96 protein-coding genes, 1 tRNA gene and 1 riboswitch (1 of these 98 running past the window's edge) are annotated in these 115343 nt (G+C 73.8%); of the genes, 64 read left to right on the top strand and 33 right to left on the bottom strand.

Annotated elements, in window-relative coordinates; translation table 11 throughout:
* A protein-coding gene (locus ACWD3O_RS05220) for an ABC transporter permease (RefSeq protein ID WP_451414887.1) crosses the window boundary here: on the bottom strand, positions 1-1563 show its 5' portion. The gene continues 1032 nt to the left of window position 1, outside the view; only the first 1563 of its 2595 coding nucleotides appear in the window; the start codon lies at positions 1561-1563; its stop codon lies off the left edge, out of view.
* Positions 1560-2378: an ABC transporter ATP-binding protein gene (locus ACWD3O_RS05215; protein WP_451408543.1), complete on the bottom strand. Its 819-nt coding sequence runs from the start codon at positions 2376-2378 to the stop codon at positions 1560-1562. Before ACWD3O_RS05215 ends, ACWD3O_RS05220 begins: the two co-directional genes overlap by 4 nt.
* Positions 2379-2891: 513 nt before the next feature.
* On the opposite strand from ACWD3O_RS05215, the gene ACWD3O_RS05210 reads away from it, so the two are divergent.
* From ACWD3O_RS05210 to ACWD3O_RS05200, 3 genes are all read left to right on the top strand, one after another.
* Positions 2892-4403, top strand: a complete 1512-nt coding sequence (locus tag ACWD3O_RS05210) for an MFS transporter (protein WP_451409020.1) — start codon at positions 2892-2894, stop codon at positions 4401-4403.
* A 151-nt stretch (positions 4404-4554) separates the two neighbouring features.
* Positions 4555-5178 carry a DUF485 domain-containing protein gene (locus ACWD3O_RS05205; protein ID WP_451414886.1) on the top strand — a complete coding sequence of 208 codons (624 nt, stop codon included), beginning with the start codon at positions 4555-4557 and terminating at the stop codon, positions 5176-5178.
* Positions 5175-6776, top strand: coding sequence for a sodium/solute symporter (locus ACWD3O_RS05200; protein ID WP_451408545.1), 1602 nt, complete (start codon positions 5175-5177; stop codon positions 6774-6776). Before ACWD3O_RS05205 ends, ACWD3O_RS05200 begins: the two co-directional genes overlap by 4 nt.
* 64 nt (positions 6777-6840) lie before the next feature.
* Here ACWD3O_RS05200 and ACWD3O_RS05195 read toward each other — a convergent pair whose 3' ends face one another.
* Together ACWD3O_RS05195 and ACWD3O_RS05190 are read right to left on the bottom strand one after the other, a co-directional pair.
* Positions 6841-9243 (bottom strand): SUKH-4 family immunity protein, encoded by a 2403-nt coding sequence (locus tag ACWD3O_RS05195; RefSeq protein ID WP_451414885.1) that lies wholly within the window; start codon positions 9241-9243, stop codon positions 6841-6843.
* A gap of 7 nt (positions 9244-9250) precedes the next feature.
* A complete protein-coding gene (locus tag ACWD3O_RS05190; RefSeq protein WP_356135509.1) occupies positions 9251-10273 on the bottom strand; it encodes an SMI1/KNR4 family protein in 1023 nt (340 codons plus the stop codon).
* A 262-nt stretch (positions 10274-10535) separates the two neighbouring features.
* Between ACWD3O_RS05190 and ACWD3O_RS05185 the strand changes: the two genes are divergently transcribed.
* From ACWD3O_RS05185 to ACWD3O_RS05170, 4 genes are all read left to right on the top strand, one after another.
* Positions 10536-11057, top strand: a complete 522-nt coding sequence (locus ACWD3O_RS05185) for a YwqJ-related putative deaminase (protein WP_451414884.1) — start codon at positions 10536-10538, stop codon at positions 11055-11057.
* Between the two features lie 26 nt (positions 11058-11083).
* A complete protein-coding gene (locus ACWD3O_RS05180) occupies positions 11084-11605 on the top strand; it encodes an SUKH-3 domain-containing protein (protein ID WP_451408548.1) in 522 nt (173 codons plus the stop codon).
* A gap of 163 nt (positions 11606-11768) precedes the next feature.
* The gene (mfd, locus tag ACWD3O_RS05175; protein WP_451414883.1) at positions 11769-15308 is read left to right on the top strand and encodes a transcription-repair coupling factor; all 3540 of its coding nucleotides are present in this window, start codon (positions 11769-11771) and stop codon (positions 15306-15308) included.
* A 188-nt stretch (positions 15309-15496) separates the two neighbouring features.
* A complete protein-coding gene (locus ACWD3O_RS05170; protein WP_451408550.1) occupies positions 15497-16294 on the top strand; it encodes an HNH endonuclease family protein in 798 nt (265 codons plus the stop codon).
* A 142-nt stretch (positions 16295-16436) separates the two neighbouring features.
* On the opposite strand, the gene ACWD3O_RS05165 is transcribed toward ACWD3O_RS05170, so the two are convergent.
* On the bottom strand, positions 16437-17219 hold the full coding sequence (locus ACWD3O_RS05165) for a DUF4190 domain-containing protein (RefSeq protein ID WP_451414218.1): 783 nt from the start codon (positions 17217-17219) through the stop codon (positions 16437-16439).
* Positions 17220-17577: 358 nt separating this feature from the next.
* On the opposite strand from ACWD3O_RS05165, the gene ACWD3O_RS05160 reads away from it, so the two are divergent.
* From ACWD3O_RS05160 to ACWD3O_RS05085, 16 genes are all read left to right on the top strand, one after another.
* Positions 17578-19839 (top strand): N-6 DNA methylase, encoded by a 2262-nt coding sequence (locus ACWD3O_RS05160; protein WP_451414882.1) that lies wholly within the window; start codon positions 17578-17580, stop codon positions 19837-19839.
* Positions 19840-20174: 335 nt separating this feature from the next.
* Entirely contained in the window at positions 20175-20888 is a 714-nt protein-coding gene (locus ACWD3O_RS05155; protein WP_451414881.1) for a hypothetical protein, read from the top strand.
* Positions 20885-22438, top strand: a complete 1554-nt coding sequence (locus ACWD3O_RS05150) for a protein kinase domain-containing protein (protein WP_451414215.1) — start codon at positions 20885-20887, stop codon at positions 22436-22438. The genes ACWD3O_RS05155 and ACWD3O_RS05150 overlap by 4 nt, the downstream gene beginning before the upstream one ends.
* 20 nt (positions 22439-22458) lie before the next feature.
* On the top strand, positions 22459-22800 hold the full coding sequence (locus tag ACWD3O_RS05145) for a hypothetical protein (protein WP_451414880.1): 342 nt from the start codon (positions 22459-22461) through the stop codon (positions 22798-22800).
* A 262-nt stretch (positions 22801-23062) separates the two neighbouring features.
* Positions 23063-24076, top strand: coding sequence for a hypothetical protein (locus ACWD3O_RS05140; protein ID WP_451414879.1), 1014 nt, complete (start codon positions 23063-23065; stop codon positions 24074-24076).
* A 95-nt stretch (positions 24077-24171) separates the two neighbouring features.
* Positions 24172-24414 carry a hypothetical protein gene (locus tag ACWD3O_RS05135; RefSeq protein ID WP_451414878.1) on the top strand — a complete coding sequence of 81 codons (243 nt, stop codon included), beginning with the start codon at positions 24172-24174 and terminating at the stop codon, positions 24412-24414.
* 146 nt (positions 24415-24560) lie between these two features.
* Complete coding sequence (locus ACWD3O_RS05130; RefSeq protein WP_451414212.1) at positions 24561-25184, top strand: SurA N-terminal domain-containing protein; 624 nt, start codon at positions 24561-24563, stop codon at positions 25182-25184.
* A 60-nt stretch (positions 25185-25244) separates the two neighbouring features.
* Positions 25245-26225 carry a nucleoside triphosphate pyrophosphohydrolase gene (locus ACWD3O_RS05125; RefSeq protein ID WP_451414877.1) on the top strand — a complete coding sequence of 327 codons (981 nt, stop codon included), beginning with the start codon at positions 25245-25247 and terminating at the stop codon, positions 26223-26225.
* Positions 26226-26681: 456 nt separating this feature from the next.
* A complete protein-coding gene (locus tag ACWD3O_RS05120; RefSeq protein ID WP_451414210.1) occupies positions 26682-27953 on the top strand; it encodes a cytochrome P450 family protein in 1272 nt (423 codons plus the stop codon).
* A gap of 167 nt (positions 27954-28120) precedes the next feature.
* Positions 28121-29377 (top strand): transglycosylase family protein, encoded by a 1257-nt coding sequence (locus ACWD3O_RS05115; protein WP_451414876.1) that lies wholly within the window; start codon positions 28121-28123, stop codon positions 29375-29377.
* 226 nt (positions 29378-29603) lie between these two features.
* Positions 29604-29771: riboswitch (cyclic di-AMP (ydaO/yuaA leader) on the top strand.
* A 4-nt stretch (positions 29772-29775) separates the two neighbouring features.
* Positions 29776-30471 (top strand): transglycosylase family protein, encoded by a 696-nt coding sequence (locus ACWD3O_RS05110; protein ID WP_451414208.1) that lies wholly within the window; start codon positions 29776-29778, stop codon positions 30469-30471.
* Between the two features lie 274 nt (positions 30472-30745).
* Complete coding sequence (gene eno / locus ACWD3O_RS05105; protein WP_451414207.1) at positions 30746-32026, top strand: phosphopyruvate hydratase; 1281 nt, start codon at positions 30746-30748, stop codon at positions 32024-32026.
* Positions 32027-32210: 184 nt separating this feature from the next.
* Complete coding sequence (locus ACWD3O_RS05100) at positions 32211-32678, top strand: septum formation initiator family protein (protein ID WP_451414875.1); 468 nt, start codon at positions 32211-32213, stop codon at positions 32676-32678.
* 181 nt (positions 32679-32859) lie between these two features.
* On the top strand, positions 32860-33471 hold the full coding sequence (locus tag ACWD3O_RS05095; RefSeq protein ID WP_451414205.1) for a DUF501 domain-containing protein: 612 nt from the start codon (positions 32860-32862) through the stop codon (positions 33469-33471).
* Entirely contained in the window at positions 33468-34436 is a 969-nt protein-coding gene (locus ACWD3O_RS05090; protein WP_451414874.1) for a Ppx/GppA phosphatase family protein, read from the top strand. The genes ACWD3O_RS05095 and ACWD3O_RS05090 overlap by 4 nt, the downstream gene beginning before the upstream one ends.
* A 64-nt stretch (positions 34437-34500) precedes the next feature.
* Entirely contained in the window at positions 34501-34716 is a 216-nt protein-coding gene (locus tag ACWD3O_RS05085; protein WP_451414873.1) for a helix-turn-helix transcriptional regulator, read from the top strand.
* 32 nt (positions 34717-34748) lie between these two features.
* Here the strand turns inward: ACWD3O_RS05085 and ACWD3O_RS05080 are convergent, their stop codons facing one another.
* From ACWD3O_RS05080 to ACWD3O_RS05065, 4 genes are all read right to left on the bottom strand, one after another.
* Positions 34749-34922, bottom strand: a complete 174-nt coding sequence (locus tag ACWD3O_RS05080) for a hypothetical protein (protein ID WP_451414872.1) — start codon at positions 34920-34922, stop codon at positions 34749-34751.
* Positions 34923-35010: 88 nt separating this feature from the next.
* Complete coding sequence (locus ACWD3O_RS05075; protein WP_451414871.1) at positions 35011-35409, bottom strand: hypothetical protein; 399 nt, start codon at positions 35407-35409, stop codon at positions 35011-35013.
* Positions 35410-35519: 110 nt separating this feature from the next.
* Positions 35520-35690 (bottom strand): hypothetical protein, encoded by a 171-nt coding sequence (locus ACWD3O_RS05070; RefSeq protein ID WP_451414870.1) that lies wholly within the window; start codon positions 35688-35690, stop codon positions 35520-35522.
* The gene (locus ACWD3O_RS05065; RefSeq protein ID WP_451414869.1) at positions 35678-36082 is read right to left on the bottom strand and encodes an ATP-binding protein; all 405 of its coding nucleotides are present in this window, start codon (positions 36080-36082) and stop codon (positions 35678-35680) included. Before ACWD3O_RS05065 ends, ACWD3O_RS05070 begins: the two co-directional genes overlap by 13 nt.
* A 138-nt stretch (positions 36083-36220) precedes the next feature.
* Between ACWD3O_RS05065 and ACWD3O_RS05060 the strand changes: the two genes are divergently transcribed.
* The 6 genes from ACWD3O_RS05060 (at position 36221) to ACWD3O_RS05035 (ending at position 42737) form a co-directional block, all read left to right on the top strand.
* Positions 36221-37084: a helix-turn-helix domain-containing protein gene (locus ACWD3O_RS05060; protein ID WP_451414868.1), complete on the top strand. Its 864-nt coding sequence runs from the start codon at positions 36221-36223 to the stop codon at positions 37082-37084.
* Positions 37081-37281, top strand: coding sequence for a DUF397 domain-containing protein (locus tag ACWD3O_RS05055; RefSeq protein ID WP_451414867.1), 201 nt, complete (start codon positions 37081-37083; stop codon positions 37279-37281). The genes ACWD3O_RS05060 and ACWD3O_RS05055 overlap by 4 nt, the downstream gene beginning before the upstream one ends.
* 563 nt (positions 37282-37844) lie before the next feature.
* On the top strand, positions 37845-39077 hold the full coding sequence (locus ACWD3O_RS05050; RefSeq protein ID WP_451414866.1) for an LPXTG cell wall anchor domain-containing protein: 1233 nt from the start codon (positions 37845-37847) through the stop codon (positions 39075-39077).
* Between the two features lie 457 nt (positions 39078-39534).
* Positions 39535-40941 carry an NAD(P)/FAD-dependent oxidoreductase gene (locus ACWD3O_RS05045; RefSeq protein WP_451413401.1) on the top strand — a complete coding sequence of 469 codons (1407 nt, stop codon included), beginning with the start codon at positions 39535-39537 and terminating at the stop codon, positions 40939-40941.
* Positions 40942-41293: 352 nt separating this feature from the next.
* Positions 41294-42376, top strand: a complete 1083-nt coding sequence (locus ACWD3O_RS05040; RefSeq protein WP_451413454.1) for a lytic polysaccharide monooxygenase — start codon at positions 41294-41296, stop codon at positions 42374-42376.
* Positions 42377-42654: 278 nt separating this feature from the next.
* Positions 42655-42737: transfer RNA gene (locus ACWD3O_RS05035), tRNA-Leu, on the top strand.
* Positions 42738-42857: 120 nt separating this feature from the next.
* Here ACWD3O_RS05035 and ACWD3O_RS05030 read toward each other — a convergent pair.
* The 3 genes from ACWD3O_RS05030 to ACWD3O_RS05020 are packed head-to-tail and all read right to left on the bottom strand — an operon-like array spanning position 42858 to position 47203.
* Positions 42858-44333 (bottom strand): acyltransferase family protein, encoded by a 1476-nt coding sequence (locus ACWD3O_RS05030; RefSeq protein WP_451414865.1) that lies wholly within the window; start codon positions 44331-44333, stop codon positions 42858-42860.
* The gene (locus ACWD3O_RS05025; protein ID WP_451413403.1) at positions 44330-46540 is read right to left on the bottom strand and encodes a glycosyltransferase; all 2211 of its coding nucleotides are present in this window, start codon (positions 46538-46540) and stop codon (positions 44330-44332) included. Before ACWD3O_RS05025 ends, ACWD3O_RS05030 begins: the two co-directional genes overlap by 4 nt.
* Positions 46541-46552: 12 nt before the next feature.
* Entirely contained in the window at positions 46553-47203 is a 651-nt protein-coding gene (locus ACWD3O_RS05020; protein WP_451414864.1) for a hypothetical protein, read from the bottom strand.
* 307 nt (positions 47204-47510) lie between these two features.
* Between ACWD3O_RS05020 and ACWD3O_RS05015 the strand changes: the two genes are divergently transcribed.
* From ACWD3O_RS05015 to ACWD3O_RS05005, 3 genes are all read left to right on the top strand, one after another.
* Positions 47511-48407, top strand: a complete 897-nt coding sequence (locus tag ACWD3O_RS05015) for a chitosanase (protein ID WP_451414863.1) — start codon at positions 47511-47513, stop codon at positions 48405-48407.
* Positions 48408-48608: 201 nt separating this feature from the next.
* Entirely contained in the window at positions 48609-49829 is a 1221-nt protein-coding gene (locus ACWD3O_RS05010; RefSeq protein WP_451414862.1) for an acetyl-CoA C-acetyltransferase, read from the top strand.
* Between the two features lie 424 nt (positions 49830-50253).
* Positions 50254-51042, top strand: coding sequence for a hypothetical protein (locus ACWD3O_RS05005; RefSeq protein ID WP_451415037.1), 789 nt, complete (start codon positions 50254-50256; stop codon positions 51040-51042).
* A 511-nt stretch (positions 51043-51553) separates the two neighbouring features.
* On the opposite strand, the gene ACWD3O_RS05000 is transcribed toward ACWD3O_RS05005, so the two are convergent.
* Positions 51554-52942 carry a cystathionine beta-synthase gene (locus ACWD3O_RS05000; protein WP_451413407.1) on the bottom strand — a complete coding sequence of 463 codons (1389 nt, stop codon included), beginning with the start codon at positions 52940-52942 and terminating at the stop codon, positions 51554-51556.
* A gap of 189 nt (positions 52943-53131) precedes the next feature.
* Between ACWD3O_RS05000 and ACWD3O_RS04995 the strand changes: the two genes are divergently transcribed.
* The 3 genes from ACWD3O_RS04995 to ACWD3O_RS04985 all read left to right on the top strand — a co-directional run bounded on the left by ACWD3O_RS04995 (position 53132) and on the right by ACWD3O_RS04985 (position 55669).
* Entirely contained in the window at positions 53132-54169 is a 1038-nt protein-coding gene (locus ACWD3O_RS04995; RefSeq protein WP_451414861.1) for an SGNH/GDSL hydrolase family protein, read from the top strand.
* 175 nt (positions 54170-54344) lie between these two features.
* Positions 54345-55232 carry a Bax inhibitor-1/YccA family protein gene (locus ACWD3O_RS04990; RefSeq protein ID WP_451414860.1) on the top strand — a complete coding sequence of 296 codons (888 nt, stop codon included), beginning with the start codon at positions 54345-54347 and terminating at the stop codon, positions 55230-55232.
* 125 nt (positions 55233-55357) lie between these two features.
* On the top strand, positions 55358-55669 hold the full coding sequence (locus ACWD3O_RS04985; RefSeq protein ID WP_451414859.1) for a hypothetical protein: 312 nt from the start codon (positions 55358-55360) through the stop codon (positions 55667-55669).
* 305 nt (positions 55670-55974) lie between these two features.
* On the opposite strand, the gene ACWD3O_RS04980 is transcribed toward ACWD3O_RS04985, so the two are convergent.
* Positions 55975-56382: a hypothetical protein gene (locus ACWD3O_RS04980; RefSeq protein WP_451413411.1), complete on the bottom strand. Its 408-nt coding sequence runs from the start codon at positions 56380-56382 to the stop codon at positions 55975-55977.
* 162 nt (positions 56383-56544) lie between these two features.
* Here ACWD3O_RS04980 and ACWD3O_RS04975 point away from each other — a divergent pair, with 162 nt between their 5' ends.
* Both ACWD3O_RS04975 and ACWD3O_RS04970 read left to right on the top strand, forming a co-directional pair.
* Positions 56545-57405, top strand: a complete 861-nt coding sequence (locus ACWD3O_RS04975) for a MurR/RpiR family transcriptional regulator (RefSeq protein WP_451414858.1) — start codon at positions 56545-56547, stop codon at positions 57403-57405.
* Between the two features lie 235 nt (positions 57406-57640).
* The gene (locus ACWD3O_RS04970; protein ID WP_451414857.1) at positions 57641-58225 is read left to right on the top strand and encodes a hypothetical protein; all 585 of its coding nucleotides are present in this window, start codon (positions 57641-57643) and stop codon (positions 58223-58225) included.
* A 78-nt stretch (positions 58226-58303) separates the two neighbouring features.
* On the opposite strand, the gene ACWD3O_RS04965 is transcribed toward ACWD3O_RS04970, so the two are convergent.
* The 4 genes from ACWD3O_RS04965 to ACWD3O_RS04950 are packed head-to-tail and all read right to left on the bottom strand — an operon-like array spanning position 58304 to position 60999.
* The gene (locus ACWD3O_RS04965) at positions 58304-58678 is read right to left on the bottom strand and encodes a hypothetical protein (RefSeq protein ID WP_451413414.1); all 375 of its coding nucleotides are present in this window, start codon (positions 58676-58678) and stop codon (positions 58304-58306) included.
* 13 nt (positions 58679-58691) lie between these two features.
* On the bottom strand, positions 58692-59276 hold the full coding sequence (locus tag ACWD3O_RS04960) for a roadblock/LC7 domain-containing protein (protein ID WP_451413415.1): 585 nt from the start codon (positions 59274-59276) through the stop codon (positions 58692-58694).
* Positions 59273-60601, bottom strand: coding sequence for a DUF4388 domain-containing protein (locus ACWD3O_RS04955; protein WP_451414856.1), 1329 nt, complete (start codon positions 60599-60601; stop codon positions 59273-59275). The genes ACWD3O_RS04960 and ACWD3O_RS04955 overlap by 4 nt, the downstream gene beginning before the upstream one ends.
* The gene (locus ACWD3O_RS04950) at positions 60598-60999 is read right to left on the bottom strand and encodes a hypothetical protein (RefSeq protein WP_451413417.1); all 402 of its coding nucleotides are present in this window, start codon (positions 60997-60999) and stop codon (positions 60598-60600) included. The genes ACWD3O_RS04955 and ACWD3O_RS04950 overlap by 4 nt, the downstream gene beginning before the upstream one ends.
* A gap of 331 nt (positions 61000-61330) precedes the next feature.
* Here ACWD3O_RS04950 and hutU point away from each other — a divergent pair, with 331 nt between their 5' ends.
* From hutU to hutI, 4 genes are read left to right on the top strand one after another with little or no spacing between them, the layout of a single operon-like run.
* Positions 61331-62998 (top strand): urocanate hydratase, encoded by a 1668-nt coding sequence (hutU, locus tag ACWD3O_RS04945; protein ID WP_451413418.1) that lies wholly within the window; start codon positions 61331-61333, stop codon positions 62996-62998.
* 56 nt (positions 62999-63054) lie between these two features.
* Positions 63055-64323, top strand: coding sequence for an allantoate amidohydrolase (locus tag ACWD3O_RS04940; RefSeq protein WP_451415036.1), 1269 nt, complete (start codon positions 63055-63057; stop codon positions 64321-64323).
* The gene (locus ACWD3O_RS04935; protein ID WP_451414855.1) at positions 64320-65693 is read left to right on the top strand and encodes a formimidoylglutamate deiminase; all 1374 of its coding nucleotides are present in this window, start codon (positions 64320-64322) and stop codon (positions 65691-65693) included. Before ACWD3O_RS04940 ends, ACWD3O_RS04935 begins: the two co-directional genes overlap by 4 nt.
* Positions 65690-66979 carry an imidazolonepropionase gene (gene hutI / locus ACWD3O_RS04930; protein ID WP_451414854.1) on the top strand — a complete coding sequence of 430 codons (1290 nt, stop codon included), beginning with the start codon at positions 65690-65692 and terminating at the stop codon, positions 66977-66979. Before ACWD3O_RS04935 ends, hutI begins: the two co-directional genes overlap by 4 nt.
* Before the next feature lie 33 nt (positions 66980-67012).
* Here the strand turns inward: hutI and ACWD3O_RS04925 are convergent, their stop codons facing one another.
* Positions 67013-68038 (bottom strand): RNA polymerase sigma factor SigF, encoded by a 1026-nt coding sequence (locus tag ACWD3O_RS04925; RefSeq protein ID WP_451413457.1) that lies wholly within the window; start codon positions 68036-68038, stop codon positions 67013-67015.
* A 239-nt stretch (positions 68039-68277) separates the two neighbouring features.
* Here ACWD3O_RS04925 and ACWD3O_RS04920 point away from each other — a divergent pair, with 239 nt between their 5' ends.
* Positions 68278-68661, top strand: coding sequence for an STAS domain-containing protein (locus tag ACWD3O_RS04920; protein WP_151774511.1), 384 nt, complete (start codon positions 68278-68280; stop codon positions 68659-68661).
* Between the two features lie 251 nt (positions 68662-68912).
* The gene (locus ACWD3O_RS04915) at positions 68913-69470 is read left to right on the top strand and encodes an ATP-binding protein (RefSeq protein ID WP_451413421.1); all 558 of its coding nucleotides are present in this window, start codon (positions 68913-68915) and stop codon (positions 69468-69470) included.
* Positions 69471-69951: 481 nt separating this feature from the next.
* On the opposite strand, the gene ACWD3O_RS04910 is transcribed toward ACWD3O_RS04915, so the two are convergent.
* Positions 69952-71439 carry a peptide MFS transporter gene (locus tag ACWD3O_RS04910; RefSeq protein ID WP_451413422.1) on the bottom strand — a complete coding sequence of 496 codons (1488 nt, stop codon included), beginning with the start codon at positions 71437-71439 and terminating at the stop codon, positions 69952-69954.
* A 491-nt stretch (positions 71440-71930) separates the two neighbouring features.
* On the opposite strand from ACWD3O_RS04910, the gene ACWD3O_RS04905 reads away from it, so the two are divergent.
* Positions 71931-72608, top strand: coding sequence for a response regulator transcription factor (locus ACWD3O_RS04905; RefSeq protein ID WP_451413423.1), 678 nt, complete (start codon positions 71931-71933; stop codon positions 72606-72608).
* 12 nt (positions 72609-72620) lie between these two features.
* Positions 72621-73895, top strand: a complete 1275-nt coding sequence (locus tag ACWD3O_RS04900; RefSeq protein WP_451413424.1) for an ATP-binding protein — start codon at positions 72621-72623, stop codon at positions 73893-73895.
* A gap of 12 nt (positions 73896-73907) precedes the next feature.
* Here ACWD3O_RS04900 and ACWD3O_RS04895 read toward each other — a convergent pair whose 3' ends face one another.
* Positions 73908-74426, bottom strand: a complete 519-nt coding sequence (locus ACWD3O_RS04895; protein ID WP_451413425.1) for a GtrA family protein — start codon at positions 74424-74426, stop codon at positions 73908-73910.
* A 193-nt stretch (positions 74427-74619) separates the two neighbouring features.
* Here ACWD3O_RS04895 and ACWD3O_RS04890 point away from each other — a divergent pair, with 193 nt between their 5' ends.
* From ACWD3O_RS04890 to ACWD3O_RS04880, 3 genes are read left to right on the top strand one after another with little or no spacing between them, the layout of a single operon-like run.
* Complete coding sequence (locus tag ACWD3O_RS04890) at positions 74620-75765, top strand: 5-(carboxyamino)imidazole ribonucleotide synthase (RefSeq protein WP_451413426.1); 1146 nt, start codon at positions 74620-74622, stop codon at positions 75763-75765.
* Positions 75762-76277 (top strand): 5-(carboxyamino)imidazole ribonucleotide mutase, encoded by a 516-nt coding sequence (gene purE / locus ACWD3O_RS04885; protein WP_451413427.1) that lies wholly within the window; start codon positions 75762-75764, stop codon positions 76275-76277. The genes ACWD3O_RS04890 and purE overlap by 4 nt, the downstream gene beginning before the upstream one ends.
* Complete coding sequence (locus ACWD3O_RS04880) at positions 76274-77458, top strand: dipeptidase (RefSeq protein ID WP_451414853.1); 1185 nt, start codon at positions 76274-76276, stop codon at positions 77456-77458. Before purE ends, ACWD3O_RS04880 begins: the two co-directional genes overlap by 4 nt.
* A 274-nt stretch (positions 77459-77732) precedes the next feature.
* Here ACWD3O_RS04880 and ACWD3O_RS04875 read toward each other — a convergent pair whose 3' ends face one another.
* On the bottom strand, positions 77733-79076 hold the full coding sequence (locus ACWD3O_RS04875) for a UDP-glucose dehydrogenase family protein (protein WP_451413429.1): 1344 nt from the start codon (positions 79074-79076) through the stop codon (positions 77733-77735).
* Between the two features lie 239 nt (positions 79077-79315).
* Here ACWD3O_RS04875 and ACWD3O_RS04870 point away from each other — a divergent pair, with 239 nt between their 5' ends.
* The gene (locus ACWD3O_RS04870) at positions 79316-80473 is read left to right on the top strand and encodes an acyl-CoA dehydrogenase (protein WP_451413430.1); all 1158 of its coding nucleotides are present in this window, start codon (positions 79316-79318) and stop codon (positions 80471-80473) included.
* A 79-nt stretch (positions 80474-80552) separates the two neighbouring features.
* On the opposite strand, the gene ACWD3O_RS04865 is transcribed toward ACWD3O_RS04870, so the two are convergent.
* Positions 80553-81863: an LCP family protein gene (locus tag ACWD3O_RS04865; RefSeq protein WP_451413431.1), complete on the bottom strand. Its 1311-nt coding sequence runs from the start codon at positions 81861-81863 to the stop codon at positions 80553-80555.
* 132 nt (positions 81864-81995) lie between these two features.
* Between ACWD3O_RS04865 and ACWD3O_RS04860 the strand changes: the two genes are divergently transcribed.
* Positions 81996-82544 (top strand): acyl-CoA thioesterase, encoded by a 549-nt coding sequence (locus tag ACWD3O_RS04860; protein ID WP_451413432.1) that lies wholly within the window; start codon positions 81996-81998, stop codon positions 82542-82544.
* Between the two features lie 158 nt (positions 82545-82702).
* Here ACWD3O_RS04860 and ACWD3O_RS04855 read toward each other — a convergent pair whose 3' ends face one another.
* Positions 82703-84148 (bottom strand): LCP family protein, encoded by a 1446-nt coding sequence (locus ACWD3O_RS04855; protein WP_451414852.1) that lies wholly within the window; start codon positions 84146-84148, stop codon positions 82703-82705.
* 649 nt (positions 84149-84797) lie between these two features.
* On the opposite strand from ACWD3O_RS04855, the gene ACWD3O_RS04850 reads away from it, so the two are divergent.
* Positions 84798-85832, top strand: coding sequence for a glycosyltransferase family 2 protein (locus ACWD3O_RS04850; protein ID WP_451414851.1), 1035 nt, complete (start codon positions 84798-84800; stop codon positions 85830-85832).
* Between the two features lie 245 nt (positions 85833-86077).
* On the opposite strand, the gene ACWD3O_RS04845 is transcribed toward ACWD3O_RS04850, so the two are convergent.
* The 4 genes from ACWD3O_RS04845 to ACWD3O_RS04830 all read right to left on the bottom strand — a co-directional run bounded on the left by ACWD3O_RS04845 (position 86078) and on the right by ACWD3O_RS04830 (position 92015).
* Positions 86078-87802: an LCP family protein gene (locus ACWD3O_RS04845; protein ID WP_451414850.1), complete on the bottom strand. Its 1725-nt coding sequence runs from the start codon at positions 87800-87802 to the stop codon at positions 86078-86080.
* A gap of 134 nt (positions 87803-87936) precedes the next feature.
* Positions 87937-89697, bottom strand: coding sequence for an LCP family protein (locus ACWD3O_RS04840; RefSeq protein WP_451413436.1), 1761 nt, complete (start codon positions 89695-89697; stop codon positions 87937-87939).
* A gap of 269 nt (positions 89698-89966) precedes the next feature.
* Entirely contained in the window at positions 89967-91109 is a 1143-nt protein-coding gene (locus tag ACWD3O_RS04835; protein WP_451413437.1) for an LCP family protein, read from the bottom strand.
* 150 nt (positions 91110-91259) lie between these two features.
* Positions 91260-92015: a TIGR03089 family protein gene (locus tag ACWD3O_RS04830; protein ID WP_451414849.1), complete on the bottom strand. Its 756-nt coding sequence runs from the start codon at positions 92013-92015 to the stop codon at positions 91260-91262.
* 128 nt (positions 92016-92143) lie between these two features.
* Here ACWD3O_RS04830 and ACWD3O_RS04825 point away from each other — a divergent pair, with 128 nt between their 5' ends.
* Positions 92144-93538 (top strand): peptidoglycan recognition protein family protein, encoded by a 1395-nt coding sequence (locus tag ACWD3O_RS04825; RefSeq protein WP_451413439.1) that lies wholly within the window; start codon positions 92144-92146, stop codon positions 93536-93538.
* Between the two features lie 117 nt (positions 93539-93655).
* The gene (locus ACWD3O_RS04820; protein ID WP_451414848.1) at positions 93656-94741 is read left to right on the top strand and encodes a sugar phosphate nucleotidyltransferase; all 1086 of its coding nucleotides are present in this window, start codon (positions 93656-93658) and stop codon (positions 94739-94741) included.
* 111 nt (positions 94742-94852) lie between these two features.
* Here the strand turns inward: ACWD3O_RS04820 and ACWD3O_RS04815 are convergent, their stop codons facing one another.
* From ACWD3O_RS04815 to ACWD3O_RS04800, 4 genes are all read right to left on the bottom strand, one after another.
* Positions 94853-95842: a DNA-3-methyladenine glycosylase family protein gene (locus tag ACWD3O_RS04815; RefSeq protein ID WP_451414847.1), complete on the bottom strand. Its 990-nt coding sequence runs from the start codon at positions 95840-95842 to the stop codon at positions 94853-94855.
* A 54-nt stretch (positions 95843-95896) separates the two neighbouring features.
* The gene (locus ACWD3O_RS04810) at positions 95897-97216 is read right to left on the bottom strand and encodes a coenzyme F420-0:L-glutamate ligase (RefSeq protein WP_451414846.1); all 1320 of its coding nucleotides are present in this window, start codon (positions 97214-97216) and stop codon (positions 95897-95899) included.
* Positions 97213-98172: a 2-phospho-L-lactate transferase gene (cofD, locus tag ACWD3O_RS04805; protein ID WP_451414845.1), complete on the bottom strand. Its 960-nt coding sequence runs from the start codon at positions 98170-98172 to the stop codon at positions 97213-97215. The genes ACWD3O_RS04810 and cofD overlap by 4 nt, the downstream gene beginning before the upstream one ends.
* Positions 98173-98235: 63 nt before the next feature.
* The gene (locus ACWD3O_RS04800) at positions 98236-98745 is read right to left on the bottom strand and encodes a cysteine dioxygenase (protein ID WP_451413444.1); all 510 of its coding nucleotides are present in this window, start codon (positions 98743-98745) and stop codon (positions 98236-98238) included.
* A gap of 759 nt (positions 98746-99504) precedes the next feature.
* Between ACWD3O_RS04800 and ACWD3O_RS04795 the strand changes: the two genes are divergently transcribed.
* The 3 genes from ACWD3O_RS04795 (at position 99505) to ACWD3O_RS04785 (ending at position 105393) form a co-directional block, all read left to right on the top strand.
* Positions 99505-99768 carry a WhiB family transcriptional regulator gene (locus ACWD3O_RS04795; protein WP_108951581.1) on the top strand — a complete coding sequence of 88 codons (264 nt, stop codon included), beginning with the start codon at positions 99505-99507 and terminating at the stop codon, positions 99766-99768.
* Positions 99769-99985: 217 nt separating this feature from the next.
* Positions 99986-103804, top strand: coding sequence for a glycosyltransferase (locus ACWD3O_RS04790; protein WP_451414844.1), 3819 nt, complete (start codon positions 99986-99988; stop codon positions 103802-103804).
* A complete protein-coding gene (locus tag ACWD3O_RS04785) occupies positions 103801-105393 on the top strand; it encodes a DUF5719 family protein (protein WP_451413446.1) in 1593 nt (530 codons plus the stop codon). The genes ACWD3O_RS04790 and ACWD3O_RS04785 overlap by 4 nt, the downstream gene beginning before the upstream one ends.
* Before the next feature lie 164 nt (positions 105394-105557).
* Here ACWD3O_RS04785 and ACWD3O_RS04780 read toward each other — a convergent pair whose 3' ends face one another.
* Positions 105558-106010 carry a metallopeptidase family protein gene (locus ACWD3O_RS04780; RefSeq protein ID WP_451413458.1) on the bottom strand — a complete coding sequence of 151 codons (453 nt, stop codon included), beginning with the start codon at positions 106008-106010 and terminating at the stop codon, positions 105558-105560.
* Positions 106011-106164: 154 nt separating this feature from the next.
* On the opposite strand from ACWD3O_RS04780, the gene ACWD3O_RS04775 reads away from it, so the two are divergent.
* The 8 genes from ACWD3O_RS04775 to ACWD3O_RS04740 form a co-directional block, all read left to right on the top strand.
* A complete protein-coding gene (locus ACWD3O_RS04775; protein WP_451413447.1) occupies positions 106165-106536 on the top strand; it encodes a DUF3499 domain-containing protein in 372 nt (123 codons plus the stop codon).
* Positions 106537-106701: 165 nt separating this feature from the next.
* Positions 106702-108318 (top strand): L-lactate permease, encoded by a 1617-nt coding sequence (locus ACWD3O_RS04770; RefSeq protein ID WP_451413448.1) that lies wholly within the window; start codon positions 106702-106704, stop codon positions 108316-108318.
* Positions 108319-108486: 168 nt separating this feature from the next.
* Positions 108487-109854 carry a phosphomannomutase/phosphoglucomutase gene (locus tag ACWD3O_RS04765; RefSeq protein ID WP_451413449.1) on the top strand — a complete coding sequence of 456 codons (1368 nt, stop codon included), beginning with the start codon at positions 108487-108489 and terminating at the stop codon, positions 109852-109854.
* 534 nt (positions 109855-110388) lie between these two features.
* The gene (locus tag ACWD3O_RS04760; protein WP_356135375.1) at positions 110389-110559 is read left to right on the top strand and encodes a Trm112 family protein; all 171 of its coding nucleotides are present in this window, start codon (positions 110389-110391) and stop codon (positions 110557-110559) included.
* A gap of 66 nt (positions 110560-110625) precedes the next feature.
* Positions 110626-111765, top strand: coding sequence for an SIS domain-containing protein (locus ACWD3O_RS04755; protein WP_451413450.1), 1140 nt, complete (start codon positions 110626-110628; stop codon positions 111763-111765).
* A 77-nt stretch (positions 111766-111842) separates the two neighbouring features.
* Positions 111843-112994: a mannose-6-phosphate isomerase, class I gene (gene manA, locus ACWD3O_RS04750; RefSeq protein WP_451414843.1), complete on the top strand. Its 1152-nt coding sequence runs from the start codon at positions 111843-111845 to the stop codon at positions 112992-112994.
* Positions 112995-113098: 104 nt separating this feature from the next.
* The gene (locus ACWD3O_RS04745; protein ID WP_451414842.1) at positions 113099-114064 is read left to right on the top strand and encodes a cation diffusion facilitator family transporter; all 966 of its coding nucleotides are present in this window, start codon (positions 113099-113101) and stop codon (positions 114062-114064) included.
* Positions 114065-114435: 371 nt separating this feature from the next.
* A partial coding sequence (locus ACWD3O_RS04740) for an adenosylhomocysteinase (RefSeq protein ID WP_451414841.1) occupies positions 114436-115343 on the top strand: 908 nt, incomplete at its 3' end.

Below are 115343 nucleotides of genomic sequence, written 5' to 3'. Positions count from 1 at the left end.
GCCGACGACGGAGAGGCAGGCGACCAGCGCGAGGCCGATCATCAGCGCCGCGCCGGTGGCGCCGGTGCGGCGCGGGTTGCGCAGGGCGTTGCGTTCGGCCATGCGGCCGACGGGCCCGAAGAGGCGCAGGACGACCGCGCCGAGGACGCGGACGACGCCGGAGGCGAGGACGGGGCCCATGACGATGAAGCCGACCAGGGTGGTGACGATGCCGAGGCCGAGCCACTGGGAGCCCTCGCCGGCGGCGTCGGCGCGGGTGGTGGCGTAGAGGGCGGCGGCTCCGGCGAGGGTGAGGACGGTGCCGAGGGCCAGGCGGATGCGGCCGGCGCGGGCGTCGGCGGGCATGCCGGGGTCGCGCAGGGCGGCCATGGGGGAGACGCGGGAGGCGCGCCGGGCGGGCAGGTAGGCGGCGACCAGGGTGACGACGACGCCGAGGACGACGCCGGCGACGGGTGTGGTCCAGGCGATGGTGAGGTCGTCGGTGGAGAGGTTCATGCCCATCGCGCCCATGGCTTCCATGAGCAGGACGGCGAGGCCGATGCCGGCGCCGACGCCGAGCGCGGAGCCGACCACGCCGAGGATCAGTGCTTCGGCGAGCACGGTCCGGTTCACCTGCTTCCTGGAGGAGCCGACGGCGCGCATCAGACCGATCTCCCGGGTGCGTTGGGTGACGAGCATGGAGAAGGTGTTGAAGATCAGGAAGACGCCGACCATGGCCGCGAGGAGGGCGAAGCCGAGCATGGCGTACTTGAGGACGTCGAGGACGCCGGCGAAGTCGGAGGCGGCCTGGTCGCCGGTCTCTTCGGCGGTGAGGATCTTGTAGCCGCCGCCCGCCGCGGCGGTGCCGGCGAGGGCGGCGGTGACGTTCTTCTTCACCTGCGCGTGGGTGTGGCCGTCGGCGGCCGTCACGTGGATGTCGGTGAAGACGTCCTTCTCGCCGGTCAGGATCCGCTGGGCGGTGGGGGTGTCGAAGTAGAAGACGGCGGCGCCCGGGTTGGTGACGGTGAAGGTGGCGATGCCGCTGACCTCGGCGGTGTGGGTGCCGTTGACGTTGATGACGGAGACGGTGTCGCCTAGGGCGAGGCCGTGCTTCTCGACGGTGTCGGCGTCGACCATGATCTCGTCCGGGCCGTTCGGGGCCGTTCCGTCGGTGATCTCCATGGTGCGGGCGTCGAGGCGGTTCCAGTTGCCGACGATGGTGGGCGCCCCGCTGGTGGGGGAGAGGCTCTCCTTGCCGGCGTCGACGACGGTGACGCTGGTGGAGAAGACCGCCCCGTCGGCGGAGGCGACGCCTTCGGCGCGCTCGACGTCCTTCAGCAGTCCGGCGGGCATCACGGGTGGTACGCCGGTGGTGGAGGAGTTCTCCGCGGTGGCGTCCTCGGGGCTGACGGTGACGTCGGCGGAGGTGGTGGCGAAGAGCTTGTCGAAGGTGGTGTTCATGGTGTCGGTGAACACCAGGGTTCCGCAGACGAAGGCCACCGAGAGCAGGACGGCGATGCCGGAGAGGGCCATGCGGCCCTTGTGGGCGAGGAAGCCGCGGACGGCGTTGCGGGTGGTGCTCATGAGGTGCGCCCCCGGGTGTCGAAGTCGGGGGTCTGGGGGTGTCCCCCGGAGAAGCGCAGCATGCGGTCGAGGACCGCTTCGGCGGTGGGGGTGCGCATCTCGTCGACGATGCGGCCGTCGGCGAGGTAGATGACGCGGTCGGCGTAGGAGGCGGCGACCGGGTCGTGGGTGACCATGACGATGGTCTGGCCGAACTCGTCGACGGAGCGGCGGAGGAAGCCGAGGATCTCCGCGCCGGCGCGGGAGTCGAGGTTTCCGGTGGGCTCGTCGCCGAAGATGATCTGTGGCCGGGAGGCGAGGGCGCGGGCGACGGCGACGCGCTGCTGCTGGCCGCCGGAGAGCTGGGTGGGGCGGTGCTTGAGGCGGCCGGCGAGGCCGACGGTGGCGACGACGCGGTCCAGCCACTCCTGGTCGGGCTTCCGCCCGGCGATGTCCAGCGGGAGGGTGATGTTCTCCAGCGCGTTGAGGGTGGGCACGAGGTTGAACGCCTGGAAGACGAACCCGACCTGGTCGCGGCGGAGTTGGGTGAGCTTCTTGTCCTTGAGGCCGGTGATCTCGGTGTCGTCGAGGTAGATCTGGCCGGAGGTGACGGTGTCGAGTCCGGCGAGGCAGTGCATCAGGGTCGACTTGCCGGAGCCGGAGGGGCCCATGATGGCGGTGAACTCGCCGCGCATCAGGTCCACGTCGATGGTGTCGAGGGCGACGACGCGGGTCTCTCCGGTGCCGTAGGCCTTGACGACCTGCCGCGCCCGCGCGGCGACGGCCGATGTCCTCCCGGTGCCCCCGGACTTGGGGACGGTCACAGCCGAAGTCACGGTGATTCTCCTTGTGGTGGGAAATGTCCGGCCCGTGGTCGTGACGGACCGGGTGGTGCGGCGTGCGGTGGTGCTGCGTGCTGCGTGCTGCGGTACGGCGCGCTGCGTGCGGTGTGCCGCGTGCTGCGGTACGGCGCGCACGGGTGGGTGTGCGCGGTTCCCGCCGGCGCCTCGAGTCTTCTCGCCGGCGGGGGTGTGGCGCGATGGTGCCCGGTGCAGTTCCGGCGGGGGGTAAACCCCACCGCCGTCGGTGCCGTCCGCCTCCCCCCGGGGCGTGTGACCAGGCTAGGAAGCGGGCGGCCGCGGTCGCGTCGTCCGGCGGGTGGAGGTGTCCCGGACGCGGCGTACGGCCTTCCCCCTAGGGGGACTTGGCCTCGGGGAGGAGGGATCTCGGGGTTCGGTACTCCCTGCCGCGCGGGGCGGTGGTGGTGCGAAGCTGTCCGCGGGCGGGCGGGCGGGCGGGCGGACGGACGCGGTGCGGGAGGGTTCTCTGTGACCAGGACGGATCCGACGGTGGTGGGTGCGGTCCCGGCGGGCGCCGGGGCCGAGGCCGGGACGCGGCGTGGTCCCGTGATGGCGGCGCTGATGCTGTCCACCGGGCTGGTGGCGCTGGACTCGACGGTGGTCGCCACGGCGGTGCCGCAGATCACCGGCGACCTGGGCGGCTTCGCCTACTTCTCGTGGCTGTTCTCGGGCTACCTGCTGGCGGTGACGGTCACCCTTCCGGTGTACGGCAAGCTGTCGGACACCTTCGGCCGCAAGCCGGTGCTGGTGTTCGGGGCGGTGCTGTTCCTGCTGGGGTCGCTGCTGTGCGGGCTGGCCTGGAACATGGGCTCGCTGATCGCGTTCCGGGTGGTCCAGGGGCTGGGCGGCGGGGCGCTGCAGGGCACGGTGCAGACGCTGGCGGCGGACCTGTTCCCGCTGCGGGAGCGGCCGAAGATCCAGGCGCGGCTGTCGACGGTGTGGGCGCTGTCGGCGGTGGCGGGTCCGGGCATCGGCGGTCTGCTGGCGACGTACGCGGGGTGGCGGTGGATCTTCTTCGTGAACCTGCCGGTCGGCGCGATGGCCCTGTGGATGATCGTGCGGCACCTGCGGGACCCGCGGCGGGACGCCGGGCGGGCGCGGCCTCCGGTCGACTGGGCGGGCGCGGTGGCGATCTTCGCCTGTGCGGGGGTGCTGATGACGGCCCTGGTCCAGGGCGGTGTGGCCTGGCCCTGGCTGTCGGCGCCGTCGCTGGGGCTGTTCGGGGCGGGGCTGGTGCTGGTGGCGCTGGTCGTGGTGGTCGAGCGGCGGGCCGCCGATCCGGTGATCCCGGGCTGGGTGTGGCGGCGGCGCACGATCGTGGCGGTCAACCTGGCGCTGGGCGCGATGGGGCTGCTGATGGTGGCGCCGACGGTGTTCCTGCCGACGTACGCGCAGGCGGTGCTGGGGCTGGAGCCGGTGGCGGCCGGGTTCGTGATGTCGGTGTGGACGGTGACCTGGCCGGTGGCGGCGGCGTTCAGCCAGCACCTGTACCGCAGGATCGGCTTCCGGGACACCGGGCTGGTGGGCATCGGCGTGACGGCGCTGGCGCTGGGGGCGTTCCAGCTGCTGCCGTTCCCGGGGTCGGTGTGGCCGCCGGTGGTGCTGATGGCGGTGGTGGGCGCGGGACTCGGACTGTTCTCGGCGCCGCTGCTGGTGGGCGCGCAGTCGACGGTGGGCTGGGAGGAGCGGGGCACGGCGACGGCCTCGGTGCTGTTCTGCCGGCAGACCGGGCAGACGCTGGGCGCCTCGCTGTTCGGCGCGGTGGCCAACGGGGTGCTGGCGGCGCGGCTGGGCGGCGCGGCCGACCTGGACGCGGTGACGCGGGCGGTGGAGCCGGGCGCGCGGGTGCCGGAGGCGACGGCGCGGGCCGTGGCGGCGGCGACCCAGGCGGTGTACCTGGGCGCGGCGGTCGCGGCGGTGGTGGCGTTCGTGGTGCTGCTGGCGCTGGCGCCGCGCCGGTTCCCTGTGCCGGCGACCAGTGGGGAGGGGGCCGGGGAGTGAGCGTGCACCGTTCCGGCCTTCACCGGGGTGTCGCCGGGTGAATCCACTGTGTTCACCGCGGGTGCGTCGGTAGCTTGCGTGGGCTTGTCCAGCTCCTCCAACTCCCCTCCCTGTGGGCCCTTTTGGGCCCGAGCCTCGCAAGGAGCACGGGATGTCCCACGACCCGTACCCGTCGTACCAAGCACCGCCTCCTCAGCCTCCTCAGCCCCCTCCGCCCCCGCCGTCCCCCGGCCCCTTCCCCGCGTACGCGGAGGAGACGCCGGTGTACGGGGTGCGGCAGTACCCCGCCGGCCTGGACGCGTTCCCCGCGCACGGCGGGGGGTTCCCCGCGCCGGACGACGCGTTCGCCCCGTTCGGGCGACCGGGGCGACCGGGGGGACAGGGAAGTCCGGGTGTCCCGGGTTTCCCGGGGGGCCCTGGTGACCCTGCTGACCCGGGGGAACCCGTCCCCGTCCCCGGGCGGCAGCAGCCGTCCGGGCCGTCCGCCCGGCAGACGCGTGAGCTGGCGGGCCTGCGGGACGCCTACCGGAGGCAGCGGCGGGTCGCCGGCGTCACCGTGCTGGGCTTCTTCGCGCTGTACATCCTGCTGACCGTGTACGCCCCCGGGCTGGTCGGGTGGCGGGTGGCGGACGGCCTGAACCTCGGTCTGCTGCTGGCGCTGCTCCAACTGCCCCTGACGGTGGTCGTGCTGGTGATCCACGAGCACACCGCGCAGTCCGCGGTGGACCCGCTGGTGGAGCGGGTGCGCGGGCAGGCCGCGGGGGAGGCGCGATGAACGACTTCTCGGCGCACTCGATGTCGCTGGTCGCCTTCTGCGCCGTCGCCTCGGTCACCCTGCTGCTGTGCGTGATGACCGGCCCGGACAGCGACGACCTGCAGGAGTTCTACACGGGCTACGGCGCTCTGACGCCGTTCCGCAACGGCATGGCCATCGCCGGCGACTACGTCTCCGCGGCGACCATGCTGGGCACCTGCGGTCTGGTCGCCTTCTACGGCTACGACGGGATGCTGCTGGCCCTGTCGACCGCGCTGTCCCTGCTCCTGCTGATGCTGCTGCTGGCCGAACCGCTGCGCAACACCGGCCGGTTCACGCTGGGCGACGTGCTGGCCCGGCGGACCGGGTCGCGGGCCGTGCGGGTCACGATCTGCGTGGTGACCCTGCTGGCGTTGGTGCCGATGATGCTGGTCCAGCTCGCGGGCGCCGGCCAGCTGATGTCGTTCATCCTGGGCTTCGAGAGCGACGCCCTGGAGACCGGCATGGTGGTGGGTCTCGGCGTGCTGATGATCAGCTACGCGGCGATCGGCGGGATGAAGGGCACGGCGTTCATCCAGATCGTCAAGATCTTCATCGTGCTGGTCTCCGGGGTCATGGTCTGCGCGGTGCTGCTGGCCCGCTTCGACTGGAGCCCGGGCGCGCTGTTCGACGCCGCGGCCAGGGGCAGCGGGCTCGGCGGGGCGTTCCTGGAGACGGGCCTGGAGTTCACCGGGCATCCGCATCCGACGCTCGACATGCTCGCCATCCACGTCCAGACCGTGCTGGGCGCGGCCTGCCTGCCGCACATCACGATGCGCATGTTCACCGCCACCAGTGCGCGGCAGGTGCGGCGTTCGATGTCGTGGGCGGTGTCCTCGGTGACGCTGTTCTCGCTGATCGTCATCGTGGTGGCGTTCGGCGCGGTGGCGCTGGTCGGCCGCGCGGCCATCGCGTCGGCGGACCCGCAGGGCAACACCACCTATCTGATCGGGTCCAGCGCGGCGCTCGACGCCGGGGGTTCCTACCTGGCGGCGTTGCTGTTCACCGTCGTCACCACCGGGGTGTTCCTGACGCTGCTGGCGTCGGTGGCGGGCATGATCCTGGCCTGTGCGAACTCCATCGCGCACGACATGGTGGCGGCACGCCGGCCCGGACTGACGCCGCGCCGGGAGGTGATGACCGCGCGGGCGGCGGCGCTGGGGGTGGGCGTCCTCGCCATCGTGCTGGCGACGCTGGTGCAGCACCGCAACCTGCAGCCGCTGGTGACGCTGGCGCTCAGCGTCTCGTCGTCGGCGATCGCGCCGGCGCTGGTGTACAGCCTGTTCTGGCGGCGGTTCACCCGGCGGGGGCTGCTCTGGTCGATGATCGGCGGCACGGCCGTGGTGCTGCTGCTGTCGCCGTTCACCAACCTGGTGTCCGGGTACCCGACCTCGGCGCTGCCGGACCAGGCCTTCAACTGGTTCCCGTTCACGACGACGGCGCTGGTGACGATCCCGGTGGGGTTCGCGCTCGGGTGGATCGGGACGGTGACGTCTCCCGCGCGCAAGGTGCGGGAGCAGCAGCACCGCTACGACGACCTGGAACCCCGCCTCCTCGCCGGCACCACCGCCCCGCACTGACAGCCCTCTCGGCGGGGCGGCACACCACCTGCCGCCCCGCGCCCCACCTCCGCGCACGGGAGGGTCAGAGGAGGCCGTCCCAGAACTGTTCGAGGAGGACGGACCACCAGGTCTCGGGGGAGCCGAGCGCCGCCGCGTCGAGCGCGGCCAGCTGTGCCTGGAAGTCCACCGTCCAGCGAGCCGCCTGCTCCTGGTTCAGTCCGAACCGCAGGGGCCACATCCGGCCCAGCAACGCCAGGCACCGCGCGAACTCCGGCAGCCCCGTGTTCACGAACTGCGGGGGCACCGGCGCCCCGCCGGGACCGGCCTCCACCGGCACCGCGACGATGTGCGCCGTGCCGTACTGGACGCAGACCGCCTTGCCGAAGTCGGTGCCCATCACCAGGTACGACCCGGCGTCGGCGGCCGGCTGCACGCCCCGTTCCTGCGCAAGCTCCGCGAGGGTCGGCACCGGCCGCCCCGGCTGGGCCTGCGCCCAGAAGAACGGGCCGAGGTCGTACGGCAGCCCGGCCACGACCAGCGTGTGGGCGACGACCGGCGGCACGCCCTGCCGGGACACCGCCGCCTGGTCGAAGCGGAACACGCCCGGCCCGAAGACCGCGGCCAGCTCGTGCGCCACCCCCTCCGGCGGCACGGGCGGCAGCGGCTGCACCGGCGGCAGCGGCGCCCGCACCGGGCCGGGCCGCGCGGGACCGTCCGCGACCTGGTGCAGCTCGCCCTGGTGGGCGAGGAGCTGCGCCATGCCCTGCTGCCGGCTCGCGTGGTCCTCGCCGTAGGGGGCGATGGAGGTGATCCGCGCCTGCGGCCACTGCTCGCGGATCATCCGCGAGCAGTACGCGCCGGGCAGCGAGCAGGACTCCAGCTCCGTGTGGAGCTCCAGCACCTGGTTCTGCGGCACGTTCATGGCGCGCAGCTCGTGGAAGATCTGCCACTCCGGGTGCGGCAGGCCCGGCGCGCTGCGGCGGATGAGCTGGTGCTCGGAGCCGTCCGGGGCGCGGTAGCGCAGCACGGCCTGGTAGCCCGGGCCGACCATCGGCTGCTGGGGCTGCTGCGGGTAGCCGTACGCGGGCGGCATGCCGGGAGCGCCCGGCGCCGGGGGCGGCGGCGGGACCGGCGCCGGCGGCGACACCGGGCCGGGGGCGGCGGGCTGCACGGGAGGACCGGAGGGCGGCGCGAACACCGTCTCCGCGTGGTGCACGCCGCCCGCCGCGGCCGGCGGAGGCGGAGGCGGCGGGGTCCCGGGGCCGCCGGGACCACCGGGGCCGCCGGGGCCACCGGGGCCGCCGGGGCCACCGGGGCCGCCGGGGGCCCCGGGCGGGCCGGGCGGCGGCGGAGGGGGCGCGGCGCCGCCGGAGGAGGGGTCGGCCAGCATGGTGACGGCGTGGTGCACGTCGCCGCCCGGGCTGCCCTGGCCGCCGGGACCGCCCTGCGAACCGCCGGGCACGCCGGGCGCACCCGGCGCACCCGGCGCACCGGGGGCCTCGGGTGCGCCGGGGCCCTGCGGGCCGAGCGAGGAGACCATCTGGGTCGGCACGTACCCCAGCGAGTCGCCGCCCGAGGGCGGCGTGGCGGGGGCGGGGGCCGCCGGCCGCGGGCCCGGCGGGGGCGGCGGCGGAGGCGGCGGCGGGGTGGAGCCGGTGGCGGGGCGGCGCGGGGGCGCGGCCTTGGCGGTCGCGGCGTCGGCGATGTCCCCGGCGTCGGGGGACGGCGGACGGACCGGGACGCCCGGCCCGGCCTGCGGCGGCCGCGACTGCTCCGCCTGGGCCGGCGTGACCCTGGTCGGCGGGAGTTGGCTGCCGCCGTGGATCAGGGCGGTCTGCGCGTCGGTCGCACCGGGCGGCCCGTCGGCCGTGGGCGGCGCGAACACGGTCTCCGGCAGCGGCACCGAACGGTCGCCGTCCGCCTGCGCGGTGGTGTCGGTGCCGTCCCACGGCGTCCCGCCCGCGGTCGCGGGAGCCGGAGCCGCCGGAGCGGGAGCCGGAGCAGAAGCTGGGGGCGCCGCCGCCGGGGCAGCCGGAGCCGGAGCCGGAGTGGGCGTCGCGGGGGCGGACGGCGGCGCGCCGTCACCGCCGCGGCCGCCGCCCCGCTGGTCGGGGATGCCCATCCGGTCGGCCGCCTCCTGCAGCCACTCCGGCGGGCTGAGCAGGAACGACGTCTGGTTGAGGTCCACCCGCGCGGGCGCCGGCGGCGGCGTGGGCGTCGCCTCCTGGCGGCCGTACAGCTCCTCGTAGCGGCGGATCACCTCGCCCACCGGCAGTCCGGGCCACAGCGTGGCCTCGCCGCTGTCGCGGGCGATCACCAGCCGCTGCGCGCCGCCGTCGGAGCGCGGGCCGTCGGCCCGGTCCTCGGCCCACACCACGAAGCCCAGCTCGAACTCCCGTACCAGTACCTCACGGTGCTGGTACGCGGGCACCTCGCCGTTGATCCATTCCTCGCCGCGCTCCTGCGCCTGCGCGTACGTCACCATCGGCCGTTCACTCCCCTGTCCGGCCCGACACCGGCACCGCGCGCGCGAAACCGCCGTCCACCATCAGATTCGCCACCGTCTCCAGCTCGGGCGGGCTGCCCGCGAGCCGGCCGAGGAACGCGTCGAAGTCCTCGCCGCACGGCAGCAGCAGCCGCTCGACCCGCTCGGCGGGGGTCCACGACGGGTCCACGTCGCGCACGTCGTCGTAGGCGCAGAACCACACCGAGCCGCGCCGGTCGCCCTTGACCTTGACCGCCAGGATGCCGCCCTGGAGGAACGCCACCCCCAGGTAGTCCTTGGTGAGGTGGTCGCGCAGGCACTTGTTCACGTAGACGAGGTCGTTGACCGCCGCCTCGTCCCGCACGGTGAGGAAGGGCTGGTCGACCAGCAGGCCGAGTTCCGCGTCGAGCGCGGTGCCGGCCGGGGCGCAGCCGCCGGCCGCCTTGAGGAAGGCGCGGTAGGCGCCGGGCAGCTGGTACCCGAGCTCCTCCTCCACGGCCTGCACCTGCTGCTCGGTCACCGCGACGGAGTTCTTGGGGAGCCGGAAGTGGGCGGGCCGGGTGTCCTGCAGGGGGCGGGTGCCGCGCTTGTGGTGCTCCACGGCCGCGGTGGCGATGCCGCCGTGGTGCCGCAGCAGCGCCTTCACCTCGACGGGCACGAGCTCCAGGCGGCGGGTGCGGGCGACGTGGTGCCAGGTCCAGCCGTGCGGGGTGGCCACCGGGGGGACGGTGTCCCACAGCGGGTGGCCGTCGGCGGCGAGCGCGGCGTTGGCGGAGACGTAGTCCGTCAGGCGCAGCTCGTCGACGCCGAATCCTTCCGGCGGGTCCGCGATCTCGGCGGCCGCGCGGGCGTAGGGCGAGAAGTCCGGGTGACCGTGCTCGTCGACCCGCACGCCGGCGGGGTGCCGGGCGGCGCGGACGGGGTCGGGGAAGTGCACGACCTGTCCGGCGTAGGCCGCGTTCGGCGGCGCGGGTCGTCCTCCGGTCCCGTGGCCGGGGGAGACCCCCAGCCCGAGCCCACCTGTCGTCATGGCGGTTGCCCCCTGCGGCGTTCCGGCGGCCGGTGAAGCCGCGCTCTCCCATACTGTCGACCACCGCCTGGGTGGCGGTTCCCGACAGACTATGCGGTGCCGCTCGTACCGGTCACGGTGCGTCCGGATGTGTGACCTCACGTCAACACTCCGTGGTCGCGGCGCCCCGCGCCGGGCGTGTCACGGGCCCTGGCTTCCTTGTCGGGCGCAGGGTTTGGCACTCTAAGGCCACCGAGGGGATGCTCGGGAGGTGAGAACGATCATGAAGGCCGCACAGACCGCGAGGACGGAACCGCCGTCCGGTCCGTCGCAGGACCCCCGAGTGGGCTGGAGCAGCGCGGACGACGCCGCGGCCCCGGCCCTGCTGCACCGCCGTGACGGGATACTCCCGACGGTGGCCGCGGCGCTGTCGGTGCGCGGGACCACGCTCACCGGCACGGCGGCCCGGGGCGACCAGCGCCCCGTGCTGCACCCGTTGGTGCAGGACTTCCTCGACACCCTCACCAGCGACCAGCGCGACCGGTTCACCGGCCGGTGCGCGGAGGCGCTGCTGATCTCGCGGCACATCAGTGCCGCCGACGCGGCGCGCGGCAAGCGGTCCGCGCGCCGGCCCATGACCAACAGCGAGGCCCGCAGGGCCCTCAAGCACGCCAAGCTGACCGCCCGCCGCATCCGGGAGGACGGCGATCCGCTGCACGGCAGTTTCGTCGAGCCCTGCCGGGCCTGCGCGGCCCTCACCGCCCACTTCGGGGTGCGGGTCGTCGACCCGGGCGCCGCGGGCTGAACGCCGGACAAGGACGCCTGATCCCCATGCACGCCGAGCGAACCTCCACGACCCGTTTCGCCGTTCCGGTCGACGCCGCGTTGCGCGCCGCGGGGTGGGAGCCGGGGCGCTGGGACATCCGGCAGGCCGAGGTGTGGGCCGACGCCCTGCGCGAGCACGCCTCCCCGGCCGGGCACACCCACGCGGTGTTCCCGGCGGCGGTGGAGGCGTGGGCGGAGTTCGGCGGCCTGCGGATCGCGCCGCAGGGGCCGGGCCGGCAGGTGGCCCCCGCGGCGCTGGACATGGACCCCATGCACGGGCTGCACATGGCCCGCACGCTCGGGGACCTGGGGCGGGCGCTGGGCACGGAGCTGTGCCCGGTGGGCGCGGAGGCGGAGACCGGGGCGCTGGTGGCCATGGACGCGGTGGGGCGGGTCTACGCCCTGGACCACGCCGGCGACTGGTTCCTCGGCGCCGGCATGGACCAGGCCCTGACCACGCTCCTCACCGGCACCGCCCCGACCCGCCTCACCACCCTCGACCTCCCCGCCCAGCGTCCCGCCCCCTGACCCGTTCCTCCCCGGGCGCCCGCACACGCACCGCCGTCCCGCGCGGTGAGCCGGTCGCGGGCGGCGGAGGGGGGTGGGGGAGACGTACGCTGGAACCCCCGGTGCGCGGCGCGTACCGGGCGCTTCGCGTGACACGAGAACCCCGCCGGACGGAAAGGCCTCCATGAGCCTGCACGGTCTGCTCGACGCCGTCGTCAAGGACGCCGCACTCGCCGAGGCGGTCGCCGCCGCCACCGAGGGCCACCGCACCCACGTCGACCTGGTCGGCCCTCCCGCGGCCCGCCCCTTCGCGGTGGCCGCCCTGGCCAGGGACGCCGGCCGTCCGGTCCTCGCGGTGACCGCGACCGGCCGCGAGGCCGAGGACCTGGCCACCGCGCTGCGGTCCCTCCTCGACCCGGACGCCGTCGTGGAGTACCCGTCCTGGGAGACCCTGCCCCACGAGCGGCTGAGCCCCCGCAGCGACACCGTCGGCCGGCGCCTCGCCGTGCTGCGCCGCCTCGCGCACCCCAGCGCCGACGACCCCGGCGCGGGCCCCGTCCAGGTGGTCGTCGCGCCGGTGCGTTCGGTGCTGCAGCCGCAGGTCAAGGGCCTCGGCGACCTGGAGCCGGTGGCGCTGCGCACGGGCGGGCAGGCCGACCTGGAGGACGTCGTCCAGGCGCTCGCGGCCGCCGCGTACTCCCGCGTGGAGCTGGTGGAGAACCGCGGCGAGTTCGCCGTCCGCGGCGGCATCCTCGACGTGTTCCCGCCGACCGAGGAGCATCCGCTGCGCGTCGAGTTCTGGGGCGACGACGTCGAGGAGATCCGCTACTTCAAGGTGGCCGACCAGCGGTCGCTGGAGGTGGCCGAGCACGGCCTGTGGGCGCCGCCCTGCCGTGAGCTGCTGCTGACGGACGAGGTGCGCCGCCGCGCCGCCGAGCTGGCCGAGGAACACCCCGAGCTGGGCGAACTGCTCGGGAAGATCGCCGAGGGCATCGCCGTGGAGGGCATGGAGTCCCTGGCGCCGGTCCTCGTCGACGAGATGGAGCTGCTCCTCGACGTCCTGCCCGAGGGCTCGATGGCCGTGGTGTGCGACCCGGAACGCGTCCGCACCCGGGCCACCGACCTGGTGGCGACCTCGCAGGAGTTCCTGCAGGCGTCCTGGGCGGCCACCGCGGGCGGGGGCGAGGCCCCGATCGACGTGGACGCGGCGTCCCTGTGGTCGATGGCCGACGTCCGGGACCGGGCCCGCGAGCTCGGCATGCTCTGGTGGTCGGTCTCGCCGTTCGGCGCGGACGACATCAGCGACGAGTTCTCCGACGGCGACACCCTCAAGCTGGGCATGCGGGCCCCCGACACCTACCGCGGCGACACCGCGCGGGCACTGGCCGACGCCAAGGGCTGGGTGGCCGACGGCTGGCGCACCGTCTTCCTCACCGAGGGCCACGGCCCGGCCGCCCGGATCACCGAGGTGCTGGGCGGGGAGGGCGTCCCGGCCCGCCTGGACAAGGACCTCACCGAGCTGACGCCGTCCCTGGTGCACGTCTCGTGCGGCGGCATCGAGTACGGCCTCGTGGACCCGGCGCTGAAGCTGGCGGTGATCACCGAGACCGACCTGTCGGGGCAGCGGACGGCCACCCGGGACGGCGCGAAGATGCCGGCCCGGCGCCGCAAGGCCGTCGACCCGCTCACCCTGGAGCCGGGCGACCACATCGTGCACGAGCAGCACGGCGTCGGCCGCTACCTGGAGATGGTGCAGCGCACCGTGCAGGGCGCCACCCGTGAGTACCTGGTGGTGGAGTACGCGCCGGCCAAGCGCGGCCAGCCCGGGGACCGGCTGTACATCCCGACCGACCAGCTGGAGCAGATCACCAAGTACGTCGGCGGCGAGGCGCCCACCCTGCACCGCCTGGGCGGCGCGGACTGGACGAAGACCAAGGCGCGGGCGAAGAAGGCGGTCAAGGAGATCGCCGCCGACCTGATCAGGCTGTACAGCGCGCGGATGGCGGCGCCCGGCCACTCCTTCGGCCCGGACACCCCGTGGCAGCGGGAGCTGGAGGACGCCTTCCCGTACGCGGAGACGCCGGACCAGCTCACCACCATCGCCGAGGTCAAGACCGACATGGAGAAGTCGGTCCCGATGGACCGCCTGGTCTGCGGCGACGTCGGCTACGGCAAGACGGAGATCGCGGTCCGCGCCGCCTTCAAGGCGGTCCAGGACGGCAAGCAGGTCGCCGTGCTGGTGCCGACCACGCTGCTGGTGCAGCAGCACTTCGGCACCTTCAGCGAGCGGTACGCGCAGTTCCCGGTGAAGGTGCGCGCGCTCTCCCGGTTCCAGTCGGAGACCGAGGCGAAGGCGACGCTGGAGGGGCTGCGGGACGGCTCGGTCGACATCGTCATCGGCACCCACCGGCTGTTCTCGTCCGAGACGAAGTTCAAGGACCTGGGCCTGGTCATCGTCGACGAGGAGCAGCGGTTCGGCGTCGAGCACAAGGAGCAGCTGAAGAAGCTGCGCGCCAACGTGGACGTGCTGACCATGTCCGCCACGCCCATCCCGCGCACCCTGGAGATGGCGGTCACCGGCATCCGCGAGATGTCGACGATCACCACCCCGCCGGAGGAGCGCCACCCGGTGCTGACCTTCGTCGGACCGTACGACGAACGGCAGATCGGCGCGGCGATCCGCCGGGAGCTGCTGCGCGAGGGCCAGGTCTTCTACATCCACAACCGGGTGGAGTCGATCGACCGGGCGGCGGCGCGGCTGCGGGAGATCGTGCCCGAGGCGCGGATCGCGACGGCGCACGGCCAGATGTCGGAGCAGGCGCTGGAGCAGGTCGTCGTCGACTTCTGGGAGAAGCGGTTCGACGTGCTGGTCTCGACGACGATCGTGGAGTCCGGCATCGACATCGCCAACGCCAACACGCTGATCGTGGAGCGCGGCGACAACTTCGGCCTCTCCCAGCTGCACCAGCTGCGCGGCCGGGTCGGCCGTGGCCGGGAGCGGGGCTACGCCTACTTCCTGTACCCGCCGGAGAAGCCGCTGACCGAGACCGCGCACGAGCGGCTGGCGACCATCGCCCAGCACACCGACCTGGGCGCGGGCATGTACGTGGCGATGAAGGACCTGGAGATCCGCGGCGCGGGCAACCTGCTCGGCGGCGAGCAGTCCGGCCACATCGCGGGCGTCGGCTTCGACCTGTACATGCGGATGGTGGGCGAGGCGGTCTCCGAGTTCCGGGCGTCGCTCGAGGGCGGCGAGGAGGAGCCGCCGCCGCTGGAGGTGAAGATCGAGCTGCCGGTGGACGCGCACGTGCCGCACGACTACGCGCCGGGCGAGCGGCTGCGGCTGCAGGCCTACCGGTCGATCGCCTCCGCCAACTCCGAGGAGGACATCGCCTCGGTCCGCGAGGAGCTCCAGGACCGGTACGGCAAGCTGCCGGAACCGGTGGAGAACCTGCTGCTGGTGGCCGGGCTGCGGATGCTGGCCCGGTCCTGCGGGGTGGGCGAGATCGTGCTCCAGGGCAACAACATCCGCTTCGCGCCGGTGGAGCTGCGGGAGTCGCAGGAGCTGCGGCTGAAGCGGGTGTACCCCGGGACGGTCATCAAGGCGACGGCGCAGCAGGTGCTGGTGCCGCGGCCCAAGACCGCGAAGATCGGCGGCAAGCCGCTGTCCGGCCGCGAACTGCTGTCCTGGACGGGCGAGTTCCTCACCACGGTGCTTTCCTGACGGCCCAGGGACGAGGGGCGGGCCCGCGGTGGCGCGGGTCCGCCCCTCGTGCCGTTCGCGTGGCGTGATGACCGGAGGGGGCCGTGCGGCGCCCGGACCCGTACGGGTGACAAACGGAATGGGTGCCACCGCCGGGGGCATGATCGCATCAGTTCCTGCAGTTCCGACACGACCGGAGGTAGCGAACTATGCGCAACGCAAGGCCAGTCGGCGAACGCCGCCGTGCCCTCGGTGCCCTCTCCGCCCTCGCCGCGGCGGTGGTGCTCGCCTCCGGGTGTCAGGCGCCCGGCGGCTCCGTGGACAACTCCCCCTCCGACGCCGCGGGTTCGCCCTCCGGGCCGGCCGCCGCGGCGGGCCGGGCGGTGAGCCCGCTCGACAACCCCGACGGCACCAAGCCCGGGCTCGCGGTGGTGTCCTCCGACGCCGACCGCGCCGAGGCCCGGGCCCTGATCGAGAAGGTCGCCGTCAAGGGACGCGGTCCCAAGACCGGTTACGACCGTGACGAGTTCGGCGAGGCCTGGCTGGACACGGCCGACGTCCCGTTCTCCCGCAACGGCTGCGACACCCGCAACGACCTGCTCCAACGGGACGGCGACAAGCTGGAGTTCCGCTCCGGCTCCAACTGCGTGGTCGTCGCGATGACCCTCGCCGACCCGTACACCGGCAAGGAGATCGACTGGGTCAAGGCGGACGCCGCCGAGGTGCAGATCGACCACGTGATGGCGCTGTCCTACAACTGGCAGATGGGCGCGTCCCGGTGGAGCCGTGAGAAGCGGGAGGCCATCGCCAACGACCCGCTCAACCTGCTGCCGGTGGACGGCCCGACCAACTCGGCCAAGAGCGACTCCGGCCCGGCCACCTGGGTGCCGCCCAGGAAGCCGATCCGCTGCGCCTTCGCGGTGCGCTTCGCCCAGGTCTCCCTGAAGTACGAACTCCCGGTCACCAAGGCCGACAAGGAGGCCATGCTGCGGCAGTGCGGCGGCTGACACCGCGGCCGGCGCCGCGGCCCGCACGGCGGCCGGCACCACGGCCGGCGCGGGGGAGGACGACCGCAGGGGCCGCACCGCCTGTTCGGCGGTGCGGCCCCTGCGTCGTAAGGTCCCCCCCTGGGGCGGCGCCTCGAAAGCGTCAGAGCTTCAGGTCCCAGAGGACCGAGTCGTAGTCGAAGCTCGGGGAGACCTCGACGACCAGGTTCTCGGTGCCGGAGGGCACGGAGAAGTTGAAGGTCTGGGTGGTCTTCTTGCCCGCGGCGACGGAGCCCTCGAACATCCCGATGTTGTCCTCCTCGATGATGGACTCGGCCGGGGTGCCCTCCTTGCCGGCGGTGGCGTCGACGGTGCCCAGGGCCAGGTCCACGTTCTCCTTGGAGCCGTTGTCGATCTCGACGGTCACCTGGTAGGCGTCGTTGCCCTCCTCGTGGCCCACCGCGAACTCACCCGGGGTGTACTTCTCCACCTTGGTGACGGTGGCCACGAGGCCGTCCTCGAACTCCATGCCGTCGCCGAGGGCGAGCAGCTCGCCTGCCTTCGGGGCCTCGCCCTTGCCCTCGGACGGGTCCTTCGGGGCGGTCGCGGTGGCGTCCTTCTCCAGCTTGTCGATCTCGTCGCTCACCGCGTCCACGAAGATGACGGTGGAGACGAGGAAGAAGGCCGAGATCAGCGTGGCGACGACGCCGAGCACGAGGCCGGCGATCGAGGCGCCCTTGTTGGTGGCCTGGCCCTTCTTGACGCGGCCGAGACCGACGATGCCGAAGATCAGCGCCAGGATGCCGAGCGGACCGGAGATCCAGAACAGCACCACGAACAGGCTGAGCACCACACCGATGATGCCGAGGACCATACCGGCCGTGCCGAGGCCGTTCTTCGGCTTGTGTACCGGTGCGACCGGCGCGTAAGGCGTCTGCTGGGACATCGTTTCCCCCTCCAAGGGTCGTAACCGCCACGCGTTGTCGTGTCCACGCGCAGCTGGGCAAGCAGATCATGCTCTGTGAACCGGATCAACCAGATATTCGGGGCCGAGATGGTCTTGTGATGAAACAAGGTGCTTTCTTGTGAACATCACGTCCGGTCGGTCGGCTGCCGACGGGGTCAGGGTGCTTTGGTGCGGGATGTACGCCCCCCGGCGCTCCCTGCCGCCCTGTCGGACGAGGCATATCTCAGCAGAGATTGTGAACCCGGTCAACCACGTTCACAAATGGTCGGTCGTTCACACTGTGAACGTAGGGAGTCGGCTGGCTATGCTCAGCACACCGACGAGGGAGAGGGGCCCCGTGCAGGAGAACGCGACCGAGGTGACGGCCGCCGGAATCGCCCGGCTGGCCGGGGTGGGACGCGCTGCCGTGAGCAACTGGCGTCGCCGGCACGCCGACTTCCCCAAGCCCGTCGGAGGCACCGATTCCAGCCCGGCCTTCCTCCTGGCGGAGGTCGAGGAGTGGCTGCGCCGCCAGGGCAAGCTCGCCGAGGTCCCGCTGCGTGAACGGGTGTGGCAGCAGGTCGCCGGCCACCCCGACGGCCCGGCCGCCGCCCTGACCCAGACCGGCTGCGTCCTCCTCCTCGTCCACGAACGCCCCACCCGCTGGCTGGAACTGGCGGCCGGCTCCGACGAACGCCTCGCCGCCCTGCTCCCCGCCGACCTCGCCCAGCTCCTCGGCCGGCGGCTCGGCCCCGGCCCGGGCGCCGGAGGGGAAGGGGCCGTCAGCCCGCCCGCGGTGCGCCCGCCCACCGGACCCGAACTCCTCCCCTCGGTACCCCTGCTGCGCGGCGCGGCCGAACTCGCCGCCGAGAACGGCGCCCGCCAGACCTACGAGTTCCTGCTCGACCGGTTCGTCGACCCGCGCCAGCACACCCTCACCCCGCCCGGCCTCGCCGACCTGATGGCCGACCTGGCCGACGTCACGGGACCGGACGAGCCGGCCGCCCCCCGCGTGGTCCTCGACCCCGCCTGCGGCACCGGCTCACTGCTGCGCGCCGCCGCGCGCCCCCACCCGGGCCGTGAACTCCACGGCCAGGACAGCGCCCCCGCCCTCGCCGAACTCACCGCGCTGCGCCTCGCCCTGCACACCCCCGGCCCGGTGCGCACCGCCGCCGCCGACACCCTGCGCGGCGACGCGTTCCCCGCCCTCCGCGCCGACACCGTCCTCTGCCATCCCCCGTTCAACGAGCGCACCTGGGGCCACGAGGAACTCGCCTACGACCCCCGCTGGGAGTACGGCTTCCCGGCCCGCACCGAGTCCGAGCTGGCCTGGGTCCAGCACTGCCTGGCCCGGCTGCGCGAGGGCGGCACCGCCGTCCTGCTGATGCCGCCCGCCGCCGCCTCCCGCCGCTCCGGCCGCCGCATCCGGGCCGACCTGCTGCGCCGGGGGGCGCTGCGGGCCGTCATCGCCCTGCCGGCCGGGGCCGCGCCGCCGCACGCCCTGCCGCTCCACCTGTGGGTGCTGCGCCGCCCCGGCCGGGCGCCCGCGCACCCCGAGGTGCTGATGGTCGACACCGCCGGTGCGCCCGTCCCGCTTCCCGCCGGCACCGGCACCGGCACCGGCGCCGCCGCCCGGCCGGGCCCCGACTGCGAGGCGGTGCGGGAGGTCGCGCTCGCCGCCTGGCAGGCCCACGACCGCACCGGCACCCTCGAGGAGCGCCCCGGCGTGGCCCGGGCCGTGCCGGTGATCGACCTGCTCGACGACGACGTCGACCTCACCCCCGCCCGGCACCTGCCCCCGCAGGTCACGGCCGAGGGCCCCGAGCAGCTCGTCGCGGTGCGCGAACGGCTCGGCGCGACGCTGCGGCTCACCGCCGAACTCGCCCCCGACCCGCCGGAGCCCGCCCCCGCGGCGTCCGGGGACCCCGCGCCCGCACCGGTCACCACCGTGGGCGAGCTGGTCCGGGGCGGCGCGCTCACCCTCGTCACGGGCGGTGCCGCGGGACGCCGCGGCCTGCCGGTCCTCACCGACCTCGACGTCATCACCGGCACGGCTCCCGCCGCCCCTGCCGCCTCCGTGACCGCCCCTGCCGACTCCGCGACCGCCGCCGCCGCAGCCTCCGCCGCCCAGCAGGCCCCGGCGGGCACCCGCACCGGAGCGGCCGGTGACACCGGCGGCGCCGGACGCGACGGCGGGTCCGACGGCGGCCCCGACGACGGCACCGTGATCACCCGCCCCGGGGACGTCGTCCTCCCCGTGTCCGGCGGCGACGCGGTGGCCCGGGTGATCGACGAGACGACGGCCGGCGCCGTCCTCGGCCGCAACCTGGTGCTGCTGCGCCCCGACCCGCAGACCCTGGACCCGTGGTTCCTCGCCGGCCTCCTGCGCGGCACCGCCAACCAGCGCCGCGCGAGCAGCTTCGCCTCCACCGCGACCCGGCTCGACGTCCGCCGCCTGCGGGTGCCGCGGCTGCCGCTGGAGGAACAGCGCCGCCACGGCGACCGGTTCCGCGCGCTCGACGAGTTCGAGGGCGCGCTCCGCCAGGTCGCCCGGCTCGGCGAACGCCTGGTCCGCGGCTCCTACGACTCCCACACGGAGAGGCTGCTGCCGCCCGCCTGACGCCCGTTCGGCAGCGGAAGCGTCCCTGGCGGTACCGGGAACCTCTCGGCGCGGGCCCTGTTGCGCGCGCCCGGAGCCTCGCGACGGCTGCGCGCCCGTGCCCGGGTCCCGTGTCCGCTGCGCGCCCGGCCTCCGCGACGGCCCCGCGCCCTTCGCGACGGCCCGGTGGAGGCCACGCACCTGCCCCGCGCCCGGGCCCCCGCACCGGCCACGTAGGCCCGCACCGGCCCCCGCCCGTCGCTGCGATCCGGCAACGGATCCGGCACTACGGGGCCCGGCGGTCCGACCGGCCAGTACCCTGCTGGCAGCCAATGTGAAGAAACGCAGGAGACGCCATGCAGGGCCACGGCCACGCGCTTCCCCAGCCGGTCCCGCCGGGCCGGCCGTCACCGTCGTCCGGGGTGCTGGTCTTCCTGCGCGTCCTGTTCGTCGTGCTCGCGGTCGGCAGCATCGGCATGCTGCTGTGGGCGCCCATGCTCAGGCTCGCCCTGGTGACCCGCAAGGCCCTGGACTGGGGGCTGTTCGTCGTCTCCGTCGTGCTGACGTTCGTGGCGGGCGGGCTGCTCGTCACCGGGCCCGACAAGGGCGAGAACACCCCCGCCCAGAACTGGGGCGCCGCCCTGCTGCTGATCACCCTGACCTCGGTGATCGCCTACTATCTCGCCGCCGAGATCCGGCACTTCGAGCGCCGCCGCCGGGACGTTCCGTACCCCGGCCCGGCGTACCCCGGCCCGGGCGTCGCACCGGCCGGCGCCGGCTACGGCTACCCGCCGCGGACCCCCGGCCCGTACGGCTACCCCGCCGTCCCGCAGCAGCCCGGCACCTGGTCCGGCGGCACCACGCCCACCCCGGTCCCGACGCCCCCCGCCACCGGTCCCGCGACGCCCACCCCGCAGGCCACGCCGCCGTCCACCCCGCAGTCCCTCCCGCAGTCCACGTCGCCCGCCACGCCCCCGCCCGGCGGCCGCATCGACCAGGTGCGGGCCGAGCTCGACGAGCTCAGCGAACTCCTGCGCAAGCAGGACGGCGGGCCGGAGGGCGGCAGGTGAGCGCGACCGGCCGCGTCGTCGCCGGGCGCTACGAACTCTCCACGCTGATAGGCCAGGGCGGCATGGGCCAGGTGTGGACCGCCTACGACCGGCGCCTCGACCGCCGCGTCGCCGTCAAGCTGCTGCGCCCGGACCGCGTCGCCGGCGACGAGGCCGAGGAGCTGCGCCGCCGCTTCCTGCGCGAGTGCCGGGTCACCGCCCAGGTCGACCACCCCGGCCTGGTCACCGTCCACGACGCGGGCAGCGAACGCGACGACCTGTTCCTGGTCATGCAGTACGTCGACGGCGCGGACCTCGCCGACCACCTCGCCGAGCACGACCCGTACCCGTGGCCGTGGGCCACCGCCGTCGCCGCCCAGCTGTGCGCGGTGCTCAGCGCGGTGCACGCGGTGCCGATCGTCCACCGCGACCTCAAGCCGCGGAACGTCATGGTCAAGCAGGACGGCACGGTGACCGTCCTCGACCTCGGCGTCGCCTCCGTGATGGACAGCGACACCACCCGCCTCACCCACACCGGCTCACCCATCGGCTCCCCCGCGTACATGGCGCCCGAGCAGGCCATGGGCGGCGCGGTCGGCCCCTACACCGACCTGTACGCCCTCGGCGTGGTGCTGCACGAACTCCTCTCCGGCGAGGTCCCGTTCGCGGGGACCACCGCCCTCGGCGTGCTCCACCGCCACCTCTACGAGCCGCCGCTGCCGGTCCGCCGGCTGCGGCCCGAGGTGCCCGAGCCGCTGGAACGGCTGGTGCTGCGGCTCCTGGAGAAGGACCCCCAGGCCCGCCCGGGATCCGCCCAGGAGGTCTACGAGGCGCTGCTCCCGCTGCTGCCCGACCGCGGCCTGCCCAGCGGCGCGCCCCTCGACCCCACCCGTCCCTTCCTGCGCCCGCACGCCCCCTGGCCGGACCGCGCCCGCACCCCCGCGCCACGGCCCGCCGCGCCGCCCCCCGCCGCCGGACCGGCCGCCGGTGCCGCCCCAGTCACGTCCAAGCCGGCCGTGGCCGACGCGGTCGACGAGGTCAAGCGGCTCCTCGGCGACGGCCGGATCACCCAGGCCGTGGACATCCTCGGCTCGATCCTCCCGGACGCCGCGGACCAGCACGGCGAGCGCTCCCCGGTCGTCCGCACCCTCCGCAAGCTCTACGCGGCCACCCTCATGGACGACGGCCAGTACCGCCGCGCCCTGCCCGAACTGCGCCGCCTCGCCGAGGAACGCGCCGCCGAGGCCGGCCACGACGACCCGCAGGCGCTCGGGTTCCGCTTCGACGCCGCCCTGTGCCTGGAACAGCTCGGCGAGGCCACCGCCGCGCTCGCCGAGTACCGGGCGCTGCTCCCCGCCTACGAGAACCCGTACGCCGGCGGCGACCCCGCCCGCGCCCACGACCTCCGCCGCCGCATCGGCCACCTCCTCCTCGCCCTCGGCGACCGCCAGGCCGCCCACGACACCCTCGCCCGCCTCGCCCTCGACGTCGAACGCCTCCACGGCCCCCACCACCCCCTCGTGGGCGACCTCCGCCGCACGCTGGAGTGGCTCGGCCGGATGCGCGGCTGACCCGGGACGCGACCCCGCCCGTGAACTCCGCCTCCGCCTTTGCCGTCTCCGTCACCTTCACCCACCGGGACGGCGCCATGGACACCGGCACCGAGGCCGGTCTCCCCGCGCTCCTCGCCGAACTCGACGGCCCCCGCGACGACGAGCACCCGGACGTGTCGGTCACCGACGACGACTCCGGCTGGACCGTCGCCGCGTTCCAGGGCGGCACCCTCGTCCTCGAGAACCTCGAGCACCCCGACCCCCGCCCCCGCCACCTCCCCGGGGTCACCCGCGCGGAGGCCCTCCGCACCCTGACCCTCCTGGTCCGCGGCGACCTCCCCGCACTCCACCGCCTCGACTGGCGCCCCGGGTACGGGTGACGCCGCGGCCGGGCGGGCCTGAAGCTCGGGAGTTCGGGAGTCTGGGAGGGGAGTGGGATGCGCTGGGGAGCCGCACGGCCTGGTCGCCGTGACGGACCACCGGGCGCTGCTGCTCACGGCCGGCGCGGTGGCAGCCGCCGCCGCGACGGCCTGTCTCCTCCCCGCCCGCGCCGAACCCTCCTGAGCTGCCCAGTCCCCTCCGTACGAGTGAACTTCCGGCCATACCGCATATGTCACGGTCATGTGCGCCTACCGTGATCCCATGCCCACTGTCAGTCACGACACGCTGCACGGCTTCCTCCCGCGCTGCCCGGACGCCCTGGAACGAGCCCTGCGCATCGTCGACATCGATCTCCCCCGCGGGGTGGCGATCGAGCCGCTGCCCACGGACGCGTCCAGCGCGCCGACCATGTTCAGCCGCGACATGGACACCGTGCGGCTGGTGAAACGGCCCGACGGCAAGGATCCGTTCGTCCTCCTGGTCGAGGCGCAGACCGGTGTCTCCGCGGAGAAGCGGACGTCCTGGCCCTATTACGTCGCCTATCTGCGCGACAAGTACCAGCACGAGGTCGTCCTGCTCGTCCTGTGCACCGACGCGGCGACGGCGAGGTGGGCGGCGAAACCGATGGTGACCGGGGTGGGAGGCCTCCCGACGCAGACGACGGTCGCCCACGTCCTGGGCCCGGGCAACGTCCCCCGGATCACCAGCGCCGAACAGGCGGCGCAGGACCTGGACTTCGCGGCGTTCTCCGTGTGGATCCACAGTCGCGACGCGGACATCAAGGGCATACTGGTCGCGGTGGGAGAGGCGCTGGCCGGTGAGCGGGACAAGGCCGCGCGCGACATCCGGGCAGGGCTGATCGAGGACGGCTTGGGCACGGAGTACGCCCGCGACATCTGGAGGACCGTGATGAGTACGTTCTTCGCTCCGATCAGGGGCACCATCGTCGGCGACGCGCGCCTCGCGGGGCGTGAAGAGGGCCGTGAGGAAGGCCGTGAAGAGGGGCGGGAGGAAGGGCGAGTGCTGCAGCGTGGCCAGGATCTGCTCCTGGTGCTGGGGCACAAGGGTTTTCCGGTCCCGGGGGAGGTCAAGGCAAGGGTCGAGTCCTGCGACGACTTCGAACTGCTGGGCTTGTGGCTCTCCCGCGCCCTCGGTGCTCGCACGCTCGAAGAGGTCTTCGCCCCGCCGTCCACGGTGGACGGCATTCCCACGCCGGCTCGGTCGCCGGAGACGGCGGGAACCCGGATCGGGGAAGCCGGAGAGCGGCACGGGTGAGCTCGGCCTTCGCTCCGATCAGGGGCACCATCGTCGGCGACGCGCGCCTCGCGGGTCGTGAAGAGGGCCGTGAAGAGGGCCGTGAGGAAGGGCGAGTGCTGCAGCGTGGCCAGGATCTGCTCCTGGTGCTGGGGCACAAGGGTTTTCCGGTCCCGGGGGAGTTCAAGGCGAGGGTCGAGTCCTGCGACGATTTCGAACTGCTGGGCCTGTGGCTCTCCCGCGCCCTCGGTGCTCGCAGGCTCGAAGAGGTCTTCGCCCCGTCGCCGGCCACCGCGGACGCGCTGCCGGGGCAGGCCGTGGCCCCGGAGGAGGGTGACAGGGCGGTCGCGGAGGGCTGAGCCCGCCGAGGGGCGCGTTGCGCGGGAAGTCCCCGATCGTTGGCACGACGTTGGCGCCAAGGGCTGGTTCACAGCCCCCGCGCTGCCTACCATCGATCATCGCAAGACTTTGTGCACCGAAGCACAAACTCCAACGGGAGGTTTCCTTGCAACGCCGTCGCCGTACCGCGCTCCTCCTCTCCGCCGCCCTCGCGGCGCCTTTGCTCACCGCCTGCGGGACCGAGTCGCAACCGGGCGCCGCGGCCGTCGTGGGCGGGCAGCGGATCACCCAGGCCCAGGTCGAGGAGCGGGTGCGCGAGGTGCGCGACGCGCAGCGCGCCGCGGTCTCCGACGACGACCAGTACCGGCAGGTCGTCGCCCAGTCCGGCAGCCTCGCCCGCTTCACCGTGCAGGGCATGGTCCTGGACCGGGTGCTGCACCACGCCGCCGAGGAGGCGGGGGTCACCGTCTCCCGCAAGGAGGTCCAGGACCTGCGGACCAACCTGGAGCGGCAGCTCGGCGGCCGCCAGGGTCTGGAGACCACCTGGCTCCAGCAGTACGGCGTCGCCCCCGAACGGCTGGAGGAGAACCTCCGCCTCCAGGTCGCGGCGAGCGAACTGGCCCAGCGGCTCGGCACCGCGACCGACACCCCCGAGTTCGGCAAGGCGCTCGCCGCGTCGTCCAAGGACCTCGGCGTGGACCTCAACCCGCGCTACGGCACCTGGGACGCGGAGAAGAGCGCGCGGGCGGACCTCAAGACCCCGTGGGTGCGGGACGTCGAAGCCGCCTGACGGACCGGGCCGGCGGACCGCGGGGCCAGGGGTGTCGCACCGCTGCGTTACGTTCGAAGGGTGAACGTCACCAGCTCAGAGGACGCCCCCGGCCGCGTCGTCCTGCTCACCACCAGCCACCGCGTCGCCCCCGGCCTGCTGTCCTGGCCCGCCTGGAGCGTGCTGCGCGAGGCGGACCGGGTTCTCTGCGCGGACGGCGCGCACCCGCAGCTCCCGTACCTCCGCGAGGCGGGGGTGTCGGTGGAGGAGGCGTCCCTCTCCGCCCCGGACCTGGTCGACGCGGCGGCCGGCGGGCGCACGGTGGTGGTCGTCGCCGGCGGCGAGGGCGAGCCCGCGCTGACCGACGGGCTGGCCCGGATGGCCGGCTCCGGCCGCGTGCGGATGCCCGACCTGGAGCTGCTGCCCGCCTCCTACGACCTGCCCGGCGCACGGCTCCTCGACCTCGTCCAGGTCATGGACCGGGTGCGGGCCGACTGCCCGTGGACCTCGCAGCAGACCCACGAGGGCCTCGCCAAGTACGCGCTGGAGGAGGCGTACGAGCTGGTCGAGGCGATCGAGACGGGCAACCGCGAGGAACTGCGGGAGGAACTCGGGGACGTGCTGCTCCAGGTGGTCTTCCACGCCCGGATGGCGGAGGAGGACGAGGAGGAGCCGTTCTCGGTGGACGACGTGGCGGGCGGGCTGGTCGCCAAGCTGATCCACCGGCACCCGCACGTCTTCGGCGAGGAGTCCGCGGCGACGCCGGAAGAGGTCGAGGAGCACTGGCTGCGGACCAAGGCGGTGGAGAAGCAGCGGTCCTCGGTCACCGAGGGGGTGCCGCTCGGCCAGCCGGCGCTGGCGCTGGCGGCGAAGCTGGCCTCGCGGGCGCGCAAGGCCGGGCTCGAGGCGCCACTGCCGGCGGGGGAGGGCGTGGGGTACGAACTGCTGACCCTCGCGGTCCGCGCGGAGGCGGCCGGGGTCGACCCCGAGTCCGCGCTCCGCGCGGCCGCCCGCGCCTACCGCGACGCCATCCACGCGGCGGAGGCGACCCCCACGCCCTGACCTCGCCCCGGGGGTGTTCCGCGCCGCGTGAGGTGCGGGCCGCGCTCGAACCAGGGCAGGCCCCCACCGGGGCGAGGCCCCGCCGCCCCTCGGCACGAGCGCGGTGGTGCGGGCCCCGCCGCCCGGCGAGCGGCCGTGCCCCCGGGCGGCCGTGCCCGGGCGGCCGACGAGGCACGGCCAGCCCTCGCGCGCCCCCGCGAGCCGACCGCTCGGGAGCGGGGTCACCTCGGCCGAGGACCGCCGCGCCGCCCGACAAGGCCCGCGGCGGCGGACGGCGCCTGGGCACGCGGCGAGGCACGCGCGACCCGAGGCGGCACGGGCGGCACCGCGGCGGCACCCGGGGGCGGCACCGAACCGGCACCGCACCGGAACCGCCCGCCCGCGCCCCCGCGCCGCCCGCGCCCCCCCCGCAGGTCCGCGTGAGGACCGCTCCGCGCGCCCGCGTACCGTCGTGGGGTGAACGAGCCGCACCCCGAACCGTCCGCCCCGGAACTCTTCACCTGGGAGTTCGCCACCGACCCGTACCCCGCCTACGCCTGGCTCCGCGAGCACGCCCCCGTGCACCGCACCCGGCTGCCCAGCGGCGTCGAGGCCTGGCTGGTCACCCGGTACGCCGACGCCCGGCAGACCCTCGCGGACCCCCGGCTGTCGAAGAACCCCGCGCACCACGACGAGCCCGCGCACGCCCGGAACAAGACCGGCATCCCGGGCGAGCGCAAGGCGGACCTGATGACGCACCTGCTGAACATCGACCCGCCGGACCACACCCGTCTGCGCCGCCTGGTGTCGAAGGCGTTCACCCCCCGCCGCGTCGCGGAGTTCGCCCCCCGCGTGCAGGAACTCACCGACACCCTGATCGACGGGTTCGCCGCACGCGGCAGCGCCGACCTGATCCACGAGTTCGCGTTCCCGCTCCCCATCTACGCGATCTGCGACCTGCTCGGCGTCCCCCGCGAGGACCAGGACGACTTCCGCGACTGGGCGGGCATGATGATCCGCCACGGCGGCGGCCCGCGCGGCGGCGTGGCGCGGTCGGTGAAGAAGATGCGCGGCTACCTCGCCGAGCTGATCCACCGCAAGCGCGAGGCGCTGACCGCGGAGCCCGCGCCCGGCGAGGACCTGATCTCCGGCCTGATCCGCGCCTCGGACGAGGGGGAGCACCTCACCGAGAACGAGGCCGCGGCGATGGCGTTCATCCTGCTCTTCGCGGGCTTCGAGACGACCGTCAACCTGATCGGCAACGGCGCCTACGCCCTGCTCACGCACCCCGGGGAGCGCGAGCGGCTCCAGCGGTCGCTGGCGGCGGGCGACGAGAGCCTGCTGGAGACCGGCATCGAGGAACTGCTGCGCTTCGACGGCCCCGTGGAGCTGGCGACCTGGCGGTTCGCCACCGAGCCGCTGACCGTCGGCGGACAGCGGATCGCGGCGGGCGACCCCGTCCTGGTGGTGCTGGCGGCGGCGGACCGGGACCCGGAGCGGTTCGCCGAACCGGACACCCTGGACCTGTCCCGGCGCGACAACCAGCACCTGGGCTACGGACACGGCATCCACTACTGTCTCGGCGCCCCCCTGGCCCGGCTCGAGGGCCGAACCGCCCTCGCGACCTTGCTCACTCGACTCCCCGACCTCCAACTGGCGGTCGATCCCCAGGAGTTGCGGTGGCGGGGCGGGCTGATCATGCGTGGCCTGCGAACTCTTCCGGTCGAGTTCGCCCCCGAGCAGGACTGAAGTGGAAGCAACACTTCGACAGTTCCGTGACGTTCGTGTGTTCCTTGCGACATCGAGTTGTGACGAACGTTGATCACCGGCTAACTTCCCGCACAGACGCGACGACCCCTGCGGCGGGATGCCGGCCGGGTCGGCGCGGCCCCTGTAGTCGACGAAAGGCCACCCGCATGCTCTCCGGAAACGGTCGTCACCGCCGCCCCCGTCAGGCGCCGGCGGTCGTCGTCGCGGCCGGCGTGACCGGTTCCGCACTCGCCCTCCCGCTGTTCGCGGCCTCCAGCGCCGGCGCGGCCGAGGGGGCCACCTGGGACCGGGTCGCCGAATGTGAGAGCGGGGGCGCCTGGAGCGCCGACACCGGCAACGGGTTCTACGGCGGTCTGCAGCTCTCCCAGGACCAGTGGGAGGACCACGGCGGCCTGTCGTACGCCTCCAACCCGTCGGAGGCGAGCCGCTCGCAGCAGATCGCGGTGGCCGAGCGGATCCTCGCCGAGCAGGGCGCCACCCCGTGGCTGGCGTGCGGTGCCATGAACGGTCTGCGCGAGGACGGCCCCGCCGCCGAGGTGGACACCGGCGTGGACGCGTTGCGGACCGGCGACGTGACCGGCCCCGGCGCCTTCGACGGCTCCGCCTCCGGCTGGGGTTCCGCCGGCGGCGACCTGAACGGCACCCGTGACACCGGCAATGCGGACAAGAGCGACAACAGCGGCAACGGCGACAAGTCGGGCGCGGTGGACGGCGAGGCGGGCGACGCCCGCGGGCAGGCGCGCTCCGGCGAGGGCGCGAACGGCGCCCTGGGTCACGGCTTCTTCCCCGGCGCCGGCTCCGCGCAGGACGGCGGCCTCCTGGGCCTCGGCCAGGACCTCGGTCTGGTGGACACCGGCACCGGCAGCCCGGTGATCCCGGACCTGCCCGAGACCGGCGAGGGCCAGAACGGCCAGAACGGCAACGGCGGCGACACCGGCAAGGACGACACCGGCAAGGGCGGCACCGGCCAGGACGAGAGCGGCCAGGGCGGCTCCGGCGAGGACACCCCGGTCCGCGGCGACGGCGGCGAGCAGGACGGCACCTCGGGCGAGGACCCGTCGGACGAGGACCCGCTGTTCGGCGGCGGCGACGGCCCCCTCTTCCAGGACGACACTCCGCTGTTCGGCGGCGACGCCGCCCAGGAGGAGAGCACCGGGTCCTCCTCCGGCTCCGGCCGCCACCGCGGCCCCAGCGCCGAGGAGACCGGCACGGGGTCCGGCTCCTCGGGCCGGCACGCCGCCCCCGCGGACACCTACCAGGTGCGGGGCGGCGACAGCCTGGTCTCCATCGCCAAGTCGGAAGGCGTCAAGGGCGGCTGGCGCGCCCTCTACGAGGAGAACCGAGACCTGATCGGGAACGACCCGAACCGCCTGGTCTCGGGCATGGTCCTCACCCTCCCGTAGCGGCCGGGGCGACGGACGGAGAAGGGCGAAAGGCGGGCAAAATCGGGGGAGTTACCCGCCTTTTCGTCCCGGAATGTCTGATTCCGGAGAAGTGAGAGATGGGTCTCATAAGACCTGATCGTCTTTGAAATCCCGGCCGCGGCATGGCTAACGTCAAACCGCTCGCTCCAGCGGGCCCCGGCGGCCGTCACGCCTAATCCTGCCAACGGCCGTACGGGACATGTCGTCGCGTCATGCGCCGTAGGCAGGAGCGGGGGAACCAGGTAAGTGCCGGCCCGGTGGTCAGACCGCCGGAACGGCTAGGGGTGAAGCCGCGCACCGAGAGGTGTGCGGCCGGGCGACCCTCATAGCCCGAACCCGACAGCTCACCTCGTAGGCGTCGGTGAGGGGATACCTCCATGTCGTTTACCTGCCAGGGCAAGCACCGTCGTCCGTCCAAGGCCAAGCGCGCTCTCGCCGTCGCCGGTCTCACCGGCGCGGTCGTGGCCGCCCCGCTGCTGACGGCGGGCACCGCGTCCGCCGCCACCGAGTCCGAGTGGGACGCCGTCGCCCAGTGCGAGTCGGGCGGCGACTGGTCCATCAACACCGGCAACGGCTTCTACGGCGGTCTGCAGTTCACCAGCCAGACCTGGGCCGGCTTCGGCGGCACCCAGTACGCCGCCCAGGCCAACCAGGCCACCAAGGCCCAGCAGATCGAGATAGCCGAGAAGGTTCTCGCCGAGCAGGGTCCGGGCGCCTGGCCGCACTGCGGCACCGGCCTCTCCAGCGCTCCCTACCAGGGCGGCGCCGCCGAGGCCCCCGCCCAGGAGGCCCCGCAGCAGGAGGCTCCGGCCCCCGCGCCGCAGGCCGAGGAGACCCCGGCCCAGCCCGCCAAGGCGGAGCAGCCGAAGAAGCAGGAGAAGGTCACCACGCCCACCGGCGAGAAGGTCCTCAAGGGTGACGGCGAGTACAAGGTCGTCAAGGGCGACTCGCTCAGCCTGATCGCCGAGGAGCACGACATCAAGGGCGGCTGGAAGAAGCTCTTCAAGCTGAACAAGGACGTCGTCGAGGATGCGCGCCTGATCTACCCGGGCCAGATGCTCCACCTGAGCTGACCGGTCACCGGTCCGCCCGTCGCACGAACCCCCGCCCCCGGGCGCGTCACCACGCGCCCGGGGGCGGGGCCGTTTCCGGCGGATCCGCCTCCGGGGCTTTTTGTTTCGAGCCGGAACAATTAATCTCCTGTTACCCCTCCGTACAGGGGGTGACCGGCTGGCCGATCCCGCCCGGCCGGTTAGGCTCGGTCTCGCAGAGCCACGGAGGCTGTGCACCCCGTGCCGGACCAGGTGGTCCGGCGCCACCCGCGTCACATCCCAGAAGGAGATGCTCGTGCCGTCCATCGACGTCGTCGTAGCCCGGGAAATCCTGGACTCCCGAGGCAACCCCACGGTCGAGGTCGAGGTCGGCCTCGACGACGGCAGCACGGGTCGTGCCGCCGTCCCGTCCGGCGCCTCCACCGGTGCCTTCGAGGCCATCGAGCTTCGCGACGGCGACAAGAACCGCTACCTCGGCAAGGGCGTCGAGAAGGCCGTCCTCGCCGTCATCGAGCAGATCGGTCCGGAGCTCGTCGGCTACGACGCCACCGAGCAGCGCCTGATCGACCAGGCGATGTTCGACCTGGACGCCACCGACAACAAGGGCTCGCTCGGCGCCAACGCCATCCTCGGCGTCTCCCTCGCCGTCGCCCACGCCGCCGCCGAGGCCAGCGACCTGCCGCTCTTCCGCTACCTGGGCGGCCCCAACGCGCACCTGCTGCCGGTGCCGATGATGAACATCCTGAACGGCGGCTCGCACGCCGACTCCAACGTGGACATCCAGGAGTTCATGATCGCGCCGATCGGCGCCGAGTCCTTCTCCGAGGCCCTGCGCTGGGGCACCGAGGTCTACCACACGCTGAAGAAGGTGCTGAAGACCAAGGGCCTGTCCACCGGCCTCGGCGACGAGGGCGGCTTCGCCCCGAACCTCGGCTCCAACCGCGAGGCCCTGGACCTGATCCTCGAGGCGATCAAGGAGGCCGGTTACACCCCCGGCCAGCAGATCGCCCTCGCCCTCGACGTCGCCGCCTCCGAGTTCTACAAGGACGGCAAGTACCTCTTCGAGGGCAAGGAGCGCTCCGCCGCCGAGATGACGGAGTACTACGAGGAGCTCGTCGCGTCCTACCCGCTGGTCTCCATCGAGGACCCGCTGTTCGAGGACGACTGGGACGGCTGGAAGGTCATCACCGAGAAGCTGGGCGACAAGGTCCAGCTCGTCGGCGACGACCTCTTCGTCACCAACCCCGAGCGCCTCGGCCGCGGCATCGAGGAGGGCGCCGCCAACGCCCTGCTGGTCAAGGTCAACCAGATCGGCTCCCTGACCGAGACCCTGGACGCCGTCGAGCTGGCCCAGCGCAACGGCTTCAAGTGCATGATGTCCCACCGCTCCGGCGAGACCGAGGACGTCACCATCGCCGACCTCGCCGTCGCCACCAACTGCGGCCAGATCAAGACCGGCGCCCCGGCCCGCTCCGAGCGCGTCGCCAAGTACAACCAGCTGCTGCGCATCGAGGAGATCCTCGACGACGCCGCCGTGTACGCCGGCCGCAGCGCCTTCCCGCGCTTCAAGGGCTGACCCGCCCGACGGCCCCTCGCGTGCCCCCGGAGCCCCGGCTCCGGGGGCACGCCCCTGTCCGCGCCCCACGGCGTCCCGGCGTCACGTACCGTGTGCGGGGAAAGAGCAGGAAAAGCACGTACGGCACACGGCACACGGCACACGGCACGCCGCACACGGCACGCCACGGGGAGGCGCGGAGAAGATGGCGCAGAACCGGGACCGGTTCTCCACGACCACCCGGCTGCGGCTGCTCGGTGAGCAGACCGCCGCCCGCGTCTACCGCTCCCAGACCCGCCGTCAGGCACGCCGTTCCCGGCTCACCGGCCGCGCCGCGCTGCTCGCCCTGGTGCTGTGCACCCTGGTCGTCGCCCTGGCCTACCCGACCCGGCAGTACGTCTCCCAGCGCGCCGAGGTCGCGAAGCTGGAGGAGGAGCGCGACGCCGCCCGCGAGCGGGTGAAGGACCTGCGCGACCTCAAGGCGCGGTGGAAGGACGACGCGTACGCCGAGCAGCAGATCCGGAAGCGGCTGCACCACCTGCGGCCGGGCGAGAGCGGCTTCACCGTGCGCGGCTCCGCCGCCCCGCGGCGGGACACCGGGCGGCCCGTCGCGGAACGCCCCTGGTACGCCGTCCTCTGGGACGACGTGGACCGGGCCGACGCCGCGAGCTGACCCCCACGCCGCCGCACGGCCGCCCCGGCCGGCCGTCGGCGGGGGCGCGTGCCTGAGAGACTGTCCCCCTGGACCACCGTCCCGGAGCCGTCGCCCGAGGCCCCGCCCCAAGACTTCCGTCCGCAGCAGAAGACCGCAGCAGAAGACCGCAGCAGAAGACCGAGAGAGACTGATCCCCGGCATGGAAACGCCCCCGCCCTCCACCCCGCGCACCGAGCCCACCGAAGCGGACGTCGAGGCGTTCCAGCTCCAGCTCGGCCGCCCGCCGCGCGGTCTGCGCGCCATCGCGCACCGCTGCCCCTGCGGACAGCCGGACGTCGTGGAGACGGCTCCGCGGCTGCCGGACGGCACGCCCTTCCCGACGACGTACTACCTGACCTGCCCGCGCGCCGCCTCCGCGATCGGCACGCTGGAGGCGGACGGCGTCATGAAGGAGATGACCGAGCGGCTGAGCACCGACGAGGAGCTCGCCGCCGCCTACCGGGCCGCCCACGAGGACTACATCCGCCGCCGCGACGAGATCGAGGTGCTGCAGGGCTTCCCGAGCGCGGGCGGCATGCCGGACCGGGTCAAGTGCCTGCACGTCCTGGTCGCCCACTCCCTGGCGGCCGGACCCGGCGTCAACCCGCTGGGCGACGAGGCCATCGCCATGCTGCCCGAGTGGTGGCGCAAGGGCCCGTGCGTCACGCCGCAGGGGTGCGTCCCGCAGGCGGGCGAGGGCGGCGTCGTGGAGACGACGGAGGACGGCTCCGGGTACTTCGCCGCCCGGCCCGCCGAGGAGGAGGGCAAGTGACCCGGGTCGCCGCCGTCGACTGCGGTACGAACTCCATCCGGCTGCTGGTCGCCGACTGCGATCCGGCCACCGGCACGCTGACCGACCTGGACCGCCGGATGACCGTCGTCCGGCTCGGCCAGGGCGTCGACCGCACCGGCCGCCTCGCCCCCGAGGCGCTGGAACGCACCTTCGCCGCCTGCCGCGAGTACGCGGCGGTCATCGGGAAGCACGGCGCCGAGCGGATCCGCTTCGTCGCCACCTCCGCCTCCCGCGACGCCGAGAACCGCGACGAGTTCGTGGCCGGCGTGCTGGACATCCTGGGCGTGGAGCCCGAGGTGATCACCGGTGACCAGGAGGCCGAGTTCTCCTTCACCGGCGCGACCCGTGAACTCGCGGGCCGCACCGACCTGGAGAAGCCGTTCCTGGTCGTCGACATCGGCGGCGGCTCCACCGAGTTCGTGGTCGGCGACGACCAGGTCCGCGCCGCGCGCTCGGTCGACGTCGGCTGCGTGCGGATGACCGAGCGGCACCTGGTGGACGGCGGCGCGGTCGTCGACCCGCCGACCGAGGAGCGGATCGCCGCGATCCGCGCCGACGTGGAGGCCGCCCTGGACCTCGCCGAGCGGACCGTGCCGCTGCGCGAGGCCCGCACCCTGGTCGGTCTGGCCGGCTCCGTCACCAGCGTCTCGGCCATCGCCCAGGACCTGCCGGAGTACGACTCGCGGGCCATCCACCACTCCCGCGTCGGCTACGAGCGGGTCCGCGAGATCACCGGGCGGCTGCTGCGCTCCACCCACGCCGAGCGCTCGGAGATTCCCTCGCTGCACCCGGGCCGGGTCGACGTGATCGGCGCGGGCGCCCTGGTGCTGCAGGCGATCATGGAGCGGATCGGCGCGGAGGAGGTCGTGGTCAGCGAGCACGACATCCTCGACGGCATCGCCTACAAAACGGCAGAGGACGTGATCAGGGAGAAGTCGCTGTAGCGGCTGAAGCGAGTAGACCCCGGGCACCGCATGGTGCCCGGGGTCTCGCCATTCCGGTCGACGCGTGGCGGCACCTCCTCGCCGATCGCGTCCGAGCCGAGCGGCGCCGCTCGGCCTCTCCCAGGAACGCCTCGCCCACGCGGCTGGACTTGGCGTCCGCACCGTCATTCGGCTGGAGAGCGGCCGGCACGCAGTCGGCATCGACGCCCTGTACGCCGTCGCGCACGCCCTCAGCGTTCCCGGCGCGGTCCTGGTGGCGAGAACGGGCCCCCAGCCGTAGCCGGGGGCCCTGTGGCACGTCAGGCGGTCAGATCACAGTGCCGGGGCGCCCGACCCCGGGCACGTCTCGCGGCTGCCCGCCGCCTGGTGGATGGTGGTCGGCTCGCCGGGCTGGCTGCCGACGCCGGCCCCGCACACGGGGCAGTTGCCGTCGCAGCGGGCGGGGTCCCGGCGCTCGCCGGGGTAGTGCTGGTGCGTGCATCCCATGTCGTACTCCCTCACGGTGACGTGGTGGTGCTGACTGGTGGTGCCGTGGTGCACTCCCCGCCCAACCTTCTCGGCCGAGCGGGGAGGGCTAGATCTTCCGCACGTACGCCCTCGCGCCGCTGTGGAAGAAGATCGTGAGCCCTTCGCGGTCCGCCTTCGAGCCCTCGCGCGCCGACCAGCGGTCGATGCGGGCGATCTCCGGCGACTCGACACGGCCGATCACCGCGGCCAGCCACGCGTCCGGCCCGGCGTCCGGCCCGGCGTCCGTCCACGCCGCCGGGTCACCCTCCATGGGCGCCTCGGCGTGCTCGTGCCGCTCCCCCTCCGCGAGCTGCCCGGTGATCTGCCACCGGGACTCGCCGCCCGGCCCGGCGACAGCCACACCGAAGGGGTGCTTGCTGTCGCCCGCGTCGGCGAGCGACTGGGCCTTCATGCCAGCGGCGCGGAACGTGTCGAGTAGGAACGTCTGGAACCGGGCGGGTCGCATGGTGCTGTCCTTCCTTGGCGGGCCGCTCAGTCTAGGAGCGGCCCGCGGCCGTCACGTAATCTGCTGCCGCGGGTCGGCCCGGGGTCCTCTACACCTCGGGGCGACCCGTGTCAGCGTCGGTGGTGCGCGTCGAGCAGGGGGCGGGCCCACTCGCCGGCGATGTCGCAGGGCCGGTGGGCGCGGCAGTCGGGGCACTGGACGCTGTGGACGCCGAGCCTCGTCCCGATGGCCAGCTGTCGCGGAGTCGGGGGCGTCAGCGCCCAGCCGGTCAGCGCTCGCATCGGATCACCGCCCACACGATCTTGCCCATCGGGCGTTCCGAGACCCCCCACAGGCTGGGGCACAGCACGTCCAGAATCTCCAGGCCGCGACCCCTGCCGCGCTCCGGCGACTCCGGGCGTCGGACCGGGCGCCGGCGGACCGTGTCGTGGACCTCGATGCGGGTGCGGTCGGCGTCGGCCGTCGTGACGACCAGCCGGACCGAGTCGCCTGGCTCAGTGCCGTAGCGGCAGGCGTTGGTGACCAGCTCGGAGACGATCAGGCGGACGGCGTCCACGTAGTCGTCCGACGCGGTGGGCACGGTCGCCCGCAGGTAGTCCTCGGCGAACAGACGTGCCCGTCGCGCCGACTGCGGGTCGGACGGCAGCAGTCGCCTATCCAGAGTGCTCCTCAAATCACTCGGAGTGCAATACGGTTCACCCATTCGTAGAAAATTGCATATGACGCTCGGTAGCCCTCGAACGCGGCCGGTACCGAGGTGACATGGCGGCACGACGCCCGGCAGACTGACCAGGACCGGAGGGGAGACGACGTGAGTGCACCGACCGTGCGCCGGCGCCGACTGGGGGCCAAGCTCCGCGAGTTGCGCGGAGACTGGACACTCGAAGAGGTCGCCGAGAAGAGCGGCGGCCGGGTCGTCGCCAGCAAGCTGAGCCGGTGGGAGAACGCCCGCAACGCGGCACGCTCCGGCGACGTGGATGCTGTACTCGATCTGTACGCCGAGCTCGGCCGTGACGTCACCGCAGAGCTACGCGAGGCACTCCTCAGCCTCACCCGCGAGGGCTCCCGCCGCGGCTGGTGGCAGTCCTACCGGTCGATCCTCACGCCCGAGTACGAAGACCTGATCAGCCTGGAAGCCGAAGCCACCTCGGTCCGCACCTGGCAGATAGGCGTCATCCCCGGCCTGCTCCAGACCGGGGACTACGCGCGAGAGCTGATCACCAGCGTCGGCATGACCGAGGCCGTGAAAGCCCGCGTGGACGCGCTCGTGGAAGTGCGCCTCGCCCGGCAGGCCGTGCTCAGCCACGACACCCCGCTCAACCTGTGGGCCATCGTGGGGGAAGCCGCACTCCACACGCGGTGTGTCGGCGACGGCGTCATGCGCGACCAACTCGGCCGACTCCTCTCCCTCAGCCGGCGGCCGAACATCACGCTACAAATCCTGCCCATCGACGCGCCGCCGCACGTCGGCCAGATGGGCTCCTACTCGATCCTCGGATTCGGGGATCACGCCGACCTGGACGTGGGCCTGACGGAAGGGCTCACGTCCATGCTGTACGTCGAAGACAGACGGCAGGTCGGCGTGTACAGGGACGCGTTCGAGCGGCTGCGCGCCACCGCGCTGTCGCCCGAGAAGTCCGCAGAGAAGATCGCAGAGATGAAGGAATCGCGATGACCAAGGACTCGACCACGCTCAGCACGACCTGGCGGAAGTCGTCCTACTCCGGCGCCAACGGGGACTGCGTGGAGGTCGGCGTTGTCGACCAGGCCGTGGCCGTCCGCGACAGCAAGCAGGACTGCGGGCCCGCGTTCCTGATCCCGGACCACGGGTGGGGCGCGTTCGTTTCCGCCGTCGCCGAAGGCCGGATCTGACGGACGCGGCAGCGGCCCGCCCCATGGCAGCTGGGGCGGGCCGCTTCGTGCTCATCCCCAGCATGGCGGATCCGGCCGACAGGCGGCAGGGCCGTCCGGCATCGTGGCCGGAACGCGGCGCGGGGCCCGCACGCACCCGCAGGTAGAGCGGCAGTGGTGGTTTGTAGGCGATGCCCGACGGCATCGCCTGAGCGCCCCTCGGCCCGCCGCATGACATGACTCACACAACCGGTGCGGACCGGGAGGGCAACCCTCCCGGTCCGCACCGGTTTGCGCCCGCGCCGCGGTGCCGGGGCCGTTCCCGTCATCGGGAAAGACCAGGGCGGATTCGGCCAACCGCTCCTAAAATCGCGGAGGTTGGCCACCGTCCCGTGCGTCACGCAGGCGGCCCCCGAGGAGGGGCCCCGTGGACCGGAGCGGCGGCGGACCCACGCACTCCGCAGCACCGTTCACGCACCACTTCACGCACTTCACGCACTGCGCGTACTGCCCGCAGTCCGCGCGGGTTCGCGCAGTCCGCGCAGTCCGCGCAGCCCGCGCAGTTCGCCCCAGGAGGCACGCCCGTGCAAAGACGCCGTTACCTGGCAGTGGCCGCCGCCCTCGCCATGACCTCGCCCGTCGCCCTGCTCGCCGCCTCGCCGGCGTTCGCGGAGCCGACGACGGCGGTCGCCGAGTCCGCGCCGACCTACCAGGACCTGCTCGACGCCGTGACCGAGGCGCGCGAGGTCTACGCGGAGGCCATCCGCGCCCGCATCGCGGCCAACGACAAGGTCGAGGCCCTCACCGACACCAAGAACCCGCACCCGCTGGCCGTCGCCGCCAAGGAGGCCGAGAAGGCCGCCGCCGAGGCCAAGGCCACGCTCGACGCCGCCCAGAAGCGCGTCGACGAGGCCGAGGCGGCCCTGGCCGGGGCGGACGAGGCCGGCAAGGCCGCGGCCGAGGAGGAGCTGGCCGCCGCCGAACTCGCCCTCGCGGACGCCCGGCAGGCGCACGACGAGGCCCGCGGCAAGGCCGACGCCGCCGGCGAGGAGCTCGACGACGCCCGCGTCGACGCCGGCACGGAGCTGCACCTCGCCCGGGAGGCCGAGAAGGCCGCCGAGGCGGCCCTCGAGAAGGCCGAGGAGGCCCTGGCGGCCGCCAAGGAGTGCAAGCGCGACAAGGCGCTGAAGTCCCGGGCGATCGGCCTGCCCGAGCAGATGTACGCCGGCGACCGGGTGACGTTCACCTTCCGGATCACCAACGGCACCGAGCACACGCTCGACGTCGAGCCGCTGACCCTCATCGTCCTCGACACCCCGGGTGCCGACCAGGACGACCTCGAGGTCGAGTGGAAGAGCGGCGACGGCTGGACCGCGCTGGAGCCCGCCGAGAGCCCGGACCTGGTCGTCGAGGACCTGGCGCCCGGCGAGCGCGCCAAGATCAAGATGCGGCTGACCGTCGACAAGGACGCCCCGAAGGGCCACGTCCACGCGTCCTTCGCCGCGGACCCGGTCAAGGACTCGATCCCGTGCCTCTACGGGCCGATGAAGAACTACGGCATCGACCTCCTGCCGGCCGGCAGCATGCCGGACCCGACGCCGAGCGGCAGCGCATCGCCGTCGCCGACGCAGACCACGACCGCGAGCCCGAGCGCCACCGGGTCCTCGGGCGCGGCCCCCCAGGGCGGCACCGGAGGCAACCTGGCCGCGACCGGTTCCACGGTGACCCCGGTCGCCCTGGCCGCCGCGTCCGCGCTGGTCCTGGGCGCCGGAGCGGTGGTCGCCACCCGCCGCCGCAAGGCGGGCGCCCACTCCTGACGCAGGCTCGCCGCGGCCCGGCGGAGCGCTTCGGCGCCCGCCGGGCCGCGGCGCGTCCAGGGCCCTTGGGGCCCGGCGGAGGTCCCTCGTCGGTCCCTCGTCGGTCCCTCGTCAAAAACCTTCGTGAACTTCTTCACAAGGAATTGGCCCCTGGAGGGCGACAAGGACCGCCGAGTGCGGCCCGCACGGGCCGGAACGGATGATTCCGCGGCGTGCGACGGGGTTCCGGACGCTCCGGGAGCACAGGTGCCCGCATCCCTGTTTCGTGATCCTCACACCGTCCTTACATGGACAAGGAGCAGCTCACGGGCCATTGACAACGACGCCGCGGCGCACACCGTTCCCCGTGGCGGCAATGATCTGGATCACGTGGGCCGCGCAGTGTAGCAGAGCACCGGTGGAACCTTGTGAAGGGGCGCACGAAGGGCATCGCCTTACCGGGTGGATACTCGATGCCATGAGCACCACGGAGCGTCCCAGGATCCTCGTTGTAGGCGGTGGGTACGTAGGCCTGTACGCGGCACAACGCATTCTGAAGAAGATGCGCTTCGGCGAGGCGACCGTCACGGTCGTCGACCCGCGCTCGTACATGACCTACCAGCCCTTCCTCCCCGAAGCCGCCGGCGGCAACATCTCGCCGCGCCACGTCGTCGTCCCGCTGCGACGCGTGCTGCGCAAGGCCGAGGTGCTGACCGGTCGCGTCACCACCATCGACCAGGACCGCAAGGTCGCCACGGTCGCCCCGCTCGTCGGCGAGGCCTACGAGCTTCCCTTCGACTACCTCGTGGTCGCGCTGGGCGCGGTCTCGCGGACCTTCCCGATCCCGGGTCTGGCCGAGCAGGGCATCGGCATGAAGGGCGTGGAGGAGGCCATCGGCCTGCGCAACCACGTCCTGGCTCAGCTGGACAAGGCCGACTCGACCACCGACGAGGAGATCCGCCGCAAGGCGCTCACCTTCGTCTTCGTCGGCGGCGGCTTCGCCGGCGCCGAGACGATCGGCGAGGTCGAGGACATGGCCCGCGACGCGGCCAAGTACTACCGCAACGTGTCCCGTGAGGACATGCGCTTCGTCCTGGTCGATGCCGCGGACAAGATCCTCCCCGAGGTCGGTCCGAAGCTGGGCCAGTACGGCAAGCAGCACCTGGAGTCCCGCGGCATCGAGGTGCACCTGTCCACCTCCATGGACTCCTGCGTCGACGGCCACGTGGTCCTGAAGAACGGCCTCGAGGTCGAGGCGGGCACCATCGTGTGGACCGCCGGCGTCAAGCCGAACCCGGTGCTGTCCCGCTACGGCCTCCCGCTGGGTCCGCGCGGTCACGTGGACGTGGCCCCGACCCTGCAGGCCACCGGCACCGACTACATCTGGGCCGCGGGCGACAACGCCCAGGTCCCGGACCTGGTCGGCCGCGCGGCCGGCAACCCGAACGCCTGGTGCCCGCCGAACGCGCAGCACGCGCTGCGTCAGGCCAAGGTCCTCGGCGACAACGTGCTCTCGGCGCTGCGCGGCTTCCCGCAGAAGGAGTACAAGCACGCCAACAAGGGCGCGGTGGCGGGCCTCGGTCTCCACAAGGGCGTGGCGATGATCGTCATGGGCAAGATGAAGATCAAGCTCAAGGGCCGTCTCGCCTGGTACATGCACCGTGGCTACCACGGCATGGCCATGCCGACCTTCAACCGCAAGATCCGGGTCCTCGCGGACTGGACGCTCGGCGCGCTGACCAAGCGCGAGGTCGTCTCGCTGGGTGCCATGGAGCACCCGCGCGAGGAGTTCTACGAGGCCGCCAAGCCGGCTCCGGCCGCCGCCGTCACGGCCCCGCCCGCGGGCGCCGAGGCGGCCAAGAGCGAGGAGAAGGCGAAGGCCTGACCTCCGGTCACCGGAACGAGCCCGAGGGGGCTGCCCACCGTCCGTGGTGCGGGCAGCCCCCTCGGGCTCTTCCGTGTTACCCGCGGGTTGGTGCGTTGCTTTTCGGCCGATCGTTTGCTTTTCGGACCGCCGGGGCCCGGGGCGTCGATGTTTCGGGATGTTTCGGTGCCGCGCACTGTTTACACGGGGTTCACAGTCGTCCTATCGTCCGAACTGGGAGCGCTCCCACCCCCACGTTTCTCTATGTCATGCCCATGCCGTGCTTTCGGGTGGACGACCCGGCCGCGCGCACCTCCGGCATGACCGGCGAAAGGCACCTGCCGTGATCCGACCGACCAGCCGCTTACGCGGCATCAGGCGCAAGACCTCCTTGTTCACCGCGTTCGCCACCCTGCTCTCCGGCTTCGGCCTGGTGCTGCTGGCCCAGGGTCCGGCCGAGGCGCACGGCGTCGCCATGTCCCCCGGTTCCCGCACCTACCTCTGCTACAAGGACGCGGTCACCGGCTCGGGCGGGGTCGCCCCGACCAACCCGGCCTGTGCGGCGGCCATCGCCCAGAGCGGCACCTCGTCCCTGTACAACTGGTTCGCGGTGCTGGACTCCAACGCCGGCGGACGTGGTGAGGGCTACGTGCCCGACGGCACCATCTGCAGCGCCGGCGACCGGTCCCCGTACGACTTCAAGGGCTTCAACCTGGCCCGCAACGACTGGCCCAAGACGCACCTGACCTCGGGCGCGAGCATCCAGCTGAAGTACAGCAACTGGGCCGCCCACCCGGGCTCCTTCCGGGTCTACATCACCCGTCAGGGATGGTCGCCCACCCAGCAGCTCAAGTGGTCCGACCTGTCGCTGATCCACACCGTGACCAACCCGCCGCAGTCGGGCTCGGTCGGCACGGACGGCGGCCACTACTACTGGAACACCCCGCTGCCGTCCGGCCGTTCCGGTGACGCGCTGCTGATGGTCCAGTGGGTGCGCTCGGACAGCAACGAGAACTTCTTCTCCTGCTCCGACATCGTCTTCGACGGCGGCAACGGCGAGGTCACCGGCATCCGCAACGGCTCGACCCCGCCGCCCACCACCCCGCCGCCCACGACGCCTCCGCCGACCACCCCGCCGCCGTCGGGCACCACGTCCTGCATGGCGCACTACAAGGTGGTCAACTCCTGGCCCGGCGGCTTCCAGGGCGAGGTCCAGGTCATGAACCACGGCACCACCGCCATGAAGGGGTGGAAGGTCGGCTGGACCCCGGGCACCGGGACGAGCATCGCCAGCCTGTGGAACGGCAGTCACACCACCTCCGGCGGGGCGGTGACGGTGACCAACACCTCCAGCAACGGCTCGGTGCCGGTGAACGGCTCGACGACCTTCGGGTTCACGGCCAACTCCTCGGGCAACGACCTGCCGTCCGGCTCCCTCAGCTGCACGGCGTCCTAGCCGCCGGCCCGGGCCCGTGGACGGCCGCGAAGGCCTCCCGCGGGCCCGGGACCGGGCCGGGACCGGGCCTGAAAGCGACCCGGACGGGCAGAGATGGATTCCCGTCAATCTTCGGACGAGCCCGGTCGCCGGCCGGCAGGCCGGGGGCGGTTCTGTACAGATCGAACGGTGTCTGACGGATCGTCAGGGACCCGTAAAATAAGACAACTTCGCAGGCGCGCGGCTGTTCGAACGGGGTGCCGCCGCTAGGCTCAGGCCTCGTTGCGCGCCCGCGATCGGCCCGGATGGTGGAATGCAGACACGGCGAGCTTAAACCTCGCTGCCCCTCGGGGGCGTACCGGTTCGAGTCCGGTTCCGGGCACCCACGCACCGACCCAGGACCTCTGGGGAAACGGCCTCTCGGGGCCGTTTCGCGTTTCCCCGACGTGCCCGCCGGACGCCGGACGCCGGGCGCGGGGCGGCGCGGTCCGCGCCGGGCTCCTCAGGAGCGCCGCCCCGCCCCCGCCCGCCGCCCGGCGGCCCGCTCGGCGGTGGCCGGCCAGAGGCGGGGCCGCCTGCGGGCCGCGACGTCCTCGACCCAGCCGAACGCGAGGACCGCCAGCCCGAGCAGCGGCCAGACGAGCACGAACGTCCACAGGTCGGAGGTGCTCTCCAGGGCGCTCTCCGCCCGCGCGCTCTGCAGGAACGGGAGGCGGTAGGCCAGGTCGATCAGCGGGAACGTCGCCATGATCAGCAGGTTGTGCCACAGGTAGACGGTGACCGCCCGGTTGTTGGAGAGGGTCACCAGCCGGTCCCACCGCGCCAGCCGCCCCGGCAGTTCCCGCCAGGACGGGGAGTAGAGGAGCAGGATCGCGACGAAGCCGAACGACCAGGCCGCCTGGGCGAGCGGGATGCCGTTGAGGTCCCAGCCGTCGGGGCCCAGGTGGCGGGAGGCCCACCACAGGCCGAACGCCATCACCAGTGAGGCCAGGGAGACGGAGACGTACCGCGGCAGCCGGCGCAGCAGGCCGTCGTGGTGGGCGAAGCCCAGCACCCAGCAGGCGCCGTAGACGGCGAAGTCGGTGACCGCCTCGCCGGTCTCGCCGGGGACGGTCACCAGACCCGTGCCGACGACGGCCGTCAGGCCGAGCGGGGCCAGCAGCGTCGGCCAGGGGGCGCGGCGGAAGGCCCACAGCAGCAGCGGGGAGGCGAGGACGAACCACAGGTAGGCGCGCAGGTACCACAGCGGGCCCACCGCCTGCTCGGCCCAGCTCGCCTCCAGCCAGTCCACCGGGGCGCCCGCCTCCGCGGGGTAGGGCGGCGCGCCGAACGGGAACAGGTAGCCGAGCAGCCGGACCAGGCTCCAGGGGCTGTCCTCGTCCGGGTCCTGGGCGGGGTCCCAGCCGCCCGCGAACAGCAGGGTCAGCGCGACGGCGGAGAACGCCCACAGCGGCGGCAGCAGGCGGCGGACGCGGGCGCGGATCACGCCCGGCGCCGGACGCTTCAGCGAGCGGGCCATCAGGGAGCCGGCCAGGGCGAACATCACCCCCATGGAGGGGAAGACCACCGTCAGCCAGGCCCAGCCGAAGACGTGGTACGCGACGACCCGCACCAGGGCGAGGGAGCGCAGCAGGTCCAGGTACCGGTCCCGTCCCGGCCGGCCGGACGCCTCCCCGGCGGTGTCCGCGGGGGCGTCCCCGGCGGTGGGCGCGTCCGCGCCGCGCACGGGCTGCCCGGGCTGCCCGGGGTGCGGCTGGGGGGACGGCGTGCCGGACGGGTCGGCGTAGGACTCGGCGTACGGCGCGTACGGCGCGTACGGCCGGTCCGCGGCGGGGGCGGGAGCGGCGCGGTACGGATCGTGCTGCGCGGGGACGGCCGGGTACGGGGAGCCGGTGGACCAGGCGTCGTCGGCCGGGGGCCGGACGCCGTACGGGTCCGCCGGTTCCGGGCGCCGGCCCGGGACGGGTGCGTCGGTCATGAGGTGGGCCTCCGGTCGTTGACGGACCGCGCCCGCTGCTGGGGGACCGTCCCGTCGACCGGCGCCTCCACGACGCCGGTGCGCCGCAGCTTCTGCCACCTCAGCCGGCCGCCGGTGAGCGCGGTGATCCAGGACTGGAGCAGCACGACGTACATCAGCTGGCGGTAGAGGAGCTGCTGCAGCGGCAGCGAGATCAGGTGGGTCATCCGCTCGCGGTCGAGGTGGAAGGCGTACGCCGCGCAGACCGCCTGGAGGGCCAGCACGCCCAGCCAGGCGACGATCGTCTTCTCGGTCGGCCCGAAGACCAGCCCGTAGAGCAGGAAGACGTCGATCAGCGGGGCGAGCAGCGGGGCCACCACCATGAACAGGGAGACGAAGGGCAGGCCCACGCGGCCGAACCGGCCGGAGGGACCCTTCTCGATCACGGCACGGCGGTGCTTCCAGATGGCCTGCATGGTGCCGTACGACCAGCGGTAGCGCTGGGACCACAGCTGCTGCACGGACTCCGGGGCCTCGGTCCACGCGCGGGCGTTCTCGGCGTAGACCACGCGCCACCCGGCACGGTGCAGCGCCATGGTGACGTCCGTGTCCTCGGCGAGCGTGTCGTCGCTCATGCCGCCGATCGGTTCCAGCGCGGAGCGGCGGAACGCCCCCACCGCGCCGGGGATGGTCGGCATGCAGCCGAGGATGTCGTACATCCGGCGGTCCAGGTTGAAGCCCATCACGTACTCGATGTGCTGCCAGGCGCCGATGAGGCTGTCCTTGTTGCCCACCTTCGCGTTGCCCGCGACGGCGCCCACCTTCGGGTCGCCGAAGGGCTGGACGAGCTCCCGGACGGTGGACGGCTCGAAGACGGTGTCGCCGTCCATCATCACGACGATGTCGTAGCGGGCGTTGGCCAGACCGCGGTTGAGCGCCGCCGGCTTGCCCGCGTTGAGCTGGCGGATCACCCGGACGTTGGGCAGCCGCATGGCCTCGACGATGCGGGCCGTGCCGTCGGTGGAGCCGTCGTCGACGACCAGCACCTCGATCGGGTGGTCGCTCGCCATCAGGGACCGCACGGTGTTCTCGATGCACTTGGCCTCGTTGTACGCCGGGACGAGCACCGTGACGGGTTCGCGGACCGGCGGCCCCCAGCTGAACCTCCTGTGGCGCACCCGGCGGGCGTGCGCGCCGGAGAGCAGGAGCATCAGCGCGAAGCGCGCGATCACCAGCGTGCCGACGATCGCGAGGCCGACCACCAGGGCGTCGGTGACCCTCTCCGACGCCTGGACGACGACGATCCACGCCTTGCCCGTCCACAGGTCGGGGCCGGTGACCGGGCTGTGCGCGCTCGGCGCGTCCAGGGCCTCGGTGAGGTTCTGGAACTCGTAGCCCTGTTCCTTCAGGTCCGGCAGGAACCGGTCGAGGGCCGCGACGGTCTGGCTGCGGTCGCCGCCGGAGTCGTGCATCAGGACGATGGCGCCCTTGCCGCCCTCGGGGGTGGCGCGGCGGATGATCTCGTCGACGCCGGGGCGCTTCCAGTCCTCGCTGTCGGTGTTGTTGACGACGGTGATGTAGCCGCGGCTGCCGATGTACCGGGTGACCGGCCAGGTGGCGTTGTCCATGGCTGCGGCGAACGAGGAGTACGGGGGGCGGAACAGGGAGGTGCGGATGCCGGCCGCGCCGGTGATCGCCAGCTGGTTCTGGGAGAGCTCCCAGTCGATGCGCCGCTGCGACTGGAGGGCCAGGTCCGGGTGGTTGAAGGTGTGCAGGCCGATCTCGTGGCCCTCGTCCACCATCCGTGCGACGAGGCCGGGGTGGCGGGAGGCCATCGTGCCGGTGACGAAGAAGACCGCGTGGGCGTCGTGCTTCTTCAGCACGTCGAGGACCTTCGGCGTCCACTCCGGGTCGGGGCCGTCGTCGAAGGTGAGGACCAGGCGGTGGTCGGGCACGCTCAGGGTCCGGGTCTGCCCGGCGCGGGCGTCGATCACCGGCCCGCCCTCCAGGACCTCGTCGGGCACCTGGTCGGTGGCGGCCGGAGGGGCGACCCGGTGGTCGGCGAGGATCTCGCTGTTCACGTAGCCGCAGACCATCAGCATCACGGTCAGGGCGGCGAGGAGCAGCGAGGGCAGGACGAAGCGCAGGGGCAGCGCCCGGCGGGAGGGACGGGTCTTGCGCCGGCGGCCGCGGGCGGAGGACCCGCGGCGGGTACGCGGTGGGGTCACGGAGGTGGTTCTCTACGGGAAGGGGAGGGAGGCGGCGTCGGCGGGCTCGGCCACGGTGCCCGGACCGGGGTCGCCGACCGGGGCGTCCGCCCCGGTGGGGCTCGCGGACGGCGGGACGGCGCCGGGCGACGGGGTGGTCTCGGCCTGCTGGGCCGGCGCCTCCTGCCGCGGCTTCTGCTCCGGCACCGGGAGCCAGGGCGCGGAGGAGTTCTGGGACAGCAGCGTGACCACGATGGCCACGGCGAACACGGCGCAGGCCACGCCGATCACCGCGCCGAGCAGCCGGAAGCGGCGGCTGCGGCGGCCGGAGACGTCGACGAAGACGGGCCCGTCGTGGTCGGGCGCGGCGGGCTCCGCGCTCGCCGGGACGCCGAGCCGCTGGTCGCCTATGGTCACCGCGCTGAGCTGGACGGTCACCTCGCCGAGGGGCACCCCCTGCGCGGTCACCTCTTCCAGGGACACGGTCCTGAGCTGCACGGTGCGTTCGTCCGGGCGGCGCACGGAGGCCGGCGCGGCCTCGGACGTGCGGCGGGCCGTGGCGCCCGCGCCGACGGCGGAGCGGGGACGGCGCGGCGAGGGGATGCGATCGGACCGGTGCCGGGCGTGCGATCCGCCCGACTCCGTCCGGCGACCGGGCTGGTCGCGGTCAAGCCAGTTGTCCACTCCGACGCACATCTCCCAAGGACCACGGATAGGGTGCGTTCGCGATCCCGAGTTGACGCACTTTCGCGAGAGCAAATTCTGGCGAGAGGGGGTGCGTCGCTGTCGCGCTACGCCCGGGGCTCCTGAGAGTAGCGCACGCGTGCGGTGGGCTGATATCGGAATCGCAAGTCGATTTTGTATGTAGATCATAATGGGATGACCGGAGTTGGTCGGCCGGGCTCCGTGTAGGACCGTCAGTAATTTGCTTTGCCCTGCAAATTGCCCCGGGCAGGATGACTTCCGCAGGGCCGCGGCTAGTGTGTGTCCCATGAAACGTGTTGGATGCCTGCTTCTCGGGGTCATCCCCGTCGTGGTGACCGCAGGTGCCTATTTTTTTGCGCCCGCACACGAAGGCGGTGAAGGGCTGGGCGCCCCGTCCGTGTCCGCGGCGCCGCAGGCCCGTCAGGAGGCCAAGGACGCCGCCGAGTCCGAGGACGACAAGGTGATCGCCGGGCTGCCCGCGGGTCTCGCCGCGCCGGCGAAGAAGGAACTGGCGCAGCGGATCGTCGCGAGCGCCGTGCACTCCACCACCGACTGGCGCGGCACCTACGGCGCCATCCGGGACACCGGCGACGGCCGCGGGTACACCGCGGGCATCCTCGGCTTCTGCACGGGCACCCACGACCTGCTCGAACTCGTCGAGCGGTACACCGAGGAACACCCCGGCAACGGCCTGGCCGGCTACCTCCCCGCGCTGCGCGCCGTGGACGGCACGGACTCCCACGAGGGCCTGGACCCCGGATTCCCGCGGGCCTGGGCCGAGGAGTCGCGCACCGAGGAGTTCCGCGCGGCCCAGGAGGCCGAACGCGACCGGGTGTACTTCGACCCCGCGGTCCGCCTGGCCAAGCTGGACGGCCTCGGGGCCCTGGGGCAGCTCGCCTACTACGACGCGATGGTGCTGCACGGCCCCGGCGTCGGGAGGAACGGCTTCTACGGGCTGCGCGAACGCGCGTTGGAGGCCGCCGACACTCCGGCCGAGGGCGGATCCGAGGAGACCTACCTGGGCGCCTTCCTGGACGCCCACCGGGAGGCCATCGAGGCGCGCGAGACCGTGAGCGACACCGGACGCGTCGACACGACCCTGCGGCGGTTCCTCCGCGACGGCAACCTGGACCTGACCACGCCGCTGGCCTGGGAGATCGGCGGCCGGACCTTCCGCGCCTGACACCGCACCGCGGAGGCGCCGTCCACGACACCTCCGCGGAGGTGCCGGCCACGGCGCCGCGCGCGCCCGTCCCAACTACAAAGCAAGCGCTTAGAAAAATGCGGCCGGTGTCACACCGCCATCACGGTGACCGGGCGGGTACGGCCCGGTAACTTCCCAGGAAGCCCGACCCAATCCGCCGCGTACGCCACTGGAGCCGTGATGCCCGAAGCCGTGATCGTCTCAGCCGCCCGCTCGCCCATCGGCCGTGCCTTCAAGGGCTCCCTCAAGGACCTGCGCCCGGACGACCTGGCCGCCACCATCGTCCAGGCCGCGCTGGCCAAGGTGCCCGAGCTGGACCCGCGGGACATCGACGACCTGATGCTGGGCGTCGGCCTCCCCGGCGGTGAGCAGGGCAACAACCTCGGCCGCATCGTCGCCGTCGAGATGGGCATGGACTTCCTGCCGGGCTGCACCGTCACCCGCTACTGCTCGTCCTCCCTCCAGACCAGCCGCATGGCGCTGCACGCCATCAAGGCCGGCGAGGGCGACGTCTTCATCTCCGCGGGCGTCGAGATGGTGTCCCGCTTCGTGAAGGGCAACTCCGACAGCCTCCCGGACACGCGCAACCCGCTGTTCGCGGACGCCGAGGCGCGCACCGCCGAGGTCGCCCAGCAGGAGGGCACCACCTGGCACGACCCGCGCGAGGACGACCTGCTCCCCGACCCCTACATCGCGATGGGGCAGACCGCGGAGAACCTGGCCCGCCTCAAGGGCGTCACCCGCCAGGAGATGGACGAGTTCGGCGTCCGCTCGCAGAACCTCGCCGAGCAGGCCATCAAGAACGGCTTCTGGGAGCGCGAGATCACCCCGGTGACCCTCCCCGACGGCACCGTGGTCTCCCAGGACGACGGCCCGCGCGCCGGCGTCACCCTGGAGGGCGTGCAGGGCCTCAAGCCGGTCTTCCGCCCCGACGGCCTGGTCACCGCCGCCAACTGCTGCCCGCTCAACGACGGCGCCGCCGCCCTGGTGATCATGTCCGACACCAAGGCCCGCGAGCTCGGCCTGACCCCGCTCGCCCGCATCGTCTCCACCGGCGTCTCCGGCCTCTCCCCGGAGATCATGGGCCTCGGCCCGGTCGAGGCCTCCCGCCAGGCCCTGCACCGGGCGGGCATGTCCGTGTCGGACATCGACCTGTGGGAGATCAACGAGGCGTTCGCCGCGCAGGTGATCCCCTCCTGCCAGGACCTCGGCATCGACCTCGACCGCCTGAACGTCAACGGCGGCGCCATCGCGGTCGGCCACCCCTTCGGCATGACCGGCGCGCGGATCACCGGCACGCTGATCAACTCCCTCCAGTGGCACGACAAGCAGTTCGGCGTGGAGACCATGTGCGTCGGCGGCGGCCAGGGCATGGCCATGGTCATCGAGCGCCTCAGCTGACACCCGCCCCGCCCCCGCCCGGGTGGACCCGCCGCGGCCCCGCCACGGCCCAGCCACGGCCCCGCTCCCGGTCCCTTCCGGGAGCGGGGCCGTGGCGTACGGCGCGGCCCGCCCGCGGCCGTCGTGTGCGGATCCCTTCACGGGACGGACGCCTTCCCGTGACCCAACCTCCGCCAGGATGTGACCTATCTCCCTCGCCCCCCGCCTCCCGCCGGAAAGCCGCAGGTCAGACCCGCTATGCCTGCCGGTGCGCCCCCGCCGTGCGCCCGATTCGCGGGGGTTCGCACTGACATCCGGGGCGTTCAGGCGTCAAGCTCGACAGTAGAACTCGATGTAGGAAAGTCGGGGTCGAGTCGTACGGGGGTGCGCCGGTCGTCGTCCGGTGCGTTTGTTCGTGGAAACCGGGAGTACGTCAGTGAGCGCCATGCAGACCGCCCTGCTGGTCATCTCCGCCGCCGCGTGCGTGGTGGGGGTCGCCGTCCTGGCCACCCTCCGGCGGCTGCGCCGGGAGTTCGCCGCGCTGCGCGCCGAACTGGACGCCGCGGCGCCCGCCGACGCGTCCCTCGCCGGACACGGCGGCGGTGCGCGGGTGCCCGCGGCCCGGTCGGCCGCCGACGCCGAGGAGATACGCGCGGCCGTCGCCGAGGCGCTCGCCGAGGAGCGCGAGCGGGAGCTCGCGGAGGCGCGGGCCTTCTGGGCCGCGCAGGAGGCGCGGGACGCGTCCGAGGCGCGGTCGCTGCTCGGGCTCCCGCCGGACGGCGAGTTCTTCCTCCCCCACCCCGCCGACTTCGTGGGCCTCGAGCTGGAGGCGGACGGCGGCGACGGCGAGTCCGCCGAACTGGCCGCGGCGCGGCGGCGCCACCCCTCCCACCCCGACTTCACGCCCGCGGGGGCGCAGCCGCCGACCGTCGCCGACGACGAGCAGACGCTGGCGCGGCTGGAGGAACTGGCCCAGTCCGAGACGCCGCTGGCCGACGTCCGGCCCGGCCCGATGGGCACGCTCGACGTGTACGAGTTCGCGGACGGGACGACGCTGTGCGTCACGCCCGGGCACCGGGAGACCGCGGAGCGGCTCGCCTCCGCGATCCGGGAGGGCGCGACACCGTCGCTGCTCGGGGGGTCCGGCATCTCCGGCGGCTACGTGCTGACCTTCACCTGCGGCCCCACCGACAACGTCTGCGTCCTCGCCGACCGCGTCATCGCCTCCCTCTGACCCCACCCCACGGCACCCCCGCCCGCCGCTGACCCGCCCCCCTTCCCGGAAGGCCACGCCCCGGTGGGGCGAGCCGCGGCGTGCCTACGCACCGCCCTGCGCCCACCCGTGCCGCCCAGCGGCACGATGGCCCGCAGGGTGGCGAGGGGTGGGACCGGTGTACCGGGAGGAGTCCGCCGGGCTGTGCTTGCGCCGCGCTGCGGTGGCGACCCGGCCGCCCGCAGGGCGGCGCGGGCTCGCGGGGAGGGTCCTGTCGCGGGAACCGCCGCACCCCCCGCGGAACGGGGGGCCGGGACGACGGCGGTTCCCGCGATGACGCGGAACCGGGTCAGGACCGGGCATCGCGCACGTCGGCCGAGTCACGGGGAGCCGCTCCCGCCCTCACCGACGACCACCACGATGCCGGACCCGTGTTAAGCCCGTGCTGCGCGCACATGACGCGCGAGTACCACTTACCGCAACGCGGCCCCGCACCGGAACCGGGGCCGGGGCCGGCGCCGAGGGCGGACCGTCAGCGCTCCCCGCCCTTGGCGAGGAACGACAGCAGGTCCTGCCGGCTGACGACGCCCGTCGGCTTGCCGTCCACCAGCACGATCGCCGCGTCGGCCGACCCCAGCACCGCCATCAGGTCCTCGACCGGCTCACCGGACCCCACCTGCGGCAGCGGAGCCGACATGTGCCGCTCCAGCGGGTCGTTCAGCTCCGCCCGCTTGGTGAACAGCGCGTCCAGCAGCTCCTTCTCGACCACGGAGCCGACGACCTCCGCCGCCATCACGTCCGGGTGACCCGCCCCCGGCTTCACGATCGGCATCTGCGAGACGCCGTACTCGCGCAGCACCTCGATGGCCTGCCCGACCGTCTCGTCCGGGTGCATGTGCACCAGCGACGGCATGCCGCCGTCCTTGTCGTTCAGCACGTCGGAGACGCGCGCGCTCGGGCCCGCGTCCTCGAGGAAGCCGTAGTCGGCCATCCACTCGTCGTTGAAGATCTTGCTCATGTACCCGCGGCCGCTGTCCGGCAGCAGCACCACGACCACGTCGTCCGGGCCGAGCTTCCTCGCGACCTCGAGCGCGCCCACCACGGCCATGCCGCAGGAGCCGCCCACCAGCAGGCCCTCCTCCTTGGCGAGGCGGCGCGTCATCCGGAAGGAGTCCTTGTCGGAGACGGCGACGATCTCGTCGGCCACCGTCCGGTCGTAGGCGCTGGGCCAGAAGTCCTCACCGACGCCCTCGACCAGGTACGGGCGCCCGGAGCCGCCGGAGTAGACCGAGCCCTCCGGGTCGGCGCCGATCACCTTGACGCGGCCGTCGCTCGCGTCCTTCAGGTAGCGGCCCGTGCCGGAGATGGTGCCGCCGGTGCCCACGCCCGTGACGAAATGGGTGATCTTCCCCTCCGTCTGCTCCCACAGCTCGGGGCCGGTCGAGTGGTAGTGGGAGAGCGGGTTGTTCGGGTTGGAGTACTGGTCCGGCTTCCAGGCGCCGGGGATCTCCCGGACCAGGCGGTCGGACACGTTGTAGTACGAGTCCGGGTGCTCAGGGTCGACGGCGGTCGGGCAGACCACGACCTCCGCGCCGTAGGCCCGCAGCACGTTGATCTTGTCCGTGCTGACCTTGTCGGGGCAGACGAAGACGCACTTGTAGCCCTTCTGCTGCGCCACGATGGCCAGGCCCACACCGGTGTTGCCGCTGGTCGGCTCGACGATGGTGCCGCCCGGCTTCAGCTCGCCGCTCTGTTCCGCCGCCTCGATCATGCGCAGGGCGATGCGGTCCTTCACGGAGCCGCCGGGGTTGAAGTACTCGACCTTGGCGAGGACCGTGGCCTCAATGCCCTCGGTCACCCTGTTGAGCCTCACCAGCGGCGTGTTGCCGACGAGACTGATCATCGAGTCGTGGAATCGCACCGTTGTCTCCGGTCGCTGTGGTCTATGGATTCGGTGGCCCCCAGCCTACGGGCCCGCCAGGGGCCCTGACGCAGAGTCGCCGAGTCGTCACGATCGCGATTGACGGACCGCCTCCGCGGGGCAAGCAAGGAGTACAAGGAGTACGGGGCGGTGACGGGCCCGTCGGCGACGAGGAGGTGGCGGCGAGGGATGTCGAGCATGTCGAGGGCACGCGTGGCCCGGCGGATCGCGGCCGGCGCCGCGTACGGCGGTGGCGGGGTCGGCCTGGCGGGCGCCGCGGCCGCCGGGCTGCTGCTGGCCGAGATCCACCTGGCCCGGCGCACGGTGACCAACGGACACGACCCGCACGTCCCGACCGCCGACGGCCTCTACGGCGCGGGTTTCGCCGCCCCGGACCGCCCGCCGCTGCGGCTGGTGATGCTGGGGGACTCCACCGCCGCCGGGCAGGGCGTCCACCGGGCGGGCCAGACCCCCGGCGCGCTGCTCGCCTCGGGGCTGGCGGCCGTCGCCGAGCAGCCGGTGCTGCTGCGGGTGGTGGCCGTGCCGGGCGCGACCTCCGACGACCTGGACCGGCAGGTGTCCGAGGCGGTCGCCGAGGAGGCCGGGCCGCCGGACGTGTGCGTGATCATGGTCGGCGCCAACGACGTCACCAGCCGGACCCCGGCCACCCGCTCGGTGCGCTCCCTGGCGGCCGCCGTGCGCAGGCTGCGGACCACGGGGGCGGAGGTGGTCGTCGGCACCTGCCCGGACCTCGGCACCATCGAGCCCATCCAGCAGCCGCTGCGCTGGCTGGCCCGGCGGACCTCGCGGCAGCTCGCCGCCGCCCAGACCATCGGCACGGTGGAACAGGGCGGGCGGACCGTCTCGCTGGGCGACCTGCTCGGCCCCGAGTTCGCCGCCCACCCGCGCGAGCTGTTCGGGCCCGACGCCTACCACCCGTCCGCCGAGGGCTACCAGACGGCGGCCATGGCGGTGCTGCCCACCGTGTGCGCGGCGCTGGGGCTGTGGCCCGCCGAGGAGGAGCGGCCGGACGCCACCCGCGACGAGGGCTTCCTGCCGGTGGCCCGGGCCGCCGCCGAGGCGGCCGGCGAGGCGGGCACCGAGGTGACGGCGGCCTCGCCGGGCGGGGTGCGCGGGGCCTGGGCGATGCTCAAGCGCCGTCGCCGCCGCCGGGTGAACCCCCCTCCGGTCCACGAGCCGGCCCGGCAGGGCTCGACGCGCGCGTGAGGACGCGCGGGGAGCCGCGGGATTCCGTTCGCCCGACCGGGCATAAGCACAGGGCGTAAACCGTTGCGCCGTGGCAAGGGGGAGGGAAAGATCCTACCCAGGCAGTAGAGCCATGTTTTTGCCTGTCCATTACTCTTGAGGCCAAGGCCACGCAGGGTGGCCATGGAGGAGTGAAATGAGGAGCAGCAACCCGGTCTTCTCGCGACGGGGGTTCAGCCGCGACAACGGCTACGCGGGCTTCAACACCGCGCCGCAGGCCGGGGGAGCAGCTGTCGGCACGCAGGGTGCCAACCCCTACGCGCAGAACCCGTACGCGCAGAACCCCTACGCCCAGCCGGACGCCGCCTACGGCGCGCCCGAGCAGGCCCCGGTCACCGCCGGCCGCATGACGATGGACGACGTCATCATGCGCACGGCGAGCACGCTCGGCGTGCTGATCGTCACGGCCGCCCTCTCCTGGGCGCTGCTGCCGGTCGACATGGCCAACATCAACCGGTCGTACGGCATCGCCATCGGCGCGGCCCTGATCGGCTTCGTGCTGGCCATGGTCCAGTCCTTCAAGCGCAAGGCCTCGCCCGCGCTCATCCTGACCTACGCGGCCTTCGAGGGTGTCTTCCTCGGTGTGCTGTCCAGCGTCGTCGACACGCACATCGCGAGCGGCGCGGCCATGCAGGCCGTGCTCGGCACGATGGCGGTCTTCACCGCGGTGCTGGTCGCGTACAAGATGCGCTGGATCCGCGTGAACCGGCGCTTCGCCGGCTTCGTCATGGCGGCCGCGCTGGGCTTCGTCCTGCTGATGATGGTCAACATGCTGTTCGCCGTCTTCGGCGGCGGTGACGGCCTCGGCTTCCGCAGCGGCGGCATGGGCATCATGTTCGGCATCATCGGCGTGCTCCTGGGCGCGTGCTTCCTGGCCCTCGACTTCAAGCAGGTCGAGGACGGGATCGCGTACGGCGCCCCGCGCGAGGAGTCGTGGATGGCCGCCTTCGGTCTGACGCTGACCCTGGTCTGGATCTACACGGAGTTCCTCCGTCTGATCGCGATCCTGAACAGCAGCGACTGATCGCCCGACGCGTGAGGAAGGGCCCCGGGGCTTCCCCGGGGCCCTTCCGGCGTTCGCGGGGCGTGAGGCGAGCCTGAGGCGGGCGGTGGACGGGGGGAAGGGCGGGGGCGGGCTAGGCTCGTGGTGTGGTTGATACGACGCCTTTGACCCGAGCCGTGGAACAGTTCGCCGACCGGTTGCGCGCGGCGCCGCAGAGCCGGCTGCAGCGGGGGGCCGCCGGGGAGGCCCTGGGAGTCGCCCGGGAGCTCGCCGCGCGGGCGCAGCGGCTGGAGGCGCCGGGCCTGGCGCCGCGGGAGATGCCCGACGCGGGGATGTTCGCGGTCGCCGACCAGCTGACGGTCGCCGCGCACGACCTCGCGGCGGTGGCCCCCGACGACGGCGCCGTCGCCGAGGCCACCCGCCTCGTGACCGAAGCCCAACGCCGCGCCTCGGTCTGACCACCCCCGGGGCGCCCTCCACGGGCCCACGCACCTGGGTACGGCTCCGATCCCTCACGGCCCCGCGAAAAGCTCTCCGGCCGGCGCGCCTGTCCGCCCCGTCTCCCCCGCCCTCCGGCGCCCCGTTTTTTCCCCGCCCTCCGGCAGCCGTGCTCCGCGTGCGGCGCGGAGCGCCTGGCCCGAGCCGACGGCACCGTGCACACGGGCCCCTGGCCGCAGCGTGGGCGCAGGGGAGGACCCTCGGCGTCCCGCGGCGTGGTTGCCCGCGGGGGTAAAAGCGTGCGGCCGGGCGGTGGTCGCCGCGGTCAGGGGCGGCGGCGGGAGGGGGCGAAGCCGCGGGTGGCGTGGACGGCGTTGACGCCGACGATGCCGAGCCAGGCGACGAGCAGCCCCGGCAGCCCCGACGTCCCCGCTCCGATCGCGGACAGCGGCACCGCCAGCACCAGCGACACCACCCCGAACCCGTACCGGTCGCCCCACCCGGACCCCGCCGCCGGCGCGGGTCCCCTGGTCGGCGGCGGCCCGGGCACCCGCGCCGCGACGACCTGTTCCTCCCCGTCCCGCCGCCGCATCCGCCGCTCGACCTTGTCGAGGAACGACTCCACGAGCGCTTCCTCGTACTCCGGGCCGAGCTCCTTGCGTGCCGCCAACGTCGCGGCGAGTTCCTGCGCCGTCTCGCCCCGCGTGCGGGCGCCCGCGTCCATACCGGTCATACGCGGCAGGCTAGGGGCCGCGCGGCCGGGCGTCAGTAGGGCTAACCCCCCTCTGCGGGCGAGCCCTCGGTGATCTTCTCCGCGGAACCACGGCCCCCCTCCCGCGGCCGCGGTGGCCTGCATAGGGTCATGCGGAGTGTTCCGCGCGGAGAGGGAGGATGCATGAGCACCACCGGGAGCACCGCCGACGCCCGGCTGCGGGCGCTCTTCGAAGAAAGGCGGCTCACCCCCACCCAGCGCCGCATCGCGCACTGCATGGTGGGCCGGGCCGCCGAGGTGCCGTACCTGTCGAGCGTGGAGGTGGCCGAGCTGGCCGGGGTGAGCCAGCCGTCGGTGACCCGCTTCGCGGTGGCGCTCGGCTTCGACGGCTACCCGGCGCTCCGCCGCCACCTGCGCGAGGTGGTGCCCGCGTCCCCGCCCGGGCGGCCGTCGTCCGAGGAGAAGGCGGAGTCCAACGCGTACCAGCGGGCCGTGGAGGAGGAGATCGCCCACCTGCGCCGCCTCGCGGACGCGCTCGCCGACCCGGGCCCCGTGCGGGAGGCGGGCCGGCTGCTCGCGGCGTCCCGCCCGCTGCCCGTGCTGGGGCTGCGCGCCGCCGCCGCCCAGGCGCACGGCTTCGCCTACTTCGCCGCCAAGGTCCACCCGGACGTCCGGCCGCTCACCGAGGGCGGCTCGATGCTCCACGACCGGATCGACGGTGCCCGCCGGGCCGGGGCGGACGCGCTGCTCTGCTTCGCGCTGCCCCGGCACCCGAGGGAGACGGCGGAGGCACTGGCCCACGCCCAGGCGGAGGGGCTGACCGTGGTGACCGTCGCGGACTCCGCGTTCGCCCCGGTGGCACGGGTCTCCGACCTGCTGATCCCGGCCGCCGTCGGCACCGGCCTGGCCTTCGACACGGCGTGCGGGCCGATGCTGCTCGGCCGGGTGCTGCTGGAGGCCATGTGCGACGGCCTGCCCGAGGCGCAGGCCCGGCTGGAGGAGTTCGACGCCCGCGCGGCGTCCCGGGGGCTGTTCGTCGAGTAGCCCTCCCCGCGAAGGCGGCCCGGCCGCGAAGGCGGCCCGGCCGCGAAGGCGGCCCGGCCCGACGCGGCCCGGTTCGGTGCGGCGCGGCCCGGTGCGGTCCCGTCCGTCCTGACGCCGTTTTGACACGCGATGACTACGCTTCCGTTCGAACGGGTCCGAACGCGGACCGGTCCGCGCATCGCGGACGGAGCGGACGGACCATGAGCCGAGCGCTGGGAGACGAAGGAGGCGGATCGTGGCTCGCGGAGGTCATGGACTGGCCCGGGTGGCCGTGGTCGTACGGGCCGGGGCGGCCCCGATGTGGTGGCTCGGGCTGCTCGCGGCCGGGGTGGGCGCGGCGCTGCCCGGACTGACGGGGCGGCGGATCGGGTTGTACGCGGGGGCGGCACTGTTCCTGGCGACCGCCCTCGTGGTGGCCCTCATGGGGCGGAAGCGGTACACGACGCTCGTGAAGGCCACGTCCAAGGCGGGGCGCAACGACCTGCTGCAGGACCGGGCGGTGTCGGCCCGGCAGTGGCGGCGCGGGCACCGGTGGTGGCTGCTGCTCGCCTTCCTGGCCGCGGTGGGGTCGTCGTGGGCGATGCCGGCGGCCGGCGGGATGACGCTGGCCGGCGCGGGTGCCGGCCTGTGGCTGAAGGCGGCCTGGCTGGGCCGCCGCGAGCAGGCCGACCAGCTCCTGTTCTGGGTGCGGGTCGACTGGCTGCGGCGCGGCGGCGCCCCGGCCGGGAAGGCCGTCCGGGGCTACCGCGTCACGGGCGTCGCGGCGGGCGACGCGTCCCCCGGCGGGGCGCGGCGCCGCCGTACCGCGGTTCCCGCCTGACCGGGGCGGGGCCGTTCCGGCGGGCCCCGGCCGGGACCGGACTCCGGGCGTGCCGGGGCCGCGGTTCCCGGCCGGGGATCACACCTCCAGCTCGGCCTCGATGCGCTTGAGCTGGTGGCGGGCCATCGCCAGGTTGGAGCGGGTCGCGTCCAGCGCCAGGTAGAGGAACAGGCCGTTCCCGCTCCGGCCCCTGAGCAGCCGGATCAGGTGGTACTGGTCGGTCAGGGTGATCAGGATGTCCTCGATCTCGGACTGGATGCCGAGGTGCTCCATGGTGCGCATCTTGGCGCGCACCACGTCGGTGTTGCCGGCGGCGGCGACGTTCAGGTCGAAGTCCTTGCTGCCGCCGAGCGTGCCGAGCGCCATGCCGCTGGTGTAGTCCACCAGCGCGACGCCGGTGGCGCCCTCGATGGTCGTCAGGGCTTCCTTCAGGGCGCTCTCGGTGCTGGCCATTGCGGTGTTCCTCTCAACTGTGGGTGGTGGGCGCGGACGCCTCGCCGGTGCGGGGCGGGAGCGCCCGGGTGGTTACGGGCGCGGCCGGCGCGGTGTCGCCGGCGGCGCCGGGGGCCGCGGTGGCCGCCGTGGGGGAGAGGGGAGCGGGTTCGAGGGCGGGAGGCCCGGGATCGGCGGGGCCGGCCGGCTGCCCGTCGACGAGTTCGCCGATCCGGGCGGCGCAGCGGCGGCCCTCCAGGTGCAGCCGGCCCAGGTTCACCCCGTCCTCGGCGAGGAGGGTGAGCACGGTGGAGCGGCCTGCCGCGTAGGTGGCGAGATAGCCCGACCCGCCGCGGACGACCAGTTCCCGCGGGGCGCCGCGACCGGTCCCCTCGGCCAGCCGCAGCACGGCGGCGAGCACCGTGGTGGTCAGGGCGGCGGCCTCCTCGGCCGCCACACCGGGGGCGTCCTCGGCCAGCACCGTGCCGTCGGCCGAGGTGGCGAGGGCGCCGGTCAGCTGGAACATCCGGGAGCGCAGGCGGCGCAGCTCGGCGCGGACCTCGGCCTCCACGGCGAGCAGCTGCTTCCTCCCGGCACGCTGCCGGAGCGCGCGGATCACAGGGCCTCCAGGGCGGCGCGCAGTCTGGTCAGCAGGGCGACGTCGGGGTCCGCGAAGTGCGTGGGCGGCACCTGCGACCCGGTGGCGGTCACCGGGGTCCGGGGCGCCGGCACCGCGGGCGCCACCGGCGGCTGCGGTGGCTGCGGGGGCTGCGGGGGGACGGCGCGCGGTGCGGGCGGGACGGCCGGGGCGCGGCCGGCGCGGTGGCGGCCTCCGCCGGAGTGGTGATGCGGCAGCGGGACGTCCACGTCGGGGTGGTTGCGGGCCGGCTGCTGGAGGCCGTCGTCCGGCGGGCGGACCGCGGGCCGGACGGGCTGCGGCGCCAGGGGCGGCAGCGGCTGCACGGGCGGCACCAGCGGCGCGGGCCGCGGGGCGGCCACGGGCGCCGGGCGGGTGCGGGCAGTGGGCTGCTCGGGAAGCGTGGTGGCGGTGTCCGCGGGGGCGGGCGCGGGCGCGGGTGCGGGTGCAGCTAGGGGTGCGGGCGCGGGTGAGGTGGGGGCGGGGGGTGCGGCGGGTGCGGCGGATCCGGCAGGTACGGCGGGCCCGGTGGGTACGACGGGTTCTGCGGGGGCCGGTGGCGACGGGGGCTGTGCGGGGCGGTGGGTGGCGGCGACCAGGCCGGCGGCGGCCAGCCGGCGCAGGTCGACCAGCGTGTGGAAGGCGGGGCGGCCCAGCGCCCGGGCGATGTCGGTGGCGGTGCGCCGGCCGTCGACCAGCTCCATGATCGCCTTGCGGCGCGCGCAGACCGGGGCGGGCCCGTCGGAGCGGATCAGGGTCAGCGGGGCGGTGTCGGTGGACGGGTCGGGCCAGATGCGGTTGAGCAGGGAGCGCCGCCGCATGGTCTCCCGTTCCAGCGCCGACACCGGGACGGGCCGCACCGGGCCCATCCAGTGCCAGGCGCCGTAGCGGAAGTGGCCGGGCGCGCTGCTCGGGGCGAGCGCGAAGTAGGCGGCGTCGAAGACGCTCCCGAGGTGGCACAGCTCCAACTGCCCCTGTGACAGCATGCCCTGGGAGATCAGCGTGCGGCCGACGGGCCGCTCCGGGTCCGCCTCGGCGCCCTCCACGGCCCGTCTCCAGCCCTCCGGGTCGATCGCGCCGGCGGCGGTGAGCAGCACGTCGATGCCGGGGGTCGCCGGGCTCTCCGCGTGCACCACCCGTCCCTCGGACAGGTAGAGCGTGCCGCGTTCGCGGACCAGGACGCCGGTGGCGTGTTCCGCCGCCAGCCGGTTCAGCATCGGCGAGACGCTGCCCCAGGGGCGCTGCCGGGCCGTGGACGGGTCCCGCACCGGCAGGCGGGGCGGCGGGGGCGTTCCCACGGGCGTCATGCCAGCACCAGCCGTTCCGCCAGGTTCCCGAGGCGGATCCGGGCGAGCGCGAGGTTGCCCTCGTCGCGGTCCAGCCACAGGTGGAGGAAGACGTTGCTCTCGTAGGTGGCCCGCAGGAAGCGGAGCACGTGGTAGCTGTCGCGGTTGCTGATGATCACGTCCTCGACCGGGGGCTCGGAGCCGTCCCAGTCGGCGCCCTCGTCGGGGGTGAACGCGCCGTGCTCGGCCGCGAGCCGGGCGAGTTCGGCGGCCTCGGCCGCCGCGGTGTCGTGGTCCTCGCCGCCGGGAGGGTCGCCGACCGTGCCGAGGGGCAGTCCGCTGGTCCAGTCGACCAGGGCGGCGCCCCTGGCCCCGGGCAGCCGCATGACTTCCAGCAGACACTCGTCGATTCCAGGCATGCGTGGCCCCCTCCACCTGGTGTTCGGCTGACCGACGGAGAGGTTACGCAGGGACCGTGGACGCGGGTGAGCGTTCTGGCATTTTCCGACGGAACATGCCGCGCCCCACTATCGTGGGTCGACTGCCCTCCGCCGCGCCCCTTTTGCCCCCCACCCGCTCGACGGGTTCACGGCCGCCCGGCCCACGGGTTCACCCCCACCCGCCTCCCGGATTCGCCCCCGCCCGCCCCCCCGTGCGCGGTGCGGGTGGGGCGGCACGGCGGTGTTGACCGGGGATATTCACGCCGACAGGATGTGAATAATCCTCACCGTCGAGCAGGAGGCAGCCGGCATGCCAGCGACCCCCCGCCCCGTCCGCTCCCCTCGCGGGACCGGCCTCACCGCCGCCGGCTGGCAGCAGGAGGCCGCCCTGCGGATGCTGCAGAACAACCTCGACCCGGAGGTCGCCGAGCACCCCGACCGGCTGGTGGTCTACGGCGGCACCGGCAAGGCCGCCCGCGACTGGCGCAGCTTCGACGCCATGGTCCGCACCCTCCGCACGCTGAAGCAGGACGAGACGATGCTCGTCCAGTCCGGCCGTCCCGTCGGCGTGATGCAGACCCACGAGTGGGCCCCCCGCGTCCTGATCGCCAACTCCAACCTGGTGGGCGACTGGGCCAACTGGGAGGAGTTCCGCCGCCTGGAGGCCCTGGGCCTGACCATGTACGGGCAGATGACCGCCGGCTCGTGGATCTACATCGGCACCCAGGGCATCCTCCAGGGCACCTACGAGACCTTCGCCGCCGTCGCCGCGAAGAAGTTCGGCGGCACCCTGGCCGGCACGATCACCCTCACCGCCGGCCTCGGCGGCATGGGCGGGGCCCAGCCGCTGGCGGTCACCATGAACGGGGGCGTCGCGATCGTCGTGGACTGCGATCCCCGCGCCATCGAACGCCGCATCGAGCACCGCTACCTGGACGTCCGCGCCGACTCCCTCGACCACGCGCTCCACCTCGCCGTGGAGGCCCGCGACGCCCGTCGCCCGCTCTCCGTCGGCGTCCTCGGCAACGCCGCCGAACTGGTCCCGCACCTGCTCGCCCTGGGCGCGCCCGTCGACGTCGTCACCGACCAGACCTCCGCCCACGACCCGCTCAGCTACCTCCCCGTCGGCGTCGGGTTCGACGAGATGGCGTCGTACGCGGCCAAGGATCCGGCCGGCTTCACCACCCGCGCCCGTGAGTCGATGGCCCGGCACGTCGAGGCGATGGTCGGCTTCCAGGACGCCGGGGCCGAGGTCTTCGACTACGGCAACTCCATCCGCGGCGAGGCACGGCTCGCCGGCTACGACCGCGCGTTCGCCTTCCCCGGCTTCGTGCCCGCCTACATCCGCCCGCTGTTCTGCGAGGGCAAGGGCCCGTTCCGCTGGGCGGCGCTCTCCGGCGACCCGGCGGACATCGCCGCCACCGACCGCGCGGTCCTCGACCTGTTCCCGGAGAACGAGTCGCTGGCCCGCTGGATCAAGCTGGCCGGGGAGCGGGTGAGGTTCCAGGGCCTGCCCGCCCGCATCTGCTGGCTCGGCTACGGCGAGCGCGACAAGGCCGGTGAGCGGTTCAACGACATGGTGGCGAGCGGCGAGCTGAAAGCTCCCGTGGTCATCGGCCGCGACCACCTGGACTGCGGCTCCGTCGCCTCCCCCTACCGGGAGACGGAGGCCATGCTCGACGGCTCCGACGCCATCGCCGACTGGCCCCTGCTCAACGCCATGGTCAACGTGGCCTCCGGCGCCTCCTGGGTCTCCATCCACCACGGCGGCGGCGTCGGCATGGGCCGCTCCCTCCACGCCGGCCAGGTCACCGTCGCCGACGGCACCCCGCTGGCCGGGGAGAAGATCCGCCGGGTCCTCACCAACGACCCCGGCATGGGCGTCGTCCGCCACGTCGACGCGGGGTACGACGTCGCCGGGACGGTGGCCGGGGAACGCGGCGTGCGCATCCCGATGCGGGAGGGCGAGGACGCGTGAGCGAGCCCTCCTCCCGCACCGCGCCCGAGGCCCCCCAGGGCGCCTCCTTCCAGGAGATGTGGCGGGACCTGGCCGGCATCGCCCGGGACCGCTCCACCGGCGGCTACCGGCGGTTCGCCTGGACGGCCGCCGACGGCGACTGCCGTGCCTGGTTCCGCGAACAGGCCGAGGCCCGCGGGCTGACCGTGGAGACCGACCGCAACGGCAACCAGTGGGCGTGGCTGGGCGACCCGGCCGCCGGGGACGCCGTGGTGACCGGCTCCCACCTGGACTCCGTGCCGGACGGCGGAGCCTTCGACGGCCCGCTCGGTGTGGTCTCCGCCTTCGCCGCCCTCGACGAACTCCGCTCGCGGGGCGTGGAGTTGGCCCGCCCGCTGGCCGTGGTCAACTTCGGCGACGAGGAGGGCGCACGGTTCGGCCTGGCCTGCGTCGGCTCCCGCCTCACCGCCGGGCTGCTCACCCGCGAGCAGGCCCACCGGCTCACCGACGCCGACGGCGTCACCCTGCCCCGCGCCCTGGAGGCCGCCGGACACGACCCGGACGCCATCGGCGCGGACCCCGGACGCCTCGCCCGGATCGGCGCGTTCGTCGAGCTCCACATCGAGCAGGGGCGCGCCCTGGACCTCACCGGCGACGCCGTCGGCGTGGCGAGCGCCGTCTGGCCGCACGGCCGCTGGCGGTTCGACTTCCACGGCGAGGCCAACCACGCCGGGACCACCCGCCTCGCCGACCGCCGCGACCCGATGCTGCCCTACGCCGAGACCGTCCTCGCCGCCCGCCGGGAGGCCGTCCGGGCCGGCGCCGTCGCCACCTTCGGCAAGGTCGCCGTCGACCCCAACGGCGTCAACGCCGTGCCCTCCCTGGTGCGGGGCTGGCTGGACTCCCGGGCCGCCGCCCAGGACGCCCTGGACGACGTGGTCGGCGCCGTGGAACGCGCCGCCCGCGCCGCCGCCGAGGAGCACGGCGTGCGGCTGGAGGTGGTCCGCGAGTCGTTCACCCCGGAGACCCGCTTCGACCACGCGCTGCGCGACCGGCTCGCCGCCCTCCTCGGCGGCGAACGCGGGGACGCACGCGAGGGCGCAGGCGCAGACGCACGCGAGGGCGCAGGCGGACGCGCGGGCGGCGGCCACCGGCCCGTGCCCGTGCTGGGCACCGGCGCCGGACACGACGCCGGGATCCTCGCCGGGAGCGTCCCCACCGCCATGCTGTTCGTGCGCAACCCCACCGGCGTCTCCCACTCCCCGGCCGAGCACGCCGCCGAGGACGACTGCGCCGCGGGGGTGCGCGCCCTCGCCGACGCCCTGGAAGGACTGGCCCGCGCGTGACACCCCCCGAGACCGGACGGCAGCGCGCCTACTGGCTGGAGCACGCCCTGCTGACGGCCGGCGGCCCGGTCCGCACCGGCATCCTGGTGGAGACCGGTCCCGACGGCCGGATCACCGCCCTCACCGAGGACACCCCGGCGCCCCCGCCCGGCGCCGAGCCGCTGCGCGGCCTCACCCTGCCGGGCCTGGCCAACACCCACTCGCACGCCTTCCACCGGGCCCTGCGCGGCGTCGTCCAGGCCGACCGGGGCACCTTCTGGACCTGGCGCGAGGTCATGTACCAGGTGGCCGGCCGGCTCGACCCGGACTCCTACCTGACGCTCGCCCGGGCCGTCTACGCCGAGATGGCCCTGGCCGGCATCACCGCCGTCGGCGAGTTCCACTACCTGCACCACGCCCCCGGCGGCGCCCGCTACGACGACCCCAACGCCATGGGCGCCGCGCTGATCGAGGCCGCCGCCCAAGCCGGCGTCCGCATCACCCTGCTGGACACCGCCTACCTGTCCGCCGGCTTCGGCGCACCCCCCACCGAGCCCCAACTGCGCTTCTCCGACGGCGACGCCGAGGCGTGGGCGGCCCGCGCCGCCCTGCTGAAGGACACCGCCCACGCCCGGATCGGCGCCGCCGTCCACTCCGTACGGGCCGTGCCCGCCGACCAGCTCGCCGAGGTCGCCCGCTGGGCCGAGGAACGCGGCGCCCCCCTGCACGTCCACCTCTCCGAGCAGCCCGCCGAGAACGAGGCCTGCCTGGCCGCCCACGGCCGCACCCCGGCCCGCCTGCTCGCCGACCACGGCGTGCTCGGCCCGCGCACCACCGGCGTCCACAACACCCACCTCACCGACGCCGACATCGCGCTGATCGGCGGCTCCGGCACGGGCACCTGCGTGTGCCCCACCACCGAACGCGACCTCGCCGACGGCATCGGTCCCGCACCCGCCCTCCAGCGCGCCGGGTCGCCGCTCAGCCTCGGCTCCGACAGCCACGCCGTGATCGACCTGTTCGAGGAGGCGCGCGCCCTGGAGCTCGACGAGCGGCTGCGCACCCGCGTCCGCGGCCACTGGAGCGCCGGAGCGCTGCTGAGGGCCGCCACCGCCGACGGCCACGCCGCCCTGGGCCGCCCCGAGGCGGGCAGGCTCCGGCCCGGGGCACCGGCCGACTGGACGACCGTCGCCCTGGACACCGTCAGGACCGCGGGCCCGCCGCCCGAACGGGGCGCGGAGACCGCCGTATTCGCCGCGACGGCCGCGGACGTGCGCCACACCGTGTGCGCGGGCCGCCATGTGGTCCGCGACGGCACGCACACCCTGGTACCGGAGCCCGCCCGCGAACTGGCCTCGGCCGTCGCCCTTCTGCGCACAGGACAAGCATGAACAGCACCCCCGGCGCCTCTGGCATCCACCGCACCCCCGGCACCCACCGCACCCCCGGCACCTCCGGCGCCCACCGCACGCCCGGCACCCACCGCACGCCCGGCGGCACGGCGAACACCACCCTGATCGACAACATCGCCCACCTGGTCACCAACGACCCCTCCCTCGGCTCCTCCCAGGACCCCTCACCGCTCGGCGTGGTCCGCGACGCCGCCGTCGTCATCGAGGGCGACCGCGTCGTGTGGACCGGTATGTCCAGGAAAGCACCCGCCACCGACAACCGGGTCGACGCGGGCGGCCGGGCCCTGCTGCCGGGCTTCGTCGACTCCCACACCCACCTGGTCTTCGCCGGGGACCGCACCGAGGAGTTCAACGCCCGCATGTCCGGCCGCCCCTACACGGCGGGCGGCATCCGCACCACCGTCGCGGCCACCGAGAAGGAACTCGAGGCCAACCTGGTGCGGCACCTGCGGGAGGCGCTGCGCCAGGGCACCACCACCGTGGAGACCAAGTCCGGGTACGGCCTCACCGTCGAGGACGAGGCCCGCTCGCTGCGCGTCGCCGCCCGCCACACCGACGAGGTCACCTACCTCGGTGCGCACGTCGTCGCCCCCGAGCACGCCGACGACCCCGCCGCCTACGTGGAACTCGTCACCGGGGAGATGCTGGACGCCTGTGCCCCGCACGCCCGCTGGGTCGACGTCTTCTGCGAACGCGGCGCCTTCGACGGCGACCAGGCCCGCGCGATCCTCACCGCGGGCCGCGCACGCGGTCTGCTCCCGCGCGTCCACGCCAACCAGCTCGGCCACGGGCCGGGCGTGCGCCTGGCGGTGGAACTGGAGGCGGCCAGCGCCGACCACTGCACCCACCTCACCGACGCCGACGTGGACGCCCTGGCGAGCAGCGGAGGGCGGACCGTGGCGACCCTGCTGCCCGGCGCGGAGTTCTCCACCCGGGCGCCCTGGCCGGACGCCAGGAGGCTGCTCGACGCCGGGGCGACCGTCGCGCTCTCGACGGACTGCAACCCGGGATCGTCGTACACCTCGTCCATGGGGTTCTGCGTCGCCCTCGCCGTGCGGGACATGGGCATGACGCCCGACGAGGCGGTGTGGGCCGCCACCGCGGGCGGGGCGGCCGCGCTGCGCCGCGCGGACGTCGGGCGGATCACACCCGGCGCCCGCGCGGACCTGCTGCTCCTCGACGCGCCCAGCCACGTGCACCTGGCCTACCGGCCGGGCGTCCCGCTGGTGGCGGGAGTGTGGCGGGGCGGCGTCCGCGAGGTGTGAAGCCCCCGAGGCTCCCCACACCCGGCGGCGGCACTACTCCTCGCCGGTGAGCCCCTCGCGCAGCTTGACCAGGGTCCGGGAGAGCAGCCGGGAGACGTGCATCTGCGAGATGCCGAGCTCATCGCCGATCTCGGACTGGGTCATGCCGGCCGTGAACCGCAGCGACAGGATCCTCCGCTCACGGGCCGGGAGGCCGGCGATCAGGGGCTTGAGCGACTCGACGTACTCGACGCCCTCCAGATCGTCGTCCTCGTAGCCGATGCGGTCCGCGAGGGCGCCCTCCGAGTCGTCCTCCTCGGGCTGGGCGTCCAGCGAGGAGGCGGTGTAGGCGTTCGACGCGACCATGCCCTCCAGGACCTCGTCGCGCGAGAGGGCCAGGTGCTCGGCGAGCTCGCCCACGGTCGGGGCGCGGTCCAGCCGCTGCTGCAGCTCGTCGGTGGCCCTGGCCAGGTCCAGCCGCAGCTCCTGCAGCCGGCGCGGGACGCGCACCGACCACGAGGTGTCGCGGAAGAAGCGCTTGATCTCGCCGATGATCGTCGGCATGGCGAACGTGGGGAATTCCACACCGCGGCTCAGCTCGAACCGGTCGATCGCCTTGATCAGGCCGATGGTGGCGACCTGGATGATGTCGTCCATCGGTTCGCTGCGGGACCCGAAACGGGAGGCGGCGAACTTCACCAGGGCCAGGTTCAGCTCGACCAGGGTGTTGCGGACGTAGCTGTGCTCCGGGGTGCCTTCCTCGAGCGACTCCAGCCGCTCGAACAGGGCCTTGGAGAGGGCGCGGGCGTCGGCCGCGCGGACGTCCGCGTAGTGCGGGATCTCGGGAAGCCCGTCCAGAAGGCCGCCGGGATCCGCCGGGGGAGCGGTGCCTACGGGGCCTGGCCGGACGTCGACGGTGCCCTCGGGGGCGCTCTCGGTCCGCTGGTGGGGGAAGGGCTGCTCGGGGAGCGTCTCGACCGCTGTGAGGGACGAGTTCTCCGTGCGGGAATGTGGCGGGATTGCCGACGTCGCTCTGGGGGTATGCGATGCGTCGAGCCGGGGTGACATGAAGTCCTCCATCGTTCTCGGCATATGGCTGCCGATGCCAGTACGTGCGCTTCTGCGGTGTGCGGCGCCTCCAAAGCCGGCCGGTGCGGATGTGTTCTCATCAGCCCTACCCGCTCGGGCAACAAGACCGCAAGTACGTTCTGTATGCTTATGTCCATCTTCTTATGATTGTGCGGCTGCCGAATCATGCACGGAAGGCGTAGGGTTCGGGGGCGGTACTCAGCAGATCGGACGTCGAGAGAGAGACGGCAATGGACCACGGGACGGTCGGCAGCGCGCAGTCGGGCCGGCTTCTGGTGGAGGTACGGGAAGAGGGAGCCAGTGCCGTCGTGATCCCGGCGGGCGAACTCGACCACCACACCGCCGAACTCCTCCGCGAGCCGCTGGAGCGCAACCTGGCGAAGGGGCGCACACGGCTCGTGGTGGACTGCTCCCGGCTGGAGTTCTGCGACTCCACGGGACTGAACGTGTTGCTAGGCGCCCGCCTGAAGGCGGAAGAGGCCGGCGGCGGTATCCACCTGGTGGCGATGCGGCCCGCGGTGGCACGCGTCTTCGAGATCACCGGCGCGGACACGGTCTTCTCCGTGCACGACACGGTGGAGGGCGCACTCGCCGAGGGCACGGGCGCCGGCTGATCGGCGACGGGGTTCACGCAGGGCGATGCGACATCGTCCGTTCGTGACATTGTGTGCTGAATCGGTGAAAGATGGCGGATAGGGCGAAACGGGGCGAATCGGTGAGTGTTCCGACGTCCGGGGCGGGCAGGAGAATTGCAGAGGACAGGGGGCGCCTCGGACGGGACCGGGCCGTTGGCTCGCATCGTTCGGGACGCTCCGAGGAACCCGAGTCCACATGTGACCTGGTGAATCGGTGAGGTGAAGCGCTGATGAGCACCACCCGGCCCTACCCGCCGGGCGACCGCGGCCCGCAGCCCGGCGGCGCTTCTGCCCCCCCACGCATCACGACGGTGAACGGGACGTCTCCTGCCGCGGGACAGGCGGCGGCGGCTGCGAACGGAGGCGCGCCGGTGGCGCCGGAGGTACGGCAACTCAATCTGGCGGGGGAGAGCGGTGTCGTCCCCCTCGCCCGGGACTTCACGCGGCAGGCCTTGTACGCGTGGGGCTGGTTGCCGTCGTCCACGGACGACGGTCGCGCGGCGGCGGAGGACGTGCTGCTGATCGTGTCCGAGCTGGTCACCAACGCGTGCCTGCACGCGGAGGAGCCGGAGGCGCTGACGCTCACCTTCGACCGGAAGACGATCCGGGTCGCGGTCACGGACCGCGGAGAGGGCCAGCCGACGCCGCGGACGCCGCACCAGGCCGGGCGGCCCGGTGGGCACGGCATGTTCATAGTCCAGCGGCTGTCGATGGACTGGGGGGTCGCCGCGGCCCCCGAGGTCCCCGGCAAGACCGTCTGGGCCGACCTCGCCCGCCCCACCCCCTGACCCACCCGCCCCGCACCCACGCTCCCGGCCCCGCCCTCACCGGCGGGGCCGAGTCATTTCCGCCCCACCCCGCCACCACGCGCGGTGATCTTCGTCACCGCGCACGCACTCTCCCGCGGGCCTGACCGGCCGGGAGGCGCAGGGCAGTGTGACCCCGCGAGGGCACGGCACGGGTCCGTCCGCCGACCCCAGCACCACGGCGAGGCCGCCGGGCGGGAAGCGGCTGTGAAGAAGCGACCACCTGCGCCCGCCCCTCCCCGGCCGACCGACAGGGCGGCGGCCGACGCGCCGGCCGTCACCGGGAGGCACGCACGCCCGAGCCCCCGACGACGCCACCCGGGACCGCGCGGCCGGACCGGGCCCCTGGGCGGCGTGAGGCGGCGTGAGGCGGCGCGGGGCGGCGTGGGGCTGCGCGGGGCGGCGTGGGAACGACGAAGGGGCCGTCCCGTGTCGGGACGGCCCCTTCGGGGGGTGGGTGACGTCAGCGGACGTCGCCCATGAGCTGCTTGACCTTGTTGCGGTACATGTAGACCGCGAAGCCGGCGAACACGGCGAGCGCCGCCTCCATCGCCACGAAGCCCGTGCGGTCGAGGTTGACCCCCGCCTCCGCGACCAGACCCGTCACCGCGTCACCCGCGGTGACCGCCAGGAACCAGACACCCATCATCTGGGAGGCGTACTTCGCGGGAGCCATCTTGGTGGTGACCGAGAGGCCGACCGGCGAGAGCATCAGCTCACCCACGGTCTGGCAGAAGTAGATCAGGACCAGCCACCACGGCGAGACCTTGCCGTCGCCCGTGGCCGTCAGCGGCAGCAGGAAGACGAAGAAGGAGATGCCGACCAGCGCCAGACCACCCGCGAACTTCGCGATGGTGCTGGGCTCCTTGTCCTTGCGGGCCAGGGCGAGCCAGATCGTGGCGAAGACCGGGGCCAGCGCCATGATGAGGACCGGGTTGACCGACTGGAACCAGGAGACCGGGAACTCCCAGCCGAAGACCGTGTTGTCGACGTGCTCGTCGGCGAAGAGCGACAGGGTGGAGCCACCCTGGTCGTAGATCATCCAGAAGATCGCGGCGGCGACGAAGAACCAGACGTAGCCGGAGACCTTGGACTGCTCGGTCGCGGTGAGCTCCTTGTCGCGCTTGATGCGGACCAGGACGGAGACCGGGACGACCAGGCCGAGGATCAGCAGCGGGACCGTGGCCCACTTCAGCGTGAAGGAGCCGGTCATCGCGACGATGCCGTAGAAGACGACCGCGACGAGCAGCCAGAGCATGGCCTTGCGGATCGTGGCGGCGCGCTCGGCGGCCGACAGCGGCTTCGGCACGATGCTGGACTCGGCGGCCAGGTGGCGGGTGCCGAGCAGGAACTGCACCAGGCCGAGGCCCATGCCGACGGCGGCGAGGGCGAAGCCCAGGTGCCAGCTGACGGTCTGGCCGACGGTGCCGATGATCAGCGGAGCGGCGAAGGCACCCATGTTGATGCCCATGTAGAAGAGGGTGAAGCCACCGTCACGGCGCGGGTCGTCCGGGCCGTCGTAGAGGTGGCCGACCATCGTCGAGATGTTGGCCTTCAGCAGGCCGGAGCCGACGGCCACGAAGAGGAGGCCGACGTAGAAGATGGCGTCCAGCGGGAGCGCCAGCAGCAGGTGGCCGGCCATGATGACGGCGGCCGCGATCGCGGTGGTCTTGCGCGCGCCCCAGACGCGGTCGCCGAACCAGCCGCCGGGCATCGCGAGCAGGTACACCGTCGCCACGTACACGGAGTAGACGGCCACCGCCGTGGTGGCGCCGAGGGCCAGGCCCTCCTCCGCCACCAGGTACAGCGGGAGCAGCGCGCGCATGCCGTAGTAGGAGAACCGCTCCCACATCTCGGTCATGAAGAGGGTGGCCAGGCCGCGGGGGTGGCCGAAGAAAGTCTTCTCGCCGCCGGGAGCCGGGGGTGAGGACTTCGTCAGGCTGGACGCCATGGTCGTTCCTTGCTGGTCGGGACGCGCGCATGGGTGGTCGCGCGCCCGGTGGGGGGAGGCCGGCACCGGTACCGCCCAACCGGTCCCTCGTAGGGAGGCTCGTTCCCTCGGGGAAGGAGCGGGGAGGACGGCCCCGGGATCCACGCCCCGTGCGTGTTCGACGCACGGGACCCGGCCACAGGTCGTTTCACTTCATGGGCCGGCGAGGAACCGGCCCGCACTCGAAGGCGACGTTCCGCGTGAAAGGCAGGAGTCGCCATATGAGGCCATCGCCATTAGAGCAGAGAAAAAGCCGCATAAATAGAGGGGAAGGGGGCATATGAGGCGATGATCACACCTGTCCCCGCCCGGTAGCGGCACATCCACCCTCTCATGCTGACGAATCCGGACGGACGCGGGTCCCGCGCAGGTGGGAGGGGTTCCGGAGCCCCCGGAGAACCGGCTTCCACGGCGGACTCCGGCTCCCGGCACGGCGGGACTACCATCACCCCATGACCCGTGTACTGCTCGCCGAGGACGACTCGTCCATCTCTGAGCCGCTGGCCCGCGCGCTGCGCAGGGAGGGCTACGAGGTCGAGGTGCGCGAGGACGGCCCGGCCGCCCTCGACGCCGGACTGCGGGGCGGGGTGGACCTGGTCGTGCTCGACCTGGGCCTGCCCGGCATGGACGGGCTGGAGGTCGCCCGCCGGCTCCGCGCCGAGGGGCTCAGCGTCCCCGTCCTCATCCTGACCGCACGGGCGGACGAGGTGGACACCGTGGTCGGCCTCGACGCCGGCGCGGACGACTACGTCACCAAGCCGTTCCGGCTGGCCGAGCTGCTCGCCCGGGTCCGGGCCCTGCTCCGGCGCGGCGCCGCGGAGCCGCAGCAGCCGCCGGCCATCCACGGCGTGCGGATCGACGTCGAGTCGCACCGCGCCTGGATGGGCGAGGAGGAGCTCCAGCTCACCGCGAAGGAGTTCGACCTGCTGCGCGTCCTGGTCCGGGACGCCGGCCGGGTGGTCACCCGGGACCAGCTGATGCGCGAGGTCTGGGACACCACCTGGTGGTCGTCGACCAAGACCCTCGACATGCACATCTCCTGGCTCCGCAAGAAGCTCGGCGACGACGCGGCCAACCCCCGCTACATCGCCACCGTGCGCGGCGTGGGCTTCCGCTTCGAGAAGAGCTGACACCCTTCACCCATGCGCCGCCGCCTGATCCAGTCCACCCTGCTCGTGGTCCTCGTGGTGATCGCCGTGTTCGGCGTCTCCCTCGTCCTGGTGGAGACCCGCACCATCACCGCCAGCGCGCAGGAGCGGGTGGAGTCGGAGGCGGTGCGGCTGGCCAGCATCGTCGACGCCCGGGTGCTGGGCGAGGAGCAGGTCAGCGCGGCCATCCTGGAGAACCAGATCGAGCCCGGGCGCTACGCGGTGATCACCCTGCCCGGCCGGGCGCCGATCGAGGTCGGCGACAAGCCGTCCGGCGACGTCATCCACGCCACCACCCGCGGTGAGGGCGGCGAGACCGTCCGGGTCGAGGAGCCCCGCTCCCGGGTGACCCGCGAGGTGGGGCGCACGCTGCTGATCATCGCCGGGGTGGCGCTGCTCGCGGTGGTCGCCGCCATCGTGCTCGCCGTCCGCCAGGCCAACCGGCTCGCCTCGCCGCTCACCGACCTCGCCGAGACGGCCGAGCGCCTCGGTTCCGGCGACCCCAGGCCCCGGAACAAGCGCTACGGCGTGCCCGAGCTGGACCGGGTCGCCGACGTGCTCGACCGTTCCGCGGAACGGATCGGGCGGATGCTGACCGCCGAGCGCCGGCTCGCCGCGGACGCCTCCCACCAGCTGCGCACCCCGCTCACCGCGCTCTCCATGCGGCTGGAGGAGATCACCCTCACCGACGACCTGAAGACCGCGCGGGAGGAGGCCGCCATCGCCCTCACCCAGGTGGAGCGGCTCACCGACGTGGTGCAGCGCCTGCTCACCAACGCGCGCGACCCGCGCACCGGCTCCGCGGTCTCCTTCGACATCGACGAGGTCATCCAGCAGCAGATCGCCGAGTGGCGGCCCGCCTACCGCAGCGCCGGCCGGGCCATCGTGACCTCCGGAAAGCGGCACCTGGAGGCGATGGGCACCCCGGGCGCCGTCGCGCAGGTGCTGGCGGCGCTGATCGAGAACTCGCTGATGCACGGCGGCGGCACGGTGGCGCTGCGCACCCGCGTGATCGGCAACCAGGCCGTCGTCGAGGTGACCGACGAGGGGCCGGGCATCCCCGCCGACCTGGGCGCGCGGATCTTCGAGCGGACGATCAGCGGCCACAACTCGACCGGCATCGGTCTCGCCGTCGCCCGGGACCTCGCCGAGGCGGACGGCGGACGGCTCGAGATGCTCCAGACGCGGCCGCCGGTGTTCGGCCTCTTCCTCAGCCGGCCGATGCCGGAGCGCCCCGGCGGCAAGCCCTCGGGCTCGACGGTCCGCTGACGCCGCCGGAGGTCAGGGCCGCCCGACGCGCTCGGCCGAGCGCCCCTGCGGGTGGACCCGTGACGGGCGCGGACGGGGCTCGGGCAGCGCCCGGAAGACCCAGGTCCGGTAGGACCAGAACCGGAACAGCGTGGCGATCCCGACGCCCACGAACTTGAAGACGTTGTTCTGCAGCGGGGTGTCCCAGCCCATCCCGTAGGTGGCGGCGAACAGCACGCCGTTCTCGATGACCAGGCCGACGCCGCTGAAGGCGAGGAACAGCGTCATCTCCCGGGTCCGGTGACTGCGGTCCCGGTCCCGGTAGGTGAAGTAGCGGAAGCCGACGTAGTTGAAGACGATGGCCAGCGCGGTGGCGGCGACCCCGGCGCGGCCCGGGCGGACACCCATGTGGAGCAGCACGTTGAAGGCGGCGAAGTTGACCAGCAGGCCCGCCCCGCCGACCGCCCCGAACTTGACGACCTCACGCCACAGGGCGCGCACCCGGCGGCGGAACCCGCCCGGCGCGGCGGTGCGAAAAAGCTCACTGCCCATCGCTGCCCAGCCCCGTTCATGTGATCGACGTCAACTCAGTCATGCTAACCACGCCCCCTCCGGCGTCGCGCGCGCAACGACACCGAGGTGCGCCATACGGACGGAAGTGGTACCCGACTGGCCGGTTTCCGCCCCGGAGCGGGGAAGGAAGGCGGAAAGAAGGGCACGGACGCGCGCCCGATACCCTTGACGCGTGACGTTCCCGGTAGTCGGCATGATCGGCGGCGGCCAGCTCGCGCGTATGACGCACGAGGCAGGCATCCCGCTCGGCATCCGTTTCAAGCTGCTCAGTGACACCCCGCAGGACTCCGCGGCCCAGGTCGTCAACGAGGTCGTCATCGGCGACTATCGCGACCTGGACACCCTCCGCGCGTTCGCCCGCGGCTGCGATGTCATCACCTTCGACCACGAGCACGTGCCCACCGAGCACCTGCGGGCGCTGGAGGCGGACGGCATCGCCGTCCGCCCCGGCCCGGACGCGCTGGTGCACGCCCAGGACAAGGGCGTGATGCGGGCCAGGCTCACCGAGATCGGCGTGGCCTGCCCCCGGCACCGCATCGTCGCCGACCCGGCCGACGTGGCGGCGTTCGCCGCCGAGGGCGAGGGCTTCCCGGTCGTCCTCAAGACCGTCCGCGGCGGCTACGACGGCAAGGGCGTGTGGGTGATCAAGGGCGCCGACGACGCCGCGGTCACCGAGCCGTTCAAGGCCGGCGTCGCCGTGCTGGCCGAGGAGAAGGTGGACTTCGTCCGCGAGCTCGCCGCCAACGTGGTGCGCTCCCCGCACGGCCAGGCGGTCGCCTACCCGGTCGTGGAGTCCCGCCAGGTCGCCGGCGTCTGCGACACCGTGATCGCCCCGGCCCCGGACCTCGACGACGACCTGGCCGCCGAGGCCGTGCGGATGGCGCTCACCATCGCCCAGGAGCTCGGCGTGGTCGGCCACCTCGCCGTCGAGCTGTTCCAGACCCGCGACGGCCGCATCCTCGTCAACGAGCTGGCCATGCGCCCGCACAACTCCGGCCACTGGTCCATGGACGGCGCGGTCACCTCGCAGTTCGCCAACCACGTGCGGGCCGTCCTCGACCTGCCGCTCGGCGACCCGCGCCCCCGCCAGCCGTGGACCGTGATGGTCAACGTCCTCGGCGGCGACTACCCCGACATGTACTCGGCGTACCTGCACTGCATGGCACGGGACCCCCAGCTGAAGATCCACATGTACGGCAAGGACGTGAAGCCCGGCCGCAAGGTGGGTCACGTCAACACCTACGGCGACGACCTGGACGACGTCCTGGAGCGCGCCACGCACGCGGCCCACTACCTGAGGGGAACCATCACCGAATGAGCAGCGAAGCGCCGCTGGTCGGCATCGTCATGGGGTCGGACTCCGACTGGCCCGTGATGGAGGCCGCCGCCCAGGCCCTCGACGAGTTCGAGATCCCCTACGAGGTGGACGTCGTCTCCGCCCACCGGATGCCCCGCGAGATGGTCGCCTACGGCGAGCAGGCCGCGGAGCGCGGGCTCAAGGCGATCGTCGCGGGCGCCGGCGGCGCCGCCCACCTGCCGGGCATGCTCGCCTCGGTGACGCCGCTGCCGGTCATCGGCGTGCCGGTGCCGCTGAAGTACCTGGACGGCATGGACTCGCTGCTCTCCATCGTCCAGATGCCGGCCGGCGTGCCGGTCGCCACGGTCTCCGTCGGCGGCGCCCGCAACGCCGGCCTGCTGGCCGCCCGGATCCTCGCCGCGCACGACGCCGCGCTGCTGGAGCGGATGCGGGAGTTCCAGCAGGAGCTCAACGAGCAGGCCACCGAGAAGGGCCGCCGGCTGCGCGCCAAGGCCATGGGGGAGAGCCGGTGAGCGGCGCCTCCCTGGAGCGCGCACGCGAGCTGCTGCGCGAGTTCCCGGTCGTCGACGGCCACAACGACCTGCCCTGGGCGCTGCGCGAGCAGGTCGGCTACGACCTCGACGCCCGGGACATCGCCGCCGACCAGAGCGCCGCGCTCCACACCGACCTGGGCCGGCTGCGCGAGGGCTGCGTGGGCGCCCAGTACTGGTCGGTGTACGTGCCCTACGAGCAGCCGTACCCGCTGGCCGCGACGCTGGAGCAGATCGACTGCGTCCGGCAGCTCCTCGACCGGTACCCGGGCGACCTGCGTGCCGCCCGCACCGCGGACGACCTGGAGGCCGCCCGCGGTGAGGGCCGCATCGCCTCGCTGATGGGCGCGGAGGGCGGGCACTCCATCGAGAACTCGCTGGGCGCGCTGCGGATGCTGTACGCGCTCGGCGTGCGGTACATGACCCTCACCCACAACAGCAACGTCGACTGGGCGGACTCCGCCACCGACGAGCCGCGGCACGGCGGGCTCACCGCCTTCGGCCGGGCCGTGGTGCGGGAGATGAACCGCGAGGGCATGCTGGTCGACCTCTCGCACGTGGCCGCCACGACCATGCGGGACGCGCTGGACGCCTCCGCGGCGCCGGTGATCTTCTCCCACTCCTCCGCCCGGGCGGTCTGCGACCACCCGCGGAACATCCCCGACGACGTGCTGGAGCGGCTGCGGGCCAACGGGGGCGTCGCGATGGCGACCTTCGTGCCCAAGTTCGTCCTCCAGGCGGCGGTCGACTGGACGGTCGAGGCGGACGCGAACCTGCGGGCGCACGGCTTCCACCACCTGGACACCTCGCCGGAGGCGATGAAGGTCCACCGGGCCTTCGAGGAGGCGCACCCGCGTCCCAAGGCCACGGTGTCGACGGTGGCCGACCACCTCGACCACATGCGCGAGGTCGCCGGCGTCGACCACATCGGGGTCGGCGGCGACTACGACGGCACGGCGTTTCTGCCGGAGGGGCTGCGGGACGTCGCCGGGTACCCGAACCTGGTGGCGGAGCTGCTGGACCGCGGCTGGTCCCGCGAGGACCTCGCCAAGCTCACCTGGGGCAACGCGGTCCGCGTCCTCCGCGACGCCGAGGCCGTCTCCCGCGACCTCAAGTCCACCACCGCCCCTTCCCACGCGACGATCACCACCCTCGACGCGTAACCCCCACCCCACCGGCCCCGCGCACCCCCGGGTACGCGGGGCCGGTGGCGGTGCCTCACCCTGCGGGCCGGCGTGCCGCTGGGGCGACGGGGGAGCGGGGAGGGGGCGGGGCGGGGGAGCGGACGGCGCTGACCGCCCGGCCTCCGCCTGCGCCGCGGCGCGAGGGTCACGTGGCGTCGGCCCCAGGGCCCAGGGCCCCGCGGGGGGCACGTGTACCGCCCCGGGGCCCAGGGCCCGCGGGGCGGCGCGTGTACGGCGGGGTCGGGCGGCGGGGTCAGGCGGCGGGGCGGCCCATGCCGCGGTAGGTCCAGCCGGCGGCACGCCACGGCTCGGGGTCCAGCGCGTTCCGCCCGTCCAGCAGGATCCGCCGCGCCGCGACCGCACCCAGCTTCTCCGGGTCCAGCTCCCGGAACTCCCGCCACTCCGTGAGGTGGAGCACTATCTCCGCCCCCCGCACCGCGTCCTCGGCCGTCTCGGCGTACCCCAGCGTGGGGAAGACCCGCCGCGCGTTTTCCATGCCCTTGGGGTCGTACACGGTGACCTGGCCGCCCTGCAGGTGGATCTGCCCCGCGACGTTCAGCGCGGGGGAGTCACGCACGTCGTCGGAGTCCGGCTTGAACGTCGCGCCCAGCACGGCCACCCGCTTGCCGAGGAACGGCCCGCCGCCCAGCGCCTCCCGCGCGAGCTCCACCATCCGGCCGCGCTGCCGCATGTTGATGGAGTCGATCTCCCGCAGGAAGGTCAGCGCCTGGTCCGCGCCCAGCTCACCGGCGCGCGCCATGAACGCCCGGATGTCCTTCGGCAGGCAGCCGCCGCCGAAGCCGATGCCGGCGCGCAGGAACTTCTTGCCGATCCGGTCGTCGTACCCGATCGCCTCCGCCAGCTTGGCGACGTCGCCGCCGGCCGCCTCGCACACCTCGGCCATCGCGTTGATGAACGAGATCTTCGTGGCGAGGAAGGAGTTCGCCGAGGTCTTCACCAGTTCGGCGGTGGGAAAGTCCGTCACCACGAACGGCGTGCCCTCGGACAGCGGCGCCGCGTACACCTCGCGCAGCAGCTTCTCGCCCCGGTTGCCGCGCACGCCGACCACGATCCGGTCCGGGCGCAGGGTGTCCTGGACGGCGAAGCCCTCGCGCAGGAACTCGGGGTTCCAGGCGAGCTCCACGTCCGCGCCGTCCGGCGCGTGCGCCGCCAGGTAGTCCGCGATCCGGTCCGCCGTGCCCACCGGCACCGTCGACTTGCCGACGACCAGCGCACCGGGGGTCAGGTGCGGGGCCAGCGAGGCGATCGCGGAGTCGACGTAGCTCATGTCCGCGGCGTACTCGCCGTGCCGCTGCGGGGTGTTCACGCAGACGAAGTGCACGTCGCCGAAGGCGCCGACCTCCGCCCAGTCCATGGTGAAGCGCAGCCGCCCGGAGGAACCCTCGATCCCGGCCACGTGCCGGCGCAGCAGGTCCTCGAGACCGGGCTCGTACATCGGGACCTCGCCCCGCTGCAGCATCTCGATCTTCTCGGGGACGACGTCCAGGCCGAGCACCTCGAAGCCGAGCTCGGCCATGGCCGCGGCGTGCGTGGCGCCGAGATAGCCGGTGCCGATCACGGTGATCTTGAGGGCCATGGGGTGCTCCTGAAGGGTGACGTCCTTGCTGTCCACGTGCTGGCTGCGCGCCGACCGAGCATAACCGGGGGGTGGACGTCCGCCCGTACGGGAAGACCCCCGGCAGGTGTGACCGCTGTCGCCAACCTCACGGAAGCCTCCCGGTGCCCCGGCGGCGGGAACGTCCTAGGATTCGGCTACTAAACGGTAGTTAACTGCATCGTTCCCCTCTTCTTCCTTCCCTTGGAGCGTGAGAGACCTTGGCCGGATCGGCTGACTTCGACCTGTACCGCCCGTCCGAGGAGCACACCATGCTCCGCGACACGGTCCGTGCCCTCGCCGAGGCGAAGATCGCCCCGTACGCCGCGGCGGTCGACGAGGAGGCCCGCTTCCCCCAGGAGGCGCAGGACGCCCTGGTCGCCAACGACCTGCACGCCGTGCACGTCCCGGAGGAGTACGGCGGCGCGGGCGCCGACGCGCTCGCCACGGTGATCGTGATCGAGGAGGTGGCCCGCGTCTGCGCCTCCTCCTCGCTGATCCCGGCGGTCAACAAGCTGGGCTCCCTGCCGGTGATCCTCTCCGGCTCCGAGGAGCTCAAGAAGAAGTACATGACCCCGCTCGCCAAGGGCCAGGGCGGCTTCTCCTACTGCCTCTCCGAGCCGGAGGCCGGTTCGGACGCGGCGGGCATGAAGACCCGCGCCGTGCGCGACGGCGACTTCTGGGTGCTCAACGGCGTCAAGCGCTGGATCACCAACGCCGGCGAGTCCGAGTACTACACGGTGATGGCGGTCACCGACCCCACCAAGCGCTCCAAGGGCATCTCCGCCTTCGTGGTCGAGAAGTCCGACGAGGGCGTCTCCTTCGGCGCGCCGGAGAAGAAGCTCGGCATCAAGGGCTCCCCGACCCGCGAGGTGTACTTCGACAACGTCCGCATCCCCGCCGACCGGATGATCGGCGAGGAGGGCACCGGCTTCGCCACCGCGATGAAGACGCTGGACCACACCCGCATCACCATCGCCGCGCAGGCCCTCGGTATCGCCCAGGGCGCGCTGGACTACGCCAAGGGCTACGTCCAGGAGCGCAAGCAGTTCGGCAAGCCGATCGCCGACTTCCAGGGCGTGCAGTTCATGCTCGCGGACATGGCCATGAAGATCGAGGCCGCCCGCCAGCTGACCTACGCGGCCGCCGCGAAGTCCGAGCGCAACGACCCCGACCTCACCTTCCAGGGCGCCGCGGCCAAGTGCTTCGCCTCGGACGTCGCCATGGAGGTCACCACCGACGCCGTCCAGCTGCTCGGCGGCTACGGCTACACCCGTGACTACCCGGTCGAGCGCATGATGCGCGACGCCAAGATCACGCAGATCTACGAGGGCACCAACCAGGTCCAGCGCATCGTGATGGCGCGCAACCTGCCGTAGCCGGAAGGCTCGTCACCCGTACGGGAAGGGCGCCCCGGCCGCACGGCCGGGGCGCCCTTCGGCGTCCGCAGGGGCGACCTCAGTTGCCCTTGACCGTGACCCGCTCGTCGTTCTTCAGCTGCTCCACCAGCTTCTCCACCTTGGCCTTGTCCCAGACCAGGCTGCCGCCGCTGGAGCCGGATATCGGCATGTTCATGGAGGTGCCCTCGCCGCCGGTGACGCCCTTCATCGCCCAGAACATCGAGGCCAGGTCGAACAGCCCGGTGCCCTCGCTGACGATCAGGGTGTCCAGGCCGGCGCTCAGCGTCGGGTAGAGACGGAACGGGTTGAGGACCGTGCCCGGGGTGGCGGCCTGGTTGGCGAGGGCGGAGAGGAACTTCTGCTGGTTCTTCGTCCGGTCCAGGTCGCTGCCCGCGAAGGCGTACCGGGTGCGGACGAACGCCAGCGCCTCCTCGCCGTTCAGGGTCTGCTTGCCGGCCTCGAAGTCGGCGCCCGACTTCTTGTCCTTGAACGCCTTGGGGATGTCCATCTCCACGCCGCCGACCGCGTCCACGATGTTCGCGAAGCCGGCGAAGCCGATCTCCACGTAGTGGTCGATGTGCAGCCCGGTGTTGTACTCCACGGTGCGGACCAGCAGCTCCGGGCCGTCCTCGGCGTACGCCGCGTTCAGCTTCACCCGGCGGCCGGTGCCCTCGTAGAACTTGCCGGAGTCCGAGCCCTTGAAGCTCGGGATCTCCACCGAGGAGTCGCGCGGCAGGGATATCAGCGTCGGCCCGTTGCTCCCCGTGTGCAGGATCATCATCGAGTCCGTGCGCTTGCCGTCGGCGGAGCCGGTGTGCAGGCGCTTCTTGTCCTCGTCGGACATGCCCTCGCGGCTGTCGGAGCCGACGATCAGGTAGTTGGTGCCGTCGCCCTCCTCCGGCCGCTCGATGACCTTGGAGAGGTCGACCTCCTCGCGGAGCTTGGAGTCGGCCCAGAAGTAGGTGCCGACCGTCACCACGAGCAGGGCCGTGACCACGGTGATCGCCGTGCGCTTGACCCGGCGGCCCCAGTCCGGCGTGCTGCGGTAGCCGCCGGCGTACCCGCCGTCGTCGTAGCCACCGCCGCCGGGACCACGGCCGCCGGGACCACGGCCGGCCTGGTGGCCGCCGTAGACCTGACCGGTGTTGTAGCCGCTGTCGTAATTGGGGTCGTACCCGGCCTCGTACGGCGGCGCGGCCGGCTGGCGCGGGACGTCGCCGTACGGCGCGGCGGGGTGGCCCGGGGGCGGGCCGGACGGCTCGCGGCGGACCTGGCGCATCACGCGGGCGGGCTCGGGCTCGCCCGCGCTGCCGCGCCCGTACCGGTTGCCGCGGCTGTTGTCGGACCATCCCTGGGGCCAGTCATTCATGACCGACAGTCTGCACGGTCGGACGGCGCCCCCAGAAGGCCTGTGGAAAACCCGGGGCCCGGCTGTTGCGAACCCGACACATGAACCGGGGCAAATCGGGCTGGTGCGGGATTCCCGCATAAGGTGGAGGGCATGACAGAACAGGCCCTGACCTCCGATTCCGGCATACCCGGGAAGCCCGCGTCGGCGACGCGGCTCACGCTCAGCCACATCATGACCCACCACGACACCAACCTCCTCGGCACGGTGCACGGCGGTGTGATCATGAAACTGGTCGACGACGCCGCGGGCGCGGTGGCGGGGCGGCACTCCGAGGGGCCTGCGGTCACCGCGTCCATGGACGAGATGGCCTTCCTCCAGCCGGTGCGGGTCGGGGACGTGGTGCACGTCCGGGCCCAGGTGAACTGGACGGGGCGGACCTCGATGGAGATCGGCGTGAAGGTCCTCACGGAGCGGTGGAACGAGTCGGTGCCGCTGAGTCACGTCGGGTCGGCGTACCTGGTGTTCACGGCGGTGGACGAAGGGGGGAAGCCGCGGCCGGTGCCGCCGGTGATTCCCGAGTCCGAGCAGGATCGGCGGCGGTACCAGGAGGCGCAGATCCGTCGCAGCCACCGGCTCGCGCGGCGGCGGGCGATCCTCGAACTCCGCGAACAGCGCACCGCCGCGGGCCTCGCCGACTGACCCCTCCACCGCGCGGGCGGCTCACGGCTACCGTGCCCACCGTCCCGCGCGGGCGGCTCACGGCGTGGACGTCGCCGTGCGCGCCGCCCCCGCAGCGCGGGCGTTGTACCGCCCTCCCGCCCTGCTGGGGCGCCCAGCGAGGCGGGAGGCGGAGTCGGTCACTCGCAGACGACCTGGTCGCCGGTGACGACGCCGTTCTCTCCCTGGTACGGGTCCTCCGCCCTGACCCGGCGGACCTCGGTGAAGTCCGCGCCGGCGACGACCCGCAGGGTCGGCCCCAGCCCCGGCCGCGCCCGCACCTCCGCCCCCGGCAACGCCGCCGCCAGCGACTTCGCGGACCGGTCCCAGCGCGGGTCGTGCAGCACCACCGTCCGCCGCACCGCCCGGTTCGCCCCGTTCACCGGCGAACCCGTCGTGACGAACCCCGTCGCCGCCAGACCCTTGGCCACCCGTTGGCCGAGCCCCGGCGTCATCGTGCCGTTCTCCACCTGCACCCGGATCCGCTCCGGCGCCACCGGCACCCGTACCGCCTTGGGCCGCTTCGCGACGTGCGGCGCCAGCGGCCGGTCCTCGCGCAGCGCCGTGAAGATCTGCCGCGCCTTCCCGTCGTCCCACTTCAGCGTCTCCCCGGTGACACCGGGCACCCGGTACTTCATCTGCGCGATCGGCACGGTCGTGAACTCCGAGGACGACGGCGAGAAGTTCCGCATCGCCCGCCCCAGGTCCATCATCTGCCCGGTGCCGAAGCCGTGGTCCGCCCGCACCGACCCCAGCACCGTGCCCGCGACGTTCTTCAGCTTCACCGGGTTGAGCAGCACCCCCGACGAGGTGGCCTGCTCGATGAGCGCCGCCAGGAACCGCTGCTGCCGCTGCATCCGCCCGAAGTCGGACGCCGCGTCGACGTGCCGCGCACGGACGTACTGCAGCGCCCGTCCGCCGTCGAGCCGGTGCTGGCCGGCCCGGAGGTCCAGCCCGGTGTGCGAGTCCTTCAGCGGCTCCACGGTGCAGATCCGGACCCCGCCCAGCACGTCCACGGTGCGGATGAAGCTGGTGAAGTCGACCTCCAGGTAGTGGTCGATCTTCAGGTCGGTCATCTTCTCCACGGTCCGCACGGTGAGCTGCGGCCCGCCCTCCGCGTAGGCGGCGTTCAGCCGGACCGGATGCCCGGGACGCTTGGTCCCGGTGTCCGGGTCGGTGTACTCCGGGGTCACCGCGAAGGAGTCGCGCGGCAGGCTCACCACGCTGGCCCGGTCCCGGTCCTCGGAGATGTGGACGACCATCATGGTGTCCGTGCAGTGGCACGGCTGCCCCCCGAGGCGGTACTTGCGCCGCTCCTCCGGGGTGATCCGGTCGCGCGCGTCGGTGCCGACCACCAGGACGTTGGTGCCGTGGCCCGCGTGCGGGCGGTTCTTCATGTCGCGGAACGGGTCGACGCGGGTGATGCCCTCGTCGATCCCGGTGAGCACCGAGTGGCCGACACCGGCCGCGGCGAGGACGGTGACGGAGAGGGTGGTCACCAGGCGTCCGCCCCAGCCGCGCCGCCTGGCGGGACGCCGTGGCCCGCGTCCGCCTCCCGCGCCGCCTCCGGTCCGCCGCGGCGGCACGCCTCCGCCCGCGCCCCCGCCGCCCCGGCCGCGCCCCGGCCCGTACCCCGCCGGCCGCCCGGCCCCGGCCCCGCCGGACCCGTCACCGCGCACCGAGGTGTCCGCCCGGCCCGCCCGAGGCGGCACCGCGCGTGTCCCGCCCCGCCCCTGCGCCGACCGGGACCCACCGGCCCGGGCGGCGCCCGCACGAGACTCGGGAGCCCGCGACCCACCACCGCGCGACCCACCACCGCGAGACGCACCGCCCCGGACCGCCTCCGACGGGACCGCCCCGGCGCGCGGAGCCCCGGCCCGCGGAACCCCCGACCGCGGAGCTCCGGAGCGCGAAACCCCGGCCCGCGGCGCGGAGGACCGCGCTGCGGCGGAGGACCGCGCGGCGTCGGGGGGAGGCGGGGAGCCGGGCAACGGGGCGCGCTGCGGCCGGCGGTACCGGGGGTCCGGTCGTTCGGGCGGTCGGGGCGGTGTGGCGGGCAAGGGACGTACACCTCCGCGAGGGCCTGGGGGAGGGCCTGGGGGCTCCGTGGGCGGCCCACGAACCGGGCCGTATCCATCCGTTCCGTGAGCACGGTAGGCCGATACGATCTGCAGCCCGGTCCCCCGGCGGGACGGCGCGCGCCGCAGTCCCCCGATCGCGGTAACGTGAGGGCTGATGAACGCCAATTCCGACGTGCAGCTCCCTGCCGTGTCCGTGATCATGCCGGTCCTCAACGAGGAGCGGCACCTCCGTGAGGCCGTCCGCGCCATCCTCGCCCAGGAGTACGCGGGCGAGATGGAGGTCGTGATCGCCCTCGGCCCGTCCACGGACCGCACGGACGAGATCGCCGCAGAGCTCGTCCGCGAGGACCCCCGGGTGCACACGGTCCCGAACCCGACCGGCCGCACCCCCGCCGCCCTGAACGCGGCCATCAGGGCGTCCCGCCACCCCGTCGTGGTCCGCGTCGACGGCCACGGCATGCTCTCGCCGAACTACATCGCCACCGCGGTCCGCCTCCTGGAGGAGACCGGCGCGCAGAACGTCGGCGGCATCATGCACGCCGAGGGCGAGAACGCCTGGGAGCACGCGGTCGCCGCCGCCATGACCTCGAAGATCGGCGTGGGCAACGCCGCCTTCCACACCGGCGGCGAGGCCGGCCCGGCGGAGACGGTCTACCTGGGCGTCTTCCGCCGTGAGGCGCTGGAGCAGCAGGGCGGGTACAACGAGGAGTTCATCCGCGCCCAGGACTGGGAGCTCAACTTCCGGATCCGCGAGGCCGGCGGCCTGATCTGGTTCTCGCCCGAGCTGCGGGTCTCCTACCGGCCGCGGCCCAGCGTCAAGGCGCTGGCCAAGCAGTACAAGGACTACGGCCGCTGGCGGCACGTGGTCGCCCGCTACCACCAGGGCTCCATCAACCTCCGCTACCTCGCCCCGCCGACGGCCGTGTGCGCCATCGCCGCGGGCCTGGTCGCGGGGGTGGCGCTCACCCCGTGGGCGTTCGTGGTGCCCGGCGGTTACCTGGCCGCGATCGTCGCCGGGTCCGTCCCGGCCGGCAAGGGCCTGCCGCTCACGGCGCGGCTGCGGATCCCCGTCGCGCTGGCCACCATGCACATGTCCTGGGGCTGGGGCTTCCTCACCAGCCCCAAGTCGCTGGCCCGCAAGGTCATCGCCTCCCGCCGCCCGGCCGTGCTGACCCCGGCCACCGACTGACGCGACGGCGCCGAAGTGCACGCAGCGCCGAAGTGCACGCAGCGCCGAAGTGCACGCAGCGCCGAAGTGCACGCAGCGCCGAAGTGCACGCAGCGCCGAAGTGCACGCAGCGCGGAAGCGCACGCAGCGCGGAAGCGCACGCAGCGCGGAAGCGCACGAAGCGCCGCAGCGCCGAGGACCACGGGGAAGGGCCCCGGCCGAAACGTTTCGGCCGGGGCCCTTCCCCGTGCGGGCGGCCGTCGCGGCTACCAGGTGTAGATCTTCTCGGCGACGTCCATGCACTTCTTCTCGGCGCCGTTCTGCGCCTCCGCGCTCTCGGGGAGCTTGCCCTCCTCCAGCACGTTCTCCTTCGGGTAGCTGTCGCCCTCGCGCCAGTCGGCGCCCACGGTCAGCGTCACCCCGTTGACCTCGGCGGACTTCTTCACGGAGCCGGCCGGGATCCCCAGCGCCTCCGCGACCCGCAGGGCGTCGCCCTTCAGGTCGGCGCTCGGGTAGTGCACCACGGTCCGCTTGGCGGGGTCCGCGGCCTCGCGGTCCACGGTGGCGCGCCCGAACCCCTCGGCTGCCAGCGCCTCCTGAACCACCGTCGCCCGCCCCTCCACGGCGCCCAGCGTGTCGCTCGCCGTGCCGTTGCGGACCTGGACGTCGATCTCCGCGTCCGGCGCCGCCTCGTCGGCCGGCCCGTCCGAGGCCTTCTTGCCCTTGGTGCCGTTGCCGTCGAACGGCACGTCGTCCTGCAGCATCGCCCACAGCCTGTCGGCGTCGCCGGACTTCGGGACCAGGCGGTTCGGGTCCTGCGGATACGGGACGTTCGGCATGGTGGTCGTGGTGATGCGGTTGACCGGGACCTCCTTGAGCTCCATCGCCAGGTTCGCGAGCTTCGCCACGCTGCCGATCTCCTCGGACACCTCCAGCGCCTTGGTGGCCGCCTCCGCCAGCCTGGTCAGCTCCCCGGCGTCGGTGAAGACGTTGGTCTCCTTCATCTCGCGCATCATCGAGTTGAGGTACATCTGCTGCGCCTTGGCCCGGTTCTGGTCGCTGCCCCAGGCGTGCCGGGTGCGCAGCCACTGGAGGGCCTGCTCGCCCTTGATGGAGCGGGTGCCCTTCTCCAGTTTCAGCCCGGAGCCGCCCCGCTGCGCCGCGGTGGGCCGGTCCCAGACGTTCTGGTTGACGCAGACGTCGACGCCGCCGATCGCGTTGGTCATGTCGACCACGCCGATGAAGTCGACGACGATCCAGTGGTCGATGTAGACCCCGGTGAGGTTCTCCCAGGTCGACAGGGTGCAGCCGGGACCGCCGCGCTGCAGGGTGGAGTTGATCATGCCGAAGGTGGCCGGGTAGGTCTCGTCCTCCTTGGCGTCGCGGCACTCGGGGATCTGCACCATGGTGTCGCGCGGGATGCTCACCAGCGAGGCGCTCTTCCGGTCCGCGGAGATGTGGAGCAGCATCTGCACGTCGGCGCGGGGCTTCTGCCCCACGTTCTCCTTGCTGCCGCCCAGCTTCAGGTTCCTGGGGTCGTTCCGGTCGTCGGACCCGAGGACGAGGATGTTCAGCGGGGTCTGGCCGGCGGCGTTCGGCTTGGTCTTCTTCGCGTCGGACTCACCGCCGGCGCGGGCGTCGGTGCGCAGGTTGCCGTTCAGGTGCCGGTAGTAGAGGTAACCGGCCCCGGCGGCCCCGAGTATCAGGAACGCCAGCACCAGGGCCGTCCAGCGCAGCACGCGCCGTCTTCGGCCCCCGCGGCCCCGTCCGGCGCCCTTGACGCGGCGGCGCCCGCCGCCGTGCCGTCCGCCGTCGCGGGGCTCGGTGCCCGAGGCGCCCGAGTCCCCGCCCCCGTTGCCGTCCCCGTTCCCGCCCGACGGCTCGTCGCCGGAGCCGTCGGCCTCGTACAGGCTGTCGTCCCAGCCGAGGTCGGCCGCGCCCCCCGTCGAGCCGCGGCGCCCGCCCTCACCGCGCACGCGCGTCCCTGCCATTCGTGCCCCTCCCACCCTGCTTCCGCCCGCCTACGGAGACCGCCTCGCGCATCTCATCTGTGAGATGCGCGAGGCGGTCGATTCGTTGCGCGGAACGAGCCGTTACTTCCTGTACTTCTGCTGTGCCTACGCGCCTACTTGGCGCACTGCGCCTTGTCGGCCGTGGACTTCTCGACGTCCGGCGCCTCGGTCGGCGCGGTGAGCGGGATGCCCGCCCCCTCGAAGTCCTCCCCCAGGGTCAACGTCATCGTCGGCAGCCCCTGCGCGTTGGTCGCGCTCTCGCCCTCCTTCAGCGCGGAGCCCGGCATCCCCATCATGGCGGCCAGCGCCCGGGCCTGGTCGGCCTGGTCGGGGGCGTACTCGAGGGTCGTCTTCTTCTGCGTGCCGTCGGCGTTGCCGCCGTTCTCCGACTTGAGGACGCCCTGATCGTTCTGCAGCCACCTCAGGGTCGCCGACGCGGCGCCGGACTGGGCGCCGCCGTTGAAGACCTGCACCCGCACCTCGGAGGGGTCCGCCTTGGAGCCCTTGAGCCGGGCGGCCTCGGCGTCCTTCTGCTTCTTCTTCTGCCGCTTCGCCTCGGTGAAGGAGACGTCCTCCTGGATCATCCGGAAGACCTGCGGCGCCTTCTCCGGGTTCGGCACCACGGTGACCGGCGTCGGCTCGGCCGGGTTGTCGACGACCGGGACGGTCAGGAAGGTCATGTTCTTCGGGTCGACCTCGTTGATCTCCAGCGCTATGTCCTTCAGCACGGAGACCTTGCCGATGGCCGCGTCGACCTCGAGGGCCTTGGTGGCGGCCTGCGCGAGGTTGTTGAGCTTGGTCGGGCTCGTCAGGGTGTCGCCGGACGACATCTTCCGCATCATCGAGCCCAGGAAGGCCTGTTGGGCCTTGATGCGGTCCAGGTCGCCGGAGTTGCCGAAGCTGTAGCGGGTGCGCAGGAAGCCGAGGGCCTGCTCGCCCTCGACGACCGACTCGCCGGCCGGCAGCTTCAGGTGCGACTTGGGGTCGTCGATCGGCTTCTCGACGCAGACCTCGACGCCGCCGATCGCGGTGGTCAGGGTCTTCACGGCGTTGAAGTCGGCCACCATGAAGTGGTCGACCTGGATGCCGGTGACCTCCTTGACGGTGAGCGCCGTGCAGCTCGCGTCACGGCCGCCCTGGCCCAGGCTCTCGTTGAAGCGGGTGTTCGGGGTGCCCGGCACGACCTTGGTGGAGCCGTCCTCCGCGGTGGTCTCGCAGTCCGGGATGTCGATGACCATGTCCCGGGGGATGCTCATCACCGTGGCGTTGCTGCGGTCCTCGGCCACGTGCAGCAGCAGCGTGGTGTCGGCGTGGCCGGCGCTGTTCCTGTCGCCGTAGCCCTCGTTGCCGGAGCCGGTGCGCTTGTCGGTGCCGATGACCAGGAGGTTGAACGCCTCGTCCGAGGCGAAGCCGTCCGAGCACGCGTCGTTGCCGCACGCGGTCTTCTGGATGTTGCCCTCGAGGTCCTTGATGTACCAGTAGCCGAACCCCGCCGTCGCGACGATCACGAAGGCCAGCGTGCCGCCGGTCCAGGTGAGGACCTTCTTGCCCTTGCTCTTCTTCTTCGGGCGTCCCCGGCGGCGACCGGGCTCCAGGTCCTCGGGCTGACCGCGCCGCCTGCGCGGCGGGGGGACGTCGCGACCGGGACGCGACCGGGCGGGTGCCTCACGGCTGTAGCCGTCGCCGTGCGAGGTGCGGTCCCGCGGCACGCCCGACTCACGAGGAGTAGGGCGGCGCGGACCGGGTACCGGAGGGGGTGCCGACTGCGGACCGGCACTGCCCAGTCGCAGTTCGTACTCGCCGGTCTGCGGGTTGAGCACCCACTGGTCGGCGGGATCGATGTTGTCCGCCCGTCCACGGCCATGCGCGTCCACGGTTGTCGAGTCCTCCGTCGGGGCCACGGCGCCTTCCCCCAGGCGCGGGGTCACGTCATGGTGCCGACCGCAGGACGGACCCTGGCCGGGGCACCGGATCGCTCACACTATCCGCCCGCAACGGCGCGTAGCGACGACGGTGACACATTCCACTTCCCTACAACCGGGCAATCCGCCGCATACTTCTGTCTCTCCGCCACCCCTTGGCCATGGTTTTACCTGTCGGTAGCACGGGGGTTCGACGCAGGTCACCGGAGGGATCGGCTCCGTTACGCGCAGGGGTCCTCGGCGGCGGTGGTGCCGCTGAACGAGGGCGAGGGGGCCGGCTCCGCGCGCGTGCCGTGCGCGCCCGTGCGGCCGGTGGCGCTGCGCTCCGTGACCGGGACCGGGCGGTCGTGGCGCAGCAGGCCGAAGAGGCGGTCCGCGGCCGGTTCCACGAGCCGGTCCCGGTCGGGGTCGGCCGGGTACGGCTCGCGGGGGACGGTGGTGAAGAGGATCCGCTCGGACGGGATCCCCCGCACCTCGCGCACGAACCCGTACAGGTCCCGCAGTCCCGCCAGGCCCGGGTCGGTGGTGAGCGAGGAGGTCGCCGCGTGCAGCACCGGGTAGAGCCGCAGCGGGTTGTGGAGGACGTGGTCGCTGCGGACCTTCTGCACCAGGGCGCCCAGGAACTGCTGCTGCCGCTCCATCCGCGCGGTGTCGCTGCCGTCCCCGACCGACTTGCGGGCCCGCACCCAGCCGAGGGCCTGCTCGCCGTCGAGGGTGACCCGCCCGGCCGGGAGGTCCAGCTCGGCGGCCTTGTCGCGGACCGGCTCCCGCAGGCACATGTCGACGCCGTCGACGGCGTCCACCATCTCCTTGAAGCCGTGGAAGTCCACCACCATGTGGTGGTCGATCCGCACCCCGGTCATCCGCTCCACGGTGCGGATGGTGCAGGCCGGCCCGCCGGTGGTGAAGGCGCTGTTGAACTGCGCGAACCGGGCGGACGCGGTGCCGCGCCCGTCCCGTTCGCGGCAGGCGGGGACGCGGACCATCAGGTCGCGCGGCAGGGAGACCGCCACGGCGCTGCCGCGGTCGGCCGCCAGGTGCAGCAGGATCGTGGTGTCGGAGCGCTCCCCGCCCAGGTCCCTGCCGTAGCGGGCGTTGCCCTTGCCGGCGCGGGTGTCGGAGCCGATCAGCAGGACGTTCCGCGCGTCGGGGACCAGCCGCTTCGGCCGCTCCGCCGCGTGTCGGGCCAGCTCGGCGGCCGTCGCCTCGTCGGAGGTGACGTTCTCGCTGAGCCTGCCGTAGAGGGCCCAGCCGGTCAGCACGCCCGCCACCAGCAGCACCACGACGAGCGTGGCGAGGCTGACGACGGCGATCCGGAGCGCGCGACGGCGGGGGCGGGGGGGTGGCGACGACACGGGCGGCATCTCGGTGCCATGCCCGTCCCGCGCCCCGCCTTCCCGCCGCTGCCGCCGTCCGGGTGACAACTTCGCCCCCACGGCCGCACCCACGCCGGTCGCACCGCGCCGGTCGCAGGCGCGCCCGCGCCCGGGCGGACCGGCAGAGGCGCTCCGGGTTCAGCGGGTGGTCGCGGTGACCCGCTCCGCGTCCACGCGTCGGGCGAGGGCGTCCTCGGCGAGCCGGTCGAGGTGGCGGCAGAGCACGACCGAGCCGCCGATGGACAGCGGGGCGTACAGGCCGGCCGCCACGCCCTCCCAGGTGTCGTACGACAGCCCGCTGAGGATCCGTGAGGCCGACCCGGTCAGGCCGAGGCCGGGCGCCTCGGCGCGTGCCCGCTCCACCACCTCCGCGCCGGTGAACTCCCGGCCGGCGACGACCAGCGCGGGCTCCTCCGGGTCGACCGGAGCGTAGGGGGCGAACCGGTCGCCCATGCCCGGCACTTCGAGCGCGTAGTCGCGGAAGCCGGCCGGTGCCTGCGGGAAGCGGCCGCCGAGCGGCCGCAGCGCGAGCGCGACGCGCTCCCCGGAGCAGGCGGACGCTTCCTCGAGGGTGTCCGGTCCGGTGACCACCAGGTCCGCCGAGGCGGCGTCACCGCCCGGGGCCGCGACGACGCCCGTGGAGTGACAGGCCATCAGCCACACCGCGGCCTGCCAGTGCCCCGGCAGCAGCAGCGCCAGACGGTCGCCCGGCTCGGCGGACAGTTCGTCCTGGAGGTAGTTCGCCGTCTTCGCCACCCAATTGGCGAAGGTGGCGACGGAGAGTTCGACGCGCTCGCCCGTGGCGTCGTCGTAGAAGGTCACCAGCGGGCGCGCGGGGTCCGCGGCGAGCGCGGAACGCAGCAGGTCGGCGGGGGTGCGGTCGGTGGCGTTCACGCGCGCAAGCGTACGCGGCGCGGCCGGGGCCCGAGGCGGGTGGCGCCACCGGTTCGGACGAACGACGCCCGACAGGCCGTCAAGAGTGCTATGGACAGTTATGTCTGAATATGTCAAGGATTCGGGGTATGCGCGGATTCCTCTCTTCGACAGTCGCATCCTCCCTCGCCTCCTCACTGGGCATCACCTGTGCCACGTCGCTGGTGGTGCCCCTCGCCGTGGTGACGGCGGCCCCCGTGGCCGCGGCGGTCGGACCCCCCGCCCGGGCGTACGCCGAGGCCGCGGCCGGGGACGCCGGATCCACCCAGTCGCTGCCCCTGGCCCCCCTCGGCGGCCGCCGGGCCGCCACCGCCGTCCCCGGCCAGGTCGAGCGGGGCCTCGCCCGCCGGGACGTCCGGCCGTTCTCGCTGGTCGGCGTGGTCTGGGACGACCCCGACGCCGAGCTCCACGGCCGGGTCCAGGTCCGCACGCGCGCCACCGCGACCGGGAAGTGGAGTCCGTGGGCGGAGCTGGAGACCCACACCTCCGAGCACGGCGCCGACCCCGGCACCGACGAGGACGCCGCCCGCGGCGGCACCGCCCCGCTCTGGGTCGGCGCCTCCGACGGCGTCGAGGTCAGAGTCCGGCCGGGGGCCGACGGACACGACCACGCCGGGGCGGTCCCCGTGCTCCCGTCCGGGCTGCGGGCCGAACTCGTCGACCCCGGCACGGGCCCCGCCGCGGGAGCCCCCGCCGGGCGGGCCGGCGCCGGGCCGGAGGTCCTGCCCGCGCTGAGCCGTGAGGAGACCGCGCGGCAGGCGGCCCTCCCGCGCGCCGCCGCCCCGGGCACCCCCGACACCCCCGAGCCGGAGTGGGCCCAGGCCCCCGCCGCCCCGGCCGCCCCCGCCGCCGAGCCGGACGCCCCCCGGGCCGCGCCGTACATCGGCCCGCGCCCGGCGATCGTCACCCGCCGGGGCTGGAAGGCGAACGAGAGCCTGCGCGAAGGGGGGTTCGCCTACACGAAGAAGGTCAAGGTGGCGTTCGTCCACCACACCGCCACCGGCAACGGGTACACCTGCAAGCAGGCCCCCTCGGTCATCCGCAGTATCTACCGCTACCACGTGGGCAGCATGGGCTGGCGGGACATCGGCTACAACTTCCTCGTCGACAAGTGCGGCAAGGTCTACGAGGGCCGCGCGGGCGGCGTCGCCCGGCCCGTGATGGGCGCCCACACCCTGGGCTTCAACAGCAACAGCATGGGCATTGCCGTGATCGGCAGCTTTGGCTCGACCAAGCCCTCCGCGAAGGCCGTCCGCGGCATCGCCCGCCTCACCGCGTGGAAGCTCGGTCTGCACGGCATGAACCCGCGCGGCAAGACTTACCTGACGTCGGGCGGTGGCAATCGCTACCGAAAAGGCAAGAATGTACGACTGAACACCATCTCCGGGCACCGGGACGGATTCGCCACGAGCTGTCCGGGTGGGCGCCTCTACAGCAAGCTCGGCACGGCCCGGTCGACATCGGCCCGCTACCAGGGACGATGACGCCGGGGCGGAGGGGGCCGGCCGGCCCCTGACGCTCGCACAGCCATCGAACGGTCTGCGTACACTGGCCGGCCGACATCACGATCGGCCGGTCCCGGCAGGAAGCAGAGACGACAGGTGACAGAAGCGATCCTCCTGGTCGGCGGCAAGGGCACCCGGCTCCGTCCGGTGACGGTGAACACCCCGAAACCCATGGTCCGCGCGGCCGGGGTTCCGTTCCTCCAGCACCAGCTGGCCCGGGCCGCCGCCGCGGGCGTGGACCACGTGGTGCTCGCCACGTCCTACCTGGCCGAGGTGTTCGAGCCGTACTTCGGCGACGGCTCCTCCCTGGGGCTCCACCTCGAGTACGTCACCGAGCAGGAGCCGCTGGGCACCGGCGGCGCCATCCGCAACGCGGCGAGCCGGCTGAGATCCGGCCCGGAGGAGCCCGTCCTCGTCTTCAACGGCGACATCCTCACCGGCCTCGACATCCGGGCCCTGGTCCGCACCCACGCCACCAGCGGCGCCGACGTCTCCCTCCACCTCACCCGGGTCACCGACCCGCGCGCCTACGGACTGGTCCCCACCGACCCGACGGGCCGGGTGACGGCGTTCCTGGAGAAGCCCCAGACGCCCGAGGAGATCGTCACCGACCAGATCAACGCCGGCTGCTACGTCTTCCGCCGGTCGGTCGTCGACACCATCCCCGCCGGGCGGCCCGTCTCCGTCGAACGCGAGACGTTCCCCGACCTGCTGGCGGCCGGCGCGCACCTGCAGGGCATGGTCGACTCCACCTACTGGCTCGACCTCGGCACCCCCGAGGCCTTCGTCCGCGGCTCCGCCGACCTGGTCCTCGGCCGCGCCCCGTCCCCGGCCGTCCCCGGCCGCTGCGGGGACCGGCTGGTCCTGCCCTCGGCGATGGTGGCGGCCGACGCCAAGCTCACCGGCGGCACGGTGGTGGGGGAGGGCGCGCTGGTCGCCGAGGGAGCCCGGATCAGCGGCTCGACCATCCTGCCCGGGGCGATCGTCCAGCCCGGCGCCGTCATCACCGACTCCCTGGTCGGCGCGCGCGCCCACATCGGCGAGCGGACGGTCCTGACCGGGGCGGTCGTCGGCGACGGAGCGTTCGTGGGCCCCGACAACGAACTCCGGGCCGGCGCGAGGATCTGGTGCGACGCCCGCATCCCCGCCGGCGCCGTCCGCTTCTCCTCCGACGTGGCCTGACCCCCCTGCGGCGCGGGCCGGGGCCGTACGCACGTCGCGTTCGCACCGCGGCGGATCAGGCCCACCGTGCGGACGTGACGCCCCCACAGGCACGCCTCAGCACCGGGGGCGTCACCACACGCTGATGTCGCCCTTGCGCATCTTCGGCGCCCGCCGCGCGGGGAACCGCCCGCTGAGCAGCACCAGCCGCGCCGCCCGGTGCCGCTGCCCCGACTCCGCGTACGGCTCCAGCAGCCGCAGCATCTCCGCGTCGTCCGCGTCCCGGTCGTCGGCCAGCGCGTGGCCCACGATCCCCGGCAGGTGCAGGTCGCCGGTGGTCACCGCGTCCGCCGCCCCGTGCGACCGCTGGACCACCTCGGCCGAGGTCCACGGCCCGATCCCGGGCAGCACCTCCAGCCGCGCCCGCGCCGCCTCCGGCGCCATCCCCGCGGCCTCCTCCATCCGCTCGAAGACCCGCACGGCCCGCAGGATCGTCGCCGCCCGCTTGTCGTCGACCCCGGCCCGGTGCCATTCCCAGGAGGGGATCAGCGCCCAGGCCCGCGGGTGCGGCATCACCCGCATCCCCTCCGGCGCCGGCCCCGGCGCGGGCTCGCCGAACGCCCGCAGCAGCCGCCGCCACCCCCGGTACGCCTCGTCCGCGGTGACCTTCTGCTCCAGCACGGAGGGGATCAGCGACTCCAGCACCAGCCCGGTCCGCGTCAGCCGCAGCCCCGGGACCCGGCGCGCGGTCGCCCGCAGCAGTTCGTGACGGGCGACGAAGACGGAGGGGTCGTCCTCCAGCCCCACCAGCCCCGGCAGCCGCTCCAGCAGCCAGGAGGCACCCGGCCCCCAGGCCTCCCCGCGCACCGTGCCGAGCGTGGCCCGCGCGGTGACGCGCAGCGTCCCGGGGCCCAGGGGCGTCCGGGCGGCCCGCCACACCGCGCCGTCCGGCGTGAACCGGAACGACGGGTCGCCGGGACCGCGCCGCAGCACGCCCAGCACCAGGGCGAGGTCGACCGGGCCGCCGGGAACCAGCTCCCGGACCAGCCCGGGTCCTCCACCCTGCCGGGGCACGCCCGCGGCACCGCCGCGGGGCGCCCTCGGCGCGAAACGTCCTGCCATGCCCCCGAGGGTACGGTCCGCCCCGGACGCCCCGCGGGTCACGGCGGCGGCGGACTACCGGACCGTGACGAACGCCTCCGCCGTGCGCTCCGCGCGGGGCCGCGGCTCCTCGGCCGGATGCCCCACCGCGACGGCCCCCATCGGGTCCCAGCCGTCCGGCAGCTCCAGCACCTCGCGCACCACGTCCCGGCAGAACATCGTGGACGACACCCACGCCGACCCCAGCCGCTCCCCGGCCAGCGCGACCAGGAAGTTCTGCACGCCCGCGCCCATGGCGACGACGAACATCTCCCGCTCCGCGCCGTCCCGCCGGGCGTCGCCGTAGGTGTGCGAGCCGTCCATGATCAGGCAGGGCACCACCAGGTACGGCGCGTTGCGCAGCACGTCACCGCGCCGCACCCGCTTGGCGATGGACTCCTCCGTCTTGCCGTCGCGCCGCAGGTCGGCGATCCAGGCGTCCCGCATGGCGTCCAGCAGCCGGAGCCGCGACTCCTCGCTCTCCAGCAGCACGAACCGCCACGGGGTGGTGTGGTGCGGCGCGGGCGCGGTCACCGCGGCGGCGACGGCCCTGCGGACCGCGCCCGGGTCGACCGGCTCGTCGGTGAAGGACCGCACGGTGCGCCGCTGCGCGACCGCCTCCCGCACGGCCTCGGAGGTCCCCAGCCGGAACATGTCGTCCCGGGCGGACCGGACCAGCGCCCGCGCCCCCAGGAGATCGTCCGGGCCGCCCACCAGGTGGGAGAGCCCCCGCACGACGGCCACCGGCCGCCCCTCGGCCTTGCCCTTGACCAGGTCGCCGGCGGCCGCGAGTTCGTCCACGAGGGCGACGACGGTGGCCGACAGCGGGTTGCCGTGGGCGTCCGTGCCGCCGCGCAGGTCGTCGAGGACCCGGACCCCGGCCGCGCCGATGCCGACGTCGGTGAGCCCGTTGCGCCAGGGCCGCCCGAAGGTGTCGGTCACGATCACGCCGACGTCCACGCCCAGCGCGTCCCGCAGCCCCTCCCGGATCGCCCGGGCGGAGGCGTCGGGGTCCTCCGGCAGCAGCAGGACGGTGCCGGCGGGGGTGTTGGAGGCGTCCACGCCGGCCGCCGCCATGACCAGGCCCTGCCGGTTCTCCACGATCCGCAGCGTGCCGCGCCGGGCGACCACCCGGACCGTCTCGGCGTCGATCGCGGCCTCCCGGTCGGCGGCCGCCATGATCCGGCCCTCCGCCTTGGAGACGATCTTGGAGGTGACCAGCACCACGTCCCCGTCGGCCAGGTCCGGCTCGGCGGCGGCGATCAGCCGGGCGAGGTCGTCGCCTTCGCGGACCTCGGGCAGTCCGTCGACCGCCCGGACCCGGAACTCCGGCCGCGCCTCCCGTTCGGGGCTCACGCCTCCCGCACCTCCTCCGCGAGGGCCAGCGCCTCACGGGCCATGGCCGCGGTGGCGTCCAGGTCGGTCATCATCAGGGGAACGGCCCGGCAGCGGATGCCCGCCGCCTCGACCCGCCCCACCACCCCGGCGTCGACCGTGTCGACCAGCCAGCCGTCGAGCAGCCCCGAGCCGTAGTGCTCGGCGACCGCGGCGGCGGTGCTCTCGACGCCGACCGCGGCCAGCACCTTGTCCGCCATCCCGCGCACCGGCGCGTCCCCGACGATGGGGGAGAGCCCCACCACCGGCACCCCGGCCTCGGCGATCGCCTCCCGGATGCCGGGCACGGCCAGGATGGTGCCGACCGAGACCACCGGGTTGGACGGCGGGAAGAGGATCACGTCCGCCTCGGCGAGGGCCTCCAGCACGCCGGGCGCGGGCTTGGCCTGCTCGGCGCCGACCGGCACGATCGCCTCGGCCGGTACGGAGGCCCGCAGCCGCACCCAGTACTCCTGGAAATGGACCGCCCGCCGCTCACCGTCCAGCGTCACCGCGACATGGGTCTCCACCCGGTCGTCGGACATCGGGATCAGCCGCACGCCCGGCTTCCACCGGTCGCAGAGCGCCTCGGTGACGGCGCTCAGCGGGTAGCCGGCGCCCAGCATCTGCGTGCGGACGATGTGCGTGGCGAAGTCGCGGTCGCCGAGCCCGAACCACTCGGGTCCCACCCCGTAGGCCTTGAGCTCCTCCTTGACGTGGAAGGTCTCGTCGGCCCTTCCCCAGCCCTGCTCCTCGTTGATGCCGCCGCCCAGGGTGTACATCACCGTGTCGAGGTCCGGGCAGACCTTCAGCCCGAAGAGGTGGATGTCGTCCCCGGTGTTGCCGATCACGGTGACGGTCGCGTCCGGCGCGGCCGCCTTGAGACCGCGCAGGAACCGGGCACCGCCGATGCCGCCTGCCAGAACCACAATGCGCATGGGCATCAGTCTCGCAGGCCCGCCCCGGCGACCGGCAGGCGGCCGACGGGGCGTGGCGGCGCGTCAGACCGCGGCGCGCGCCGCGGCGGGCGCGGAGGCGTGCATCGGCATCTCGGTCAGGCCCGGGAAGTAGACGTGCAGACTGACCGCCGGTTCCAGGGAGTCGTTGACGATCTCGTGGACGTGCCCCGGCGCGAATACGCGCTGCGCGCCCGGTGCCAGGGTCCGCCGGGCCGCGCCGGCGGGGCCGGAGGCGGCGCCGCGCTCGGTCAGGGCGCCGTCCAGGACGGCCAGCACGCCGGAGGACGGGCCGTGGTCGTGCAGGCCGGTTCCCTGGCCGGGCAGCCAGGACAGGAGCCACACCTCGTAGCCGGGCCCGGTGAGCAGCCGGTGGTACCAGCGGGTGGTGGCGTCGTACCGGACCAGGTGCTCCCACCGGGCGCGGTCGGCGGCGATCTTCCGCGCGAGGCCGGCGAAGTCGGCCACCGTGGACGGGTGTTCGGGCTCCGGCTGGAGCAGGTGGGGGACCTCGAGGATGTCGCCGGCGATCTGCAGGTCGCTGTCGCTGTTCATGGGTGCGCGTGGTTCCTGTGGCGGGAGGGGCGGAAGAGGAACTGAGGAGTGGGGGAGGGGGTACGGCACCGCTTCCGCCGGGGTCCGGGTCACGGACCGTCACGGCTGGGCCCGGGTGGGGGCCTGGAGAGGCGGGTGGGACGACATGGTCCCGAGGGGTGCGCGGCCTGCCCGGAGATCGCCGGGCGGGCTACGGCCGGAGCGTCAGAGGCTCAACAGCCGGTGCGACAACAGGACCGGCGGCAGGGCCGACAGCCGACGCGAACGAGGGCAGCACCGAGAGACCCGGCGATGCGGGTCGGGGCGGATGCCGAGTTCGCGAACATGCCCCTCAGCAGACCGGGTCACACCTCGGGTGTCAACTCGACCCCTCGCGAATGGGACGGATTTCACCTTCTGGGGGTGTCTTGGAAGGAGGAAGGTTTGTGCCTGCGGTGACCGGGACACATGGCGCACAACCGGACGCGTCAAACCTGCCGGAACCGAGCGCCCCTCCGCGGCCGTGATCCAACTGTGATCGAGCCCGCTGCGGGGTGACCACCGACTCGCCGTCAGTCCGTCGAAGTTCAGGATGATTTGCACACTTTCGACGGGGCCTTGGTTCAGCAGGGTGAATAAGGGCCTCATTAGCAGATCCTGGCTTGACTCGCCCGGAGCGGCACACTTGTAATTTCACTCGTGTCGTTCGGCCACCGTCGGTAACGGCCGAATCACACGGGGACATCACGGGGACGCGGAAAGACAGACGAGGGGCGCAGCATGACCGAGCTGGTGCAGCAACTGCTGGTCGACGACGCGAACGAGGAGCTCGGCTGGCAGGAGCGCGCGCTGTGCGCCCAGACCGACCCCGAGTCCTTCTTCCCGGAGAAGGGCGGGTCCACGCGGGAGGCCAAGAAGGTCTGCCTCGCGTGCGAGGTGCGGTCCGAATGCCTCGAGTACGCGCTCGCCAACGACGAGCGCTTCGGGATCTGGGGCGGCCTCTCCGAGCGGGAGCGCCGTCGGCTGAAGAAGGCCGCCGTCTGAGAGTCCGATCGCCCGCGGGGCGACCGGACAGACGGCACAGTTCGTTCCACAACGTACGGCCCGTCGCCCGTGGGTTTTCCACAGGCGGCGGGCCGTTTGTCGCTCAGCCGTTAGTGTGGCTCTCCGTCCGAGACGCCACGTGGTCCCCAGCCGAGGCAGCAGCCCCCCGGGAACGCGGGCGTCCACCGCAGTCCATCGAACCGGGGCCTGTACCTCGATGACCGTGCACAGCCAAACGGCAGCCCACCAGACAGCAGTTCCTCAGGCGGGCGCCACTCCCGAGTTCCCGCGCCACGTGGTCACGGCGGTGCTCGTCGCACACGACGGCGCCCGCTGGCTCCCCGACGCGCTCGCGGGGCTGCTCGGCCAGGAGCGTCCGGTCCAGGACGCCTTCGCCGCCGACACCGGCAGCGCCGACGACTCCGCGCGCCTGGTCACCGAGGCGCTCGGCCCCGACCGCGTGCTGCACCTCGCCCGCCGCACCGGCTTCGGCCAGGCCGTCGACGAGGTCCACCGGACGGCGCCCGTCCTCACCCCCGAGGACCTGCCCTACCTCAAGCGGCCCAGCGGCTGGGACCCGGTCACCCGCTCCTGGCGGGACGAGGCCTACGACCTCCCCGACCTGCCCCACGGACAGCCCGTGCAGTGGCTCTGGCTGCTCCACGACGACTGCGCCCCGGCCCCGGACGCGCTCGCCCAGATGCTGGCCGTCGTCGAGCGCGAGGCCGAACTCGGCCACGAGGTCGCCGTCGTGGGCCCCAAGCTGCGCGGCTGGTACGACCGCCGCCAGCTCCTCGAGGTCGGTGTCACCATCGCCAACAGCGGCCGCCGCTGGACGGGCCTGGACCGCCGCGAACAGGACCAGGGCCAGCACGACTTCGTCAAGCCCGCCCTCGCCGTCTCCACGGCCGGCATGCTCGTCCGCCGCGACGTCTACGAGCAGCTCGGCGGCTTCGACCGCAAGCTGCCCCTGATGCGCGACGACATCGACCTGTGCTGGCGCGCCCAGGCCCTGGGACACCGCGTCCTCGTCGCCCCCGAAGCCGTCGTCCGGCACGCCGAGGCCGCCTCCCGCGAACGCCGCGACGTCGACTGCGTGGGCCGCACCGTCGCCTCCCCGCACCGCGTGGACAAGGCCGGCGCCGTCTACACCCTGCTCGTCAACAGCCCCGGCTCCGCGCTGCCCTGGGTGCTGCTGCGCCTGGTCGTCGGCACGGTGCTGCGCACCCTCGGCTACCTCGTCGGCAAGCTGCCCGGACAGGCGCTCGACGAGATCCGCGGCCTGCTCGGCGTGCTGCTGCGGCCCGAGCGGATCCTCGCCGGCCGCCGCCGCAGGGGCCGTCCCGCCGTCGGCAAGGCCGAACTGCGCGAACTCTTCCCGCCCCGCGGCGCCACCCTCAGGGCCACCCTGGAGCAGGCGGCGGGCAGCCTCACCGGCCGCTCCGACCCCGAGGCCACCACCGGCGCCGGCCGGCACGGCGGCGGCGGCGACTCCGGCGACGACGACCGGTTCGTCCAGCCCGAACAGCACGCCCGCCTCAAGCGCATCGCCCGCAACCCGGCCCCGGTGCTCTTCGCCGTGCTGCTGCTGGTCTCGCTCATCGCCTGCCGCTCGCTGTTCTCCGGCGGAGCGCTGGCCGGCGGCGCCCTGCTGCCCGCCCCCGGCAGCGCCTTCGACCTCTGGGCCTCCTACACCTCCGCCTGGCACGCGGTCGGCGCCGGCGGCACCGGCGCCGCACCGCCGTACCTCGCGGTGATCGCCGCCCTCGGCACGCTCCTCGGCGGCTCCGCGGGCCTCGCGGTGACGGTCCTGCTGGTCTGCTCGGTGCCGCTGGCCGGCCTGAGCGCCTACTTCGCCTCCCGCCCCCTGGTCCCCTCCCGGCTGCTGCGCGCCTGGGCCTCCGTGGTCTACGCGTTCCTGCCCGCCGCGACCGGCGCCCTGGCCGGCGGCCGCCTCGGCACCGCCGTGCTGGCGATGACGCTGCCCCTGATGGCCCGCGCCGCGGTCGCCGCGAGCGGCCTGACCGCGCGCGGCGACGCCCGCGGCACCTGGCGCGCCACCTGGGCGTACACCCTGCTGCTCACCCTCACCACGGCGTTCACGCCCATCGTGTGGCCGATCGCCCTGGTCCTCGGCCTCGGGGTGCTCGCGCTGCGCCGCCGCGACCTGGTCCCGTACGCGCTGCGCCTGGTCGCCCAGCTCGGCACGCCGCTGCTGGTGCTGGCGCCCTGGTCGCTCTCGCTGCTGCCCACCGGCTTCTTCACCGAGGCCGGCATGGACTTCGGCGACGGCGCCGCCTCGCCGCTGGACCTGCTCGGCGCCAGCCCCGGCGGCCCCGGCACGGTCGGCGGGCTGCTGCTGATCGGCGTGGTCCTGGCCGCGCTGGCCGCCCTGATGCGCGACGAGCGCCGCGCCCCGGTCGCCGCCGCCTGGGTCGTCGCCCTGACGGCCCTGCTCTTCGCCGCCCTGTCCAACGCCTCCGCCTGGGCCGGCCCGGCCACCCTGGTGTACGGCCTGGCGCTGCTGTGCGCCGCCGCCGTCGGCGCGGACGGCGCGCGGTCCCGGGTCGCCGAGCAGAGCTTCGGCTGGCGTCAGCCGGTGGCCGCGCTGATCGCGCTGGCCGCCGCCGTGGGCCCGCTGATCGCCGCGGTCGGCTGGATGGTCGCCGGCGCCGAGGGCCCGCTGGAGCGCCGCGACCCGGTGCAGGTGCCCGCCTTCGTCGCCGAGGAGAGCGGCGACGACGACCAGGCCCGCACGCTGGTCCTGGACAGCACCTCCCCGGCGCACGTCGGCTACACCCTGGTCCGCGGCTCCGGCGCCCGCCTCGGCGACGCCGACGTGGCGGCGGCCATGGGGGACAACGCGCTCCTCGACAAGGTGGTCGCCCACCTGGTGGCCGGTTCCGGCGCCGACCAGACCGACGAGCTCGGCGACTTCGCCATCCGCTACGTCCTGGTCCGCCCCGGCGCCCCCCGCGAGATCACCCGCGTGCTGGACGCCACGCCCGGCCTCAGCCGGCTCAGCCAGCAGGACGGCAGCGGCCTGTGGCGCCTGGACCGTGAGGTCTCCCGCGCCGTGATCCTGCCCTCCGCGGACGCCCCCGCGGGCAAGGCGCAGCCGGTGCCCGCCGGCCCGGTCGAGGTCACCGGCAAGGTCCCGGCCGGCCCCGAGGGCCGCGTCCTGCGCCTCGCCGACTCCTTCGACGACGGCTGGACGGCCACCGTCGACGGCGTGGAGCTGACCCCGGTGAAGCTCGACGGCTGGGCACAGGGCTTCCAGCTCCCGCCCGGCGGCGGCGCGCTGGAGGTCACCCACGACAGCTCGCTGACGCACGGGCTGTGGCTCGGCGCGCAGGCCCTGCTCGGCCTCACGCTGATCGTGCTCGCCCTGCCGGGCCGCCGCCGCGACATCGACGACGACCTGCCCGAGGAGGCCCCCGCGATCACCGCGGAGGACCTCGAGGGCGACGGCCGTCGGGCCCGCCGTCTGCGCGCCCAGGCCGAGGCCGAGGCGGCCGCCCAGGGCGCGGCCGTCCCGCGCCAGCAGGCGGACGAGCCCGCCCGCGGCGACGCCCGCGCCGACGCGGGCCAGGACGAGCCCGCGCCGGCCGAGGAGGCCTACGCGGCCGCCGCGCAGGGCACCGCCGCCCAGGGCCGCACCGGGTACGACAACGGCGGCTGGCCCGCCGAGTCCTACGACCCGTACGGGTACGGCGCCACCGGTGACACCTCCGGCGCGGGCGGCGGCGCGTACAGCGGCCCCTACGGCGACTTCGTGGCCGGGGACGCGTACACCCCCGGCCCCGGCGCGCAGGGCTACCCCGGCGGCCAGGACCACGCCGCCCAGGAGCCCGACGGGCAGGGCCACGACGGCCAGGGCCGCGACGGGCAGGGCCGCGACGGGCAGGGCCACGACGGGCAGGGCCACGACGGCCGGTACGGCCACGCGTACGGCGAGGAGTACGGCCGCGAGTACGGCCGGCAGCAGTACGGCCACGACTACGGCAGTGAGCGTCCCGACGGGAGCCAGCAGTGAACCGCACCATGTCCCTGATCGCCGGCGCGGTCGCCCTGGCCGCCGTCACGGGCGTCGCCGTGCTGACCGCCCCGGAGCCGCAGACCGCGGTGACGGCCGGGGCCACGGCCGCCGAGCAGCCCGTGGAGCGCACCAAGCTGCTCTGCCCCTCGCCCAGCCGCGCGGACATCGCCGACACCGTCCACACCGCCTTCACCCCGGTCACCGAGGGGGCCGCGGACGGCGGCACCGCCGAACTCCTGGCCGCCGCGGCGTCCTCCGCCGCCTACGAGGGGGACGCCGACGCCGACGCCGACGCCGACACCGACGCCGGTGCCGAGGAGACCGAACAGCCCGACGGGTCCGGGGAGGCCGGGGAGTCCGAGGAGTCCGGCGCCGCCGCGCAGAAGCCCTCCGGCAAGCCGGTGCTCAAGCTCAAGGAGCCCGGCACGCCCGTGGCCCGGAAGACCTCGGGCGGCGAGGAGCCCGCGCTGCTCGGCACCGCCGACGGCCGCTTCGCCCCCGGCTGGACGGTCCAGCAGACCACCTCGGTCGCCGTCGGCACGGGCCGCGGCCTGCACGGCACCGCCTGCAGCGTCCCGGACACCGACTTCTGGTTCCCGGGCGCCAGCACCGCCGAGTTCCGCACCGACTACGTCCACCTGACCAACCCGGACGACAGCGCCGCCGTGGTCGACATCGAGCTCTTCGGGCCCGAGGGCCAGCTGGAGACGTCCATCCCCGACGGCATCACGGTGCCCCCGCTGGGCACCGAGCGGGTCCTGCTCTCCACGCTCACCGACCAGCCGCTGCCGGACGTCACCGCGCACGTCAGCGTCCGCAGCGGCCGGGTCGGCGCCCAGGTGCAGGCGCTGGACACCGGCAGCGGCGGCGACTGGATCGCCCCCGCCGCCGAGCCCGCCGGCTCGCTGGTGCTGCCCGGCATCCCCGAGGACGCCACCTCGGTCCGCCTGATCGCCTACGCGCCCGGCGACTCGGACGCCGACCTCGCGCTCCGCCTCGCCTCGCCCTCCGGGGCGATCACCCCGGCCGGCCACGAGTCCCTGCACGTCAAGGCGGGCATGACCGCCTCCATGGACCTCAAGGACGTCACCCGCGGCGAGCCCGGCTCGCTGCTGCTCACCCCGACCGGGCGCGACATCCCGGTGGTCGCCGGGCTGCAGGTGGTCCGCGGCAAGGGCACCAAGCAGGAGACCGCGTTCATCCCCGCCACCGTCCCCGTCACCACCCGCGCCACCGCGCTCGGCAACACCGCCAAGGGCACCACGCTCTCCCTGGTGGCCCCGACCGCGGACGCCAAGGTGAAGATCACCTCCTCGGCCGGCACCGAGGGCGGCAAGGGCGCCTCGAAGACGTACGAGCTGAAGCGGGGAACCACCACCGCCGTCGAACTCCCCGTGCCGAGCGGCCTCGAGGGCACCTACGCGCTGGTGATCGAGCCGGTCTCGGGCGGCCCGGTGTACGCCGCGCGCACGCTCACCGAGAACCTGGGCGGCATCGCCGGGTTCACGGTGCAGACCCTCCCGGACGACCGCGGCCGGGTCGCCGTGCCGACGGCCGAGCAGGACCTGACGGTGCTGCAGGACTGACGCTGAACCGGACACCCCGCCGGCCGACCGCGCCGGCCGGGAGCCGCCCCCGCCGTGCCCCGGACCTCGCCCAGAGGTCCGGGGCGCGGCAGTTTCCGGCCAGGGCCCCGCGCGCCGGGCCCACGTATCGAGCCCGGAGCGGCGGGCAGGCCGCCCGCGGCGGCTCAGTCCTCGTCGTCGTACCGGGGGTCGACCGCCTCCGGGGTGAGCCCGAGCAGGTCGGCGACCTGTTCCACCACCACCTCGTGCACCAGCGCGGCCCGTTCCTCGCGGCCCTTGCTGCGGATCTCCACCGGGCGCCGGTAGACCACCACGCGGGCCGGCCGTCCGTCCCGCCCGGGAACCGTGCCGCCCAGCGGCACGGCCTCGTCGTTCCACGAGTCGCCGGGGCCGGGCGCGGGCGGCACCTCCAGCACCAGGAAGTCGACCTCGGCGAGCTGCGGCCAGCGCCGCTCCAGCCGTTCCACCGAGTCCTGCACCAGGTCGGCGAAGAGATCCGCACGGCTCGCGGCGAGCGGCACCTGCGGAGGCGCGATCGGGCCGCGCATGCCGCGGCCGTGGCGGTCCCGCCGGCGGGGCCCGGGGCCCGTCGGGAGGGGCGGTACGGGGTTCTCCATCACCGGTGCAGCGTAATCGCCCCGGCTCCGTCCCGCCCGCCCGCGCGGCGCGTCCCGGTTCTCCCCATTTGCCGCGTGTGTCGCCGCGACACGGGCGGGTGACCTAGGGGAGAGTCGTCGCGGCCCGCTCAAGAGTGCGGTACCGTCCATCGTCGTGAGCCCTGTACGTCGCTGTTCGCGCACCGCCTGCGGCCGACCCGCCGTCGCGACGCTGACGTACGTCTACGCCGACTCGACCGCGGTCCTCGGCCCGCTCGCCACCTACGCCGAGCCCCACTGCTACGACCTGTGCGCCGAGCACTCCGAGCGCCTCACCGCCCCGCGCGGCTGGGAGGTCGTCCGGCTGCTCGACGGCTCGGCCCCCGCCCGTCCCACCGGGGACGACCTCGAGGCCCTCGCCAACGCCGTGCGCGAGGCCGCCCGCCCGCAGGAACGCGCCGCCGAGGGCGGCGCCGCCCGGCCCGGCGACCCGGTGCAGGGCGCCCGCCGCGGCCACCTCCGCGTGCTCCGCTCGCCCGAGAACTGACGGCCCGTCCGGCCCTCCGGCACACCGCCGCCGTGCGGTGACCGTGTGCGTGCACACCCCACCGATCTCCTCGCGCACGCCCGTTGACGCACGCGCGTCGACCGCACCACGATGCCTCCACCCGTGCGAAACCACTTTCCGCATCACGGAATCCGGGAGGCGTTCGTGTACGTCCAGGAACTGGAACCGGTCGGCGGATCGCTGGGGCTGTCGGCACTCGTGGCCGCCCTCCCGCTGGTCACCGTCCTGGTGCTGCTCGGCGGGGTGAGGATGAAGGCCCACCTGGCCGGTCTCGTCGGACTGGCCGGAGCGGTACTGGTCGCGCTGTTCGCCTACGGGATGCCGCTGGGACAGACCGTCTCCGGCGCGGTCCAGGGCGCGGCCTTCGGCCTCTTCCCCATCATGTGGATCGTCGTCAACGCCCTGTGGGTGTACCGGATGACGGTACGCACCCGGCACTTCGACATCCTGCGCCGCTCCTTCGGACGGCTCTCCGACGACCCCCGCATCCAGGCCCTGGTCGTCGCCTTCTGCTTCGGCGCGCTCCTGGAGGCCCTGGCCGGCTTCGGCGCGCCGGTCGCCATCTGCGCCGTGATGCTGGTCGCCCTCGGCTTCGACCCGGTACGGGCCGCGGTGGTCGCCCTGGTCGCCAACACCGCCCCGGTCGCCTTCGGCGCGATGGGCACCCCGGTGGTCACCCTGGCCCAGGTCACCGGCCTCGACCTGGACACCGTCGCCTCGGTGGTGGGCCGTCAGACGCCGCTGCTGGCCCTGATCGTGCCGCTGGTCCTGGTCGGCCTGGTCGACGGGAGGCGCGGACTGCGGGAGACCTGGCTGCCCGCCGTGGTGTGCGGAGTCGCCTTCGCGGTGGCCCAGTTCGCCGCCTCCAACTACGTCTCCGCCCAGCTCGCCGACATCGCCGCCGCCCTGGCCGGCGCCGGCGCCCTGGTCCTCGTGCCCGGCGCGCGCAGGGCCGCCGCCCCCGAGGTCCGCGAGAAGGTGCTCACCGGCACCCGCAGCGACGACCTCGACGTCACCGACGACCGCCGCGAGGTGGTCCGCGCCTACGCCCCCTACGCGCTGATCGTGCTGATCTTCTCGATCGCCCAGATCCCGCCGGTCAAGGAACTCCTGGCCAAGGCCACCCAGGTCTACGACTGGCCGTTCCTGGACGTCGCCGCCCCGAACGGCGAGCCGGTGGGCGGCAACCTGTTCAGCTGGCCGATCCTCGCCACCGGCGGCACCCTGGTCCTCCTCGCCGGCCTGGTCACCGCCGTCGTGATCGGGGTCAGGGCGGCCGACGCGGTCAAGGAGTGGGCGGCCACCGTCCACGAACTGCGGTTCGCCATCCTCACCGTGACCAGCGTGCTGGCCCTCGCCTACGTGATGAACCTGTCCGGACAGGCCGCCACCATCGGCCACTTCGTCGCCGCGGCCGGCGCCGGACTCGCCTTCCTCTCCCCGGTGCTCGGCTGGTTCGGCGTGGCCGTCTCCGGATCCGACACCTCGGCCAACGCCCTGTTCGGCGCGCTCCAGGTGACCGCCGCCCAGCAGGCCGGCCTCTCGCCCGACCTCCTCGCCGCCGCCAACAGCTCCGGCGGCGTCCTCGGCAAGATGATCTCCCCGCAGAACCTCACCATCGCCTGCGCCGCCGTCGGCCTGGCCGGCAAGGAGGGCGACCTGCTGCGCAAGGTCCTGCCCTGGAGCCTGGGCCTGCTGCTGGTGATGTGCCTGATCGTTCTCGGACAGAGCTCGGCGGTCCTTGGCTGGATGCTTCCCTGACGGAGCGTCGGCCTCCACGCCCCCCACCGACGCCGCACGGCCTCCCACCAGCACCGCACGGACCCCTGCCCGGCCCGCCGTCGCCCGGACGGCGGGCCGGTCGCACGGTGTGGCGAAAAGTGCGGAGGGTAACTTGGGGTCATCAGCCGACTTCCAGGAGGACAGGCCGTGGCCGTAGATCTGTCGCAGCTCGTGAAGGCGTACGACGTGCGCGGTGTGGTGCCGGACCAGTGGGACGAGCCCATGGCCGAGCTCTTCGGCGCCGCCTTCGTCGACGTCGTGGGCGCCGGTGCGATCGTCACCGGGCACGACATGCGCCCCTCGTCGCCCGGTCTGTCCCGCGCCTTCGCGCGGGGCGCCGCCGCGCGCGGCGCGAACGTCACCGAGATCGGCCTCTGCTCCACCGACCAGCTCTACTACGCCTCCGGCGCGCTCGACCTGCCCGGCGCGATGTTCACCGCCTCGCACAACCCGGCGCAGTACAACGGCATCAAGATGTGCCGCGCGGGCGCCGCCCCGGTCGGCCAGGACACCGGTCTCGCCGAGATCCGCGCCCTGGTCGAGGGCTGGGCCGAGACCGGCGGCATCCCCGAGGTCGCCGAGCGGCCGGGCAGGATCACCCAGCGGGAGACCCTCGACGACTACGCCGCCCACCTGCGGTCCCTCGTCGACCTCACCAGCATCCGCCCGCTCAAGGTCGTGGTCGACGCCGGCAACGGCATGGGCGGCCACACCGTCCCGACCGTCCTCGGCGGCCTGCCGCTCGACGTCGTCCCGATGTACTTCGAGCTGGACGGCACCTTCCCCAACCACGAGGCCAACCCGCTCGACCCGGCCAACATCGTCGACCTGCAGAAGCGGGTCCGCGAGGAGGGCGCCGACCTCGGCCTCGCCTTTGACGGCGACGCCGACCGCTGCTTCGTGGTCGACGAGCGCGGCGAGCCGGTCTCCCCGTCCGCGATCACCGCGCTGGTGGCCTCCCGCGAGCTGGCCAAGCACGGCGGCGAGGGCGTGGTCATCCACAACCTGATCACCTCCTGGTCCGTCCCCGAGGTCGTCAAGGAGTGCGGCGGCACGCCGGTGCGGACGCGGGTCGGCCACTCCTTCATCAAGGCCGAGATGGCGAAGTCCGGCGCGATCTTCGGCGGCGAGCACTCCGCCCACTACTACTTCCGCGACTTCTGGAACGCCGACACCGGCATGCTGGCCGCGCTCCACGTCCTCGCCGCGCTCGGCGGGCAGGACGGCACGCTGTCCGAGCTGGTCGCCCAGTACGACCGGTACGCGGCGTCCGGCGAGATCAACTCCACGGTGGACGACCAGGCAGGACGCCTCGCCGCGCTCAAGGAGACCTACCAGGGGCGTGAGGGCGTCACCCTCGACGAGCTCGACGGCCTCACCGTCACCGCCGCGGACTGGTGGTTCAACGTCCGCCCCTCCAACACGGAACCGCTGCTGCGCCTCAACGCCGAGGCCCGCGACGAGGCCACCGTCAACCGTGTCCGCGACGAGGTCCTGGCCATCATCCGCGGCTGAACCGCCTTCCTCCGCGGGCGGCCCCGGGCCGCCCGCGGCCCCCGCGCAGGCGCGCGGCGACTCGCCGCGCGGCGGCCGTGCCGGGGTCGAGGCGGAGGACCGGCCCCCGCGGCGGCACCCACGCCACGGCCGACGGAGACTTTCGCCTCGGCACCGCCCCTCACCGCGCCACCGGTGCGGATCCACGCAGCGTGCCTCCGCCACCGGCCCGGCTACGAACCCCGCTCCGGACCGCCGCGGGAGCATCCGCGGCGGCTCCGGCGGTGGACCGAACCCCGCGGCGGGACCCGGCGACGGACCCGCGGCGGCCCCCGTTGCGGCACCGGTGGTGGCACGGGCGGTGGTTACCGGCGGTGGACCCCCGCGGCGGGGCCCCCGCACCGGACCGGCCGGGACCCCCGCACCGGACCGGCGGCGGCGCCCACAACGGCGCCCGCGACGGCACCCGCGGTGGACCCCCGCAGCCGCGCCTCCGGCCCGCGACCGACCGGGTACGCTGACGTGGCCCTACAGACCCACCCTCCGGAGGACACCATGCCGCTCGAACCCGGCCTCCTCGAGATCCTCGCCTGCCCGGCATGCCACGCTCCCCTCGAGGAGCGGGACACCGAACTCGTCTGCACCGCCGAGGACTGCGCCCTGGCCTACCCCGTCCGCGACGGCATCCCCGTGCTGCTCGTCGACGAGGCCCGCCGCCCCGCCTAGTCCCGGCCGGGCGAGACGGCCGCACCGCGACCCGACGACACCATCCGGCGCCGGAGGCTCCCCGCCATGTTCGACGAATCGCTGCTCGACGACCCCGACGGCCTCGCCACGGCGGACCGGCGCACGCTGCTCCGCGGCGCCGCCGAGGCGGGCGCGCGCGTGCGGATAGCGCTCCGCAACGCGGACGAGGCCGGCGTCCCCGGCCTGCGTCCCGACGGCCGCCCCCGCGCCGTACTGATCGCCGGCCCCGGTGCGGCCGCCACCCACACCGCCGACCTCCTCGGCACCCTGGCCGGTCCCGGCAGCCCCGTGACCCGCCTGGCCCCCACCGGAGTCGCCCCCGCACCGGGCGCCCTGCGCTGGGACCTTCCCGGCTGGGCCGGCTCCCAGGACCTCCTCCTGATCGCCACCCCCGCCGGCACCGAACCCGGCCTCTCGCTCCTCGCCGAGCAGGCCTACCGCCGCGGCTGCACCGTCGTCGCCGTCGCCCCCCGCCGCAGCCCGCTGGCCGACGCGATCGGCGTCTCCCGCGGCCTGTTCCTGCCCATGGCGCCCGTCCACCAGGTGGGCGACCAGGACACCCCGGTGACCCTCACCGCGTCCGCCCCCGGTGTCCTCTGGGCCCTGCTCACGCCGCTGCTCGCCCTCCTGGACCGCACCGGCGTCCTGCACGCCCCGCCCGGCACGCTGCAGAAGGTCGCCGACCGCCTCGACGCCGTCGCCGAGCGCTGCGGTCCCGCCGTGCCGGCCTACGGCAACCCCGCCAAGACCCTCGCCGCCGAACTCGCCGAGTCCCTGCCCGTCGTCTGGACCGAGGGCGAGTCCGCCGGCCCGGCCGGACGCCGGTTCGCCGCCGCCCTCGCCGAACTCGCGGGCCGCCCCGCCGTCGTCGCCGAGCTGCCCGAGGCGCTGGACGCGCACAGCACCCTGCTCTCCGGCCCCCTCGCCGCCGGCGGCGACCCGGACGACTTCTTCCGCGACCGCGTGGAGGAACCGCAGGCCCTGCGCGCCCGGGTCGTCCTCCTGCGCGACCGCCCCACCGGCGGCCTCAGCGCCGCCCCCGCCGCCCGGGACCTGGCCCTAGGCCATGACACCCCGGTCAGCGAACTGTCACCGGAGGACGGCGAGGAACTGGAGACCCTGGCGGAACTGATCGCCATCACCGATTTCGCCGCCGTTTACCTGGCGCTCGCCTCGGGTGTCTGAGCTGGAGCCCGACACACCGAACCCGCCCCGGAACCCCCGGCGCAGGGGACACGCCGAGACATCCGGAGACGAAGGGCATGGACCTCCTCACCAACACCATCCGCCCCTACGCCTGGGGCTCCACCACCGCGATCGCCGATCTCGTCGGCGAGCAGCCCACCGGTGAGCCGCAGGCCGAGATGTGGATGGGCGCCCACCCGGGCGCGCCCTCGCGCACCCCGCGCGGCAGCCTCCCCGACGTGATCGCGGCCGACCCGGACCGCGAGCTGGGCGCCGGGACCGTCGCCCGCTTCGGCCCCCGGCTGCCGTTCCTGCTCAAGCTGCTCGCCGCCGCCCGGCCGCTGTCGCTGCAGGTCCACCCCGACCTCGTCCGGGCCCGGCAGGGCTACGAGGACGAACAGCGCCGCGGCATCCCCGTCGACGCACCGCACCGCAACTACAAGGACGCCAACCACAAGCCCGAGCTGATCTGCGCGCTCACCGACTTCGAAGGGCTCTGCGGGTTCCGGCCCGCCACGGAGACCGCCGACCTGTTCGAGGGCCTCGGCGTCCCCGGCCTCGCCCCGTACGTCGAGACCCTCCGCACCCTCCCCGAGGCCGACGCGCTGCGCGAGGTGTTCACCGCGATCCTCACCGGCGACGGCGAGGAGACCGCCCGCACCGTCACCGACACCGCGGACGCCTGCGCACGGCTCGGCGGCCGGTACGAGGTCTACGCCCGGATAGCGGCACACTGCCCCGGCGACCGCGGTGTCCTCGCCTCGATGCTGCTGCACCACGTCCGCCTCGCGCCCGGCGAAGCGCTCTACCTGTCCGCCGGCGTCCCGCACGCCTACCTCCGCGGCCTGGGCGTCGAGCTGATGTCCACCTCCGACAACGTGCTGCGCTGCGGCCTCACCCCCAAGCACGTCGACGTCCCCGAACTGCTGCGGGTGGTCCGCTTCGAGTCCTGCGGCGCCGAGGCGCTCCGCCCGCGGGTCCTGCCGGACGGCGAGGAACTGTACGAGACCCCCGTGGACGAGTTCCGCCTCTCCCGCCACCGGCTCTCCGACGCCGCCCCCGCCGCCGACCTGACCCGGCCCGCGCCGCAGGTGCTGCTCTGCACCGAGGGCGCCGTCCGCGTCGGGGAGCTCAAGCTCACCCCCGGCGCGTCCGTGTTCGTGCCGGCGGGAGAAAGAACCGAAGTGTCCGGGAGCGGGACGCTTTTCCGGGCAACCGTGTCCTGCTGAGGACCGCGCGTACGCACGGCCGCCGACCCTGGGGGGCGACGGCCTGCAACAATGCCGACGGTCAACGGATGTGACGGCTGAGCAGGAAGGAACCACCCGAACTCATGAGCGCGTCAGGCGGAACCAAGGCGATCGTCGCGGCACTGGCCGCGAACCTGGCGATCGCGGTAGCTAAGTTCGTGGCGTTCCTCTTCAGCGGCTCGTCCTCGATGCTGGCGGAGAGCGTCCACTCGCTGGCCGACTCCGGCAACCAGGGACTGCTGCTCGTCGGCGGCAAGAAGGCCAAGCGCGAGGCCACCCCGCAGCACCCCTTCGGCTACGGCCGCGAGCGCTACATCTACGCCTTCCTCGTCTCCATCGTCCTCTTCTCCGTCGGTGGCATGTTCGCCCTCTACGAGGGCTACGAGAAGATCAAGCACCCGCACGAGCTGGAGCACTGGTACTGGCCGGTCGGCGTGCTGGTCTTCGCGATCATCGCCGAGACGTTCTCCTTCCGGACCGCCATCAAGGAGTCCAACGAGGTCCGCGGCGGCCTCTCCTGGTCGCAGTTCGTGCGCCGCGCCAAGGCCCCCGAGCTTCCGGTCGTCCTGCTGGAGGACCTCGGCGCGCTGGTCGGTCTGATCCTCGCCCTCGGCGGCGTGAGCCTCGCCATCCTGACCGGCAACGGAGTCTGGGACGGCGTCGGCACCCTCTGCATCGGTGCCCTGCTCATCGTGATCGCCGTCGTGCTCGCCGCGGAGACCAAGTCGCTGCTGCTCGGCGAGGCCGCGGGCCTCGAAGAGGTCAAGAAGATCGAGGCAGCCGTGGTCGACGGCGACACCGTGCCCCGCCTCATCCACATGCGCACGCTGCACCTCGGCCCCGAGGAGCTCCTCGTCGCCGCCAAGATCGCGGTGAAGGCCGAGTCCTCCGCGGCCGAGATCGCCTCCGCCATCGACGCAGCCGAACAGCGCGTCCGCGCGGCGGTCCCGATCGCCCGCGTCATCTACCTCGAGCCCGACATCTACAGCGAGACCGCCGCGGCCGCCGGCGCCGACCCCGCGGCCAGCCCCGGCGGCGCGTCCCACTGACACGCCCCCGCTGCTCCAAGGGCCCGCCCCGGCACCTCGCCGGGGCGGGCCCTTGCCGTTCCCCTCTCCGTCACACCCCACGGCCCGTGCCGCCGCGTTGCCGTCGGACCGGGGCCGGTTCTTCCCGGTGGACTGGGGCCCGACCGGCCCACCGGTGTAGCTTGGGACGGAGCCAGACGTCGCTGCTGATGGCGGTCGGGCGGCTCCGCGCGGTGAGCGACGGTGCCGGCCGAGGGAGAGAGGGCCTCCGACGGACTGCGCTGCGCGCGCGGGGGCACAATCGTGCCCGCGGGCACACCCGTGCCCGGAAAACGCCGTCGCGCAGACCAGCCGTATTCGACCTCGACCCTATTCGCGAGGAGCAGCACTTCATGACTGTCGACAACCGACAGGACTTCAAGGTCGCCGACCTGTCCCTGGCCGAGTTCGGCCGCAAGGAGATCACCCTGGCCGAGCACGAGATGCCCGGTCTGATGGCGATCCGCAAGGAGTACGCCGAGGCGCAGCCGTTGCGGGGTGCCCGGGTTACGGGTTCGCTGCATATGACGGTGCAGACCGCTGTGCTGATCGAGACGTTGGTCTCGCTCGGTGCGGAGGTGCGGTGGGCGTCGTGCAACATCTTCTCCACCCAGGACCATGCCGCGGCCGCGATCGCGGTCGGTCCGGACGGTACTCCGGACGACCCGCGGGGTGTCCCGGTGTTCGCGTGGAAGGGGGAGACGCTGGAGGAGTACTGGTGGTGCACGGAGCAGGCGCTGACCTGGCCGGACAGCCCGACCGGTGGTCCGAACATGATCCTCGACGACGGTGGTGACGCCACCCTCCTGGTCCACAAGGGTGTGGAGTACGAGAAGGCCGGTGAGGTTCCCGCGCTGGAGACCGCGGAGTCGGAGGAGCACCTCGAGATCCTGCGTCTGCTGCACCGCACGATCGGTGAGGGCACGCAGAAGTGGACGCAGCTGGCGTCGGAGATCCGCGGCGTCACCGAGGAGACCACCACGGGTGTGCACCGGCTGTACGAGATGCAGCGTGACGGTGTGCTGCTGTTCCCGGCGATCAACGTCAACGACGCGGTGACGAAGTCGAAGTTCGACAACAAGTACGGCTGCCGCCACTCCCTGATCGACGGCATCAACCGTGCCACGGACACGCTGATCGGTGGCAAGACCGCGGTGGTCTGCGGTTACGGCGACGTCGGCAAGGGCTGCGCTGAGTCGCTGCGCGGCCAGGGCGCGCGGGTGATCGTCACGGAGATCGACCCGATCTGCGCGCTGCAGGC

It is taken from the genome of Streptomyces sp. NPDC002640, assembly GCF_053592575.1.
The sequence above is the reverse complement of the archived record's forward strand: the minus strand, read 5'-3'. Positions and strand labels throughout refer to the sequence as shown.

Excerpts from the sequence above, each read along its gene's own strand:
- ACWD3O_RS04875 (WP_451413429.1), bottom strand. The coding sequence starts at position 79,076 with ATGGCCCTCAAGATCACCGTGATCGGCACCGGCTATCTCGGCGCCACG.
- ACWD3O_RS05080 (WP_451414872.1), bottom strand. The coding sequence starts at position 34,922 with ATGGGATGCACGCACCAGCACTACCCCGGCGAGCGCCGGGACCCCGCC.
- ACWD3O_RS05180 (WP_451408548.1), top strand. The coding sequence starts at position 11,084 with ATGCACGCCGAGCGAACCTCCACGACCCGTTTCGCCGTTCCGGTCGAC.
- ACWD3O_RS04745 (WP_451414842.1), top strand. The coding sequence starts at position 113,099 with ATGAGCGCGTCAGGCGGAACCAAGGCGATCGTCGCGGCACTGGCCGCG.
- ACWD3O_RS05010 (WP_451414862.1), top strand. The coding sequence starts at position 48,609 with ATGCCCGAAGCCGTGATCGTCTCAGCCGCCCGCTCGCCCATCGGCCGT.
- ACWD3O_RS04955 (WP_451414856.1), bottom strand. The coding sequence starts at position 60,601 with ATGACGCCCGTGGGAACGCCCCCGCCGCCCCGCCTGCCGGTGCGGGAC.
- ACWD3O_RS04845 (WP_451414850.1), bottom strand. The coding sequence starts at position 87,802 with ATGGCAGGGACGCGCGTGCGCGGTGAGGGCGGGCGCCGCGGCTCGACG.
- ACWD3O_RS04910 (WP_451413422.1), bottom strand. The coding sequence starts at position 71,439 with ATGGCGTCCAGCCTGACGAAGTCCTCACCCCCGGCTCCCGGCGGCGAG.
- ACWD3O_RS05030 (WP_451414865.1), bottom strand. The coding sequence starts at position 44,333 with ATGACCGACGCACCCGTCCCGGGCCGGCGCCCGGAACCGGCGGACCCG.
- ACWD3O_RS04815 (WP_451414847.1), bottom strand. The coding sequence starts at position 95,842 with ATGGCAGGACGTTTCGCGCCGAGGGCGCCCCGCGGCGGTGCCGCGGGC.
- ACWD3O_RS04755 (WP_451413450.1), top strand. The coding sequence starts at position 110,626 with ATGTTCGACGAATCGCTGCTCGACGACCCCGACGGCCTCGCCACGGCG.
- ACWD3O_RS04950 (WP_451413417.1), bottom strand. The coding sequence starts at position 60,999 with ATGCCTGGAATCGACGAGTGTCTGCTGGAAGTCATGCGGCTGCCCGGG.
- ACWD3O_RS05045 (WP_451413401.1), top strand. The coding sequence starts at position 39,535 with ATGAGCACCACGGAGCGTCCCAGGATCCTCGTTGTAGGCGGTGGGTAC.
- ACWD3O_RS05185 (WP_451414884.1), top strand. The coding sequence starts at position 10,536 with ATGAAGGCCGCACAGACCGCGAGGACGGAACCGCCGTCCGGTCCGTCG.
- ACWD3O_RS04920 (WP_151774511.1), top strand. The coding sequence starts at position 68,278 with ATGGACCACGGGACGGTCGGCAGCGCGCAGTCGGGCCGGCTTCTGGTG.
- ACWD3O_RS05165 (WP_451414218.1), bottom strand. The coding sequence starts at position 17,219 with ATGTCCCAGCAGACGCCTTACGCGCCGGTCGCACCGGTACACAAGCCG.
- ACWD3O_RS04990 (WP_451414860.1), top strand. The coding sequence starts at position 54,345 with ATGAGGAGCAGCAACCCGGTCTTCTCGCGACGGGGGTTCAGCCGCGAC.
- ACWD3O_RS05095 (WP_451414205.1), top strand. The coding sequence starts at position 32,860 with ATGGAAACGCCCCCGCCCTCCACCCCGCGCACCGAGCCCACCGAAGCG.
- ACWD3O_RS05005 (WP_451415037.1), top strand. The coding sequence starts at position 50,254 with ATGCAGACCGCCCTGCTGGTCATCTCCGCCGCCGCGTGCGTGGTGGGG.
- ACWD3O_RS04800 (WP_451413444.1), bottom strand. The coding sequence starts at position 98,745 with ATGAACAGCGACAGCGACCTGCAGATCGCCGGCGACATCCTCGAGGTC.
- hutU (WP_451413418.1), top strand. The coding sequence starts at position 61,331 with ATGCCAGCGACCCCCCGCCCCGTCCGCTCCCCTCGCGGGACCGGCCTC.
- ACWD3O_RS04860 (WP_451413432.1), top strand. The coding sequence starts at position 81,996 with ATGACAGAACAGGCCCTGACCTCCGATTCCGGCATACCCGGGAAGCCC.
- mfd (WP_451414883.1), top strand. The coding sequence starts at position 11,769 with ATGAGCCTGCACGGTCTGCTCGACGCCGTCGTCAAGGACGCCGCACTC.
- ACWD3O_RS04790 (WP_451414844.1), top strand. The coding sequence starts at position 99,986 with ATGACCGTGCACAGCCAAACGGCAGCCCACCAGACAGCAGTTCCTCAG.
- ACWD3O_RS05195 (WP_451414885.1), bottom strand. The coding sequence starts at position 9,243 with ATGGTGACGTACGCGCAGGCGCAGGAGCGCGGCGAGGAATGGATCAAC.
- hutI (WP_451414854.1), top strand. The coding sequence starts at position 65,690 with ATGAACAGCACCCCCGGCGCCTCTGGCATCCACCGCACCCCCGGCACC.
- ACWD3O_RS04780 (WP_451413458.1), bottom strand. The coding sequence starts at position 106,010 with ATGGAGAACCCCGTACCGCCCCTCCCGACGGGCCCCGGGCCCCGCCGG.
- ACWD3O_RS04850 (WP_451414851.1), top strand. The coding sequence starts at position 84,798 with ATGAACGCCAATTCCGACGTGCAGCTCCCTGCCGTGTCCGTGATCATG.
- purE (WP_451413427.1), top strand. The coding sequence starts at position 75,762 with ATGAGCAGCGAAGCGCCGCTGGTCGGCATCGTCATGGGGTCGGACTCC.
- ACWD3O_RS05200 (WP_451408545.1), top strand. The coding sequence starts at position 5,175 with ATGAACGACTTCTCGGCGCACTCGATGTCGCTGGTCGCCTTCTGCGCC.
- ACWD3O_RS05100 (WP_451414875.1), top strand. The coding sequence starts at position 32,211 with ATGGCGCAGAACCGGGACCGGTTCTCCACGACCACCCGGCTGCGGCTG.
- ACWD3O_RS04925 (WP_451413457.1), bottom strand. The coding sequence starts at position 68,038 with ATGGAGGACTTCATGTCACCCCGGCTCGACGCATCGCATACCCCCAGA.
- ACWD3O_RS04980 (WP_451413411.1), bottom strand. The coding sequence starts at position 56,382 with ATGACCGGTATGGACGCGGGCGCCCGCACGCGGGGCGAGACGGCGCAG.
- ACWD3O_RS05070 (WP_451414870.1), bottom strand. The coding sequence starts at position 35,690 with ATGCGAGCGCTGACCGGCTGGGCGCTGACGCCCCCGACTCCGCGACAG.
- ACWD3O_RS05015 (WP_451414863.1), top strand. The coding sequence starts at position 47,511 with ATGAAACGTGTTGGATGCCTGCTTCTCGGGGTCATCCCCGTCGTGGTG.
- ACWD3O_RS05170 (WP_451408550.1), top strand. The coding sequence starts at position 15,497 with ATGCGCAACGCAAGGCCAGTCGGCGAACGCCGCCGTGCCCTCGGTGCC.
- ACWD3O_RS05140 (WP_451414879.1), top strand. The coding sequence starts at position 23,063 with ATGCCCACTGTCAGTCACGACACGCTGCACGGCTTCCTCCCGCGCTGC.
- ACWD3O_RS04895 (WP_451413425.1), bottom strand. The coding sequence starts at position 74,426 with ATGGGCAGTGAGCTTTTTCGCACCGCCGCGCCGGGCGGGTTCCGCCGC.
- cofD (WP_451414845.1), bottom strand. The coding sequence starts at position 98,172 with ATGCGCATTGTGGTTCTGGCAGGCGGCATCGGCGGTGCCCGGTTCCTG.
- ACWD3O_RS04915 (WP_451413421.1), top strand. The coding sequence starts at position 68,913 with ATGAGCACCACCCGGCCCTACCCGCCGGGCGACCGCGGCCCGCAGCCC.
- ACWD3O_RS05205 (WP_451414886.1), top strand. The coding sequence starts at position 4,555 with ATGTCCCACGACCCGTACCCGTCGTACCAAGCACCGCCTCCTCAGCCT.
- ACWD3O_RS04975 (WP_451414858.1), top strand. The coding sequence starts at position 56,545 with ATGAGCACCACCGGGAGCACCGCCGACGCCCGGCTGCGGGCGCTCTTC.
- ACWD3O_RS05190 (WP_356135509.1), bottom strand. The coding sequence starts at position 10,273 with ATGACGACAGGTGGGCTCGGGCTGGGGGTCTCCCCCGGCCACGGGACC.
- manA (WP_451414843.1), top strand. The coding sequence starts at position 111,843 with ATGGACCTCCTCACCAACACCATCCGCCCCTACGCCTGGGGCTCCACC.
- ACWD3O_RS04760 (WP_356135375.1), top strand. The coding sequence starts at position 110,389 with ATGCCGCTCGAACCCGGCCTCCTCGAGATCCTCGCCTGCCCGGCATGC.
- ACWD3O_RS05155 (WP_451414881.1), top strand. The coding sequence starts at position 20,175 with ATGCAGGGCCACGGCCACGCGCTTCCCCAGCCGGTCCCGCCGGGCCGG.
- ACWD3O_RS05110 (WP_451414208.1), top strand. The coding sequence starts at position 29,776 with ATGTCGTTTACCTGCCAGGGCAAGCACCGTCGTCCGTCCAAGGCCAAG.
- ACWD3O_RS04825 (WP_451413439.1), top strand. The coding sequence starts at position 92,144 with ATGCGCGGATTCCTCTCTTCGACAGTCGCATCCTCCCTCGCCTCCTCA.
- ACWD3O_RS04835 (WP_451413437.1), bottom strand. The coding sequence starts at position 91,109 with ATGCCGCCCGTGTCGTCGCCACCCCCCCGCCCCCGCCGTCGCGCGCTC.
- ACWD3O_RS04965 (WP_451413414.1), bottom strand. The coding sequence starts at position 58,678 with ATGGCCAGCACCGAGAGCGCCCTGAAGGAAGCCCTGACGACCATCGAG.
- ACWD3O_RS04900 (WP_451413424.1), top strand. The coding sequence starts at position 72,621 with ATGCGCCGCCGCCTGATCCAGTCCACCCTGCTCGTGGTCCTCGTGGTG.
- ACWD3O_RS04795 (WP_108951581.1), top strand. The coding sequence starts at position 99,505 with ATGACCGAGCTGGTGCAGCAACTGCTGGTCGACGACGCGAACGAGGAG.
- ACWD3O_RS05055 (WP_451414867.1), top strand. The coding sequence starts at position 37,081 with ATGACCAAGGACTCGACCACGCTCAGCACGACCTGGCGGAAGTCGTCC.
- ACWD3O_RS04865 (WP_451413431.1), bottom strand. The coding sequence starts at position 81,863 with ATGAATGACTGGCCCCAGGGATGGTCCGACAACAGCCGCGGCAACCGG.
- ACWD3O_RS05075 (WP_451414871.1), bottom strand. The coding sequence starts at position 35,409 with ATGCGACCCGCCCGGTTCCAGACGTTCCTACTCGACACGTTCCGCGCC.
- ACWD3O_RS04995 (WP_451414861.1), top strand. The coding sequence starts at position 53,132 with ATGTCGAGCATGTCGAGGGCACGCGTGGCCCGGCGGATCGCGGCCGGC.
- ACWD3O_RS04905 (WP_451413423.1), top strand. The coding sequence starts at position 71,931 with ATGACCCGTGTACTGCTCGCCGAGGACGACTCGTCCATCTCTGAGCCG.
- ACWD3O_RS04940 (WP_451415036.1), top strand. The coding sequence starts at position 63,055 with ATGTGGCGGGACCTGGCCGGCATCGCCCGGGACCGCTCCACCGGCGGC.
- ACWD3O_RS05115 (WP_451414876.1), top strand. The coding sequence starts at position 28,121 with ATGCTCTCCGGAAACGGTCGTCACCGCCGCCCCCGTCAGGCGCCGGCG.